Origin of the sequence: Geodermatophilus sp. Leaf369 (genome assembly GCF_001424455.1) — a bacterium.
GTDB lineage: Bacteria > Actinomycetota > Actinomycetes > Mycobacteriales > Geodermatophilaceae > Klenkia.
On the sequence record NZ_LMQA01000001.1, the window covers coordinates 1,590,718 to 1,704,356 of the forward strand.

Below are 113,639 nucleotides of genomic sequence, written 5' to 3' on the forward strand. Positions count from 1 at the left end.
CGCTGTCCCAAGGAGCGGAACGGGGTTCCCGCTCCGTGGGACGGGTCGGTCAGCGGCGGCGCTTGCCCGCCGGACCGGTGGTGGGGTCGGGCTGGGTGCGGTTCCGCGCGGCCCGGCCCCGGGCGCCACCCTCGGCGGGGGCGTCGTCGCCGGCCTGCTCGGACCCGGCGGGCCACAGCACCTTGTAGAGCAGCGCGGCGGCCAGTGCGCCGACGAGCGGGACGAGCAGGAAGAGCCAGACCTGGCTCAGCGCGGTGCCCCCCGAGATCAGCGCCGGACCGAGGCTGCGGGCCGGGTTGACCGAGGTGCCGTCGATCGGGACGGCGACGAGGTGCGCCACGACCAGGGCGAACCCGATCGGCAGGCCGGCGACGGCGGCGTTCGTCGTCCGGGCGGTCGCGGTGAGCACGGTGAGCACCAGCAGCAGCGTGAGCACGAACTCGACGATCAGCGCGGCGCCGATGCCGTAGCCGCCGGTCGAGGCCTCGCCCCAGCCGTTCGTGCCCAGGCCGTCGACGGAGAGGCGGAACGTCGGGTCGGCCGAGCGGATGCCGAACACCACGCCGGCACCGGCGAGCCCGCCCAGGAGCTGGGCGAGGACGTAGACGCCCGCCGCGGCCGGGGCGATCCGGCCCGCGACGAGCGCGCCGAGGGTGACGGCCGGGTTGACGTGACAGCCCGAGACCGGGCCGATCGTGTACGCCAGCACCAGCAGGCTCAGGCCGAAGGCCAGGGCGATCCCGACGGTGCCGGTGTCCGGGGCGGCGACGGCGGTGCCGACACCGCCGATGACGAGCAGCGCGGTGCCGAGGAACTCGGCGAGACCGCGGACCGGCAGCGCCGGCTGGGCCGGTGCGGTCGATCGGGCGGTGCTCACGCCGCGCGCTTCTGACCCGAGGCGGCGTCGGTCGCGGTGGTCGCGGCCTTCGAGGCGCCCTTGCGGGCGACGCGACCGGTCAGGTCACCGGCCTTGGCGAGCACGCGGGTGATCACGGTGCGACCGGTGCGCTTCTCGAGGGAGGCGGCCACGGTGCGCAGCAGCCGCGAGACGAGGGGGACGGCGACGGACAGCAGCACCCAGGTGCGCAGCTTGCTGGAGAGCAGGACCCACACGGCGGGGTTCCTTCCGATCAGGGGGCCGGGGAGCGGACGCTCAGCCGGTGGGGGACGACGGGTCGTGCAGGTCGAACCCGGAGTCCAGGCCGACCGCTCGCAGGGCGTGCAGCACCGCCCGGCTCGCCGTCCACAGCGGGATCGGCTCGGCGGAGGTGCCGGACAGCTCGGACAACAACGCCAGACCGGCGGTGCCGAGGTAGGTGACGGACCGGGCGTCCACGGCGACCACGTCGGGGTCGGCGCGGGCCTCGTCGTCCCAGAGTCGACGGAGGTCACCGTCGATCTCGCCGGTGAGGACCAGGACGCCGTCGACGACGGCGGCCCGTCCGCGCACGGTGCCGGCTGCCGGGCCCCGTTCGGGGTCGGGGAGGACGGCGGCGGGGTCGGTGGGGCTGGTCAGCTCCGAGTCCAGGGGCGCGACGTCTCGGGGAGCCGAGGCCCCCCGCCCGGGCTCGTCGCCCGGGCGGGGGTGGGTCACTGCTGCACCGTCGGACGGTGCGGGGCGGGTGCGGTGCCCGGGTGGGTCAGGCGCCCAGACCGGCCTTGTCGGCCTTGCGGTGGAACCGCATGCCGGCCAGACCACCGAGGACGGCACCCACGAGGGCGGTCAGGGCGACGATCCCGGCGACGATCAGGGCGGTGGTGGTCAGGTCGCCCTCGTTGACCGGCAGGCGGGGGAAGACGTTGAGCTGGCCGAGCACGTCGTACTGGTCACCGGCGACGGCGGCCACGATCGCGATGACGACGGCGATGACGACGGCCCAGCCCCAGACGGCGATGCCCTGGCGGGCGCCGTGGAAGCGGGCCATCCGGCCGGCGACGTAGCCACCGCAGTAGTAGGCGATGAAGAGGATGACCAGCAGCGCGATGCCGCCGACGAGGCCCACCGACTGCGGGTCCTGGGCGGCCTGGTCGGCCGCCTCGGAGAGGTCGACGTCGTTGCTGAGCCCGACCGCGGTGCCGGCGGCGGCGACCAGGGCGATGAGCAGGATGCTCATGCCGGTGGCGGTCAGCCAGCCGAAGAAGGCCGAGCCGATCTTCACGCCGCCGACGCGGGACTTCTCGAGGGCGACGACGTCCTTGCGGTCGACGTGCCGGTCGGCGGTGACGGCCGAGGCCGGCGTCGCGCCGGCCGTCGTGTCGGCGCGGGTGTTCGGGTCGGTGCTCATGCGGTGCTCCTGGAGTGCGCGGCCGGTGGCCGGGTGTCGATGAGGGGGGGTGCGGGTGGGGCCGGGGACGCGCCGGGCCGGGCGTCGCGGTGGACGCCCGGCCCCGGGGACGACCTACTTGAAGACGTCCTTGACGTTCTCGCCGGCCTGCTTGGTGTTCGCCGAGGCCTGGTCCTTCTGACCCTCGGCCTGCAGCTTCTCGTTGTCGGTCGCGCCGCCGACGGCCTCCTTGGCCTTGCCCAGGGCCTCTTCCGCAGCGTTCTTGATCTTGTCGATGCCGCTCATGGGGATCTCCTNTCTCGTTGTCGGTCGCGCCGCCGACGGCCTCCTTGGCCTTGCCCAGGGCCTCTTCCGCAGCGTTCTTGATCTTGTCGATGCCGCTCATGGGGATCTCCTCGTGTCGGGCGCCGGAGCGCCGGGGCCGTCCGGGCAGCTGCCCGGGCGATCGGTTCCCGGACGGTGCATTGCGCACCATCCGGTGTGACCCCGCGCTTCCTACGTCGTAAGGGCGCGTCGTCGAGGGGAGGTGTACGCCGTAAGGCAACGCCCTAAACCCCCCTGGGGGGTGAAGTGCGGCTTCGACGTGCCGCTGGGTGGAGCCGGTGCAAGGGTTGACGGCGTCAACCGAACGGCGAGCGGAGGAACAGCGTGCCCGCGACCACCGACGAGGCGGCCGACGAGGTCCCCCGCAACGAGGTGGGCGCCGTCGGCCAAGGGGGCATCGACAGCCCCGACCACCCCGACGACCCCGACCTGCCGGAGAACCGCGGGCTGCGACCGGCCGAGGACCCGGTGGGCCCGCCGGACCTGGGCACCCGCATCCCGCTCGACCGGGACCGGATCATCTCCGGTGCCATCGACTTCATCGACTCGCACGGCCTGCCGGCCCTGACGATGCGCCGGCTGGGCACCGCCCTGGGCGTGGAGGCGATGAGCCTCTACCGCTACGTCCCCGGCCGGGACGACCTGCTCGACGGTGTCGTCGACGCCGTGGTCGACGAGCTGTTCGGCGACGAGGACGTGTTCTTCGAACCGCGCTTCGGCTGGCAGGACTACCTGCAGCGACTGGCGCACGGGGTGCGGCGGATCGCCCTCGCCCACCCGGCGCTCTTCCCGCTGGTGGCCACCCGCCCGCCGGCGGCACCCTGGGTGCGGCCGCCACTGCGCAGCCTGAGGTGGGTGGAGTCGCTGCTGCGGGCGCTGCACACCAACGGCTTCACCAGCGTGCAGGCGGTGGTCGCCTACCGCGCCTACACCAGCTTCCTGCTGGGTCACCTGCTGCTCGAGGTCGCCCAGCGGGGCATCGCGATGAACGCCATCGACGACCCGAACGGGTCCTCCACCGCCCGGGTCAGCGACCTGGACGCCTACCCGTTGATCGTGGAGCTGCAGCCGCTGCTGTCCCTGGACGAGACGGTGACGGAGTTCGAGGAGGCCCTGGAGAGCCTGCTCGACCGGCTGACGACGATGCTCGACACCGGCGCACACCACCTGCCGCCGGAGACCCTGCAGGACCCCGCGGGCGCCTGAGCGGCACCTGAGCGGCACGGTGGGGGCGCCTCACCAGCTGACCGGCAGCGACTCCAGCCCGAACACGATGGAGCGCTGCCGGAAGGCCGGCTGCCAGGCAGGGTCGGCGACCCGCAGGTCGGGGAAGCGGGCGAGCAGCGCGGGGAGCGCGACCTGCAGCTCCAGCCGGGCCAGCGGCGCACCCAGGCAGTGGTGGATGCCGTGCCCGAAGGCCAGGTGCTGCAGGGCCGGACGGGAGAGGTCCAGCTCCTCCAGGTCGGCGGCCCACCGCGGGTCGCGGTCGGCGCCGGCCAGCGAGCAGAGCACCAGCTCACCGGCCGCGACCGGCTGACCGGCCAGCACCGTGTCGGCACGGGCGAACCGCGGGAACGCCACCTGGACGACGGTCAGGTGCCGCAGCAGCTCCTCGACCGCACCCTGCACCGCCGCCGGGTCCCGGCGCAGCCGGTCGGCTGCGGCGGGGTCACGCAGCAGCAGCAGGGTCGAGAGGGCCAGCATGCTGGCCGTGGTCTCGTGCCCACCGACGAGCAGGCCGTCGACCAGCCCGGCGAGCTCCTCGTCGTCCACGGTGTCCCCGTGCTCGCGCACCAGGTCCCCGAGCAGGCCGGTGCCCGGGTCCTTGCGTTCCCGGGCCACCAGGTCGCGCAGCAGCACCAGCGACTGGGCTGCGGAGTCCAGCGGGGCCACGATGCTCTGCAGCAGGTCGAAGCGACCGGCCGCGAGCGCCGCGAAGTCCACCTGGTCCGCGCGCGGCACGCCCAGCAGCTCGCCGATCACCAGTGCCGGCACCTGGTCGGCGAACACGCTGACCAGGTCCACGCCCGGTCCGGCCGCGGCCACGGCGTCCAGGCACTCGTCGACGACCCGGCGGACGGCCGGCTCCAGCGCGGCGATCGACCGGGCGGTGAAGGCCGGGGCCAGCATGCGGCGCAGCCGGGTGTGGTCCGGCGGGTCGCGGAAGCCCAGGCCACCGGGGTCGGAGAGGCCCAGGTCGCCGTCGTCGTCGGCTGCGGCCAGGTGGGCGAAGTCGTTGCTGAAGGTCGCGGTGTCCCCCAGCACGGCCCGGACGTCGGCGTGCCGGGTGACCAGCCAGACCGGGTTGCCGAACAGGTCGAGCCGGGCCACCGGGCCGGCCTCGCGGTGGGTGGCCAGCCACGGCAGCGGGTCGACGTCGACCCGGGTGAGGGGGCCGAAGACGTCGTCGGGCTGCAGGTCGGTGGGCGGTTCGACGGACACGGGCGACGGGCTCCTGGGTGGCTCGGGGGTGTCTCGCCGTCCACCATGCACGTCGGACCCGTCCGATCGGTCACGGGGTGCCCGACGTCACCGTCCCACGTAGGCGGCCAGGTGCTGGGCGGTGAGCGTCGAGCCGTCGGCGACCAGCTGCGCCGGGGTGCCCTCGAAGACCACCCGGCCGCCGTCGTGCCCGGCGCCGGGCCCCAGGTCGATGATCCAGTCGGCGTGCGCCATCACCGCCTGGTGGTGCTCGATGACGACCACCGAGGTGCCCGACTCGACCAGCCGGTCGAGCAGTCCGAGCAGCTGCTCCACGTCGGCCAGGTGCAGGCCGGTGGTGGGCTCGTCGAGGACGAAGACCCCGCCGTCCCCACCCAGGTGGGTGGCCAGCTTGAGCCGCTGGCGCTCGCCGCCGGACAGCGTGGTGAGCGGCTGGCCCAGCGTCAGGTAGCCCAGCCCGACGTCGACCATCCGGGCCACGATCCTCGCCGCGGCCGGCACCGCCGACTCCCCCGCGGCGAAGAACTCCACCGCCTCGGACACCGGCATGGACAGCACCTCGCTGACGTCCTTGCCGCCGAGGTGGTACTCGAGCACCGCGTCGTCGAAGCGGCGCCCCTCGCACTGCTCGCAGGTGGTGGCGACCCCGGCCATCATCGCCAGGTCGGTGTAGACGACCCCGGCGCCGTTGCAGGTCGGGCAGGCCCCCTCGGAGTTGGCGCTGAACAGCGCCGGCTTGACCCCGTTGGCCTTGGCGAAGGCCTTGCGCACCGGCTCGAGCAGGCCGGTGTAGGTGGCCGGGTTGCTGCGCCGGGAGCCGCGGATCGCGCCCTGGTCGACCACCACCACGCCGTCCCGGCCGGCGACCGAGCCGTGCACCAGCGAGCTCTTGCCCGACCCTGCCACCCCGGTGACGACGACCAGCACCCCGAGCGGGACGTCGACGTCCACGTCGCGCAGGTTGTGCTCGCTCGCGCCGCGCACCTCGAGCACCCCGGTGGGGGTGCGGACGACGTCCTTGAGCCGGGCGCGGTCGTCGAGGTGCCGGCCGGTGAGGGTGTCGGCGGCCCGCAGCCCCTCGACGGTGCCCTCGAAGACCACCTCGCCGCCGGCGGTGCCCGCCCGCGGCCCGAGGTCGACGACGTGGTCGGCGATCGCGATGGCCTCGGGCTTGTGCTCGACGACCAGCACGGTGTTGCCCTTGTCGCGCAGCTGCAGCAGCAGGGTGTTCATCCGGGCGATGTCGTGCGGGTGCAGGCCGATGGTGGGCTCGTCGAAGACGTAGGTGACGTCGGTGAGCGAGCTCCCGAGGTGCCGGATCATCTTCACCCGCTGCGCCTCGCCGCCGCTGAGCGTGCCCGAGGGCCGGTCGAGGGACAGGTAGCCCAGCCCGATCTCCACGAAGGAGTCCAGCGAGTGCCGCAGCGCGCCCAGCAGCGGGGCGACCGAGGGCTCGTCGAGGCCGTGCACCCAGTCGCGCAGGTCGGTGATCTGCATGGCGCAGGCGTCGGCGATGGAGACCTCGCCGATCCGGCTGTTCCGGGCGGCCTCGGCCAGCCTGGTGCCGCCGCAGTCGGGGCAGGTGGTGAACGCGACCGCCCGGTCCACGAAGGCCCGGATGTGCGGCTGCATGGCCTCCCGGTCCTTGGCCAGGAACGTCTTGCGGACCTGCGGGAGCAGCCCCAGGTAGGTCAGGTTGATCCCGCTGATCCTGAGCTTGGTGGCCTCCTTGTGCAGCAGGTCGTCCAGCTCGGTCGCGGTGTAGTCGCGGATGGGCTTGTCCGGGTCGAAGAAGCCGCTCTCCCGGTAGATCCGGCCGTACCAGCCGTCCATCGTGATCCCCGGGATGGTCAGGGCGCCCTCGTTGAGGGACTTGGAGTCGTCGTAGAGCGCCGTCCGGTCGATGTCGACGACCGTGCCGCGGCCCTCGCAGGTGGGGCACATCCCGCCGGTGACGGTGAAGGTCTTGCGCTCCTTCACCTGCTTGCCCGCCCGCTCGGTGGTGATGGCGCCGGCACCGCTGACCGAGGCCACGTTGAACGAGTAGGCCTGCGGGCCGCCGATCTGGGGCTGGGCGAGTCGGCTGAACACGATCCGCAGCACGGCGGCGGCGTCGGTGACCGTGCCGACGGTGGAGCGCGGGTTGGCGCCCATCCGCTCCTGGTCGACGATGATCGCCGTGGTCAGGCCGTCGAGGACGTCGACGTCGGGCCTCGCCAGCGTGGGCATGAAGCCCTGCAGGAACGCGCTGTACGTCTCGTTGATCATCCGCTGGGACTCCGCGGCGATCGTGCCGAACACCAGCGAGCTCTTGCCCGACCCGGACACCCCGGTGAACACGGTCAGCCGCCGCTTGGGCAGCTCGACGCTGACGTCCTTGAGGTTGTTCTCCCGGGCGCCCTGCACCCGGATCAGGTCGTGGCTGTCGGCCGGCGCCGGCATGGTGTCCCCCTCGTCGTCCGCGGGTGCGCCCCGCAGGGGGACAGCGTGTCGACCACCGGCCCGGAAGGCAACGCCCCTGCTCAGTCCAGGATCCCCCGGGTGACGGCCACCTGTTCGGTCAGCACGCCGCCGATCACGGCCTGGGTCTCGTTGATCTGCTCGATCACCGCGCCGATGCCGCCCAGGGTGGCCACGACGGCGTCCACCTGCTCCTGGATGGCGGTGATCCTGGCGGTGACGTCGGTGGTGGCGGTCGCGGTCTCCCGGGCCAGCTCCTTCACCTCGTTGGCGACCACGGCGAAGCCGCGACCGGCCTCCCCCGCCCGGGCGGCCTCGATGGTGGCGTTGAGGGCCAGCAGGTTGGTCTGGCCGGCGATGGTGCCGATCGTGACGGCGACCTGTCCGACCTGGCGGCTGGAGTCCCCGAGCTGGGCGACCACCTCGTGGGCGGCCATGGCCAGCCGCCGGCCCTCGCCGGCCACCGAGGTCGCGGACAGCACGTTGCGCTCCACCTCCTCGATGGAGGCGACCAGCTCCCGGCCGGCGGTGGCCAGCTGCTCGGTCGCGGCGATCCGGTCCAGGGCGCTGCCGAGCAGGAAGGCGGTGTTGCGCAGCGCGGCCCGCCGGCCCGCGGAGAGGGTCAGGGTCGTCAGGGCGAAGAAGTCCATCGTGCCGACCACCCGACCCCCGACCCGCACGGGCAGGCACACCCCGGACCGGACACCGGCGCGCTGGGCGGCCGGCGCCCGCACGCAGTCGGTGAGCTCGCCCAGGTCGGCGACGGAGACCAGGTCGTCGGCCTGCCAGGCCCGCCCGGCCAACCCGACCCCGGGGGCGAAGGTGGCCGCGAGGGTGACGGCGCGGAACTCCAGGCCGGCGTCCCCGGACTCCCGCTCGAAGCGCAGCACCCCGGCGGCGGGGTCCACCCGCCAGAAGGAGCCGTAGGCCCAGCCGAAGTCCCGGCGGACGGTGTCCAGGGCCACGCCGAGGGCGGCGTCGGCGTCGGTCGCCGCGGTCAGCAGCTCGAGCACCCCGGTGACGGCGGCGACGTCCTGGGCGGTCCGGTCCTGTTCCTCGGCGAGGGCGGCACGCTCCAGCGCCTGGGACACCAGCACGCCCACGCACCGCAGCGTGGCGAGGCGACGGCCGCCGAGCGGGCCGGTGCCGGGGAACTCCAGGACGCCGACGACGACCCCGGCGGCGGTGAGCGGGAGGCAGACCACGGCCTCGTCGGGCGCGTGCACCAGCTCACCGGTCGCCCACGCCCGCCCGGCCGACCCCTGGGCCGGGTCCACGGTCCGGTGGGACCCGTGGCCCCAGCCGAACGCGGTGCGCACCGCCTGCAGGGCGAGGTCGACGGCCTCCCCGGCCGATCGTGCGCGGGCCAGCCCGGTGACGACGGCGGTGACCGCGTCGACGTCGGCATCGGCTCCGGGTCCGGTCGGCCCGACGGCGGACGTGGGGCGGGGGCGGTGCAGGGCGGTGAACACGGGGACTCCTGAGCGAGGCGGGGTGCCGTCCGCCGTGGTCACGACGTCGTCCCTCACCGGACGTTCGACAGGTCCCGGTCGGGCTCGCGCCGAGTCGACGGTCCTCCTGGTTCCGGTCAGCGGTGGTTCCGCTGCTCAGACGCCCACGGCCTCCCGGCGCTGCTCCTTGAGGGCGTACATCCGCAGGTCCGCGGCGTGCAGGAGGGTGGCGAAGTCGACGCCGTCGGTCGGGGACACCGCGGCACCGATGCTCGCCCCCACCGTCACCACCTCGCCGTCCAGCTCGATCGGCAGGGCGACCCCGGCGACGAGGGTGTCGACGACCCTGGCCGCCTCCGCCTGCGCGCGGGAGGGGTCCAGACCGGGCAGGGCGACGAGGAACTCGTCCCCGCCGAGCCGGGCGAGCAGGTCGGTGCGCCGGAGCAGGCTGCGGACCCGGCGGCTGACGACCACGAGCAGCTCGTCGCCCACCGCGTGGCCGAAGCGGTCGTTGACGGCCTTGAAGCCGTTGAGGTCCAGGAAGAGCAGCCCCACCGCGGTGCCCGCGGTCTCGGACTCCCACATCGCCAGCTCCACCTGCTCCTGCAGCCGGCGCCGGTTGGGCAGGCCGGTGAGCGGGTCGGTGTAGGCCAGCTGCTCGATCCGGCCCAGGTGCTGTCGGGTGCGGTCCTGCTCGCGTGCCAGCCGGCGCTCGGCCTCCACCCGGCCGGTGACGTCGTCCTGCACGCCGATGTACTGCACGACCCGACCCGCGGAGTCGGTCACCGGCGCCAGGTGCAGCTCGTTCCACCAGGGCACCTGGTCGGGGCCGCGGTGGTTGAGCACGGTCTCCCGGCACTCCCGGCCCTCGGCGATGGCCGACCGGATGCGGGCCACGGCGGCCAGGTCGGTGTCCGGGGTCTGCAGGAACCGGCAGTTGCGCCCCAGCACCTCGTCGCGGGGGAAGCCGGAGAGCCGCTCGAAGGCGCGGTTGACGAAGACCATCGGCTGGTCGGGCAGCTGCATGTCGACGATGACGACGCCGCTGCTGGTGGCGGCCATCGCCCGGTGCAGCAGGCCCTCCGCGCCGGGCGCGGTCACCGTGATCTCCGGGACCCGGGGGGCGGTGACCGCCGCGGCCCGGCGGGCCACCGGGAGCCGGGTCTCCCGGGGGGCCACCCGGGAGACCAGGGCGTGGGTGGCGCGGGCGACGACGTCGCGGTCGTAGGTGAGCGCGAACTCGAAGGTGCGTTCCAGCTCCGGACCGTCGTCGCCCAGGTCGCGGGCCAGCAGCGCCGCGCTGAAGTGCGGGCTGAGGACGGCGACGTCCCACTCGCCGCGGACCTCGTCGGTGGTGGCCAGCGTGGCGCCGCGGACACCGGGGACCGGCTCGGTGGACAGCCCGTCGCCGAGGGCGGCGACGAAGGCGGTGCGGGCGGCCAGCTCGCGGTAGCGCTGCACGGTGGACGGGGTGAGGTGCCGGGCCTCCTGGAAGGTCGCGGCGACCACGCAGGTCTCCCCCAGCCGCATGGCCTGCCGCTCGAGCTGCTTGCTCAGCTCGATCAGCAGCAGCTTGGGCGAGCGGCGCAGCGGGGTGCCCGGGGGCAGGCAGGCGAAGGGCGAGACGTCGACCGCGGGGACGGCCGCCGCCGCGGGGGGCAGCACGAGCTCGGCGGTCTCGAACTGCGGGGCCGGGCCCGCCTCCGGGCGCCCGAAGAGCCAGCCCTGCCCGAGGGTGGCGCCCAGGGCGAGCGCGGCGGTGAGGTGCTCCGGGGTCTCGATGCCCTCGGCGAGCACCAGGGCCCCGGTGCGCTCGGCGTAGGCGTTGACCGCGTTCATGATCTCGGCGACCGCCGGACCCGGGCGGTCCTGCACCAGCCGCAGGTCGAGCTTGACGACGTCGGGGCGCAGCAGGGGCATGAAGGCCAGGGAGACCGCGTCGGCACCGACGTCGTCCAGGGCCACGCCCCAGCCGACCTCCCGGACCCGCCGGACGGTCTGCAGCAGCTCGGCCGGCCGGGCGGCCAGCGCCCGCTCGGTGATCTCCACGACGACCCGGAGCTCGGCCGGGGCCCCCTGGGCGATCGCCAGCAGCTCGTCGAGCGGGGCGCCGTCGAGCACCTCGGGCTCGACGTTGACGAAGACGGTGAGGGGCGCGAGGAGGTGCTCGTCGACCGCGCCGCGGAAGGCGGCCACCCGGCAGGCGGCGTCCAGCTCGGCCAGCACGCCGGCCTCGCGGGCGGCGGCGAACAGCGCGTCGGGGCTGCGCAGGGCGCCCTCCGGGCCGCGCGCCAGCGCCTCGTAGGCGACGACCCGGCCGCTGTCGAGGTCGATGATGGGCTGGAAGACGCTGGTCACGGCCCGCGCGGCGAGCACGGCGTGGACGTCGGCGGCAGGGGGCGTTCCGGTCACCCTGCTGCTGTCGGCGCGGTGGGCGGCGCCGTTGAGCCCTCGGCGGGGACGGCCCCCCGCACGGGGTGGGCCGCGCACCTACACGTCCAAGTCATCAGCCTAATGGGTGTAGGTTCCGGTCGTGGCTCGCAGCGGTGTGACGGCGGACGGCCTGACGAGGGCCGCCCTCGAGCTGGCCGACGAGGTCGGGGCGACGGCGGTGACCCTGTCCGCGCTGGCCCGGCGGTTCGGCGTCGCCACCCCCAGCCTCTACGCCCACGTCGCCGGCCTGGACGCCCTGCGCACCCGGATGGCGGTCGCCGCACTGCGCGAGATGGCCGACCTCGCCCGGGACGCCATCGGTGGCCGCGCCGGCGCGGACGCCCTCGCCGCCCTGGCCGGTGCCTACCGGGACTTCGCCCGGGCCCACCCCGGCCGGTACGACGCCTCGACGTTCCCGGTGGACCCGGCGACCGCCGCGGGCAGCGCCGGCCCCGAGCACGCCGCCTTCGTCCGGGCCGCGCTGCGCGGGTTCGCCCTCGGCGCCGAGGACCAGGTGCACGCCGTTCGGCTGTTCGGCAGCCTCGTCGCCGGCTTCGTCGCCCTGGAGCGGGCCGGCGCCTTCGGGCACAGCGAGCCCGCGCCCGAGCTCAGCTGGGAGCGGTGCCTGGCGTCCCTCGACGCCCTCGTCCGCTCCTGGACCCCCACCCCCGAGGAGCACCCGTGACCAGCACCCCCGTCCGCACACCCGTCACCGCCGCGATGCTGCGCGGCGCCGTCGACGTCGAGACCACCGCGGACGGACTGGTCCCGCACCGCCTCCCCGGCTGGGTGCGCGAGCGGCACGAGGACCCCCAGCTGCTGATGGCCGAGTCCCAGCCCTCCGGCGTCCGGGTCGTGTTCGGCACCACGTCGACCGCGCTCACCCTGGTCACCCGGCGCACCCGGGTCGGCTACGCCGGCACCCCCGACCGCCCGGACGGCGCCTACGACCTGCTGGTCGACGGGGTGCGCACCGCCCGGGCGCACAGCTCGGGCGGCCGGCAGCTCGTGATCGACCTGCGCGACGGCAGCCGCACCGTGGTCGACGGCGAGCCCGGACCGGTCGTCTTCCCGGCCCTGCCGCCCGGCGACAAGGAGGTCGAGGTGTGGCTGCCGCACACCGAGACCACCGAGCTGCTGGAGCTGCACACCGACGCCCCCGTCCGCCCCGCGGCGCCGGACCCCCGGCCGGTCTGGGTGCACCACGGCAGCTCGCTGAGCCACGGCACGAACGCCGAGGGCCCGACGGAGACCTGGCCCGCGCTGGCCGCCGCGGCAGCCGGGCTGTCGCTGGTGAACCTCGGCTTCGGCGGCAGCGCGCTGCTGGACCCGTTCACCGCCCGGACGATGGCCGCCGCGCCCGCCGACCTGCTCAGCGTCAAGGTCGGCATCAACCTGGTGAACACCGACCTGATGCGGCTGCGTGCGTTCGGCCCGGCGGTGCACGGGTTCCTGGACACCCTGCGCGACGCGCACCCCACCACCCCGCTGCTGGTGGTGACCCCGCTGTACTGCCCGCTCCACGAGGACACCCCCGGCCCGGGCGCGGTCGACCCCGCCTCGTACACGACCGGCCGGGTGCGGTTCCTGGCCACCGGCGACCCGGCCGAGGTGGCCGCCGGCAAGCTCACGCTCACCGTCGTCCGCACCGCGCTGGCCGCCGTCGTCGCCGTCCGGCGGGACCCGCACCTGCACCTGGTCGACGGCCTCGGCCTCTACGGCCCGGCCGACCACGACGCCGACCCGCTGCCCGACGGGCTGCACCTCAGCGCCGCCGGACACCACACCGTCGCCGGCCGGTTCGCCGACGCGGTGCGGGACCTCAGCTCCGGAGGTCCTCGACCTTGACCACCCGGCTGGCCGGGTAGGCGCTGACCACGGTCTGCCCGCCGGTCGTCGTCTGCACGTGGGTGAAGCCCTCGCGCAGCACGACCTTGCGGTCCTTCAGCACGGCGACCTGGTCGCTGAGGCCGACCGGGGCCAGGTAGACGGTGGCGGTCAGGACGGGGCCGAGGCCGAGGTCGTCGAGGGTCATGGCGCCCAGTGTGCCGGGCCACCGGGCGCCACCCCCGGGGACCTACAGCTGCACCTCGACGTCGTACTCGCGCAGCCAGGCGTCGACGTAGAGCAGCCGGTCCTGCACGTCCCGGCCCGCGCTGCGGGCGGCCTCGAGGTCGACCAGCTCGCCCAGCGGCGTCGTCCCGTCGTCGGCCAGGACGCCGAACCGGCGGGCGATCTCGGCGCCGTACCGCGGGTCCTGGGTGGAGGGGTAGGGGCTCTTGACCCGCTCCACCACCGACCGCGGCAGCAGGTCGGCCGTTGCGGCCCGCAGCAGGCTCTTCTCCCGGCCGTCGAAGGTCTTCAGGTGCCAGGGTGCGTTGAACACGTACTGCACCAGCCGGTGGTCGCAGAACGGCACCCGCACCTCGAGGCCCACGGCCATGCTCATCCGGTCCTTGCGGTCCAGCAGCACCGGGAGGAAGCGGGTCAGGTAGGCGTAGGAGACCTCGCGCATCCGGGCGTCGTGCCCGGTCTCCCCGGCCAGCCGGGGCACCTCGGCCATGGTCGCGGCGTAGGCGTCGGCGACGTGCCCGGTGAGGTCGAGCTCCTTGGCGACCCGCTCGTGCAGGAGGTCACCCAGGCCGTGCCCGCGCACCATCCGCCCGGCCAGCCAGGGGAAGGTGCCCGCGCCGACGGCGGCGGGGTCGTGGAAGTCGATGTAGCCGCCGAACACCTCGTCGGCGCTCTCCCCGCTCAGCGCGACCGTCGAGCTCTGCCGGACGGCGGCGAAGAGCAGGTACAGCGAGGTGTCGATCTCCCCCATGCCCGGGGTGTCCCGGGCCCGCAGGACGGCGGCCCGGGCGGCGTCGTCCAGCAGCCGGGCGTCGTCCAGCACGACGTCGGTGTGGTCGCTGGCCACGTGCCGCGCGACGTCGACGACGTAGGGCGCGTCCTGGGTGCCGCGCACCTCGTCGGGCACGAAGTCGGCGTCGTTGCCGGCGAAGTCGACCGAGAACGAGCGGACCGGGCCCTGACCGGCGGCCCCGAGCTGGCGGGCGGCCAGCGCGGTGAGCGCCGAGGAGTCCAGCCCACCCGACAGCAGGGTGCACAGCGGGACGTCGGCGACGAGCTGGCGGGCGGCGGTGTCGTCGAGCAGCTCGCGGACGGTGCGCACCGTGGCGTCCACGTCGTCGGTGTGCGGGGTGGACTCCAGCTGCCAGTACCGCAGCTCCTGCACGCCGGTGCGGGTCACCCGGACGACGTGGCCCGGGGGCACCTCGCGCAGCCCGGCGAACGGGGTGTGTGCGGGGTCGGCGACCAGGCCGAACACCTGGCGCAGCCCGGCGGCGTCGACCACCCGGGGGACGTCGGGGTGGGCCAGCACGGCCTTGGGCTCGGAGCCGAAGAGCACGCCGTCGGCGGTCTGCCGGTAGTACAGCGGCTTCACGCCGAGCCGGTCGCGGACCAGGAGCAGCTCCTGGGCGCGGGCGTCCCACAGCGCGTAGGCGAACATGCCGTTGAACCCGGCGACGACCTCGCGGGGGTCCCGGCCGCGGCCGGCGCGGTGGGCGCGCAGCACGACCTCGGTGTCGCTGTCGGTGTCGAACCGGCCGCCCAGGCGGGCGCGGTGCTCGCGGAAGTCGTAGACCTCACCGGAGTAGGCCAGCGCCAGGTCCTCGTCGGTCACCCGCTCCACGTCCGGGCCGGCGGCCAGCCCGCCGTCGGCGGCCAGGGCCATCGGCTGGCGGCCGTGCGCGACGTCGATGACCGCCAGGCGGCGGTGCCCCAGCGCGACGTGCGGGCGCAGGTACAGCCCGACGTCGTCGGGCCCCCGGCAGGCCATGGTGTCGGTCATCGCCGCAGCGGTGGCCCGTTCTGTCCTCAGGTCCCCGTCGAAGGAGACCCATCCCGCGATGCCGCACACGTCGACCACCTCTCTGTGGCACAACAAGTTGTCTTTACCAACTGATTGGTACGCCGCGGGGTGGTCGTGTGCAACCCGGTGTCACAGGTACTCCTGCCCGGCCCGGAGCCGGAACCGCTCAGGTCTGGCAGCTGGGGCACCACCAGGTGTGCCGGACCTCCGGGTCGTTCGGGATCTCCGCGGAGAACAGCAGCGGCGTGCCGCAGCGACGGCAGGCCTCGTTGCCCCGCCCGTAGACGTAGTAACGCTGGCCGGGGCGGGTGTTCCCGGTGGTCACCCGGCCGACGCCGGTGGGCTGCACCGCGAACCGCATCGCCCGGGCCGCCAGCCGCACCAGCGGTTCGACCTCGACCTCGCCGACCGGGGTGAGCGGCAGGTGCCCGCGCAGGAAGCACAGCTCGTTGACCCACACGTTGCCCAGCCCGGTCAGCACCCGCTGGTCCAGCAGCGCCGCGATCAGCGGGCGGTCCGGCTGCGCCTCGAGGTTCCGGGTCGCCTCGGTGATCAGCTCGCCGACGTCCCGGCGGTCGTCGAGGAGGTCCGGGCCCAGGTGGCCGACCACGGTGTCCTCGGCGCTGGTGGGCAGCAGCTCGACGACGGGCATCCGCAGCGCGGTGGCGGTCGCCCCGGTGGTCATGAGCACCAGCCGGGCCTCGCCCATCAGCCGTCGGGGCAGGGTCTTGCCGGCTCCGACGATGCTCCACTCGCCGTCCATCCGGAGGTGGGTGTGCAGCGTGATCAGCTCGCCGCCGTGGTCGAACCGGGTGAGCAGGTGCTTGCCCCGCGACGTCGTGCCCAGCACCCGCGCCCCGCGGAGGTCGGCGGTGGCGTGCCGGGCGACGCGGAAGTCGCTCTTCTGGACCTCGGTGCCGGTCAGCACACCCAGGCGGCGGGCGAGGCGGTAGATCGTGTCACCTTCAGGCATGAGGACCCCACGGTAGCCACGCGCACCGCGGGGTGTCGGAGCCCGGTGGAGCGGGCATCACCAGCGGGTCGGGCCCGTCGGCCCGGTGCGTCCGACCGGAGGGCCGTCGTGGACCGAGCACGTGCGTGGGAGATGACCCCCCCACCCGAGGGCGACACCTGCTGGACCTGGGCGCCGTCCGGGCTGCAGGAGCTCGCCGCGGTCCGCCGGGAGTTCCGGACGAACATCAGCGGGGACGACCTGCCCGGTCCCGTGCTGCCGGCCGACCGGGTCGAGGAGTCGGTGCTGGCCCTGGACGAGCTGATGTCCAACGGCCTGCGGCACGGGCGGCCGCCGGTCCACGTCGAGGTGCGCGCCGCCGCCGACGGCCTGCTGCTCCTGGTCAGCGACCGGGCTGCCTCGACCCCGCTGATGCCCACGTCGACCCGCGACCCCGGCCAGGGCGGCATGGGCCTGGGCATGGTCGCCCACGTGGCCTCGGCCTGCGGCTGGGTGCCCCAGGACGACGTGAAGACGGTCTGGGCGCTCATGCCGACCGCGCCGGTCTGACCCCGGGAGGGACGGCGCGCTCAGCCCTCGCTGCCGGTCTCCCCGTCGACGCCGGAGAAGTCCTCGTCGGAGTCGGTGCGCGGGGAGGCCGCGACGGGCACCTCGACGGTGACCTCGCCGGCGTTCTCGAAGACGAAGGTGACCTCGGTGGACTGGGAGGAACGCAGCGCCGTCTGCAGGTCCTCCAAGACCAGCTCGGGCCCGCCCTCGGCACCGACGTAGACGTTGTCGTCCGCCGGCACGTCGATCGGCAGGTCACCGCCGACCGAGTCGGCCTCGGCGGCACGCACCTCGACCAGGGTGTCGTCGGCCGGGCCGCTGTTGGTGATCGCCAGGTAGAGGTCGGCGTCGTCGCCCTCGGCGTAGCCCTCGCCGTCGTCGGGGAACTCCAGCTCCACGTCGGCGACGGTCAGGTCGTCCCCGACCCGCTCGTCGACGCCGGCGTTGCCGCCGACCACCTCCCCGCTGGGTCGGGTCTGCGCCTCGTCGGAGCACGCGCTCAGGGCGAGCACGCCGACGGCGGCGAGGCTGACGAGGACGGGACGACGACGCACGGTGACTCCTGGGACGACGGGGGACGGACCGCCCACGGCTACCCGGCCATCACCCCCCCAACCCCCCTGTGAGCAGCACGTCTTCCGCGCCCGCGGGGTTTGCCGGACGGGGGCCGGGGAAGGGGCGCGCGGTGATCACCTCGTGAGGCGACGGCGTCCGGGCCCGGCGAGGCGGCTGTGGCGGGGGATGCGCGGCTCCCTGTGGCCGATCCCGTTGCTGGGCGTGGTCGTGGCCATCGCGCTGGGCGTCGGGCTCCCGGCGGTCGACGAGGTGCTCGAGGACGGCGGCGGCGCCAGCCCGCTGACGTTCGTGTTCGGCGGTGGCCCGTCGGCCGCCCGCGACCTGCTGGCCGCCATCGCCGGGTCGCTGATCTCGGTGACCGGGCTGGTGTTCTCCCTGACCGTGGTCGCCCTGCAGCTGGGCAGCTCCCAGTACTCCCCGCGCCTGCTGGCCACCTTCGTCACCGACCGGGTCGTCCAGCTGACCCTGGCCCAGCTGGTGCTCACCTTCGTCTACGCCCTCACCGTGCTGCGCACGGTGCGCACCCAGGACGCCTCGGAGTCCGACTACGCCTTCGTGCCCCGGCTGTCCATCACCGTGGCCTACCTGCTGACGCTGGGCGCCGTCGTCGCCCTGGTGCTCTTCCTGGGCCACCTGGCCCGGTCGCTGCGGGTGGAGACGATGCTGCGCGACGTCCACGACGAGGCGGTGGACACCTACGACGACGTGCTCGGCACCGATCCCCCCGGGCCGCGGTCTGCCGTGCGGCTCCCCGAGGGGCCCGCCACCCCGCTGGCCGCGACGTCAAGCGGGTTCCTCGTCGAGGTCGACGAGCAGGCCCTGGCGGCCGCTGCCCGGGGGTGCGACGCCCTGGTGGTGCTGGACCTGCGGATCGGGGACTCCGTCGTCGCCGGCACGCCCCTGGCGCACGCCTGGGCCCCGCCCGGCACCGACCTCGACCCGCTCCGGCGGGCGCTGGGCACCGCCGTCGAGCTGGACTTCGAGCGGGCCACCCGCTCCGACGTCGCCTACAGCCTGCGCAAGGTCGTCGACATCGCCGCCCGCGCCCTGAGCAGCGGCATCAACGACCCCACCACCGCGGTGCACGCCCTGTCGCACGTCTCGGCCCTGCTGGGGGACCTGGTGCACCGCCGTCTGGAGCCGGTGGAGGCGCACGACGAGGACGGCGTGCTGCGCGTCGTCGTCCCCCAGTGGGACCTGCCGGCCCTGCTGCACGTGGCCCTGGAGGAGCCGCTGGAGTACGCCGGCGGCTCCCCCGCGGTGCTCCGCCGGTTGGCCGGGCTGCTGCGCGAGCTGGCCTGGCGGGCCCCGGAGGGCACCGTGGACGACGCCGTCCGGGAGGGCGTCGAGCGGGTCTGCCGGGTCGCCGCCGAGACCACCTCCGTGCCCAGCGAGGAGACCGCGGTCTGGCGCCGGTCGGTGGAGGACGCCCTGGCCGGCACCTGGGCCCCGCGGCTGCACCCGCACGGCACCGAGACCGGGTGACCGCGCCCGCTCAGCGCAGCGCGGCCAGCCGCTCCTGCAGGTCGGGCGGGAGCGCGTCGAACCAGGCGTCCTCGCCCCCGGGCTCGGGCAGCACCCGGCCGTGCTCGGCGATGCTGGACCCCGGGATGTCGCAGACGTAGACCCAGACCTCCTCCGGGGGCAGACCCAGGATCGCGCCGACCTCCACGGTGATCCGCTCCAGCAGGGCACGCTTCTGCTCGACCGTCCGCCCGGCGCGGATGTCGGCCCGGATCCAGACGTGGCCCCGGGTCGCCGGCTGCCCGGCCAGGAACACCGACCCGGGCACCAGCTCGGTGAAGATCACCTGCACGAAGTAGCGGGGCGCGACCGCGACCTCGTGGTGGATCTCGGTGAGCGCGGTCGCGACGGCCTGCTTCTGCTCGGGGCCGACCAGCCCGGACTCCGACCAGCAGGTGTACGTGGGCACGGGTTCTCCTCGGGGGTCGTCGGCACCCGGCGGTGCACGGTGCCGACCCTGCACCCTCGGCCCGGCCCCGGCCCGTCGACCGCTCAGTCGGCGGCGAGTCCCCGCCGGAGGACCTCGACGACCTGGGCGGTGAGCGCGTCGTCGGCCGGGACGCCTGCCGCGGACGCCTGCTGCATGCCGATCCCCCGCAGCAGGCCCAGGAGCAGGACGGCGACGGCGTCCGGGTCGGCGTCGCCCCGCACCGACCCGTCGGCCACCCCGGCCCGCACGACGTCGGCGAGCGCCTCCCGGAAGGACCGGTCCCGTTCGGCGAACAACGGGGCCAGCACCGGGTCGGCGGCGACGGACTCGGCCCACAGCAGGAGGAACGCCCCGGTCGCGGGCAGCCGGTCCCGCACGTTGCCGAGGTAGGCCCGGACCAGGACGGCGAGCTGGTCGAGCCCGCCACCGGCGACGTCCGGGACGTCGAAGCGCTGGGCGTCCCGGACCACCGCCTCGAGCAGCTGCTCCCGGCTGCCGAAGTGCGAGTGCACGATCCCGCGGCTGTAGCCGGCGGCCCGGCCGACCTCGGCGAGGGTGACCGCCCGGGAGCCCTTGCGGGCGATCAGCTCGGTCGCCGCGGCGAGCACCCGCCGTCCGGTCTCCGCGCGGCGCTCCTCCTGGGTCCTGCGGGTCGCCGGCTCGGACACCCGGGCAGTCTGTCACCCCACTTGTTTGCATGCCGACAAGCAAGTGTGCCAGGCTGACGGCACACCCCCACCCGAGGAGCCGTCGTGCACACCGACCGACCCACCACGCCCCGCACCCCCGTGCCGCCCACCGGCCCGGGCACCCCGCCCTTCCGGTGGCCGCTGCGTCGTCCCGCCCGGCGGAGCGGCCGCACCGACCTCTGACCCCGCGCGGGAGACGATGAGTCCCGACCGTCGGCGGAGTCCTCCTCCACGACCAGACCGACCACTCCCCCTGGAGCAGCCATGGGCGCCATCAAGGTCCACGAGTTCACCACCGTCGACGGGGTCGTCGACACCCCCACCTGGACGTTCCCGTACGGGTTCCCCGAGGACCTCTCCGCGGCCGTGGGCGCGCTCACCGCCGACGCGGCGGGCATCCTGCTGGGCCGCCGGACGTACGAGATGTTCGCGCCGGCCTGGTCGACCCGCACCGTCGAGGACGACCCGGGTGCCCCGTTCTTCAACGACAGCCCCAAGCACGTCGTCTCCACCACCCTGACCGACCCCACGTGGTCGAACACCGAGGTGCTGGGCGGCTACGACCCTGACCGCATCCGGGAGCTGACCACCCACGGCGACCTCTACGTCAGCGGCAGCACCACCCTGGTCCGCGCCCTGCTGGCCGACCGGCTGGTCGACGAGCTGCACCTGTTCGTCTACCCGGTGGCGGTGGGCACCGGCACCCGGCTGTTCCCGGAGGGGGCCCCGCAGACTCCCTTGACCCTGGTGGCGGCCGACCGGCTCAGCAACGGGGTGGCCCACCTGGTCTACGGCCCCGGCTGACCCGGCCCCGCCGCGACGGGGGACGCCGACAGGGGCACACTGGCGGGCGGCCTCGAGCAACGGGGGTCCGTGCTCCGGTACTGCCCCCGAGGACCCACCGTGTCGTTCGCCACCCCGTCTGCCGTCCTGCCCTGCCCGGGGCGCCGACGGTGACGACCGCCGACGTGTTCGCCGCCGCGCTCGGCCACCTCGAGACCTCCTCCGCCGAGCCCGCCCTCCTGCCCGACCGGTTGGCCCGCGCCTGCGTCGCGGCGCTGCCCCAGGTCGACGGCGCCGGGCTCAGCTACACCTTCACCGCCGACCGCCGGTTGCCCGTGGGCGCCAGCGACCCGGTGGCGGCCACCGCCGAACGGCTGCAGTTCGCCCTGGGCGAGGGACCCTGCCTGACCGCGCAGCGGCAGCACCGCCTGGTCCGGGCCGCACTGCCCGAGCTGCAGGGTTCCTGGCCGGTCTACGCCGGACAGCTGGTCACCGGGACCCCGTTCCGCGGCGTCGTCGCCGTCCCGGTGGGGGGACCGCTGGGCGGCGTCGCCGGGATCGACCTGTACGTCCGGTCACCCGGCGCGGTCACGACCCTCTCCGCGGACGACGTCCAGACCGTGGCCGACCTGGTCGGCGCGGCCCTGGCCGACGACCTGGCCACCGCCGACGACCGTCTGGCGGGCACCCCGAGCTGGCTCACCGGACCCTCCGCCGAGGCGCGGGAGAAGGTCTGGATCGCCGTCGGCTACCTGGCCGGCCAGCGGGCCTGCACCACGTCGGACGCCCTCGCCCTGCTCCGGGCGCACGCCTTCACCCACGACCTGGACCTGGAGCGGGCAGCGGAGCTGGTGCTCGCCGGCGAGCTCCCCACCGGCTGACCCCGGTCAGCGGTACACCGCCACCGCGGCCGGCCCCTCCCCGGCCGCGACGGCGGCCAGCAACTGCGCTGCCAGCTCGAGCACCTTGACGTTGGTGTTCTGGGACCGGCGGGCCAGCACCGTGAACGCCTCGTCGGCGGACAGCCCCAGAGCGAACGCCAGCACGCCCTTGGCCATGTCGATCACCGAGCGCGTCTCCATGGCCCGGTGCAGGTGCTCCACCTGGGTGACCACGAGGTCGTAGACGTGCCGGTTGGCCACCGCCGGGGCCGCGGCCACCACGACCTCGACGGCGGTCTCCCGGGCCTGGACGGAGAACCCGTCGGCGACGGTGCTGTACAGGTTCAGCCCCGCCCGGAGGCCGTCGTCGGTCGTGATCGGGATCGGCACCGAGAACGAGCTCAGCGCACCCCGGGCCACCGCGGCGTCGAGGTAGACCGGCCACCTCCGGTCCACGCGGCTGTCCTGGACCCACCGGGCCGCGCCCGAGCGGGCAGCGTCCACGCAGGGCCCGTGGCCCGCCACGAACTGCGCCTCGTCCAGCTCGTAGGCCAGCAGGCCGGTCCAGCCGACCGAGGACACCCGGCCGTCCTGCAGCAGCGTCACCGACGCCTCGGCCACGCCGGGGACGCGGCGGCGGGCCGTCCGGGCGAGCTGCTCCAGCAGCGCGGTCGTGCTGTGGTCGGTCAGCAGGAGGAGCTCGGGGCCCTCCGGCGCGGTGTCGTCGTGCTGGGTGGGGTCGTGCGGGGTGGGGTCGTGCGCGGTGGAGCTCATGCGGGGCCCCTCGGCAGGCACGTGCCTGCACAGTGGGGCGCGGCGGCGGGACCGACGACACCCCAGCGGACGCCCGCTGTTGGACGCGCGACCGGTCGAGACCGGTCGGTCCACCGTAGCCGCGTCCCGCCGACCGGCGGGCGTCGGGGACGACGGGTCAGCCGGTCGAGGCGTCCTCGTCCTCGACGGCCCAGCGCCGTCCCCACGTCCTCAGCGCAGCGAGCACGGGGACGAGCTCCCGCCCGGCCTCGGTCAGGTGGTGGTCCGAGCGGGGCGGGGCGTCCTGGTAGGGACGACGTTCCAGCACACCGGCGGCCACCAGGTCCTTCAACCGCGCCGCCAACCGGTCGCGGGGCGCGCCGGTTCCGGCCAGCACGTCGGAGAAGCGGTGCGCACCGAGGTGGACCTCGCGGACGGCCAGCAACGCCCACCGGTCCCCGACCACCTCCAGCGCGGCGGCGATCGAGCACGGGCGGCCGGGGAGCTCGGACAGGACGACCACGGCCGGAGGTCTGCACATCGAACCGACCCGCGCTGCTCTACTGGTGCCGTGGGGGGACGGGCACGGGCGAGCGACGTCGCCGCCCGGGCCGGGGTCTCGGTCGCCACGGTGTCGTTCGTGGTCAACGGCAAGGCCCGGGGCCGGGTCTCGGAGGCCACCCAGGAGCGCGTGCGGGCCGCCGTCGCCGAGCTGGGCTACGTGGCCAACGAGACCGCGCGCGCACTGGCCACCGGCCGGGGACACAGCATCGCGCTGCTGGCCCACGACATGACGAACCCGTTCACCGCGCAGGTGGCCGCCGGGGTGGCCGACGCGCTGGCCGGGCGGGCGAGCCTGGTGCTGGCGCTGTCCACCGGGGACCAGGCGCCGGCGTTCACCGACGCCACGGCCTCGACGGTCGACGGGGTGCTGCTGAACTGGCCCGGGGGCGCGACGGTCGCGACCGGCACCCCGGTGGTGCACCTGGACGACCCCGACGCCCCCGGGCCCGGGGTGTGCTTCGACGTCGAGGCCGGCGCCCGCGCCCTGGCCCGGCACCTGCTCGACCTCGGGCACCGGCGGGTGCGCTACCTCGACGCGGCCCGCCCCTGGGCGACCTTCACCCGCCGCCGGACGGCGCTGACCGAGGAGCTGACCCGCGCCGGCGCCGACGTGCAGGCCGAGCGGTGCAGCATCGACCTGCAGGTCGCCCGCGAGCTGACCCTGGCCCGCTGGGACACCTGGCGCCGCGACGGCGTGACCGCGGTCGTCGGCGCGACCGACATCCAGACCCTGGGCGTGCTGTCCGGGCTGACCCAGCTGGGGGTGGCCGTCCCCGGGGAGGTCTCGCTGGGCTCCTTCGACGACATCGCCTTCGCCGCGGTGGCCGGGCCGGCGCTGACCACGGTGCGGCTGCCGGCCCACGAGCTGGGACGGCGGGCGGCGGAGCTGCTGGGCGAGCTCATCGACGGCGGGCCCGCGCGCGGGCAGGTCGTCCTGCCGGTGGGACTCGTCGTCCGGGAGAGCACCGGAGCGCCCTCCACGCTGCTAGGTTAAGCGCCTAACCCAGCGCAGGACGAGGGAGTGACGGTGCCCGGACAGGTGCTCGTGTGCATCGGCGACCTCATCCAGGACGTCATCGTCTGGCCGTCCGGGCCGCTGGCCCACGGGACGGACAACCCGGCGACGATCACCCGGGTGCGCGGCGGCAGCGCCGCCAACGTGTCCGCGCTGGCCGCCTCCACGGGCGCCGCCTCGCGCTTCATCGGACGGCTGGGGGACGACGAGCTGGGCCGCCACCTCGAGCGGCAGATGACCGACGCCGGCGTCGAGGTCCGGGTGCAGCGCGAAGGCCGGACCGGCAGCAACGTCATCCTCGTGGCCCCCGACGGCGAGCGCACGATGTTCCCCGACCGCGGTGCCGCCGCCCTGCTCGCCGACGTGCCGCCCGGCTGGGTCGCCGACGCCGGGGTGGTGCACGCCCCGGCCTACTCCTGGGCGACGCCGACCTGCGCCGCCGCGACGCTCGACCTGTTCGCGGCCGGCCGCGCCGCGGGTGCGCTGGTCTCGGTCGACGCGTCCTCGGTCGACCTGATCCTGCGGGTGGGGGCCGACGCCGTCCTGGCGACGCTGCGCGCCCTGGCCCCCGACGTCCTGTTCGCCAACGCCGACGAGGCCGCCGCGCTATCCCTCGTCGAGGAGTCCCTGCCCGGCACCTCCGTGGTGGTCAAGGCCGGCGCGGACCCGGTGACCATCACCTCGCCGGACGGCGTCCGCACCCGGGTCGCCGTCGCGCCGGTGGCCGACGTCCGGGACACCACCGGGGCCGGCGACGCCTTCGCCGCCGGCTTCCTCGCCGCCACCCTCCGCGGCGCCTCCCCGGAGCAGGCGGTGACCGCGGGGCACGACCTCGCCGCCGCCGTGCTCTCCCACCCCGGCGCCAGCCTCACCCGCACCGTCCCCACCCCGAACGAGGAGACCCCATGACCCCCCTGGCCCAGCGCATCGGACTCGTGATCGGCGACGAGGTGGCCGACGCCCTCGCCTCCGGCACGCCCGTCGTCGCGATGGAGTCGACGATCTTCTCGAACCTCGGGCTGCCCGCCCCGGGCAACCGGGAGGCCTACGAGCGCTGCGTCGCCGCCGTCCGGGCCGCGGGCGCCGTCGCCGCGGTGACCGCGGTGCTCGACGGGAAGCCCCGCGTCGGGCTGGACGCCGCGCAGGTCGACCGGGTGCTCGAGGGCAGCAACAAGGTCGCCGAGCGCGACGTGCCGGTCGCGATCGCGCAGGGCTGGGCCGAGGGCATGACCACCGTGTCCGCCTCGGTCGCGCTCGCGCACGCCGCCGGCATCGAGGTCTTCGCCACCGGCGGGATCGGCGGCGTGCACCGCGGGGTCGAGCTGACCGGCGACGTCTCCGCCGACCTCGACGCGCTGGCCAACCACCCCGTCGTCACCGTCTGCGCCGGCGCCAAGGCCTTCCTCGACCTCCCCCGCACACTGGAGTTCCTCGAGGGCGCGGGCGTGCCCGTGCTCGGCTGGCAGCACGACGACTTCCCGGCGTTCTACTCCCGCTCCAGCGGGCTGCCCGTCCCGCACCGGGTGGAGACCGCCGCCGAGGTGGCCGGGGTGCTCAGGTCCCGGCTGCGCGAGGAGACCGGGGTGCTGCTGAGCGTGCCGATCCCCGAGGCCGCCGAGATCCCGGCCGCCGACATCGAGGCCAAGATGGTCCGCGCCCTGCAGGCCAGCGAGCAGGCCGGCGTGACCGGGCCGAAGGTCACCCCGTTCGTGCTCGCGCGGATCGAGGAGGAGACCGACGGGGAGTCGATCCCGGCCAACCTGGCGCTCGCCGAGAACAACGCCGCGATCGCCGCCCAGGTCGCCCGGGCCCTGGTCGAGCGCCGCTGACCGACCGCGGGGGCCCTGCGATGATCCGGACGTGATCACCGACGACCGGACCGACTCCGGCTGGGCCCCCGCTGCCGACCGCTACGCCAGCACCGCCTACCGCCGGGCCGGCCGCAGCGGGCTGCTGCTGCCGCCGGTGTCGCTGGGCCTCTGGCAGAACTTCGGCGCCGACCGGCCGCTGGCCACCCCGCGGGCGATCCTGCGGCGGGCCTTCGACCTCGGGGTCACCCACATCGACCTGGCCAACAACTACGGCCCGCCCTACGGCTCGGCCGAGACGACGTTCGGCGCGGTGCTGGCCAGCGACCTGCGGCCCTTCCGCGACGAGCTGCTGATCTCCACCAAGGCCGGCTACGACATGTGGCCCGGCCCGTACGGCGACGGCGGCTCGCGCAAGTACCTGGTGGCCAGCCTCGACCAGTCGCTCCGGCGCACCGGACTGGACTACGTCGACGTCTTCTACTCCCACCGGCGGGACGTCGACACCCCGCTGGAGGAGACGATGGGCGCCCTCGACGCGATCGTCCGGGCCGGGAAGGCGCTGTACGTCGGCATCTCGAACTACTCCCCCGCCGACACCGCCCGCGCCGCCGAGCTGCTCGCCGACCTGGGCACCTCGCTGACCCTGCACCAGCCCCGCTACTCGGTCTTCGACCGCAGCCCCGAGGGCGGCGTGCTCGAGGCCGCCGCGACCGCCGGCGCCGGGGTGGCCGTGTTCTCCCCGCTGGCCCAGGGCCGGCTCACCGACCGGTACCTGGACGGCGTCCCGGCCGGGTCCCGGGCCACCCGCAGCGCCTACCTGTCGTCCGAGGACGTCACCGACGACCTGGTCACCCGGGCCCGCGCGCTGAACGAGATCGCGGCCGGCCGCGGCCAGACCCTGGCCCAGCTCGCGCTGCGCTGGGTGCTCCGCGACGACCGGGTGACGACGGCGATCATCGGCGCCAGCTCGGTCGCCCAGCTCGAGGCCAACCTGCAGGCCCTCGCCGGCCCCGATCTGTCCGCCGACGAGCTCGCGGCGATCGAGCCGTACGCGGCGCCGGTCGGCGGGAGCCTCTGACGCGGGATCAGTCCGCCCGTCGGTCGAGCAGCAGGCGCACCGCGCGCTCGACCACCGCGACGGGCACCGGCTGAGACAGCGGGAAACGGCCGGTGGCTGCCTTCGTGCGGTGGGCGTCCACCTCGGGGTCGCCGGCCGGCAGCGGGTAGAGCGCGATGTGCTCCTTCCACGCGGCGACGTGCACCAGCGGCCGGCCGTCGAGCACGAAGGTGGGCATGCGGTAGCTGATCGTCTCGGTCACCCCCGGCGCGGCTCGGTGCACCGCAGCCCGGAACTCCTCCAGGGCGGCCCGGGTGGGTGCCGGGAAGCCGGCGATGTAGTCGTCGACGTCGCTCACGGGGTGCCTCCGTCGGTCGCTCGCGCCGTGACCCGGCGCAGTCGTAGGGTGACAGAGAAAGTCCTGCTGGAGGCCCTGTTCGGGCCCCGTTTCTGTCAGACCCCTCCTCTAGTTTCGTGGCATGGAGACGGGGCTGCGCTGGGAGGTCGGGGTGTCGGCGTCCCTGGCCGCGCCCGACCCGTGGCCTGACGAGGAGCTGCCTGCCGGGGTGACCCGTCGGCGGACGCGGTTGTCGGAGATCGTGGACGTCTCCCACTGGGACGACGCCGCCTGCGCCTCCGCCCTGCAGGCCCTCGCCGACGCGGATTCCCAGCTGGCGGCGTTCCGGGCCGATGTGGTGAAGCGGTTCGCCGACGTGCGGCCAGACCTGTGGGACCTGAACCCTGACGACCCCGCCGCCAGGGTCGAGGGCTGGGGGTCCGGGAGGACGTTCAACGGGGTCACCGAGTTCTTCACCGACGAGCTCGCCACCGTCCTGGGCACGTCGCGGATGCGGGCCGACACGCTGGCCAACTTCTCGCTGGTGCTGCGCGAGCAGCTGGTCGACACGTGGCACGCCCTGGCTGACGGACGCATCGACCAGGCCCGCGCCCAGGCGCTGGTCACCGCTCTCGGGTGGCAGGCCCCGGCCGTGGACCCCGACGTCGTCGCGGCCGTGGAACACGAGGCCCTGGACTGGGCGATCTCCGGCGAGGGGCCCTACCGACTGCGGGAGCGGGCTGCCGCCTTGTTGCTCCAGTACGACGCCGAAGCCTCTGACCGCCGGCGCAAGGCCGCGAAGAAGCTCACCGACGTAACCGTGCGCAACCCCGCAGACGGGTTCGCCGACTTCGTGGTCCGGATGCCCACTGAGGTCGCGGCCGCGTCGTGGGACACCTGCGACACCTACGCCCGGATGCGCAAGGCCGCTGGGGACACCCGCCCCATCGGCGAACTCCGCGCTCTGGTTGCGAGCGACCTGATCCTGCGGCCGTGGGACACCTCCCTGGAGCCGGTCACGGCGCACCTGACGCTGTTGGCCCCGTTGCCCAGCCTGGTCGAGAACCCCAGCGCTGATCCGCCAGGCCCCGATGCGCCACCGGAGTGCGGCCGGATCGGCAACCAGCCCATCACCGCAGCCCACCTCCGGGAACTCCTCACCCAACTGGGGTTCTGCACCGCCACCGGTCTGCAGGTCCCACCGGGCAGCACAGTCGACGTGGCCCTCACCAAACCCGGGACCGAGACGCTGCGAGCTGTGGTGACCCCGCACCAGCTCCGTCACCTCGCCCGCAGGGGGTGCCTGGAGCACCAGGGGACGGGCCTGTCCTGCGACTGCCCGGTGTTGGACGCACCACCACCGACCGACGCCTACCGGCCCACCGCCGAGCAGAACCGGTTCATCGACGCCCGCGACCGCACCTGCCGCCACCCCGGCTGCTCCAGACCGGCCCGGTTCACCGACGCCGACCACGTCGTCGCCTTCCACGACGGCGGACCGACGTCTTGCGACAACCTCTGCAACCTCTGCCGCAGACACCACCGCCTCAAGACCCACGCACCCGGCTGGCACTACTCCATGACCCCCGACGGACGACTGTCGGTCACCACACCGTCCGGGGTCACCAGGACGTCCGCACCCCCGGGCACCCACCACCGGCTCCGACCCGACGACCTCCTCCACCCCCTGGAGACCGCGGTCCCCGAGCTGCCCCCACCCGCCGACGACCCGCCGCCCTTCTGAGCGGCGGGGCGACTCAGGGCCGGCGGGCGAGCCAGCCGTCGCGGGTGGCGCGGACGCGGAGGTCGGGGCGCTGCGCGACGCCCTCGGGGCGGTGGTCGTCGAGCAGGACGTCGAGGGTGGCGAGGTCATCAGCACCCACCCGCTCGGCCAGGCCGCGACGCATCTGCCGCAGGGACAGCAGCGCGTACCGGCGGGCGGTCGGCGAGAGCGGCGCCGGCACCTCCACCACGGACACCCGGGCGTCCTCGACGGTGAACCCCGCGCGGGCGATCCGGGCCGCCCAGTCACCACCCTGGTGCGGCAGGTGCTCGGCCCGGGCCTGTGCGGCCGCGGCGTGGCAGCGCGCCTCCAGGCCGGGCTCCCCCACCCCGACGTCGTCGGGCAGGAAGCGGGGGAAGGAGTCCATCTCGGTCAGCGCCAGCAGGCCGCCGGGGGCGAGCACGTCGCGCATCCGGCCCAACGCCCGGTCGGGGTCGGCCATGTGGTGCAGCGACGAGGACGCCCACACCAGGTCCACCGGCCCGACGTCGGGCCAGTCGCCGTCCAGGTCGGCCTGCACCCCGCGGACCCGGTCCCCCACGCCCCGCTCCGCTGCCCGGGCAGCCAGGTGGGCGAGCATGTCCGGGTCCACGTCCAGCGCGACCACCCGGGCGTCGGGGAACCGTTCCAGCAGGGCGAAGGTTCCGGTGCCGGTGCCCGCGCCGACGTCCAGCACGGTCCGGACCGCTCCGTCACCGACCGCGGCGGCCACCCAGCCGAGGACGTCGTCCAGGTGGTCGCCGAGCACCTCGGCATCCAGGTCCAGCAGCTCGGCGAGGCCGCCCTGGGCCAAGCCGTGGTCGTGCGAGTGGGCGTGGCCGTGCGCGTGGGAGGTCATGCCCCGACGGTAGGACGGCCTTGCGCCGAAGTCCTACGCTGTTGCGCATGACGCAAGACGGTGACGTCGACTCTCTCGTCCGGCAGCGCATCCGCGGTCTGCGGGTGGCCCGTGGCTGGTCCCTCGACGACCTGGGCAGCCGGTGCCACCAGAGCGCCTCGACGCTGAGCCGGATCGAGACCGGCGCCCGCCGGATCAGCCTGGACCAGCTCAGCGGCATCGCCCGGGCGCTGGACACCACCCTGGACCAGCTGGTCGCCTCCGACTCCGACGACGACGTGGTCATCCGACCGCAGCGCAACGAGGAGCAGGGCTTCACCAGCTGGCAGCTCAACGGCGACAACGGCCCGCAGGGCATGACCGTGGCCAAGCTGCGGCTCACCCGGCCGGCTCCGACGCGCGGTGCCGGCGAGCTCCCGGTGCACCCCGGCCGGGACTGGTTCACGGTGCTGTCGGGCACGGTCGTGCTGTTCCTGGGCGAGCGGACCATCCGGGTCGAGGCGGGCGAGGCGGCCTCGTTCTCCACGATGACCCCCCACTCGTTCGGCGCCGAGGGCGGCCCGGCCGAGATCCTCGCGATCTTCGACCACGGTGGCGAGCGCACCCACCTGCACTGAGCAGGCACGGACCCTCAGTGCAGGGTGACGCCGATGCAGGCCGTGTCGTCGAGGCGGGCGTCCACCTGGCGCATCGCCGTCGAGCAGAGCTCCTGCGGTCCGGTGACCGGGCCGACGGCGGCCAGGGCGGCCATGAGCTGGGCGGTGCCCACGTCCAGGTCCGGCCCGCGGTGCTCGACCAGCCCGTCGGTGTAGGCGAGCACCGTGCTGCCGGCGGGCAGGTGGTGGGCCACCGAGACCCGTGAGGCGCCGTCGGCCACGCCGATCATCAGCCCGCGCACGTCGTCCAGCTGCCGGACGGCGCCGTCCGGGGCGTGCACGAGCAGCGGCGGGTGCCCGGCGGTGGCCACGTGCAGCGTCCAGCTGCCGTCCTCGGCCCGGCAGGCACAGGCGTAGGTGACGGTCGCCAGGGTGCGCAGCCCGAGACCCAGCACCAGCCGGTCCAGCCGGTCGAGCACCCGGCCGGGCTCGGTGCTGCCACCGTCGTAGGCGCAGGCCCGGAGCAGCCCGCGCAGCTGGCCCATCTCGGCCGCGGCGTCGATGTCGTGCCCGGCGACGTCGCCGATCGCGATCCCGACCGCGCCGTCCGGCAGCGCGATCAGGTCGTAGAAGTCGCCACCGACCGCGGCCCCCGCGGACGCGGCCTCGTAGTGCGCCACCGCGGTGACCCCGGGGACGTCGGGCAGCTGGGGCAGCAACGAGCGCTGCAGCGTCTCGGCCACCGACTGCTCCAGCTGGTAGAGCCGGGCGTTGTCCATCGCCATCGCCGCCCGGCGGCCGAGGTCGGTGGCCACCTCGACGTCGTCCAGGGCGAAGGGCGAGCCGGTGCGCACCAGGCTGAGCACGCCGAGCGTCCGACCGCGCGCGGTCATCGGCACGGTGAGCAGCGCCCGCATCCCGAGGGACTCGATCAGCCGGCGGCCGGCCTCGGTGCTGACGTGGCCGGCCAGCGCCTGCGGGGTGAGGTCGGCAAGGAGGCCCACCGTCCCGTCGGCGATGGCGGCCGCGGCGGGCGAACCGGCCGGCGGCGGCCGCCCGGTGACCAGCTCGACGAGCGCGGCGAGCTCGGGCCGGTCGCCGTCCCGGTGCGCGGCGGACGCCCGGCCGACCTGGCCGTGGTCGTCCAGCCCCACCGCGAAGGCCCAGTCCCCCAGCCCCGGCACGCAGATGCCGGTGAGCCGGTCGAGCAGCTCGCCGGTGTCCAGGGTCGCCGTCAGCTGGCCGGTGCCCTCGGCCATCAGGAGCAGCCGCTGCTGGGCCTGCTCGGCGGTCTCCCGGGCCGCGGTCTCCGCACGCAGCGCCCGCCCCCGCTCGGCGTCGGCGACCACCCGCTGGGAGACGTCGGCCTGCACGCCCACGAAGCTGACCAGCTCACCGGCACCGTCGAGGACCGGGCTCACCGAGAGCTGGTTCCAGAACGCCGTGCCGTCCTTGCGGTGGTTGAGCAGCGTGACGGTCACCGGGCGCCGCGCGGCCAGCCCGGCCCGCAGCTCCTCGAGGGCCGACGGGTCGGTGGCCGGTCCCTGCAGGAACCGGCAGTTGCGGCCCACCACCTCCCCCAGCGAGTACCCGGTGACCCGGGTGAAGGCGGGGTTGACCCAGACCAGCGGGTCGTCGGGCTGCCGGGGGTCGCTGATGGTGAAGCAGATGTCGGTGGCGAACACCGCACCCTCGCGCAGCCGCTGCAGCAGCACCCCGCCGTCACGGGCCTCGGGGTCGGCGACCGGCAGGAACACCACGAGCGACAGCGCCTGCTGGTCGGCGGCGGAGGCCTCCGGCGTGGTCACCGGGAACCCGGTGACCCACAGCAGCTGGTCGTCCCGGCCGTCGTGGGCGCCGGCCCGTTCGCGGTCGTCGCTGCGCCGCGGGGACAACCGGACCGGTTCCCCGGCCAGCGGCTGACCCGCCGCCACCCGGGACAACGGGGCATCGGTGCCGGCGAGCGGGCGACCGTCGAGATCGGTGAGCCCGGCAGCGGCGCCCCAGCTGTCCGTCGCCACCGGGAGGGGCACCTTGCCGGCCAGGTCCATGGCCGCGCCGTTGGCGAAGGTGACCTCGCCGGTGGACTGGTCGATGAGCAGCACCGCGACCGGCACGTCCCCGAGGATCGCCGGCAGGGCCGAGCTGGGCACCGGGGACGCGGGGTCCGCGGCCTGCGTGGCGGCGGCGACCGCGTCGCTCTGGGCGTGCACGGACGCGGCAGAGGGACCCCGCCCAGGGGCCCTCGCGTCGTCCCGGTGCGCCCCACCGGCGACGGCCGGCGTGGGGACGACGAGGTCGGCGCCCACGGCCGGGGACGGCGCGGAGGAGCGCAACCCGTCGTCATCAGGTCGCACCCGAGGAGTCAAGCAGACGCTTACGGTGTACGTCGAGGGTCCTGCCCGGAGGCTCTCGACCCCACGGAGGAACCCCACGTCCAGGCCCCGCAGCCGCTCGCCCGGCGGGTTCTACGGCTGGCACGTCGTCGGCGTCTCGGCCCTGGCACTGGCGCTGACCGCCCCGGGCCAGACCGCCGGCATCGCGGCCTTCATCGGCCCGGTGACCGCCGAGCTGGGCATCAGCCGCTCGGCCGTCGCCACCGCCTACCTGGTGGGCACGCTCACCGGCGCCGCCGCGATGCCCCTGGTGGGTCGGGCCCTGGACCGGTTCGGCGCCCGGCGGACGATGGCCGTCATCGGGGCGGTTTTCGGCGCCGTCCTCGTCGGGTTGTCCCTGGTCAGCAGCCTGGTCGGGCTGACGGCGGGGTTCGTCGGCGTCCGGCTGGCCGGGCAGGGCGCACTGGGGTTGACCGCCACGACCGCCGTGGCGTTCTGGTTCACCCGCCGCCGCGGCCTGGCGCTGGGGATCGTCTCGGCCGTCGGGGCGACGGGATCTCGCTGGCCCCGGTCGGGCTGGAGGTGCTCGTCTCCACGCAGGGCTGGCGGACCGCCTGGCTGGTCGAGGGGCTGGTGGTGTGGGCGGTCGTCGTCCCGCTGGCGCTGCTCGGCCTGCGCGACCGGCCCGCGGACCTGGGGCAGGTGCCCGACGGCCGCGTGGACACCGACCGTCCCGCACCACCACCGGTCGAGGGCCGCACCCTCCGGCAGGCCGCCCGCACCCCGTTCTTCTGGGTGGTGCTCGCCGGGGTCGCGGTGTCCGGGATGCTGGCCACCGGCGTCACCTTCCACCAGCTCGACCTGCTCGGGGAGCGCGGGCTGAGCAGCACCGAGGCGGCGGCGAACTTCCTGCCGCAGACCGCGGCCGGGCTCCTGTCCACCCTGGCCGTCGGGGCCCTGGTCGACCGGTTCGACGGCCGCCGGCTCGCCGTCGCCTGCATGCTCCCGCTGGCCGGCGGCCTGCTGTGGGGCACGGTCGTCGCCCCGGGGTGGTCCGCGCTGGGCTTCGGGCTGACGATCGGGGCTGCCGGCGGAGCGATCCGCACCCTGGAGGCCGGGTCGTTCCCCCGGTACTTCGGGACGACGCACCTGGGCTCCATCCGCGGCGTCGTCGCCTCGGTCAGCGTCGGGTCGACGGCGTTCGGGCCGGTGGCGTTCGCGCTGGTCCGGGACGCCACCGGCAGCTACGGGCCGGCCCTGCTGGCCGGCGCGGTCCTCCCGGGGCTCGTGGCGGTCGCCGCCCTGCTGTCCCCGCGGCCCACGGAGCCGGTGCCGCAGCGACTGTGACCCGACGCACGTGGACATTCCCCTCACGTGAGGGTTGAGTCAGGTGCAGCGGATGGCGACACCCCGTCGCCCGGCTCGACCACGAGCCTCCTCCCCCGCCACGCCCGCACGGAGCTGCCGACCCACGGCGCCCGCGGGCACCCGACCCGGAACGGGACCATGACCTCCACCCTGACCCCACCCCGCCTGACCCGACCCGCCTGGCTGGACCCGAAGGTGGCCAAGACCGAGGTGCTCGCCGGCCTCGTCGTGGCCCTGGCGCTGATCCCCGAGGCGATCAGCTTCTCCATCCTGGCCGGCGTCGACCCCCGCGTCGGGCTCTACTCCTCGTTCGTGATGGCCGTGGTCATCGCCTTCACCGGCGGCCGCCCGGCGATGATCACCGCGGCCACCGGCGCGATCGCGCTGGTCGTCGCCCCGCTGGCCCGGGAGCACGGGGTGGAGTACCTCTTCGCCGCCGTGATCCTGGGCGGGGTGTTCCAGGTGCTGCTGGCCGCCGGCGGCATCGCGAAGCTCATGCGGTTCATCCCGCGCAGCGTCATGGTCGGCTTCGTCAACGCCCTGGCGATCCTCATCTTCAGCGCCCAGGTGCCGTACCTCATCGACGTGCCGTGGCTGGTCTACCCGATGGTCGCCGCCGGCCTGCTGATCATCTTCGGGCTGCCCCGGTTCACCAAGGCCGTGCCCGCCCCGCTGGTCTCGATCGTCGTGCTGACCGGGCTCACAGTGGCCGCCGGCATCCTGGTGCCCACGGTGGGCGACCAGGGCGCACTGCCCGACAGCATCCCGTTCTTCGGCGTCCCGCTGGTGCCGTTCACGCTGGAGACGCTGACGATCATCGCGCCGTACGCCCTCGGCGTGGCCTTCGTCGGGCTGATGGAGTCGCTGATGACGGCCAAGCTGGTCGACGACCTCACCGACACCGGCTCGGACAAGACCCGCGAGTCCTGGGGCCAGGGCGTCGCCAACATCGCCTCGGGCTTCTTCGGCGGCATGGGCGGCTGCGCGATGATCGGCCAGACCATGATCAACGTGAAGTCCGGGGCCCGCACCCGGCTCTCGACCTTCCTGGCCGGCGCGCTGCTGCTGGTCCTCGTCGTCGTCCTCGGGCCGGTCGTGGCGGTCATCCCGATGGCCGCACTCGTCGCGGTGATGGTCTTCGTGTCGATCGCGACCTTCGACTGGCACTCGCTGCGGACCATCCACACGATGCCGCGCAGCGAGACGGTCGTGATGCTCTCGACCGTCGCGACCACCCTGGTCACCCACAACCTCGCGATCGGCGTCGGCGTCGGCGTGCTCGTCGCCTGCGTGCTCTTCGCCCGCCGGGTCGCCCACCTCGTCGACGTCACCGCCACCACCGACGGCGACACCCGCGTCTACACCGTCACCGGGGCGCTGTTCTTCGCCTCCAGCAACGAGCTGTACACCCGGTTCGACTACGCCGGGGACCCCGACCACGTGGTCGTGGACCTCTCCGGCGCCCACGTCTGGGACGCCTCGACCGTCGCCGCGCTGGACGCGATCACCCACAAGTACGAGCTGCGCGGGAAGACCGTCGAGGTCGTCGGCCTGGCCGGGCACTCGGCCACCCGCTACGAGCGGCACAGCGGCCAGCTCACCGGCGGCCACTGATGGTCGACGGGGTGGCCCCGGCCGCCCGCGGGGAGCTGGTGCAGATCGGTCAGGTGGCCGAGCAGACCGGGCTCAGCCTGCGCACCATCCGGTTCTACGAGGAGAACGGCCTCGTCGTGCCGACCACCCGCACCGAGGGCGGGTTCCGGCTCTACAGCGCCGAGGACGTCGCCCGGCTCGAGGTGGTCAAGCGGATGAAGCCGCTGGGCTTCAGCCTCGAGGACATGGCCGCCCTGCTCGACGTGCTGCACCAGCTCAGCACCGCCGACGACGCCACCCGCCCGGCCCTGGAGGACCGGCTGCGGATGTTCCACGCCGCCGCCGACACCCGGGTCACCGCGCTGCGCGAGCAGCTCGCGGTCGCCGAGGGCTTCGCGGCCGACCTGCAGGCCCGGCTGCCCGACTGACCCCGCGCACACCTGGTTGGCTGGTCGGCATGGCCCCGCCCGGACGCGACCGCTGGGACGTCGTCGTCGCCGGCGCCGGGCCGGCCGGGCTCGCGGTCGCCGCGGCCTGCGTGGCCCGCGGGCTGTCCACGGTCGTCGTCGCCCCGGCGCTGCGGCCCTGGACGCACACCTACGGGCTGTGGGCCGACGAGCTGACCGTCGCCGGGACGGTCTACCCGACGACCCTGGTGCGCACCGGCGCCGGCGACCACGACCTCGGTCGGCCCTACGCCCGGCTGGACAACGCGGCGGTGCACGCGGCGTTCCTGGACCGGGTGCTCGCCGGCGGCGAGACCCGCACCGGGTCGGTGGCGGAGGTGCACGACCGGAGCGTCGTGCTGACCGACGGCACCGCGCTCACCGGCGCCGTCGTGGTCGACGCCCGTGGCAGCGGACCGGGCACCGCCCAGCAGCGGGCCTGGGGCGAGCGGGTCACCGGCCCGGTCGAGGACGTCGTCCCCGCCGGCAGCGCGCTGCTGATGGACTGGGCCGCGCTGCGCGACCCGGCCGACCCGCAGCAGGTCGCCTTCCTCTACGGCATGGGCCTGGCCGACGGCAGCACCCTGCTGGAGGCCACCTCGCTGGCCGCCCGGCCCCCGGTGCCCCTGCCCGAACTGCGCGACCGGCTGCACGTGTTCCTCGCCGCGCACGGCCTGCGCACGGTCGGCGAGCCCGAGAAGGTGGCCATCCCGCTGGACGCCCCGGCCGCTCGCACCGGCGGGGTCCCGGTGGGTGCCGCGGCCGGGCTGGTGCACCCGGCCACCGGCTACAGCGTGGCGACGTCGCTGCGGCTGGGGCCGGTGGTCGCCGACGCGGTGCTCCGCGGGGCCGGGGCCGCCGAGCTGCGGGCGCTGGTCCGGTCGCGACGCCGCCGGGCCACCTTGGCGCTGCTGGGGCTGGGCCGCGACGTGCTGGTCGGCCTGGACGAGGCGCAGACCGACGCGTTCTTCCGGGCCTTCTTCACCCTGCCGCCCCGGGCGTGGGCGGCCTACCTGGACGTGGGGTCCTCCCCCGCCGCGGTCGCGGCGAGCATGGCCCGCGTCGCGGCCGCGCTGCCGCCGTCCGGGCGCCGGACGCTGTTCGCCAACGTGGGCCGGGCGCTGCGCCGCTGACCGCACTCAGCCGCCGGCCACCGCGTACCGGGCCGCCAGCACCCGGAAGGCGGCCGCCAGCTCCGGCGGGCCGAGCACCGTGACGTCGGCGTCGAACCGCCCGATGGACGCCGCCAGCCCGTTCCAGGACCAGGCGCCCAGGGTGAGCCGGCAGCGGTCCGGTGCGATCGCCTCGACGACGCCGTCCCCGACGAACGGGGCGACCTCCGCGGCCGGCACCGCCAGCTCGACCACGCCCCGGCACGGCCACTCGTCGGCACCGGTCGAGCCCTTGAACCGGGCGGCGACGAACCCGGCGACGTCCCCGCCGGGCAGCTCGCGGGGTACGAAGCGCGGGCCGGTGGGGGTGCGCGGGGTGATCCGGTCGGCCCGGAAGACGCGCCAGTCGGCGCGGTCGAGGTCCCAGGCGACCAGGTACCAGCGGCCGGCCCGGGTGACCAGGTGGTGCGGCTCGACCCGCCGCGGCGGCGCCCACTCCTCGGGCGCGCCGGGGGTCGCGTGGTCCATCCGCAGCACCTCGCGCGCCCGGACGGCGGAGGTCAGCGCGACCAGCACGGCCGGGTCGACGTCGGCGTCCCGACCGTGCGGGACGGCGGTGACCTGCACCGCGTCGACCCGGTGCCGCAGCCGGGCGGGGAGCACCTGGCGCACCGTGGTCAGCGCCCGGGCCGCCGCCTCGTCGATGCCGGCACCGCTGACCGCGGCCAGCTGCAGGGCGACAGCGAGCGCGACGGCCTGGTCGTCGTCGAAGAGCAGTGGCGGCAGCTCGGCGCCCGCGCCCAGGCGGTAGCCGCCGTCCGGGCCCTTGAACGCCTGCACCGGGTAGCCCAGCGCGCGCAGCCGGTCGACGTCGCGGCGCACCGTCCGCGGCGTGACGTCGAGCCGGGCGGCCAGGGTGGCGCCGGGCCAGTCGCGACGCGCCTGCAGCAGGGACAGCAGGGTGAGCAGTCGCGCCGACGTCCCGGTCATGCCCGCCAGGATGCCCGGCGTAGAGGACCGTACCTGTCCGCCACCCCCGACACAGTGGGTCCATCGCCGGCGGTCAGCGCCGGCAGACCCGAGGAGAGCGACATGGCCGTCACCACCACCACCCACCTGAACTTCCGCGGTCAGGCCCGCGCGGCGCTCGACCTGTACGCCGCGGTGTTCGGCGGGGAGGTCCAGGCCTTCACCTTCGCCCAGGGCGGCGACGAGCGGGACACCGCCGACGGCGCGGTCGCCGACCAGCTGAAGTGGGGCGGCGTGCAGTCCCCCGCCGGGTTCTCGGTCATGGCCTTCGACGTGCCCCCGGGCAGGGCGTACGACCAGGGCACCGACGCCGTCTACGTGTCCGTCCGCGGGGACGACGCCGCGGAGGTCACCCGGTTCTTCGAGGGGCTGGCCGAGGGCGGCACCGTGCGCGCGGCGCTCGGCCCGGCCGGGTTCTCCCCGCTGTACGGCATGGTCACCGACCGCTTCGGCGTGACGTGGGTGCTCGACGTCGTCGTCCCGTACGCCGGCTGACCCCGTCAGGCCAGGTCGCGGACGACGTCGACGCCCAGCCGCACGATCAGCGCGGTGGCGACGACGAGGAACACGACCCGGATGAACCGGTTGCCCTTCGCGATGGCCATCCGTGAGCCCAGGTAGGCGCCGGCCACGTTGGCCAGCCCGAGGACGACGCCGAGCCCGACGAGCACCGCACCGGTGGGCAGGAAGAAGGCCAGCGCACCCAGGTTGGTCGCGGCGTTGACGATCTTCGCGGTCGCGCTGGCGTGCAGGAAGTCGTAGCCCAGCAGGGCGATGAGGCCGATGACCAGGAAGGTGCCGGTGCCCGGGCCCAGCACGCCGTCGTAGAAGCCGATCACGACGGCCAGCACCATCGCCAGCAGGTAGTGGCTGCCGGCGGCCCGCCGGGTCCGGGCCAGGTCACCGAGGGAGGGCCGCGCCGCGGTGACCACCGCGACCGCGACCAGGGCCAGCACGATGACCGGCTTGATCACCTCGGCGGGCAGCCGGGAGGCGACCGAGGCGCCGGCGAGGGCCAGCACGAACGCCCCGGCGGCCATCGGCAGCGCCGTCCGCACCGCCGGTCGGGCCCGCCGGAAGTAGGTGGTGGCGCTGGTCAGCGTGCCGAAGACCGAGGCCAGCTTGTTGGTGCCCAGCGCCTGCAGCGGGGTCATCCCGCCGACCAGGAGCAGGACCGGCAGCTGGATCAGCCCACCGCCGCCCACCACGGCGTCGACCCAGCCCGCGGCGAACGCCGCGACCAGGAGGAGCAGGAGGGCGAGCCCGGAGAGGTCGGCCGGGACGAGGTCGAGGGGGAGCACGGGCCTGTTCTCGGTCGGGAGGGGCAGCGACCGACGGTAGCGACCGGGGTCAGCTGCCCCGCAGGACCCCGTCGACGACCTCCACCGCGATGTCCCGGAGCTTGCGGTTGGTGTTCTGCGACCGCCGGGACAACTGGGTGAACGCCTCGTCGGCCGAGAGCCCCAGCTGGACCATGAGCACGCCCTTGGCCTGCTCGATGACCGCCCGGGAGGCGATGGCCTCCTGCAGCTCGCCGACCGTCCGGTTCGCCCGCTCGAGGGCGTGCATGTTGCTGATGGTCACCGCGACGACGCCGGCGAGGTCCAGCGCGGCGGCCCGGGACTCCTCGTCGAGGGGCTGGTCGGTGCTGTAGACGTTCAGCCCGGCCTGCAGCTCGTGCACGATCAGGATCGGCACCGAGCAGGTGCTCACCGCCCCCTGCCGGGAGGCCAGCCGGCAGAACTCCGGCCACCGGGTCTCGGTCGCGAGGTCGCGGATGAGCACCGGCTGCCCGCTGGTGGCCGCGAACAGGCACGGGCCGTAGTTGAGGCCGTACTGGGCCTCGTCCAGCTCGTAGGCCAGCAGCCCGCTGCCGGCCACGGTGTGCGCCCGGGTGCGCTCCATGACCGTCACCGACGCCTCGGCCACCCCGGGCACGGTGGCGACGGCGAGGTCGGCCACCCGGTGCAGCAGGGACTGCATCGACTCGGCCGCCAGGCGCACGTCGCCCAGCTCCACCGGTCGGCGGGTCGGGTCTGCTGCTGGGGTGTCCACGGGGTCCTCCTCGAGGCGTCCGACGCCCACGCCGGTACCGCCGGCGGGAGGTCGACGGCGGGAGTGGGGCGCCGGGTCTGGACGCCCCCGGCGACGGCCTGGGACCCGCCGGGTGGGGTCGAGGCTAGTCGGGGCGTGGAACTCGGGGGGGTCGGGGCGCTCAGGTGCAGACCCACACCTGGGCCGGGCCCTCGGGGGTGGGCAGGAGCCGGGGCGGCACCTCGGGGCGGTAGACGGCCAGGTCGCGCTCGTAGACCAGGGCCTGTCGGGACATCTCGGCCGGCACCCGGCGGACCCGCCCGGCGTGCGGGCCGCCGCGGTGCAGCACGAGGACGCCGGGGTCGACGGGCGCCGTGCGGGCGGCCTCCCGGGGCCGGGCCGGCGGGCGCGCGGACTCGTCCTGGGCCTCCGCCGGCGGCACGGCCTCCACCGCCGGGGAGCCCGCCGGCGTCAGCTCGGCCGGCGCGGGAGCCGCCGCGGCGACCGCCCTGCTGACGGCGTCCTCGTGGGCCTGCACGAGCTCCACGGCGATGTCGCGCACCTTGCGGTTGGCGTGCTGGCTCTGCCGCTTGAGCGCGTCCAGGGCGGTGTCGGACCGGCACCGGGTCTGGGCCATGAGCAGGCCGGCGGCCTGGCCGATCACCGTCCGGCTCTCCAGCGCCCGGCCGAGCTGGGCGATCTGGTCGTCGTGCTCGGCGAGCCGGGCGGCGGCGGTCAGCAGCCCGGCCACCCGCCCCGCGGTGTGCGCGGCGTGCACCGGGTCGACCGGGGTGCGGGGCTCGGCGCAGAGGAAGGTGACCGCGCCCCGGGTGCCGGCGTCCACGGCCAGCGGGTACGAGGAGCTGGACCGGACGCCGGACCGCTCCGCGGCGGCGCCCCAGGGGCCCTCCGCGGCGGTGTCGCCGACCAGCACCACGTCGCCGTCCCGGGCGCACTGCAGGCCGGGGCCCGCCCCCAGCTCGTCGTCGGTGAGCCGGGCGGCTCGGCCGAGGGGGTCGGCGGAGGACACGGCGACCTCACCCTGCGGGCTGACCAGGGTCAGCACACAGCTCAGGACGCCGGGAGCCCCCTGGGCGGCGGCCACGAGCAGGTCGTGCAGCGCCCCGAGGATCGTGCTGTCGTCGAACGCCGTCGGTTCAGCGAGCCCGTCGTGGACGGGTGCCGGGCGGGTCATGCGGTGCCTCCACCGTCGCGGTCACCCCCGTCCCTGGAGGCGTCCGTGCGAAGCGTCCTCACCGTAGACGAGCGTCGCCGGCACCGCGCGCGACGGAGGGCGGGGGTCCTCGACCCCCGCCCTCCGGTCCTCCAGGGCGGTCAGCCCTGCGAGCCCTGCACGGCCTCGCGGGACTGCTGGGCCTGACCCTGCACGTCCGAGGCGGCCGACTGGCCCTCCTGCTTCACGGTGCCGACGGCGTCCTGCGCGGTCCCCTTCAGGGACTCGACGGCGTCCTGGGCGGCCGGCTTGAGGTTCTCGCCGACCTCCTGGGCAGCCTGCTTCGCCTTCTCGATCAGCGGCTGCCCGGCGGACTCGGCCTGGGAGGCGAGCTGCTTCTCCTTCTCCGTGGTGGGGAGCAGGGAGGAGACGAGCCAGCCGACGCCGAAGGCGATCAGGCCGGCGGCCAGCGGGTTGCCCTGGGTCTTGCCCAAGGCGGCGTCCGGGGCGCCGGTCACCGCGTCGGTGGCACCGTGCGCGGCCTGGGAGACGCGGCCGGGACCGTCGTCGCTCCCGCCCATCACGCGGTTGCGGAGGCCGTCCACGGCGTCCTTGGTCTTGGTCACGCGACGGTCGACGACCCGGGCGGGGTTGACCTTCTCGTTGAGGGCGTCCACGTCGTAGGAGAGGCCCGCGCGGGTCTCCTCGATCTGCTGACGGATGACGTCGGGGTCACTGCTGCTGGTCATGGGTTCTCTCGCTTCTCTCAGGAGGGACGCACGGCGTCGGGCACCCGCGACAGGGTCTCCACCGTCCGCTCGGGCTTGGGGTTGACGGTCTTGAGCTGCTTGCGGCCGCTCAGGGCGAGGACGGCGGCCACCGCGCCCCAGACGACGGCGACGATCAGCGCGGCCCAGCCGGCGGGGATCGCACTGGCCAGGGCGGCCCACAGCGCGAGGCTGAGGAAGAGCACGGTCAGGTGACCGGCGTAACCGGCGCCGGCGAGCATGCCGACGCCCTTGCCGGCCTTGGTCGCCTCGGCCTTGACCTCGGCCTTGGCCAGCTCGAGCTCCTGGCGCATCAACGTGGAGAGGTCCTTGCTGACCTCACCGAGCAGCTGGCCGACCGAGGTGCCCTCGACGTCGGGGTGCCCGTCGGCGGTCGTCGGCTGGCCCGCAGGGCCCGCGGGCGGCTGGTAGGGGGTGCTCACGCCTGGCCACTCCCGCTCGGGAGCCCCGTGGTGGTCTCGGTCTCGTAGCCGGCGACCGGGGTGGTGGAGGGCGCGTAGCCGGCCGGGCGGTCGGGGAGGCCGGCGGCGGGGGACGTGGCGCCCGCGGAGCCGGAGTCGTCGGCGTGCGAGGCCTTGATCCCGCTGGTCAGCCGACCGGCGAGGACACCGGCGACGGCGGCACCGACCAGGAAGGCGCCGGGCCGGCGGCGGGCGAAGGTGCGGAGGTCGTCCAGCAGCTCGCCGGGCTCGCGGTCACGCAGCCGGCCGGCCACGTCCTCGACGATGCCGGTGGCCTGACCGACCAGGTCGTGCGCCGGGCCGGAGCCGTCACCGCCGGTCATGCCACGCATCTCCTCGGCCAGGGCGGAGAGGCTCTCGGCTGCCTTGGCCTGGCCGGCGCGGGCCTGGTCGACGGCCTGGGTGCGACCCTCCGACAGCAGGTCGGCCGCCTGCTTCTTCGTCTCCTGGGCGACCTCCGCGGCCTGCTCGGCGGCGGTGCCGGCGACCTGCTTGCCGGCGTCCGCGGTGGTCTGACCGACCGCGCGGGCCTCGTCCTTGGCGGTGTCGGCGGTGGACGTCGAGTCCGAGGTCGGGGGTGTGTCGAGGGAGTGCGTCATCTGGTCCTCCTGGGGGCCGGCGCCGGCGAGCGGGCACGGCTGAGGGGCGTGCAGCGCAGTGCGCGGCACGAGGGGGGTGGCACAGGGGTGGTCCCCGCGCAGCGAGGGCTGCGCGACGCCGGGTCTGGACGTCGGGGAGAGGCGCACCCCGTGGGGTGCTGGAGGTCGGAGGCGGCCAGTTCGCTGGAGCCGTCCTCCGTCTCAGGGGGCCTACCCGGGCCGGGACGAGGTGGAAACGCGCCGGCTCGGAACAGCGGGGGCGACGGCGTCCACGAGCAGCTCGGCGGTGCGTCGCCCCTGACGCCGGGCGTCGTCGGCGTCCTCGCGCAGCTGCATCGCCAGCATCCCGGTGACGACCAGGACCAGGTGCTCCCCCAGCTCGGCGGCCCGGTCCCCGGCCACCGGGCCGGCGAGCTCGGTGAGCCGACGGCGGAGCAGCGCCGTGTCCTGGGCCAGCGCGGCCCCGGCCGTCGGGTCGCCGGTCGGGGTGCCGGCGGCGGCGTCCAGGAACGCGCACCACCGCGCCGGCGTCGCGCCGGCACGGAAGGTCCCGACCGCGTCGAACACGGCCAGCAGTCGCGCCCGGTCGTCGCGGGCCGCGGTGACGGCCCGGGCCCACGTGGCGTCCCAGGCGGCCAGCCGTTCGGTGAGCACCGCCTCGAGCAGCCCCGCCTTGGTCCCGAAGTGCGCGTACAGGGTGGCCGGGGCGACCTCGGCACGCCGCAGGACGGCGTCCACCGGGGTGCCGGTGAACCCCTCGGCGGCGAAGAGCTCGTCGGCCGCGGCCAGCAGCCGGGTGCGGGCGTCGGGTCGCGCGGTCACGAGCGGACTGTAACGTGCGTTCTATGAAACGATCGTTTCAGTCATCCGCCACCGTGGTCCTCGGCACCGGGCTCGTCGCCGCCACCTACGGCCTGGTCCGCTACGCCTACGGGCTGTCGGTGCCGGCCGCCCAGCGCGACCTCGGGCTGTCCACCGCCGCCGCCGGGGCGGTGTCCGGGGCGACGTCGGTGGCCTACTGCGTCGCCGCCGTGCTGGCGTTCTGGGCGTGCGAGCGGTGGCCGCGCGCGGTGGTCACCGCCGCCGGGGCGGTCGCGGCCACCGGGGCCCTGGGTGCGGGCCTCGCCACCGGCCCGACGGCGTTCGCCACCGCCGTCGTCCTCGGCAGCGCCGGGGCCGGGGCGGCCTCGCCGGGCCTGGTGGTGCTGGTCCGCCGGGCGGTGGCCGCACCCCGTCGGGACGCCGCCCAGTCGCTGGTGAACGCCGGCACCGGTCCGGGCCTGGTCGCCGCCGGCGTGATCGCGGTGGTGGCCGGGTCGCAGTGGCAGCGGGGCTGGGTGGTGGCCGCCGCGGTCACCGCCGGCCTCACCGTGGCGCTGCTGGTCGGCACCCGCGGCCTGGCCGGGGACGACGCCCCGCCCACCGGGCTCGACCTCTCCCGCGCGTGGGCCCGCCCGCTGCTCGCCGCCGTCCTGCTGGGCACCGGCAGCGCCGCGGTCTGGACCTGGGGCCGGGCGGTGCTCGAGGACGGCGGGCTCTCCCCGACCCGGGCCGTCGGCGCCTGGATCGCCCTGGGCCTGGGGGCGACCCTGGCCGCCATCGCCACCCCGCGTCTGCTCCGCCACGGGGTGTCCCTCGCCTGGGCCGCGTGCGTGCTGGCCACCGCGGTGGCCACCGTCCTGCTGGCGGTCGGCCCGCTCCCCTGGCTCGCTGCGGCGCTCTTCGGGCTGGGGCACACCGCGGCGACCACGGTGCTCATCGCCTGGGCCGGCCGGGTCACCCGCACCCCCGGCCCGGCGGTCGCGGCCTTCTTCGTCGCCCTGCTGGCCGGCCAGGCGGTCGGCGCCCCCCTGGCCGGCGCCCTGCTCCCGCACGGCGCCCCCCTGGCCTTCGGCGTCGCCGCCGCCGTGACCGCCCTCGCCGCCCTCCCCCGCCCCACGACCGGCGAGGAGCGCCCCTCCCGTGAGGACGGGAGAGGCGCTCCTGGTCAGCCCCGGGTGGCGCGCTTGCCCTGCTCCCGCTCCAGCACCGCCTCGGCGTCGGTGAGCACGGTCTCGACGTCGGCGGCCCGGACCACGACGACGCCGTCGGCGTCCCCGACCACGAGGTCGCCGGGGGTCACGACGACCCCGCCGATCGCGACCGCGACGTCGAGCCGCCCGGGGCCGTGCTTGTAGGGACCGGCCGGGGTGACCGCGCGGGCGAAGACCGGCAGGCCCAGCTCGGCCAGCGCATCGGCGTCCCGCACGGCGCCGTCGACGACGAACCCGGCGATGCCGGCGCGCTGGGCCTTGAGACCGATGAGGTCGCCGATCAACGCGCGAGAGGTGTCCCCTCCCCCGTCCACGACCAGCACGTCACCGGGGCTGGCGAGCTCCAGGGCCCGGTGGACGAACAGGTTGTCCCCGGCCCGGGTCTGCACCGTGAACGCCCGGCCGGCGACCCGGGCGCCGGACCAGACCGGGGTGATGCCCCGGGGGACGCCGAAGCGCTCCTGGGCGTCGCCGATGTTCGCCGTCGGGAGCAGCGCGGCGCGGGAGACGAGGTCGGTGGTGTCGGGTCGGGAGACGACGGTCATCGGGTTCCTCCGGCGGCGGGGGCGGGGGCGGTCGGACGGGTCACTGGCCGACGAGGAGGTCGGCGATGATCGGCTCCACGGCGGTCTCGCGCTCGGCCCACAGGTCGGCGGCCTCCTGGGCGTCGAGGAAGTCCGGCCGGGTGGCCGCGTCCTCCAGGGCGCTCATGACCTCCGGGTCGGTGGTCGCCACCTCGAGGGCGGCCTCCAGCGTCGTGACGATCCCCTCGGGGGTGCCGGCCGGGACCGACAGGGTGAACCGGCTGGTCATCTGGTCGATGCCGGGGAAGCCGGCGTCGGTGAGCGTGGGGACGTCCTCGACGAAGGGGTTGGGCTCGTCGGCGACGACGGCCAGCAGCCGGATGTCCCCGGACTGGTAGGGGCCGAAGAAGCTCGAGACACCGCCCAGGGCCATGTCCACCTCGCCGGAGACCAGCGCGGCGACCTTGTCCGAGCCTGAGTCGTAGTGCACGACGTTGAGGTCCATGTCGAGCTCCTGCTCCAGGACCGACAGGTTGACGTGGTCGTCGCCGGCCCGGGAGTCGGTGCCGGCGGTGATCGCGCCGGGGTCGTCCTGCGCGGCCTCCACGAAGTCCTCCATCGTCTGCACCGGGCTGTCGGCGGGGACGGCGATGACGATGTCGTTGCTGGCGAACGAGCCGAACGGGGTGAAGCTCTCCCGGTCGAAGCTGGCCTGCTGGCTGGGGTCGAGGTACCGGCCCAGGATCGAGGGCAGGTTGGTGTAGCCGAACGTCGTGCCGTCGGGGTCGGCGTTGGCCAGCTCGGTGAGCCCGATGACCTGGTTGCCGCCCTCGCGGTTGACCACCTGCACGGTCACGCCCAGCTCCTCGGCCAGGGCCGGGGCGACGATCCGGGCCAGGATGTCGTTGCCACCGCCGGCGGCCGAGGGGACCACCCACTCCAGCGTCGACCCGGCCTCCGGGAAGGCCGCGGCGTCGGCCTCGGTCCCCCCGGCGGACCCGCCCGAGCAGGCGGTCAGGGTGGTGGCGGTGACCAGGGCGAACGCGCCCAGGGTCCGGCGGATCAGGGGGCGGGTGCTGCTCATCGGATCGACTCCTTCGTCGTCGTGCGGGTGGCCGTGCGGGTGTCGGTGCGGGTGTCTGTGTGGGTGTCTGTGCGGGTGGGGTCGACGACCGCGGCGGGTGCCGGGTCGTGGGTGGCGGGAGCGGTCGGGGCCGGCGGGACCGGTCCGTCGTCGTCCCCGCTGGGGGCCTCGGGGCCGGCCGGCGGCTCGCCCTGGCTGCGGTCGGCGCGGCGGGCCAGCACCCGGGCGAGGGCCCGGGAGACCAGCGGGCGGGCCACGGTGGCGAGCACGGCGAGGGCGATGAGGCCGAGCAGGGTGCTGCTGATCGGGCCGTCGGTGAAGACGGCGTAGTCACCGCGGGACAGCGCCAGCGCCCGCTGGAAGTTGTCCTCGATCATCGGCACGAGGATCAGCGCGAGCACGAACGGGGTGAGCGGCACCGCGGCCAGGCTCATCACGTAGCCCAGGGCGCCGGCGGCGACCATCACGAAGACGTCGAACGTGGTCCCGTTGATGCTGTAGGTGCCCAGGACGAGGAACACCATGATCAGCCCCATCAGGTACGGGAAGGGGATGCGCAGCAGCGACACCCAGACCCGGGCCAGCGGGATGTTCAGCACCAGCAGGATGACGTTGCCGACGATGAGGCTGGCGATGATGCCCCAGGCCACGTCGGGGTTGTCCCGGAAGAGCAGCGGGCCGGGGACCAGGCCGTTGATGGTGAACGCCCCGGCCATGATCGCGACGGTGGCGCTGGTCGGGATGCCCAGGGTGAACAGCGGGATCATCGAGGAGATGGCCAGGGAGTTGTTGGCCGCCTCGGGTCCGGCGACGCCCTCCACGGCGCCGCGGCCGAACTCCCCGCGCCGACGGGAGACCTTCTTCTCCAGCGCGTAGGACGCCAGCGAGGTGGCCGCGCCGGGCGAGCCGGGGAGCAGGCCCATGAAGAACCCGATGACCGAGCCGCGGGCGAACGGGGCCGCCGACCGGCGCAGGTCGGTCCTCGTGGGCATCAGCCGGCCGACCTCCAAGGGTGCGACCGGGGCGCCGTTGGCCCGGGCGACCTGGGACAGGATCTCGCTGAGCCCGAAGGCGCCCATCACGACCGGGACGAGGCCGATGCCGGCGAACAGCTCGGGCAGGCCGAAGGTGAAGCGCTGCAGGCCCTGGCCCTGGTCGATGCCGACGCTGGCCACCAGGACGCCGAGGCCCACGCTGACCAGCGCCTTGCCCGGGCTGGAGCCGGCGAAGGCGGTGATCAGGGCCATCCCGAGCACGGCGACCAGGGTCAGCTCGGGGGCACCGAACTCCAGCGCCAGCCGGCTGAACGGGGCGACCAGGACGAAGCCGACCACCCCGACCATGCCGCCGACGAAGGAGGCCAGCGCGGCGATGACGAGAGCGGGGCCGGCGCGGCCGCGCTTGGCCATCGCGTAGCCGTCCAGGGTGGTGGCCACCGAGGAGGCCTCACCCGGGATGCGCAGCAGCACCGCCGTCGTCGTCCCGCCGTACGCGGCGCCGTAGAGGATCGCGGCGAGCGTGATGATCGCGGTGGTGGCGTCCAGGCCGAACGTGACCGGGATGAGCAGCGAGACCGCCGCGGCCGGGCCGAAGCCGGGCAGGACGCCCACGAGCATGCCCAGCACGCAGCCGAGCAGCGCGAACGCCAGGTGGTGGACGGTGAGGATGGACAGCAGACCGTCGAACAGGGCACCGAACACGGCTCACAGCCCCCAGGTCGACAGGAGGGGCAGGGAGCTGGTCGGCAGCGCCGTGCCCAGCCAGGTCTCGAAGACCAGCCGGGCGGCGGCGGTCGCCACGACCGCCACGACGACGGCGGCCACCGGCCGGCGACGGCTGACGCCGATCAGCAGCACCAGGAGCAGCGCCACCATGCTGACGCTGAACCCGAGCACCGGGAGCAGGGCCGCGGTGGCCGCGATCGCGACCAGGACGGTGACCACCCGGCCCACGTCCCGACGCCCGGGCATCGGGTCGGGTTCCTCCTCGAGCTCGTCGTCGAGGAACTCGCTGTCGGTCACCTGGTGCGCCACGACGGTGGCCAGCGCGGGTTGCTCGGCCGCGGCCCGGCCGGCGACGACCAGTTCGACGGTCCAGGCGAGGGCGCCGAGCAGGAGCAGCACCCCGGCGACGGCCGGCACGACGCCGGAGCCGACGCCCGTGGGGGCGGTCAGCCCGTAGCCGTTGCCGGCCACGAGGGCCACGGCGCCGGCGACGGCGGCGGACCCGACGAGGGTCCGTTCGAGGATGGTGCGGGAGTGGGTCTGAGATGTCATCGGATGTCGCCCCATTGCGAGGAGTCCTCCACCCTGACGGGCGGACTTGCAAGCTTGCACAGGCTTGCATTGAGGTGTGATGCTGTCAACAACCCGAGCCGGACGGCTCGAGCGGACCGAGGAGAGACCACGTGGGGTTCCGGGCGGCGCTGGCCACCAACGCACGATCGATCAGCACGTCCGACCGGCGTGTCCTCAACGTCCTGCTCACCGAGGAGGAGGCCTCCGGGCTCACCGCGGCACAGGTGGCCGAACGGGCCCAGGCGCACGAGTCCACCGTGGTGCGGCTGGCCCAGAAGCTCGGCTACCGCGGGTACGCCGAGCTGCGCACCGACCTGCGCCGGGACGAGAGCAGCGACCGGGCCCCCAGCGGCGTCATGCGCTCCCAGACCGGGCACGACGTCGCGTCCCTGGCCGAGGACGAGGCCGCCGCGCTGACGCTCATGGGCCGACACCTGCGACAGGAGGACGTCGACGCGGCCGCGCGGGCGGTGCACGACTCGGCGCGCGTCTACCTCTACACGTCGGTCGGCGCGCGCGAGGCGGTGGACCTGCTCGCCCGCCGGCTCAAGCGGCTGGGCAAGGTCGTCGTCCCGATCGGCCCGACCGCCCGGGAGATCGCCGAGGGGTTCGTGACGTTCGGGGCCGACTGCCTGCTGATGGCCTTCGCGCTGCGCGAGGCGCCCACCAGCCTGCCCGCCCTGGTGGCCGCAGCCCAGGACCGCGGCGGGCGGGTCGTGCTGGTCACCGACACGCCCGGCTACGAGTTCGAGCCCCGGCCCGACCACGTGCTGGCCGCCGGCCGCGGCCGGGACAGCGAGTACAACACCCTGCTGGTGCCGATGGCCATCGTCTACGCCCTGCAGCTGGCCGTGCACCACCTCGACGCCGAGCACTACACGGCGGTCCGCGAGTCGATCGACGACCTGACCCGGCTCGTCGGCGGCCGCGGCGAGGTCCCGCTGCGGCCCTCGTGAGACAGCGCTGGCTCGCCCTCCTCACCCTGCAGACGGCCGCCGTGCAGGTGGTCTGGGTGGGCGCCCGGGTGCTCGCCGGGCTCGTCGCCGTGGAGCAGGGCGCCGGGGTCGCGGCCCTGGGGGTGCTGGCCGCCACGACGGCGTTCCCCGCACTGCTGGGCGCCGTGCCCGCCGGGCGCGCCTGCGACCGGTTCGGCGGGGGCGCGGTCGCCGTCCTCGGCATCGTCGTCCTGCTGGTGGGGACGACGCTGATCGCCACCGCCCCCGACCTGCCCCGGCTCCTCGCCGGCGCCGCGGTGACCGGCGCGGGCAGCCTGCTCGCGATGGTCGGCCAGCAGGCCGTCGTCGCGGCCCGCTCGGCCGCCGGCGACCGGACGGGGCACTTCTCCCTGGTGACCACCGCGGCGTCGCTGGGCCAGCTGGTCGCGCCGCTGGCGGTCACCGGTGGTCTCGGCGCGGTGGCCGCGGCGGGGACCGGTCAGGGCCTGGTCGCCTGCGGGATCGGAGGGGTCGTCGGGCTGGTGGCCGCCGGGGTGGCGGTGCGCAGCGCCCCCCGCCCCACCCGGGCGCCCCGGGCCGCGGACGGCACCCGGGCCGGGCTCCCGGCCCACCGGCTGGTGCGGCTGCCCCAGTTCTGGCGGTCGCTGAGCACCAGCGCCGCGGTGCTGGTGACCGTCGACCTGATGTACACGATGCTGCCGCTCTGGGCCGCCGAGCGGGACGTCGCCGCCGGCACCCTGGGCCTGCTGCTGGCCCTGCGCGCGGCGGTGTCGGTGCTCAGCCGGGTCGCCCTGGGCCGCATCGTCGACCGGCTCGGCGTCCGCCCCGTGCTCGCCGGGGCCCTGGTGACCGGCGTGCTGGCCCTGGTGCTCCTGGCGCTGGGCCCCACGGCCGCCGGGTGGCCGGCGATGGTGCTGCTCGGCGTCGCCCTCGGCGCGCCCCAGCCGCTCACCATGTCCTGGACCGTCGGCCTGGTGCCCCCCGGCGTGCAGGGCGCGGCGCTGGGCGTGCGGCTGTGGGCCAACCGGGCCGGGCAGGTCAGCGTGCCGCTGGTCGCCGGCGCGGTGCTGGCCCCGGCCGGGTTCCTGGGGTTCGCCCTCCTCAACGCCGCCCTGCTCGCCGGCGCCGCGGTCGTCGTCGGCACCGCCCGCTTCCCCGACGGCCGCTTCCCGGACTGGCCCACGCCCTGACCGACCCGCGGGGGTCCCGGGTGGGAGCGGCCCGGACGGGCAGACTGGACCGATGCCCGAGCAGCCCGCACCGACCCCCGCCGAGCCCGCTGCCCGGGAGCAGACCCTGCCGAAGGCCGCGCGCAAGCACCTGACCCGGGAGCTCGGCTGGACCCCGCGGGCCACGCCGCCGGTGCCGGCCGCCGACCTCGAGCCCCGGGCCACCCGGCTGCCCGCCGAGGTGCGCGCCGAGCTGGTGGCGCTGCTGGGCGAGGACCAGGTGGCCGACGACCGGGAGACCCGGCTGCGGCACACCGGCGGCACCAGCTACCTCGACCGGCTGCGCCGCCGGCAGGGCGACGCCTCCGACGCCCCGGACGCCGTCCTGACCCCGGCCGACACCGGCCAGACCGCCGCGGTCCTGGCGCTGTGCAGCGCCCGCGGGGTCGTCGTCGTCCCCTGGGGAGGCGGCACCAGCCCGGTCGGCGGGCTGCCCGGCACCGACGCCGACGACCGGCCGGTGGTCGTGCTCGACCTGGCCCGGATGGCCTCCGTGCGCGCCCTGGACGTGCCCTCCTCGCTGGTGACCGTCGGCCCCGGGATGCGGGCGCCCGCGCTGGCCGAGGCGCTGCAGGCCGACGGGCTGGCCCTGGACCGGCTCCCGCAGGACCTCGCCGAGGGCACCCTCGGCGGGCACGCGGCCACCGGGACCAGCGGCTTCGACCGGCTGGTCGCCGGGCTGACCCTGGCCACCCCCACCGGCGTCCTCGAGCTCGGCCGACCCCCGGCACCGGCCGCCGGACCCGACCTGCTCGCCCTCGCCCTGGGGTCCGAGGGCACCCTCGGGGTGGTCACCGAGCTGCGGCTGCAGGTGCGCCCCGAGCCCCGCGCCCGGCACCACGAGGGCTGGTCGCTGCGCAGCTGGGCCGCCGGCCTGGCCGCCCTGCAGCGGCTGGCCCGGCACGACCTGCTGCCCGACGTCGTCGCGCTCGGGGACCCCGCGCACACCCGCACCGGGTCGCTGCTGGCCGGCGGGTCCGGGGCGCGGGCCCTGCGTGGCCTGCTCCGGTCCCGGCGGCACGGCGGGGACTGCCTGCTGGTGCTGGGCTGGGAGGGGCTGCCGACGGTGGTCCGCGCCCGCCGGGCCGCCGCGTCGTCGCTGCTGCGGGAGAGCGGCGCGATGCGGCTGGGCACCCGCGCCGGAGCACCCCGGGCGGCGGTGCCGCAGCTGCGGGACCAGCTGCTCGACCAGGGCCTGCTGGTCGAGACCCTGGAGACCGCGGCCACCTGGTCGGCGCTGCCCACCGTCTACGACGCCGTGCGCCGGGCGCTGCGGGAGTCGCTGAGCCGGCCCGGCCACCGACCCCTCGTGCTCACCCACGTCGCGCACGGCTACGCCACCGGCGCCTCGCTGGTGGTCACCGTGCTGGCCGACCGGGACGACGACCTGCCCCTCCAGCAGTGGCTCACCGCCAAGCGCGCAGCCACCGACGCGCTGCTCGGCGCCGGCGGCACGTTGACCCACCAGCACGGCGTCGGCGCCGACCACCGGCCCTGGTTGGAGGAGGAGGTCGGCACCCTCGGCGTGGACGTGCTGCGGGCGGTCAAGGCCCGGCTGGACCCGCAGGGGGTCTGCAACCCGGGGGTCCTCCTCCCGGGGTGACGCGCCGGGCCGGGGTTTGCGAACGCACAGGTCGGCTACAGGCGCAGCCATGACCGAGCCCGCGGAAGACACCGCCCCCGAGCACGGCTCGATCTCCCTCGTCGACGACGGGGAGCTGCTGGTCTTCACCGGCGAGATCGACAAGGACGTCGTGCGGCACTTCCGGGTGACCGTGCGGCCGGCCCAGTGGCCCTCCCGCGTGGACGCCCGCGAGGTCACCTTCATGAGCTCGGCCGGGCTGGAGCTGATGGTCCACCTGGCCCGCAAGCAGAAGCGGGCCGGCGCCGAGCTGGAGCTCGTCGAGCCCCCCACGTCGCTGCGGCTGCTGCTGAACCAGACGGGCCTCAACCGGGTCTTCCGCTCGGTGCCCGCCCCGGTCACCCCGGCCTGAGGTCCCCGCGGCCGTCGATCTCCCCGGCCACGGCGACCAGCTCCTCCAGCACCACCCGCACGGCCCGTCGCTCGGCCACGTCCCGGCGCACGAGCACGTCCACCTGACGCCCGGCCCGCACCCCGACCAACGGCACCAGCCGGACGCCGGGGTGCAGGCCGGAGGAGTACCGGGGCAGCAGCGCGATGCCGTGCCCGGCGGCCACCAGCGCCTCCACCACGTGGAAGTCGTTGATCCGCTGCACCACCCGGGGCGTGGTGTCCGACCGCAGCCCGACGTCGGCCAGGGCCCGGGCCAGCGGGAACCCGTGCCGCACGGTGATCCAGTCCTCGTCGGCCAGGTCGGCCGGGGTGACGGACTCCCGGTCGGCCCACCGGTGCTCCGCGGGCAGCGCCACGTCCAGCGGCTCCCGCAGCAGCGGCACCACCCGCACGCCCCCGCCCCACCCGGGTTCGCCGTCCTCCGGGCGGTGCGCCACGACCAGGTCGTGGCGGTCGGTGAGGGCGGCGAACTCCCGCTGGGCGACGTCCTCGTCGGAGCAGCGCAGCTCGATCCCGCCCCGCGCGGCGACCCGGGTGAGCAGCCGCGGGAAGAGCATCCAGGCCCCGGACTGGAACGCCGCGACCCGCACCGTGCCGGTCGGCGCGTCGCGGAAGACGGCGCACGCGGTCCGGGCCCGTTCCAGGGCGACCGCGACGTCGACCGCGGCATCGGCCAGCGCGTCCCCCGCGGCCGTCAGCCGCAGCCCGCGCCCGACCCGTTCGGTGAGCGGAACGCCGGCGTCCTGGGCCAGCCCGGCCAGCTGCTGGGAGACCGCCGACGGGGTCAGGTGCAGCACCGCGGCCGCGGCGGTCACCCCGCCCTGGCTGCGCACCGCCCGCAACGTCTCCAGCGCCCGCACGTCCATGCAGTGACGCTACATCGACGGCGCACCAGGATTCGATGGTGCTGAACGGTCTCCCGCCGCAGGATCAGCAGGTGCCCACCCGCGACCGCCTGCTCGCCTGCCTCGTCGCCGTCACCTGGGGCCTCAACTTCCCGGCCATCCACGTCGCGCTCGAGCAGTTCCCGCCCTTCTTCCTGGTCGCCCTGCGCTTCGCGCTGATCGCCGTCCCGACGGTGCTCTTCGTGCGTCCGCCCGAGGTCCCCTGGCGCTGGGTGCTGGGCTACGGGGCCGGGTTCGGCGTCCTGCAGTTCCTCTTCCTCTACGCGGCGATGGCCGCCGGGATGCCCACCGGGCTGGCCTCCCTGGTGCTGCAGTCCTCGGCGCCGTTCACCGTCGTGCTGGCCGCGCTGCTGCTGCGCGAGCGGCTCACCGGACGGCAGGCCCTCGGGGTGGCCGTCGCCGTCGCCGGGTTGGCCGGGATCGCCCTGCACCGGGCCGAGGTGGACGGCGGGGCGCTGCTGCTGCCGGTGCTGCTCACCCTCTGCGGCGGGCTGGGCTGGGCGCTGGGCAACCTCTGCACCCGCCAGGCCCGGGCGCCGCGCCCGTTCGCCCTGACGCTGTGGATGAGCGTGGTGCCCCCGCTGCCGATGCTCGGGGTCTCCCTCGCCGTCGAGGGGCCCGACGCCGTCGGGCGCTCGCTGACCACCCTGGGGACGACGACCGGGCTGCTGGCGCTGGCCGGACTGGCCTTCACCGTGCTGGTGGCCACCCTGCTCGGCTCGGGGGTCTGGGGTGCGTTGATGAGCCGGCACCCGTCCTCGACGGTGGCCCCGTTCTCCATGCTGGTCCCGGTGGTCGGCATCGGGTCGGCCTGGCTGCTGCTGGGTGAGCCGACCACGGGCACCGAGCTCGCCTGGGGCGCCCTCGTGGTCGGCGGGGTGCTGCTGGGGTCGACCGGCAGGTCAGCGGGGGCGGCCCAGCGGAGGGAGCCTGGCCGCCACCGTGCGCGCCAGGAAGCCCCCGACGACGGCGGCCAGCAGGCAGATCACCAGCACGAAGCCACCGCCGACGGCCTCGACCCCCAGGGCCTGCAGGGCGAAGAACGACAGCCCGGCCACCAGGACGGCCAGGCCGAGCCCGAGCAGGACGACGAACCAGGTCGGCTGGGCGGCACGGGGCTCGGTCACCGCGACAGTCTGCCCCGGCTGGACCGGGAGGTGGGCGCAGGGAAGGCTCTGCACCCATGACCGCCGCCCCCGTGACCGCCGACGCGACGAGCGCCCCCCTGCCGCCCCGGGTGACCAGCGAGGTCGGCCGGCTGCGCACCGTGATGCTGCACCGCCCCGGCGCCGAGCTGCGTCGGCTGACCCCGCGCAACAACGACCAGCTGCTCTTCGACGGGGTGCCGTGGGTGGCCCGCGCCCAGGAGGAGCACGACGCCTTCGCCGAGGCGCTGCGTGGGCGCGGGGTCGAGGTGCTGCACCTGGACCGGCTGCTCGCCGACGTCATGGAGGTCCCCGCCGCCCGCGACGAGCTGATCGCCGCCGCGGTCGACGACCCCCGGCTGGGCGCGACGCTGCGGCACGCCACCACCTCCCACCTCTCCGGGCTGGGCGCGGCGGACCTGGCCTCGGTGCTCATCGCCGGGCTGGCGCACGACGAGCTGCGGGGCGGTCGCGGCCTGGCCTACGAGCTGATGACCCGCGGGGACTTCGTCGTCCCCCCGCTGCCGAACCTGCTCTTCACCCGGGACTCCTCGGTGTGGGTCGGCGACCAGGTGGCGGTCACCTCGCTGACCATGCCGGCCCGGTTGCGCGAGTCGACGATCACCCGGGCCGTCTACAGCCACCACCCACGCTTCGCCGGCACCGAGCAGCTCTACGGCCCCGAGCTGGAGCACCTCGAGGGCGGCGACGTGCTCGCCCTGGCCCCGGGCGTGCTGGCTGTCGGCGTCGGTGAGCGCACCACCGCCGGCGGGGCCGAGCGGGTGGCCCGGCGGGCCTTCGCCCGCGGCCTGGCGCACACCGTCCTCGTCGTCCCGGTGCCGCAGGAGCGGGCCACGATGCACCTGGACACCATCTGCACGATGGTCGACGTCGACGCCGTCGTCATGTACCCCAACCTCGCCGACCACCTGGTCGCCTGGACCGTCACGGCCGGGGAGCAGCCCCCGGACGACGCCGACACCACCGAGCTGCGGGTGACCGGCCCGCAGCCGCTGCTGGTCGCCGCTGCCGCCGCGATGGGCATCGACCGGCTGCGGGTCATCGACACCGGCCTGGACCCGGTCACCGCCGAGCGCGAGCAGTGGGACGACGGCAACAACACCCTCGCCCTGGCCCCCCGGCTGGCCGTGGCCTACGAGCGGAACACCGTCACCAACGCCGCACTCGAGGCCGCCGGGATCGAGGTCGTGCCGATCGCCGGGTCCGAGCTGGGCAGCGGCCGCGGCGGACCGCGGTGCATGAGCTGCCCGGTGGTCCGGGAGGACCTCCCCGGCTGACCCCCGGCCGCCCCGGGTGGGTCATCATCTCCAGCGACACGGGTGGACGAGCAGGAGGTGGGCGGTGGCGCGGGACCTGTACGCGCAGCTGTTCGCCGCACTCCCCACCCCGCACGTGGCCGTCGACCCGGACATGGTGGTCGTCGACGCCAACGACGCGTACCTGGGGATGTTCGGCATGACCCGCGCGGACGTGGTCGGCCGGGACATCGTCTCGCTGTTCCCGCCCGACCCGGGCAGCCTGGACGTCGACGGCACCCCGTTCATCCTGCAGTCCTTCCAGCGCGCCGCGGCGTCCCGGCGGCCGGACCCGATGCCGGTGGCCCGCTACGACATCGCCGACCGGGACACCGGTGTCCCGCGCGAGCGCTACTGGTCGCACCTGGCCGTCCCGGTGGTCGCCGACGACGAGGTCGTCCTCATGGTGCAGGTGCTCACCGAGGTCACCGACTACGTGCTGGGCCAGCAGGCGGCGCTGCCCACGCCCACCGAGGGGACCTGGCGGGCCCGGGCCGAGGAGGTCGAGGCGCGGATGCTCGCCCGGGCCGGTGAGGTGTCCCGGGCCCGCGCGGCCGAGAGCGACGCCCTCGCACTGCGGGCCGCACTGGCCGAGGCGGCGCTGGGGATGGCCCAGGCCCGCGACCTGGCCGAGCTCCGCGGGGTGCTGGTCGACCGTGGCCTGCGGACCGTGGGCGCCACCACCGGGGCGATCGGGGTGCTGCGGGGCCGGGTGGTCTCCCAGGCGATCACCACCGGCGCCGACGACGCGATCGCGGCGTACGCCGAGATCCCGCTGGACAGCGAGCTCATCCCCGCCGCGGTCACCGTCGGCCGCCGTCCGGTCCTGCTCGGCGACCGGGCCGTCGGCGGGGCGAGCGGCGCCGGCATGGCGGAGATGTTCGAGGCCACCGGCCTGCACGCCGTGGTGGGTTACCCCCTGCTCGCCGGCGGGGAGACCCTCGGCGCGCTCACCTTCGGCTGGGACCACCCGCGGTCCTTCTCCCCTGCCGACGAGGACGTGTTCTCCGCGCTGGCCGCCCAGTGCGCCCAGGCCCTGGTGCGCATCCGGGCCCGGGACGCCGAACAGGCCCGGGCCGTGCAGGCGGTGGAGATGTCGGAGGCGCTGCAGCGCAGCCTGCTCACCGAACCGACCCAGCACCCCGGGTGCACCGTGGCCGCCCGCTACCGCCCGGCCGGACTGCTCGCCCAGATCGGCGGCGACTGGTTCGACAGCTTCACCACCGCGGCCGGCCTGGTCGACGTCGTGGTCGGCGACGTCAGCGGGCACGACCAGGACGCCGCGGCGCTGATGGGCCAGGCCCGCAACCTGCTGCGCGGGATCGCCTACACCGTCGACGAGCCCCCGGCCGCCGTCGTCGGCCAGCTCGACCGTGCCCTGGCCGACCTGGGCACGGGCGTCTACGCGACGCTGGTCCTGGCCTGCCTGGAGGAGCCCGACGAGCGCGAGGTCCGGGTGGTCCGCTGGACCAACGCCGGGCACCCGGCCCCGCTCGTGGTCCGGGCCGACGGGCGGGTCGAGCTGCTGGACACCCGACCCGAGCTGATGCTCGGCGTGGACCCCGCTGCCCGGCGGTCGGACCACCGCGCCGAGCTGGCGCCCGGGGAGACGCTGCTGCTGTACACCGACGGCCTCGTCGAGCGCCGGGGCACCGACCTCGACGACGGGACGGCCTGGCTCGTCGCGACCGTCGGCGCCGCGACCGCAGCCGGGGTGCGCGGGGGCGACCTCTGCGACCACCTCCTCGACCTGGTGGCCCAGGAGGCCGAGGACGACATCGCCCTGCTGGCCCTGCAGCTGGACCCCGCACCCGTGCTGACGCGCGACCGGGACGACCTCTGGCTGCCCGCGGCGACCCCGCCGGTCCCGGCCCCGGCGCAGCAGTGGGCGTTGACCGACCTGCGGGGCCTGGCCGCCGTCCGTCGCGCGGCCCGACAGCTGCTGCTGGACACCGCCCTGCCCACCGGGGCGGCCGGGCCGGAGGACCCCGACGTCGTCGAGGACACCGTGGAGCAGGTCGTGCTGGTGATCGACGAGCTGGCCTCCAACGCGTTGCGGCACGGGCGCCCCCCGGCGCGGCTGGAGGTGTTCGACCGGGCCGACTCGTGGGTGGTGGTGGCCGCCGACGCCGCCGTCGAGCGCCTGCCGGAACCGGCCGTCGACCGCCCCGCCGCCGAGGGCGGCCACGGCCTCTACCTGGTCGCGGACCTCTCGCTCACCCACGGGGTGGACGTCACTCCCGAGGACAAGCAGGTCTGGGCCGAGGTGCCCAAGCCGCCCACCTCCTGACTTTTTGGTACGGTCGTGCCAGAAAGCCGCCGGACCAGCCCGCGGCTCGCACCGAGGGGGCTCCCCGTGGCCTGGGCACTCGTCATCGTCGCCGGACTCTTCGAGACCGCGTTCGCGGTCTCGCTGAAGAACTCCGAGGGGTTCAGCCGGCTCTGGTGGACCGTCTCGTTCATCGTGTGCGCCGCGGTCAGCTTCACCCTGCTGAGCATCGCGCTGCGCACCCTCCCGGTGGGCTCGGCCTACGCGGTGTGGACCGGCATCGGGGCGGCCGGGACGGCGATCGTGGGCATGGCGCTGCTCGGTGACCCGGTGGGCACCCTGCGGATCCTGTCGATCGTGCTCATCGTCTCCGGGGTCATCGGGCTGAACCTGGCCCCCTCCTCGGCGCACTGAGCCGTGGGCGCCACCCCCAAGGGCGAGCTGCGCCGGGCCGCGATCGTCCGCGCCGCGGCCGACCTGGTGGCAGCCGGCGGCCCGGACGCGGTCTCGCACCGCACCGCGGCCGCGGCCGCCGGGGTGCCCCTGGCCGCCACCACCTACTACTTCCGCGACCTGGCCGACCTGCTGGCGGCCGCACTGGAGACCCTCGGGACGCGAGAGCTGGACGAGGTCGCCGCTCTGGTCGGGGCCCTCCCCCGCCGCCGGCGGTCCGCGGCGGCGACCGCGGGCCTCGTCGCCGACGTGGTCGTCGGGCCCGGTCGCCGCACCGACGCCGACCTGCTGGCGTACTACGAGCGCTTCCTGGCCACCGGGCGCCACCCGGCGGTGCGCCCGGTGCTCGCGGCGACCCGACGGCGGCTCGACGCCCTGGTCCAGGAGGTGCTCGACCGCAGCGGTCGGGGCGGCCCGCCGCTGGCCCGGCTGGTCGCGGTGTTCGACGGCACCGTGCTCTCTGCGCTGGTCGAGGGCCCCGGCCGGGCCCGGGAGGAGGCCGAGGCCGCCGTCGGCGAGCTCCTGGCCGACACCGGGGTGCCACACAGCCTCCCCCCACCGGCGTAAGCGACGGTTACAGGTGCGCGGGGGCGGGTAGCTGGCGCAGGTCGTTCAGACCAGAGCGCACCGAGAGAGGCACCCGTCATGGACTCCACGAACGCCCCCCAGCGCCCCGCGGTCGACCCGCAGCGCCCCGATCAGAGCGGTGCCACCGTGTGGGGCACCGAGGACGACCTCGACACCCCGACCGCGCGCAAGGTCAAGGTGGTGCACCGGATCGGCGCCCTCGTCGTCGCCGCGGTGCTCGCCGTCTTCGGCCTGCTGGGCCTGCTCGGTGGCCTCGAGTACTTCTCCACCGACGGCGACACCGTCGTGGGCCTGTCCAGCAACGGCCTGCTCTCCACGATCTCGCTGCTCACCGGCGCGGTCCTGGTGGCCTCCGCGCTGCGCGGCGGCCGGCAGTCCGGCGTGGTGATGATCGGCTTCGGGGTCGCGTTCCTGCTGTCGGCGTTCTGGCACCTGTTCGTGCTGAACACGTCGCTGAACGTGCTGGCCTTCTCGATGGCCAACGTCATCTTCTCGATCGTCACCGGCATCGTGCTGCTGACCCTGGGCCTGTACGGCCGGGTCAGCGGGAACCTGCCGGCGGACAACCCCTATCACCTGCAGACCGCGGGCAACCGGGAGACCGACGCCGACGAGGAGCCGGAGCTGCCGCCCTCGACCCCGGCCGAGCGCCGGGCCGAGCGGGAGATCCGCGAGGCCGAGGTCGCCGTCGCCGAGCGTCGGGCCACCCCCGAGCAGACCCGCCGGGTCGAGGCGATGAGCCGGGTGCGCACCAAGGTCGAGCGGCGTCGCATCTGGATGGAGCACACCGGCCGCTGAGCCGGTGGGAGCACACGGGGCGGGCCGGTGATCCGGCCCGCCCCGTGGCGACTGTGGGCTACACGCCGTTCGCGAGCCGGTGGTACGCGGCGCTCCAGCGGAGCTCCTGGGCCAGCCCACGCCGGGTGGTGGCCTCGTCGATGACCACCAGCTCGGTGCTGAACGCCTCGGCGAGCACGGTGAGCTCGTCGGTGGTGACCTGCGTGGAGAGCACTGTGTGGTGCGGGGCCCCGGCGGTCAGCCAGCCCTCGGTGGAGGTCGCGAAGTCCGGCTTGGGCTCCCACACGGCGTGCGCGACGGGGAGCTTCGGCAGCGCCTCGGTGGGCTGGACGACGTCGATCTCGTTGGCCACCCAGCGGAACCGGTCGCCCAGGTCCGCCCAGCCGACCACCACACCGGGCGCGGACGCCGCGGTGAAGACCAGGCGGGCCGGGTCCTCGCGGCCACCGATGCTCAGCGGGTGCACCTCGAGCTTCGGCTTCTCCCCCGCGATGGAGGGGCAGACCTCGAGCATGTGCGCGCCCAGGATCTTCGGGGTCTCCGCGGACAGGTCGTAGGTGTAGTCCTCCATGAAGGAGGTACCGCCGGGCCGATCGCCGCCGACGACCTTCAGGATGCGCAGCAGCGCCGAGGTCTTCCAGTCCCCCTCGCCGCCGAAGCCGTACCCGTCGGCCATCAGCCGCTGCACGGCCAGGCCGGGGAGCTGGCGCAGGGCGCCGAGGTCCTCGAAGTTGGACGTGAAGGCCCGGAAGCCACCGTCGACGAGGAAGGCGCGCAGGCCGGCCTCGATCCGGGCGGCCTCCCGCACGCTGTCGTGCCGGTCGCCGCCGGGACGGAGGTCCTCGGCCACGACGTAGGAGTCCAGGTACTCGGCGACCAGCGCGTCGATCTGCGCGTCGGTCACCTGGGCCACGACGTCGACCAGGTCGTTGACGCCGTAGGTGTTCACCGAGACGCCCACCCGCAACTCGGCCTCGACCTTGTCGCCCTCGGTCACCGCGACGTTGCGCATGTTGTCGCCGAACCGGGCCAGCTTCAGGGTGCGGGCCTCGGCCACGCCGAGCGCCGCCCGGGCCCAGCCGCCGACCCGCGCCTGCACGGCCGGGTTCGAGGCGTGCCCGGAGACCGTGGTGCGCGGGACCTTGAGCCGGGTGAGCGCGAAGCCGAACTCGCGGTCGCCGTGGGCGGCCTGGTTCAGGTTCATGAAGTCCATGTCGATGGTCGCCCACGGCAGGGCGGCGTCGGCCTGGGTGTGCAGGTGCAGCAGCGGCTTGCGCAGCGCGTCCAGCCCGGCGATCCACATCTTGGCCGGGGAGAAGGTGTGCATCCAGGTGACGACGCCGATGCAGGTGGCGTCCTCGTTGGCCGCGCCCATGGCGGCCCGGATGGCGGCGGAGTCCTTGAGGACCGGCTTCCACACGACCTCGACGGGCACCGCGGCGGCCCCGTCGAGGGTCGCGGCGACGCGCTGGGACTGCTCGGCGACCTGCTGGAGCGTCTCGGGGCCGTAGAGGTCCTGGCTGCCGGTGAGGAACCAGATCTGGGGGGTCGTCATCTCGCTCACTTCTGCCCGTAGGCGTTCTGGTAGCGCTGCCACAGCGCCGTGACGTCGGCGTCACTGATCGGGAGGGGCTCGCCCAGCTGCTTGGAGAAGTGCACGGTCCGGGCGACGTCCTCGGTCATGACGGCGGCCTTGACCGCGGCCTTGGCGCTGCCGCCGATGGTGAACACGCCGTGGTTCTGCATGAGGACCGCGGGCGAGCGGTGGCCCTGCAGCGTCGCGACGATGCCCTGGCCGATCGAGTCGTCCCCGATCAGCGCGAACGGCCCGACCGGGATCGGTCCGCCGAACTCGTCGGCCATCGCGGTGAGCACGCAGGGGATGGGCTCGGCCCGCGCGGCCCAGGCGGTGGCGTAGGGGCTGTGCGTGTGCACCTGGCCGGCGACCTCGGCCATGTGCCGGTAGACGTAGGCGTGCGCGTCGGTGTCGCTGGAGGGGCCCTTGACGCCGTCGACGGCGCGGCCGTCGAGGTCGCAGACGGTGATCCCCTCCCAGGTCAGCTCGTCGTAGCCGACGCCGCTGCCCTTGATCAGGAACAGGTCCTCCCCCGGCACCCGCTCGCTGACGTTGCCCGAGGTCCAGGTGACCAGGCCGTTGCTCACCAGCAGCTGGTGCAGCCGCGCGAGGTCCTCGCGCTGGGCGCGGAAGGTCCCGGACTCGCCGGACGCGGCGGTCTTCACGGTGTTGCGGGTGTCGGCGCTCATGCGGGCAGCTCCTCGAGGCTGGGGGCCTCGGTGTCGAGGGCGGGGGTGGTGACGCCACGACCGGCGGCGGCAGCGGCCTCGCGGCGGATCTTGCGGAGCCGGTGCAGCACGTCGTTGCCACCCCGGCCGAAGTGGTCGTGCAGCAGCGTGTACTCGGCGAAGAGCGCGTCGTAGGCGTCGGCCCGCTCGGGGTCGGGGGTGTACGCCCCGCGGCGGACCTTGCCCATGACCTCGGCGGCGGCCGGCACGTCGGGGTACGCCCCGGCGGCGACGGCGGCGTGGATGGCCGAGCCCAGTGCCGGGCCCTGCTCGGACACGATCACCGACAGCGGACGGCGGCAGACGTCGGCGTAGGTCTGCATGAGGAAGGCGTTCTTCAGCAGCCCGCCCGCCACGACCAGCTCGGTGACCGGCACCCCGCTGGACTCGAAGGACTCGATGATCGTGCGGGTGCCGAAGGCGGTGGCCTCCAGCAGCGCGCGGTAGGTGTCCTCGGGGCGGGTGGCCAGCGTCTGGCCCACGACGACCCCGGACAGCTCGGCGTCGACGAGCACCGAGCGGTTGCCGCCGTGCCAGTCCAGCGCGATCAGGCCGTGCTCACCGACCCGCTGCACGGCGGCGAGCTCGGTGAGGAGCTCGTGCACCGAGATGCCGCGCTCGGCGGCGGCCTGCACGTAGGCCGGCGGGACGGCGGTGTCGACGAACCACCCGAAGATGTCGCCGACGCCGCTCTGCCCGGCCTCGTAGCCGTAGAGCCCGTCGATGATCCCGCCGTCGACGACGCCACACATGCCCGGCACGTCGGCCAGGGTGTCGCCGTTCATCACGTGGCAGGTGGACGTGCCCATCACCGCGAGCATCTGGCCGGGCTCGGTGGCCCGGGCGGCCGGGGCGGTGACGTGTGCGTCGACGTTGCCCACGGCGACGGCGATGCCCTCGGGCAGCCCGGTCCAGCGCGCGGCCTCCCGGGTCAGGCCGCCGGCCCGCTCACCGAGCTGGCCGATCGGCTGGTCGAGCTTGTCGGTCACGAAGTCGGCGAACCCCGGGTTCAGCGCGGCGAGGAAGTCGGCGGAGGGGTACGCGCCGTCCTGCCGGATGCCCTTGTAGCCGGCGGTGCAGGCGTTGCGCAAGTACTCCCCGCACAGCTGCCAGACGATCCAGTCGGCGGCCTCGACCCAGCGCTCGGTGGCCGCGTAGACCTCCGGGTCCTCCTCCAGCAGCTGCAGGCCCTTGGCGAACTCCCACTCGCTGGAGATCAGCCCGCCGTAGCGCGGCAGCCACGCCTCGCCACGCTCGGCGGCCAGTGCGTTGATCCGGTCGGCGTGCGGCTGGGCCGCGTGGTGCTTCCAGAGCTTGACGAAGGCGTGCTTGCGCCCGGCGAACTCCGGCACCTCGCACAGCGGGGTCCCGTCGGCCAGCGTGGGCACCATCGTGCAGGCGGTGAAGTCGGTGGCGATGCCGATGACCGAGGCCGGGTCGACGCCGCTGGCCTTGAGCGCCTGCGGCACCGCGGTCTTGAGCACGTCGACGTAGTCGGCGGGCACCTGCAACGCCCAGTCCGGCGGCAGCTGCTCCCCGGTGCCGGGCAGCTCGCGCTCGAGGACGGCGTGCGGGTAGGGGTGCGTGGCGCTGGCCAGCTCCGCCCCGTCGGACACCCGGACCACGACGGCTCGGCCGGACAGGGTGCCGTAGTCGACCCCGATGACGTGCTGCTCGGACATGCGTTCCTCCTCCGCGCGGCGCGGTCACGACGTCGGACCCGTCCGCGGTGTTCAGTATGTTAGCGCTAACAACGTGCTCCGGACCACACCCCTGTCGAGGGCGCGGCTCAGCTGCGGGGTGGGGCGGTGCTGGACCGGACGACCAGCTGGGGCTCCACCTGGTCGGGGAGGGTGTCCTCGCCGGCCAGCTGCGCGAGCACCAGCGCCACGCCCCGGCGGCCGAGCTCGGCGAAGTCCTGGCGCACCGTGGTCAGCGGCGGGGTGTAGAACGCAGCCTCCGGCACGTCGTCGAAGCCGACGACGCTCACGTCACCGGGCACCTCCAGGCCGCTGGCACAGAGCGCGACCATCAACCCCAGGGCCATCTGGTCGTTGCCGGCGAAGACCGCGGTGATGACCTCCCCGGCAGCGATCCGGGCGGCCAGGGCCAGCCCGGTTGCGTAGCCCGACGTCGGCCACCAGTCGCCGTGCACGACCTCGGGGACCTCGGCGCCGGCGTCGGTCAGCGCGGCCCGCCAGCCGACCACCCGTCGCTGGGCCTCCAGGGAGTAGGCCGGGCCGGCGACGTGGTGCACGGTCGCGTGACCCAGGCCCAGCAGGTGCGCCACGGCCAGCCGGGCGCCGGCCTCTTGCCCCACCGTGACGGTGGGCCGGACCTCCTCGGCCCCCATCTGCACCGCGACCAGCGGCACCGGCGGGTCGAGGGAACGCAGTGCCTCCACGGCCTGGGAGCTGGAGGTGTGCAGCACGACCGCGTCGACCGACTGGGCCAGGAAGCGGTCCAGCGCACCCTGCAGCTCGTCGAGTCCGGGCTCGTCGAGGATGGCCACCGAGAGCGAGTAGCCCGCGGCCCGGGCCGCCTCCTCGAGGCCGATCAGCGTCTGCGCCGGCCCGTACTGGTTCACGTTGATCGTGATCAGCCCGATGGTCCGGGACGAGCCGGTGACCAGCGCGCGGGCCGCGGTGTTGGGCCGGTAGCCCAGCTCGGCGATCGCGCGCTGCACCCGCTCCCGGGTGGGTGCGGCCACGTTGGGGTGGTCGTTGACCACCCGCGAGACCGTCTGGTGGGAGACCCCGGCCCGGGCGGCGACGTCGGCCATGACCAACGCCTTCACCGCCCCGGCCGGGGCGGCCCCGGCTGTCTCCGTCGACACCCGCGCCGCCCCTGCCGGTCCCCCCGCGTCAGCGGGAGGAGCCGGCCCTGCGCTTGTTGTAGACGTCGAAGGCGACCGCGAGCAGCAGCACGAGGCCCTTGACCATCGACTGGATGGACTGGTCGACGCCCATGAGCTGCATGCCGTTGCTCATGACACCGACGAGCAGACCACCGACCATCGCCCCGACGACCGTGCCGACACCACCGGTGACGGCAGCGCCACCGATGAAGGCCGCGGCGATGGCGTCGAGCTCGAAGCTGTTGCCGGCGCCGGGCTGGGCACCGTTGGACCGGGACGAGAACACGACACCGGCCACGGCGGCCAGGAAGCCCATGTTCACGAAGATCCAGAAGTTGACCGCCTTGACCTTGACGCCGGACAGCGTGGCCGCGGCCAGGTTGCCGCCGATGGCGTAGACCTGCCGGCCGAAGACGGTCCGCTTGGTCACGATGCCGTAGACCATGATCAGCACAGCCAGGATGACCAGCACGTAGGGCAGACCGCGGGCGGTGGCCAGCTGGTAGCCGAAGGCCATGACGACGGCGGCCACGACGACGATCTGCGCCACGAACAGCGGGAACGACGGGACGGTCTGGTTGTAGCGGACCCGGGCGAGGCGGGTGCGGTACTGGCTCACCGCGTAGGCGACCACCGCGACGGCGAACACCAGCAGGGTGAACGCGTCGAAGCCGTTGCCACCCAGCAGCCCGTTGCTGAAGCCCGAGGCGATCCGCCCGTACTCCGGGGTGAAGGGCGACAGCGAGATGTTGTCCAGCACCTGCAGGGTCAGGCCGCGGAACAGCAGCATGCCCGCCAGGGTCACGATGAACGCGGGGATGCCCACGTAGGCGACCCAGAAGCCCTGCCACGCACCGATGACCAGGCCGACGGCGAGGGCGGCGAGCACGCCGACCCACCAGGGCTGGTCCTGCCGGATGACGATCACGGCCGACGTGGCACCGGTGACCGCCACGACCGAACCGACCGAGAGGTCGATGTGGCCGGCGATGATCACGATGACCATGCCGATCGCCAGGATCAGGATGTAGGAGTACTGCAGGACGATGTTCGTGATGTTGCCCGGGGAGAGCGAGGTGCCCCCGGTCAGGATCGCGAACAGCGCGACCACCACCACGAAGGCGATGTAGATGCCGCTGGTGCGCAGGTTGCGGGTCAGCAGCGCGCGGACGTCGCTGGTGCCGACTCCGAGTGCGGCAGCGGGGGCGACGTCCTTGGCCTGCGTGGCCGACTCGGCCTCGGGCTCGGACGTCGGACCGACGGTGTGGGTCATCCGACGAGCTCCTTCTCCTGGGTCATGAGGGTCATGAGGCGTTCCTGGGTCGCCTCGGCCACGGGCAGCTGCCCGGTGATGCGGCCGGCCGAGAGCGTGTACACGCGGTCACAGATGCCCAGCAGCTCGGGCAGCTCCGAGGAGATGACCACCACCGCCTTCCCGGCAGCCACGAGGCGGTTGATGATCGTGTAGATCTCGTACTTGGCGCCCACGTCGATGCCACGGGTGGGCTCGTCGAGGATCAGCACGTCGGGGTCGGTCAGCAGCCACTTGGACAGCACGACCTTCTGCTGGTTGCCACCGGACAGCTTGCCGACGATCGACTTCACCGTCGGGGCCTTGATGTTCATCGACGTCCGGGCGTCCTCGGCCTCGCGGGTCTCCTCGTTGGAGTCCACGAACCCGCGGGTGGACAGCTTGCCCAGCGCGGCGGCCGAGACGTTGCGCGAGATGTCGTCGATGAGGTTGAGGCCGTACTTCTTGCGGTCCTCGGTGGCGTAGGCCAGACCGGCGTCGATGGCCTCGGACACGCTCTTGGCCTTGACTTCGCGGCCGTGCACGAAGACCTTGCCGTCGACGTAGGTGCCGTAGGAGCGGCCGAAGATGCTCATCGCGAGCTCGGTGCGCCCGGCGCCCATCAGCCCGGCGATGCCCACGACCTCACCGGCCCGGACGTCGAAGCTCGCGCCGTCGACGACCAGCCGGTCCTGGGTGGCGTGCTTGACGGTCCAGTTCTCGACCCGCAGGACCTCCTCGCCCGGGTGCGACTCGCGCTCGGGGTAGTAGGAGTCCAGCGCCCGGCCGACCATCAGCCGGATGATCCGGTCGACGTCGACGGTGGGGTCGGCCATGTCGAGGGTCTCGACGGTCTGGCCGTCCCGGATGATCGTGGTGTGGTCGGCGATCGCGTCGATCTCGTTGAGCTTGTGCGAGATGATGATCGAGGTGATCCCCCGGCCCTTGAGGCCGCGGATCAGCCCGAGCAGGTGCGCGGAGTCGGTGTCGTTCAGCGCCGCGGTGGGCTCGTCGAGGATGAGCAGCTTGACGTCCTTGCTCAGCGCCTTGGCGATCTCCACCAGCTGCTGCTTGCCGACGCCGAGCGTGCCGACCGGGGTGGTGGGGCTCTCCTCGAGGCCCACCTCGCGCAGCAGTCGACCGGCCTCGGCGTTGGCCAGGTTCCAGTCGATGAGACCGAAGCGCCCGCGCTTCTCGCTGCCCAGGAAGATGTTCTCGGCGATCGAGAGGTAGGGCACCAGGGCGAGCTCCTGGTGGATGATCACGATGCCGGCGTGCTCGGAGTCGCGGATCCCCGCGAAGTTGCACACCTGCCCGTCGAAGACGATCTCGCCGTCGTAGTCCCCGGCCGGGTACACCCCGGAGAGGACCTTCATCAGCGTCGACTTGCCGGCGCCGTTCTCCCCGCAGATGGCGTGGACCTCGCCGCGCGACACCGCCAGGGTGACGTCGGACAGGGCCTTGACGCCGGGGAAGGTCTTGGTGATGGAGCGCATCTCGAGGATGTGGTCGGCCATGGACTCCGTCGTCTCACTCGTTCGTTGCCGGATCGTGCTCGTGCCGTGCTCGTGCAGGTGCCCCCGGGAGCGTGCCCAGGGGTGGTGCCGGTCGGGCCCGGCAGCGCGAGGCTGCCGGGCCCGACCGGGTCAGGCGGGGTGGGTCAGTCGGCCTGGCCGGACTGGACCTCGGACTCGGTGTAGTAACCCGAGTCCACGAGCACCGACTGGATGTCGTCGGCGTAGACCGTCTCGACGGGGAGCAGGTACGACGGGACGACCTTGACGCCGTTGTCGTAGGTCTCGGTGTCGTTGGCCTCCGGCTCCCCACCCTCGAGGATGGCGGTGGCGGCGGTGACGGCCTGCTCGGCCAGCTGACGGGTGTCCTTGAAGATCGTGGAGCTCTGGACACCCTGGTCGATCAGGGCGACCGAGGCGATCTCGGCGTCCTGACCGGTCACCGCGGGCAGCGGCTGCGGGGTGGAGGCGAGGTCCGGGCCGTAGCCGGCGTTCTGCAGGGCGGTGATGATGCCGCGCGAGATGCCGTCGTAGGGCGACAGGACGCCGTTGAGGACCGTGCCGTCGTTGTAGGAACCCGTGAGCAGGGTCTCCATGCGCGACTGGGCGGTCTCCTGCTGCCAGCGCAGCGTGGCGGCCTGCTCGATGGTGGTCTGGCCCGAGGGGACGACGAGCGTGCCGTCGTCGATGAGGGGCTGCAGGACCGACATCGCGCCGTTGAAGAAGAAGAACGCGTTGTTGTCGTCCAGCGAGCCGGCGAACAGCTCGATGTTGAACGGACCGGTCGCCGTGCCGGCGGACCCGTCGGCGTTCTGCAGGCCGAGGCCGGTGAGCAGCGCGTTGGCCTGCGCCTCGCCCACGGCGAAGTTGTCGAACGTGACGTAGAAGTCGACGTTCTCGGTGTCGCGGATCAGGCGGTCGTAGGAGATGACCGGGATGTTGGCGTCGGCGGCGGCCTGGAGCTGGCCGGAGAGCGCGGTGCCGTCGATCGCGGCGATGATCAGGAGGTCAGCGCCCTCGGTGATCATCTGGTCGATCTGCTGCGACTGGGTGGGGATGTCGTCGTTGGCGAACTGCAGGTCCACCGTGTAGCCGGCGTCCTCGAGCTGCGACTGCACGGCGTCGCCGTCGGCGATCCACCGCTCGGAGGTCTCGGTCGGCATCGAGACGCCGATGCTGAGGTCGCTGGGGTCCGCGTCCGCGGTGTCGCCACCGCCGCTGCCGGCGCCACCGCCGCCACACGCGGTCAGGCCGAATGCCAGCGCGGCACCCAGGGCGGTCATCTTGAGCTTGTTGCTCAATGGATCTCCTCTTCGAGACGTCTGCCGCCGGACACACATCTCGGCGCTCAGGCCCACGTCTGTGCGGGCGCTCACATTGTGAGCGCTAACAACACACTCCCGTCAAGAGGTTCCGGACAGCTTCGTGTCACGTTCTCGTAACGAAGGCGGTGGCCCCACGTAACCCGGCTGTGCGCGGAACGGGCCGAAGCGGGCCGGGCGTGACCTGCAACACGTCGCGTACAGCAGGCGGACCCGGGCGGGTTCGGAACCACCCGGGCCCCGTCCGCCTCAGCGCAGGGTGACCTGCCGGGAGAGCAGCCCGGCCCGCGACCGGCGTTCGTCGGTGGACAGCGGCTCGGTGACCGCGAGAGCTGCCTCCAGGCGGGTCTGCAGCTCGGCGGCCGGGCCGGCCCAGTCGGCCGGCGGGGTGTCGGCCGGCACGTCCCACACCGGGACGACGAGGCCGTGCGCCCGGAAGGCGCCGGCGTACTTGGTGCCCTCACCAAGGGTCAGCTGCTCGGCCGCACCCAGCCGGGCGAGGGCGTCCAGGAGCTGCTCCTCGGGCTCGGGACGCACCCACCGCACGTGGGCCCGGTCCACCGCGGGCCGGCACCAGTAGGCGGCGTCCAGGCCCTCGAGCCGGACGGTGGGGATGACCGCCTCGTTGGCCCGCTCCAGGCCGGCCAGCGCGGCCGGGCCTGCGCCGGTTCCCTCGAGCCAGAAGCCGAAGTCCTCGTGCACGGTCACCTCGAGGGGGGCGGCCGGGTCCAGCAGCTCCTGCAGCCGGGGGCCGGCCGAGCCCTCGGCGCCGATCGGGCCCGGGTCGACCGGGTTGCCGGCCGGGGCCTCCAGGGCCGCGGCCAGCGCGGTGCCCAGGTCGCGGCTGACGTCGTCGGAGGAGGTGGCGAGCTGGACGCCGAGGACGATCTCGCCGTTGGCCCGGACCAGGCCGGGGGCGCCCCCGGGCAGCACGCTGGCCAGGGTCACGGTGCGGCCGTCCGCGGTGGACAGCGTCGCCGTCGCCGAGGGCACCAGCTCGCGCAGCGCCACCCAGTCGGCCTCGCCGGCCAGGCCCTCGAAGGGCCGGGACACGACCGGGGCGTAGGCCGAGCCGTGGCAGTGCTTGTACTTGCGGCCCGACCCGCAGGGACAAGGCGCCTTGGGGTTGACCTCACCGTCGGCGGCGGGGGCGGCGGGACGACGACGGGATGCGGTGCGGGCCATGCCGCCCAGGTTACGGAGCGGGCGTCGCTAGCCTCCGCGTGTGCCGACCGCCCCGCCGCTTGACCTGTCCGACCCCGCCGTCGTCCTCGACCCGTACCCGGCCTTCGACGCCGCCCGGGCCGTGGCCCCGGTGCAGTGGCACGAGGGGCTGGGGCTGTGGCTGGCGTTCACCCACGCCGAGTCCAACACCGTGCTGCGGGACCGCCGGCTGGGCCGGATCTGGGCCGACCGGGAGCCCGCCGACCGCTTCGGGTCGTTCAACCTGGTGCACCGCAACGCCATCCTGGAGATGGAGCCCCCGCACCACACCCGGCTGCGGCGGCTGATCAGCAAGGCCTTCGCCCGCGGGCACGTGGAGCGGCTGCGGCCGTGGGTGGTGGAGCTGGCCGACCGGCTGGTCGACGAGCTCGCCGACGCGTCGTCCGACGGCACCCCGGTCGACCTGCTCACCGGGATGGCCGAGCAGCTGCCCGTCGCGGTGATCGCCGAGCTGCTGGGCGTCCCCGAGAGCGACCGGGCGCTGCTGCGGCCCTGGTCCAACGCGATCGTGAAGATGTACGAGTACGGCCGCACCCCCGACACCGAGGACGCCGCCGAGCGGGCCGCCGACGAGTTCGTGGCCTACCTGCGCGAGCTCGCCGCCGAACGCCGCCGGGTGCCCGGGGACGACCTGGTCAGCCACCTGGTCGGCGTCCGCGACGCCGGGGACGCCCTCACCGAGGACGAGCTGGTCACCACCTGCATCCTGCTGCTCAACGCCGGTCACGAGGCCACCGTCAACGTCACCGGCAACGGCCTGCTCGCGCTGCTGCAGCACCCCGACCAGCTGGCCCGGCTGCGCGCGGACCCCGCGCTGCTGCCGACCGCGATCGAGGAGCTGATGCGCTTCGACTCCCCGCTGCAGCTCTTCGAGCGCACCGCCACCGAGGACGTCGAGCTCGGCGGCGTCGTGGTCGAGCGGGGCCAGAAGGTCGCCGCCCTGCTGGGCAGCGCCAACCACGACCCCGCGGTCTTCGACTCCCCCGGCGACCTGGACGTGGGCCGGACCGACAACCCGCACGTGAGCTTCGGGGCCGGCATCCACTTCTGCATCGGCGCCCCGCTGGCCCGGGTCGAGCTGCAGGCCGGGTTCGGCGCACTGCTCTCCCGGACGTCGTCCGTCGAGCTGGGCGGGGAGGCCGTCCGTCGTCCGGAGTTCGTCATCCGCGGGCTGGCCGAGCTGCCGGTCGTGCTGCGCCGCTGAGCGGAGCTACCCACCAGTAGAAGGTGAGCGCGCTCACTGGCACGATGCGCTCCATGCGCGGTCACATGCAGCACACGCCCCTGACGATCGACTCGATCTTCCGGTACGCCGAGCGCCACCACGGCCACAAGCCGATCGTGACGAACTCGCCCACCGGGCCGGTCCGGACGACGTACGCGGAGTGGGCCAAGCGCACCCGCAAGCTGGGCGGGGTCCTGGACGACCTGGGCATCAGCGCCGACGGCCGGGTGGGCACGTTCGCCTGGAACTCCGCGCGGCACCTGGAGCTGTACTTCGCCGTCCCCAGCACCGGGCGCGTGCTGCACACGCTGAACATCCGGCTCTTCCCCGAGCAGCTGACCTACATCGCCAACCACGCCGAGGACGAGGTCGTCTTCGTCGACCGCACGGTGCTCCCGCTGTTCTGGCCGCTGGTGGACACGATGACCACCGTCAAGCACGTCGTGGTGATGGACGACGGCGGGGACAACGAGATCCCCGACGACCCGCGCGTGCGGGACTACGAGGAGCTGCTCGCCGCGGCCAGCCCGGTCGACTTCCGGGTCGAGGACGAGGACCAGGCAGCCAGCATGTGCTACACGTCGGGCACCACCGGCAACCCCAAGGGCGTGCTCTACACGCACCGCTCCACGGTGCTGCACACCATGGCCGTGGTGCAGCCCAACGTCTTCTCGATGGGCGAGACCGACGTCGTCATGCCGGTCGTGCCGATGTTCCACGCCAACGCCTGGGGCCTGGCGCAGGCCGGCCCCTCGGTGGGTGCCGCGATGGTCTTCCCCGGCCCGATGATGCAGCCCAAGGCGCTGGCGGACCTGATCGTCGACGAGGGCGTCACGTTCACCGCCGGCGTGCCCACCATCTGGCAGGGCGTGCTCCCCGAGCTGGCCGGCCGCGAGCACCAGCTGCGCGACATCGGCTGCGGTGGGTCCGCCGTCCCCAAGGCCCTCAGCGAGGCCTACCGCGAGCAGGTCGGGCTGCCGATCCTGCAGGCCTGGGGCATGACCGAGACGCACCCGGTGGCCACCTCGGCCCGCCTCCCCCGCCACCTGTTCGACGGCAGCGACGAGGACAAGGCCGCCTGGCGCGCCCGCGCCGGCATCCCGTTCATGGGCGTCGAGGTGCGGATCGTCGAGGCCGGCACCACCGACGAGCTGCCCTGGGACGACGTCGCCACCGGCGAGCTCCAGGTGCGCGGCTCGACCACCGCGCAGGACTACTACAGGCCCGACGAGGGCGTGGAGCTGTCCACCTCCGACGGCTGGATGAAGACCGGCGACGTGGCCGCGGTCGACTCCTACGGCTCGGTGCGCATCGCCGACCGGACCAAGGACCTGATCAAGTCCGGCGGTGAGTGGATCAGCTCGGTCGACCTGGAGAACGCGATCATGAGCCACCCCAAGGTCAAGGAGGCCGCGGTCATCGCGATCCCCGACCCCAAGTGGGACGAGCGCCCGCTGGCCTGCGTCGTCCTCAAGGAGGGCGAGGAGTCCTCCAAGCAGGAGATCATCGACCACATCACCCCGCTGGTGGCCAAGTGGTGGCTGCCCGAGGCGGTCGAGTTCATCGACGAGGTGCCCAAGACCAGCGTCGGCAAGTTCTCCAAGAAGGACCTGCGCACCCGCTTCGCGGACTACCAGCCGCGGTGAGCGGAGGGTGGGAGCGCCGTCCTGCTGCGCTCCCACCCTCCCTCACACCACGCGGGGGGCCTGCCCGGTCTCGCTGACCATGGGACGGCCGGCGGCCTCCCAGTCGCCCATGCCGCCGCCGACGTTCACCGCGTCGTAGCCGTTCTGGTTCAGCCAGGCCGCGACCCGGGCCGAGCGGCCACCGCCCCGGCAGGTCACGTAGAGCGGGTCGCCCTCGGGGAGGTCGTCCAGCCGGGCGGGCACCTCGCCCATCGGCACGTGCGTCGCGCCGTCGATGTGGCCGGCCACCCACTCGTCGTCCTCACGCACGTCGAGCACGACGGCGTCGTCGGGGACCTGGTCGGCGGGCACGGTGGGGACCTGCTGCGGCATCGTCACGCACCCCATCGTGGCACGCCCGCCCGGGGTCCGGCCTGCGAGGATGGACGGCGATGAGCGCTCCCCGGCACGACCCGGCCCGACAGCCCGCCTGGTCCCCAGGTCGCAACGCGATCGGGCTGTGGACTGCCGAGGGGGTCCTCGGGGCGCTGTTCTGGGTGGTCGTGGTGGTGCTCCTGGAGGTGTTCCTCCCGCTGCCCACCTGGGTGGCGGTGCTGCTCCCGGTGCTCGTGGTGGTCGAGGCCGTGGTGACGATCGGGCTGCGCCCGCGGTTGCGGTACCGGGTGCACCGCTGGGAGGTCACCGACGAGGCGGTCTACACCCTCACCGGCTGGCTGTCGCGCACCTGGACGCTGGTGCCGGTGTCCCGGATCCAGACCGTCGACGTCACCCGCGGGGTGGTGCAGCAGGTGTTCGGGCTGGCCACGGTCGCGGTCCTGACGGCGTCCTCGCAGGGCACCGTGCGGATCCTGCACCTGGAGGCCGACGTCGCCGCCCGGGTCGCCGACGACCTCGCGCGCCGGGCCGAGACGGTGCGGGACGAGGCCACGTGAGCGGTCCCTGGCAGCCGCCGGACCCGGCGCGGGCCCCGGTCGGACGCCGGACCTCCTGGCGCGTCGTGCTCGTGCACACGATCACCTTCCGGCAGGCCCGGCAGTTCGTGCCGGTCGTGCTGGGCATCGGGGCGTTCCGCGGGCTGACCGACGGGGTGTTCGCCGTCGTGCTCATCGCGGTCGGGATCACCGTGCTGTCGCTGGCCGGGGCGCTGCTGTCGTGGTGGCGGTTCACCTACGTCGACGGTGCGTCCGCGATGGTCGTCACCCGCGGCCTGCTGTCCCGCTCGGTGCGCACCGTGCCCAACGACCGGGTGCGCGGCGTGGAGGTCGAGACCCCGCTGGTGCACCGGCTCCTGGGCCTGGTCCGGGTGCGGGTCGACGCCGCGGCCGGCGCCGTCTCGGCCAAGGAGGAGGAGCTGGTCGTCGACGGGATCACCCCCGCCGAGGCCGACCGGCTGCGCGTCCACCTCCTGGCCCGGCGCGCCCCCGAGGTGCCGGTGGAGGCCTTCGAGGCCGAGCCGGTCGAGGAGGAGTTCGCCCGGTTCGACAACCGCTGGCTGCTCTACGCCCCGCTCGTCGGCAGCTACCTGGCCGTGCCCCTGGCCGCGGTGGGCGCGCTGTTCCGGCTGGCCGACGAGCTGCCCGACCGGTTCACGCCCGACCTGGGGCGGCCCGACCTCACCGACACCGGGCTGCTGGTCGTCGTCCTCCTGGTCGCCGTCGTGCTGCTGGCCGTCGGTGCGGTGGTGGGCAGCGCGCTGGTGAACTGGCGGTTCCGGCTGGTCCGCCGGGGTGGGTCGCTCGTCGCCGTCCGGGGGCTGCTGACCCGGCGGCACACCGAGCTGGAGGTCGACCGGATCCGCGGCTGCACGGTCTCGGAGGGCCTGGGCATGCGCTGGGTCGGGGCCGCGCGGGCCTCGGCCCTGGTCACCGGCCTGGGCGATGCCACCCGGCGGGGGCAGCTGCTGCCGCTGGGCCCGCGGGCGGAGGCGTGGGCACTGGCCTCCCGGCTGGTCGAGGACCCGGGCCCGCTGCGGGCCCACCCGCCCGCGGCGCGCCAGCGGAGGATCCTGCGGGCCGTCGTCGGCGGGCTGCTGGTGACCGTGGGCGGTGGCGTGCTGCTGGCGCTGACCGGACAGTGGTGGCTGCTCGCCGTCGGGCTCGTGCTGAGCGCGCTCGGGGTGCCGCTGGGGCTGGGCCGGTACGCCGCGCTGGGCCACGCGGCCGGGTCCCGGTCGTTCTCGGTGCGGTCGGGCTGGCTGGTGCGCGAGCAGGCGGTGCTGCAGCGTCGCGCCGTGGTCGGCTGGCAGGTGCACCAGACGTTCTTCCAGCGCCGGCAGGGCCTGGCCACCGTCGTGGCGGCCGTCGGCGCGGGCAGCGGCGGCTACACCGCGCTGGACGTCAGTGCGGACGACGCGGCACCGTTCGCCGCCGCCGCGTCGGGCCGGTGGGCCCGGACGCTCAGCCCTCCCGGCTGACGGCCCGGCGCATCGGCATGGCCACCGCGGCCACGACGATGCCGATCGACACGCACCAGAACGGGTTGTCGACCACGTCGAGGCCCAGCAGCACCAGACCCACGAGCAGCCCGGCCACCGCCCCCACGACCACCCAGAGGGTCAACCGGCTCAGGAACGTCGCCCACTCCATGCCACCACCGTCTCGGAACCCGGCGCCCACCGCCACCCGGGGCCCCCGGCGTCGATCAGCTCCGACGACCACTGTGCGTCCTCCTCCACCGGCGTCGGTGGCTGAGGACGCACGGTGGTCGTCCCACCTGATCGAAGAGCGGGCGCGCGAGGGGGTCAGGCGAGGGGGGCGAGCAGGCCGCGGGCGGCGGCGGGGTGGTCGCCGGCCAGCAACCCGGCCGCCGCCAGCACGTACCGGTCGTCGACGGCGACCTCGGTCCCGCCGAGCACGCCTCCGGCGCCTCCGCGGTCGGCGGCCAGCCGGGTGACGACGGCGTCCCGGGCGGCGGCGTCGGCGTGCCGGAACACCCCGCCGGACAGCACGACCAGGCCCACCCCGCGGGCGCTGGCCCCGCCCGGGCCGTAGGCGGCCTCGGCGCGCAGGTGCCGGCGCAGCGCCACGGTGGCGGCCGCCTCGCCCATCGCCAGGGCGCCGTCGGGCAGCGGCGGCAGGCCCTCGGCGTGCGCCGCGGACCGCAGGTCCTCGACCGCGTGGTGCACCCCGAGGTCGCCCTCCACGGTGCGCCGGTGCGCGGGCACGCCGACCGCCTCGCGGCGCAGCGCGGCCTGCTCGGGGTCGAGGTCGGGCACGCAGTACACGTCGGTGGTGGCGCCGCCGACGTCGAGCACCACCACGCCGGGGACGGCGGCGTCGGCGCGCAGACCGGCCAGCACCACGACCCCGTCGAGCACCGCGTCCGGGGTGACCGCGCGGACCCACTGCCGCAACCGCGGGTCGGTGGACAGCCGGTCGCCGCCGATGACGTGCTCGAGGAAGACCGCGCGGATGCCCGCCCGGGCCGACTCGGGGGCGAGCAGGCCGATGTCGGGCAGCACGTTGTCGCAGACGGTGACCGGCAGGCCGCCGTCCCGCAGCAGGCCGGCCACCTCGTCCTGGACCTGGGCGTTCCCGGCCAGCACGACGGGGACGGACCGGTCCCACCCGGCCAGGGCCCGGGCGTTGTGGGTGAGCACCGCGGTGTCGCCGCCGTCGGTGCCGCCGACCAGCAGGACCACGTCGGGGCGGGCGGCGGCCAGACCGACCAGCCCGTCGGCGGACAGCAGCCCGGCGGCCACGTGCACCACCCGTGCACCGGCGCTCAACGCGGCGCGGTGCCCGGCCTCCGCGCTGATCAGCGCCTCGTAGCCGACCACGGCCAGCCGCAGCCCACCGCCGGCGCTGGAGCAGGCCCGCACCGGGGCGTCGGGGAAGCCGGCGGTCGCGGTGAGCACCCCGCGGACGACGTCCTCCAGCGTGGTGGGGGCCTGGGCGGTGGCCAGCAGCGCCCCGGTGTCGGTGTCGACGAGGGCGGCCTTGGTGAAGGTGGAGCCGATGTCGACGCAGGCCAGCGCGGTCACGGCTCGACGCCGAGGCAGGCGTAGGCGGTGCGGGTGAGCAGCGCGACCACCTCGTCCCGGGGCAGGCCGCCGTCGTAGGTGGCCACCGACTGCACCGCGCCGATCGCGGCGTGCACCGAGGCCCGGGCGACGGCGTCGGTCAGCTCCGGGCGGAGCTCGGCGAGCACGTGCACCCACTCCTCCACGTAGTGCCGCTGCAGGCGACGGAGCCGGCGGCGGTCGGCGTCGGGGAGGCTGTGCACCTCGCGCTGGTAGAGCTGCAGCAGCGCCCGGTCGTCGACGGCGAAGAGCACCTGGCCGTGCACCAGGTCGGCGAGCACCTCGCGCTCGTCCCGGCCCGAGGCCCCGGCGGTCGAGGCGGTCTGCAGCAGCCGGTCCATCACGTCGTCCAGGAGCGCGACCAGGACGGCGGACTTGCTGTCGAAGTGCCGGTAGACCCCCGACCCGACGATGCCGGCCGCCCCGCCGATGTCGGCCATCGAGACGCCGTGGAACCCGCGGTCGGCCAGCAGGTCGGCGGCCACCCGGAGGATCCGCACCCGCCGGTCGGGGTCGCGGGTGCGCACGCCACCCCCGTCGCTGGTCACCGCAGCAGTCTGACCGGCACCTCGAGGGTCCGGGAGCGCAGGTACTCCCCCAGCCCCTTGGCCTGCGGGTCGGGCCGGGTCGCCGAGGCCACGCCCTCCCCCAGCAGTCCGACGACGACCAGGTTGAGCGCGCGCAGGTGCGGGAGCTCCCACCGGCGGACGGCGAGGTCGGCCGCCTCGGGCAGCAGGTCGCGGAACCGCTCGACGGTCATCGTGGCGGCCAGCCACGCCCAGGTCTCCTCGTCCCGGGCCCAGAGCCCGACGTTGGCGTTGCCGCCCTTGTCCCCGGACCGCGCCCCCACCAGCCGGCCGAGCGGCACCCGCTCGGTGGGCCCGTCGTCGTCCCAGGCCGGCACCGCGGCGGACACCGGCGCGGGGACCGGACCGCACGGGGAGTGGTCGACCAGCCGGGACGTGCCGTCGGGCAGGACGACGACGTGCTCGACCAGGTCGCGGGGCACCAGGGCCGGCCAGTAGACGCCGTAGGCGCTCTCCGCCGACGGCGGGGTGGTGGTGTGGAACCCGGCGTAGCCACCCAGGGCCAGCTGCATGGTGGCGTCGGAGAACCGCCGGCCGACCTTCCGCCGGTCGGGGTCCTTCACGGTCACCCGCAGGTGCGCGGTTGCGTGCGCGTTGAGCGGGGAGTCGGCGGTGTCGAAGCGGAGCAGCTGGACGTCGGTCCCGGCGAAGGAGTCCCGGCCGCCGAGGATGCCGAACAGCTCGTCGGTGGCCCAGGCCGCCTTCTCCTCCACGTCCAGCCCGGTGAGCACCAGGGTCATGGTGTTGCGGTAGCCGCCCAGGTGGTTCAGCGCGACCTTCAGCCGGTCCGGGGGCGCCGACCCCCGGGTGCCCGCGATCAGCACCCGGTCCGGCGCCTGCTGGGTGAGCTCGCAGGTGCCGAAGTCGGCGACGACGTCGGGGTTGGCGTAGACCGGGGAGTCGATCTCGTAGAGCAGCTGGGCGGTGACGGTGCCGACCGAGACCAGGCCGCCGGTGTCGGCGTGCTTGGTGATCACGCTGGACCCGTCGGCGGCGACCTCGGCGATCGGGAAGCCGGGGTACCGGCGGTCGACGACCTCGTCCAGGAACGCGTAGTTGCCCCCGCACGCCTGGGGCCCGCACTCGATCACGTGCCCGGCGGCGACCGCACCGGCCAGGGCGTCCCAGTCGGTGCGCGACCAGCCGTGCCACCAGGCCGCCGGCCCGACGACGACCGAGGCGTCGGTGACCCGGCCGGTGACGACGACGTCCGCCCCGGCGGTGAGCGCCTCGGCGATGCCCCAGCCGCCCAGGTAGGCGTTGGCCGAGACCGGGTCGACCCCGGCGTTGGCCAGCCGCTGACCGGTGTCCAGGTGGGCCAGGTCCACGCCGTCGGCGAGCAGCTGCGGCACCCGGGGCAGCAGGTCGTCCCCGTGCACGTACGCCACCTGCGGGTGCAGCCCGAGCCGTTCGGCGAGCGCGCCGATCTGGGTGCTCAGGCCGGCCGGGTTGAGGCCACCGGCGTTGCTGACCACCTTGATCCCGCGGTCCAGGCAGGTGCCGAGCACCTCCTCGAGCTGGGTGAGGAAGGTGCGGGCGAAGCCGGCGTCGGGGTCCTTCTGGCTGGCCTTCCAGAGGATGAGCATGGTCAGCTCGGCCAGGTAGTCGCCGGTGAGGACGTCGATCGGGCCGCCCTCGACCATCTCCCGGGCGGCGGCCAGCCGGTCGCCGTAGAAGCCGGAGCAGTTGGCGATCCTGATCGGCTCCCGCGTCACGAGGCGGTCCTCCCGGGTCCGGGCGGGCCGGCGAAGGCCTGCGCGAGGTCCAGCCAGTGGTCGGCGACCCGGCCGGTGGCGGTCAGGGCGAGGTCGGCGCGGTGCCGGCGCTGGGTGACCAGCAGGCAGAAGTCCAGCGCGGGGCCGGTCACCCGGTCCTCGGCGTCGGCGGGTCCCCAGGTCCAGACCGCGCCGTCGGGTGCGGTCAGCTCCACCCGGACCGGCTCGGACGGCGGCTCCTCACCCCGGACCCGGTGGCTCCAGCCCCGGGTGGCCACCCCCAGGTGGGCGGTGTTCCGCAGCCGGCCGGTGGGCTCGCGGGTGGCGCCGACGGCGTCGACGACGTCCTGGCCATGCGCCCAGGTCTCCATCAGCCGGGCGGTCACCGAGGAGGCGGCGCTCATCGGGGGGCCGTACCAGGGCAGCACCGTGCCGGGGTCCAGCGCGCCGAACACCCGCAGGTACCCGGCCCGGGCGGTGCGCAGCCAGCCCAGCAGGTCGGCCGGCGCGCGCCCGCGGTTCGCGGCGGTGACCACCTCGGTGAAGTCGTCGCCGTGCGCCATCAGCGCCTCGGCCTCGGCGCGGAACCGGTCGGGGTCGAGCGCCGCGGTGGTCGCGGTCTCGTCGAAGTGGGCCAGGTGCACGACCTGGTCGGCGACCGTCCAGCCCTCCGCCGGCGTGGGGGTGGCCCAGGCGTCCTCGGGCAGTGCGGTGAGCACCCGGTCCAGGTCGGCGGACTCGGCGGCGAGGTCGGCGACGAGCGCGCCCATGTCGACGGGCACGTCAGCGCCCCGTCCAGACCGGGGTGCGCTTGTCCCGGAACGCGGCCGGTCCCTCCTGGGCGTCGTCGGACAGGTAGACCGGCTCCCACAGCGCCTCGGCCTCGGCGTAGGCGTCGGCGAACCGCTGTCCGGCCATCAGCCGCACGGTCTGCTTGCCCGCGGCGACCGAGAGCGGGGCGTTGGCCGCGATCCGCTCGCCGAGGGCCTGGGCGGCGTCGTGCAGCTCGCCGGCCGGCACGACCTCGTTGACCAGGCCGACCTCGTACGCGCGCTGCGCGGTGATCGGGTCGCCGGTGACCAGCAGCTGCATGGCGATCCGCGGGGGGACCAGCCAGGACAGCGGGGCCGCCCAGGGCGCACCCCGGCCGACCTTGGCCTCGCTGATCGCGAACCGAGCGTGCTCGGCGGCCAGCACCAGGTCGCACTGCTGGGCGAGGAGGAACCCGCCGCCGTAGGCGATCCCGTTGACCGCCGCGACCACCGGCTTGGTCAGCTCGATCGTCCGGCCGGGCTGGGGCACGAAGTCCGGCGGCGGCACGGCGAGGCCGGTGTCGGCCATCTCCCGCAGGTCCCCGCCGGCGCAGAACGCCTTCTCCCCCGCGCCGGTGACGACCAGGACGGCGGCGTCCTCGTCGGCGGCGAAGCGCTCGAAGCCCTCAGTGAGCAGCCGCCGGACCTCGGCCGACAACGCGTTGCGGGCCTCGGGCCGGTCGATGGTCAGCCAGGCGACCCGGCGGACCACCTCGTAGGTGACGCTCACGCCTCCACCGCCGTCACCACGGCCAGCACGGCGCCGGTGTCGACGGTCTCGCCGACCGTCGCGTGCAGCTCGCCGACCACGCCGTCGGTGGGTGCGGCCACCACGTGCTCCATCTTCATCGCCTCCAGCACCAGCACGGTCTGCCCCGCGGTCACGGTGTCGCCCTCGGCCACCGCGACCCGGACGACGGTGCCGGGCATGGGGGCCAGCAGCGAGCCCTCCCCGGCCTGGCTGCCGGGTACCGGGAACCGCGGCGCCTCGGTGAACGCCGTCGACCCGGCGGGGCCGTCGACGAACACCTCCTCGCCCACCCGGTGCACGGCCAGGGACCGGCGGACCCCGCCGACGGTCAGCAGCACCCGGTCCGCGGTCGCCTGCACGGCGCCGACGTCGAGTGCGGTGTCCCCGACGCGCACCCGCCAGCCCTCCCGGGTCCGCCGGTACCGGACCTCCAGCTCGTCGTCGCCGTGCGCGAGGACGGCGACCTGGTCCACGCTCGGCACGTTCCGCCAGCCGCTGGGCACCGGTCGCTGCACCCGCGCGGTGGCCCGGCGGCCGGCGGCGTCGGCGAGCACCGCCGCGGCGGCGTGCAGGGCGGTCACCTCGGCGTCCACGCGGGGTGAGGTGAGCTCGGGGTGCCGGCCCAGGTAGCCGGTGTCGATCTCCCCGGCGCGGAACTCCGGCTCCCGCAGCACGGCGACCAGCAGGTCGCGGTTGGTGACGATGCCGTGCACCCGGGTCTCGGCCAGCGCACGGGCCAACCGCCGGCAGGCCTCGTCCCGGGTGGCCCCGTGCGCGATCACCTTGGCCAGCATCGAGTCGTAGTGCACGCCGACCACCGAGCCGTCGGCCACGCCACTGTCCACCCGCACGCCGGGCAGGGCGGGGACGGCGAAGCGGTGCACGGTGCCGGTGACCGGCAGGTACCCGGCCGGCACGTCCTCGGCGTTGAGCCGGGCCTCGATCGCGTGCCCGGTGACCCGGGCGTCGAGCACCTCGGGCGGCAGCGGGAGGCCCTCGGCGACCTGCAGCTGCACCCGCACCAGGTCCAGGCCGGTGACCAGCTCGGTGACCGGGTGCTCGACCTGCAGCCGGGTGTTGACCTCCAGGAAGAAGAAGTCGCCGTCGGGGGCGAGCACGAACTCCACGGTGCCGGCGCCGACGTAGCCGATCGCCTGCGCCGCGGCGACCGCGGCCTTGCCGAGCTGGGCGCGCAGCGCGTCGTCCACCGCGGGGGACGGCGCCTCCTCCAGCACCTTCTGGTACCTGCGCTGGATCGAGCACTCCCGCTCGAAGAGGTGCACGACGGTGCCGTGGGTGTCGCCGACGACCTGGACCTCGACGTGCCGGGGCCGCTCGACGTAGCGCTCCAGGAACACCGTGCCGTCGCCGAACGCCGACACCGCCTCGCGCCGGGCGCTGTCGACGGCGTCGGTCAGCCCGTCCGGGCCCGCGACGATGCGCATGCCGCGGCCGCCGCCACCGAACGCGGCCTTGACCAGCACCGGGTAGCCGATCCGGGCGGCCTCGGCGACCAGGTCGGTGCCCTCGGCGACCACGACGCCGGGCAGCACCGGCACCCCGGCGGCGGCCATCAGCTCCTTGGCCGCGGTCTTGGAGCCCATCGCGTCGATCGCCTCGGGGGTCGGGCCGACGAAGACCAGCCCGGCCGCGGCGCAGTCCCGGGCGAAGCCGGCGTTCTCGCTGAGGAACCCGTAGCCCGGGTGCACCGCCTGCGCACCGGTGGCCAGCGCCGCGGCGATCACCAGGTCACCGCGCAGGTAGGTGTCGGCCGGACTCGACCCGGGGAGCGCGACGGCCTCGTCGGCGGCGTGCACGAACGGTGCGTCCGCGTCGGGGTCGGAGAAGACGGCGACGGTGGCGACGTCCATCTCGCGGGCGGTGCGGATGACCCGCAGCGCGATCTCACCCCGGTTGGCCACGAGCAGCTTGGAGATGGTCACGGTGCTCACATCCGGAAGACGCCGTAGCCACGGCGCCCCTCGATCGGGCCCGAGTGGGCGGCGGACAGCGCGATGCCGAGCACCGTGCGGGTGTCGCGGGGGTCCAGCAGGCCGTCGTCGTAGACCTTCGAGGTGACGAAGAACGAGTGCGACTCGGCCTCGATCTGGGCCTCGATGCCGCGCCGTCGTTCGTCGTCCGCGGCCTGGTCGAAGGGCCGACCCGAGGCCTCCGCCGAGGCCTTGCCGACGATGGACATCACCCCGGCCAGCTGGGTGGCGCCCATGACGGCGAGCTTGGCGCCGGCCCAGGCGAACATCAGCCGGGGGTCGTAGGCCCGCCCGCTCATCCCGTAGTTGCCGGCCCCGAAGGACGCCGCGGTGTTGATCGTGATGTGCGGGACCGTGGAGTTGGTGACGGCGTTGATCATCTTGGCGCCGTCCTTGATGATGCCGCCCTGCTCGTAGCTCTTCCCGACCATGTAGCCGGTGGTGTTCTGCAGGAAGACCAGCGGGGTGTCGACCTGGTTGGCCAGCTGGATGAACTCGGCGGCCTTCTTGGCCTCCTCGCTGAACAGCACCCCGCGGGCGTTGGCCAGCACACCGACCGGGAAGCCGTGCACCGAGGCGAACCCGGTGACCAGGCTGGTGCCGTACTCCGGCTTGTACTCACCGAACCGGCTACCGTCGACGACCCGGGCGAGCACCTCGCGGGGGTCGAAGGGCACCCGGATGTCGGCCGGGGCGATGCCCAGCAGCTCCTCGGGGTCGAACAGCGGTTCGTCGGCGGGCAGGCTCGGCCCCGGGCCCTGCTTGCGCCAGTTCAGCTCCGAGATGATCCGCCGGCCCAGCCGGATCGCGTCCCGCTCGTCGACGGCGAAGTGGTCGGCGACCCCGGAGACCCGGGCGTGCATCGCCGCGCCGCCCAGCTCCTCGTCGTCGGCGTCCTCGCCGGTGGCCATCTTGACCAGCGGCGGGCCGCCGAGGAACACCTTGGCCTGCTGGTCGACCAGCACCGAGTAGTCGCACATGCCGGGCACGTAGGCGCCCCCGGCCGTGGAGTTGCCGAACACCAGCGCGATCGTCGGGACGCCCATCGAGGAGAGCTCGGTGAGGTCGTGGAAGATCTGGCCGGCGTTGACGAAGAGGTCGGCCTGGCTGGGCAGGTCCGCACCGCCGGACTCGACCAGGTTGACCACCGGGAGCCGGTTGCGCCGGGCGATCTCCAGCGCGCGCAGCGTCTTCTTCAGCGAGATCGGGTTCATCGCCCCACCGCGCACCGTGGGGTCGTGCGCGATGAGCACGCACTCCACGCCGGAGACGACGCCGATGCCGGTGACGATGCTGGCCCCGACGGTGAAGGGCGTGCCCCAGGCGGCCAGCGAGGACAGCTCGAGGAAGGCCGCGTCCCGGTCCAGCAGCAGCTCGATCCGCTCCCGGGCGAGCAGCCGGCCGCGGTCGCGGTGCCGGGCCTGGTACCGCTCACCGCCGCCGGCCCGGACCAGGTCGAGCTGCTCCTCGAGCTGGTCGAGCACGGCCAGGGAGGCGGTGCGGTTGGTCCGGTACTGGTCGCCGCGGGTGTCCAGCAGCGAGGTCAGCACGGTGCCCTCGGTGACCCGGGGGTCGGCGGAGACGGTCACGCGGTCACCTCGCGGTAGTGGTCGGCCAGCCGCTGCCGCAGCACGTTCTTCTGCACCTTGCCGGTGGAGGTGCGCGGCAGGTCCTCCAGCACGACGACGGCCTTGGGCACCTTGTAGCCGTCCAGCCGGGTGCGGACGGCGGCCAGCAGCGCGTCGGTGTCGATCGTCGTCCCGGGCCGGGCGACGACGACGGCGGTGATCGCCTCGGTCCACCGCTCGTGGGGCAGACCGACCGCCACCACCTCGGCGATGTCGGGGTCGGCGGCGTAGAGCGCGCGCTCGACCTCGATGGAGGCGACGTTCTCCCCGCCGGTCTTGATCACGTCCTTGGAGCGGTCAGCGAACCAGAGCACGCCGTCGTCGTCGAAGCGGCCGATGTCCCCGGAGTGGAACCAGCCGTCGGCGAAGGCCGCCTCGGTGGCGGCCGGGTCGTGCAGGTACTCGGTGAGCGCCTGCGGGGAGCGGTAGACGATCTCGCCCTCGCTGCCGGCGGGCACCCGTTCCCCGTCCGGGCCCACCAGGGCGACCCGGACGCCGACGGTCGGGGTGCCGACCGCCCCGGCGTGGGTGAGCTGGTGCTCGGGCCGGAACAGCGTGGTGGTCGGGCTCATCTCGGTCTGTCCGAAGAGCAGGAAGAACTCGCAGCCGAACACCTCGATCGCCCGGCGCAGCTGCGCCTCGGGCATCGGGGCCATGGCGTAGCAGGCCCGCCGCAGGGTGGAGAGGTCGCGGCCGGAGGTGTCGGGCCGCTCGGTGAGCGCGCGGAACATCATGGGCAGGCCGAACACCTGGGTGATCCCCTCGGCCTCGACGGTGTCCAGGAACCGGTCGGCGTCGAACCCGCGGTGCACGACCAGGGTGGCGCCGAGCAGCACGGCCGGGGTGCAGAAGCAGTTGAGCTGGGCGGTGTGGAACATCGGCATCATCGCGATGAACCGGTCCTCGTCGGTCCAGCGGGCCTCCAGCGCCATGGTCATCGACTCGACGTAGACGGCCAGGTGGTTGCCCACCACGCCCTTGGGCGCCGAGGTGGTGCCCGAGGTGTAGAGGTAGGTCAGCGGCGCCCGGTCGGCGACCAGCACCTCGACGGGGCCGGTGCCGGTGCCGGTGAACCCCTCCAGGGTGGTCGTCGTCCGACCGGCCAGGGTGCTCGGCACCGGTCCGCCGGTGCCGGGGGCGACCACCACGTCGGTGACGCCGTCCACGTCGGTGAGCGCCTCGCCCACCCAGTCGGCGAGCTGGGCCTCCAGCACGATCCCGCGGACGCCGGCGTGCCCGAGCACGTAGCCGGCCTCGGCGGCCCGCCAGCCCAGGTTGAGCGGCACGCAGACCACGCCGGCCTTCGCGCAGGCGTAGTAGACGGCCAGGAACTCCGCGCTGTTGCCGCTGGCCAGGCCCAGGGAGTCCCCGGGGGCGTAGCCCCGGTCGACGAGGGTGTGGGCCAGCCGGTCGGTCCAGTCGTCGAGCTCGCGGTAGGTGATCCGGCGGTCCCCGTCGACGACGGCGACCTTGGACGGCATCCGGTCCGCGGTGCGGGTGAGGGTGTCGCCGACGTTGACCCGGTGGACCAGGTTGTCCTGCAGGGGGGTGACGGGCACGGGGCTCTCCTCAGTAGGAGCGGGGCAGGCCGAGGGTGTGCTGGGCGACGTGGTTGAGCACCATCTCCCGGTTCACCGGGGCGATCCGCAGCAGGCGGGCCAACCCCCAGTACGGGACCAGGCCGTACTCGGTGGACAGCCCGTTGCCGCCGTGGGTCTGGATCGCGGCGTCCACCGCGCCGAGCGCGGCCTCCGCGGCGGCGTACTTGGCCATGTTCGAGGACTCCCCGGCAGGCAGACCCGCGTCGTGGGTCCAGGCGGCCTTGCGGGTCATCAGCGCGGCCAGCTCGGTCTCGATCGCGGCCTTGGCCAGCGGGTGGGAGACGCCCTGGTGCGACCCGATGGGGGCCTTCCAGACGGTGCGCTCGTTGGCGTAGGCGGTGGCCCTGCCCAGCGCGTACCGGGCGATGCCGACGCAGAGCGCGGCGCCGGTGATCCGCTCGGGGTTCAGGCCGTGGAACACCTGCGCGAACCCGGCACCGACCTCGCCCACCACCATCTCCGGACCGACCCGGACGTCGTCGAAGAACAGCGTGAACTGGCGCTCGGGGAGCATCGCGTCCACCGGCAGCGGCTGCGCGACCAGGCCCTCGGCGTCGGTGGGCACCAGGAACAGCGACATCTGCGCCCTGCCGCTGACCTCGTCGGTGCCGGTGCGCGCCACGACCATCAGCGCCTGCGCCTCGTCGACGCCGGAGATGTAGTACTTGGTGCCCGAGATCAGCCAGTCGTCGCCCTCGCGGCGGGCGGTGGTGGCGAGCTGGTGGCTGTTGGACCCCGCACCCGGCTCGGTGATGGCGAAGACCACCTTGGACGTGCCGTCGGCCAGGCCGGGCAGCCAGCGCTGCTTCTGCTCGGGGTCGCCGAAGCGGGTGATCACCTCCGCCGAGATCGCCGCCGACACCAGGAGCAGCAGCATCGGGCAGCCCTGCGCGGCGATCTCCTCGCAGACGATCGCGAGCTCGACCAGCCCACCTCCCCCGCCGCCGAACTCCTCGGGGACGTTGATGCCGATGAAGCCGCCCCGGGCCAGCTCGGCCCACAGCTCGGTCAGCGGCTCGTGCCGGGCGGCGTGCTCGGCGTAGTGCGCGCCGCCGTAGCGGGCCGCGATGGCGCCCACGGTCTCGCGCAGGGCCTGCAGCTCGGGCTTCTCGGCGAACTCCATCGGGCACTCCCATGTGATCGGTCGTTCACTACTGCCGCACCGTAGCCGACCCCACAGACAGAGACCAGGCCCCGTTGTGCACGGGCTCACAGCACGCCCTTGACGGGAGGGTGCCGAGTGGTCGACGGTTCACTCCCGACGACGCCGCGCGACGACGCCCGGCCGGGGACGAGGAGCACGCGTGGCCATCGACGTGGACAGCCTGTACGACCGCCGGGCCGACGACCGGTGGAACCGGACGAGCGTCGGAGACGTGCTGGAACGGCTGACGTACAGCCGGCCCGACCGGGTGGCGATCACCGGGTGGACAGGGGCGTTCGGCGACCCGGCGTTCGAGCGGCTGACCTACCGGGAGGCCGCGGGGCTGGTCGACCGGATCGCCCACGGGCTGCTCGCGGCCGGGTTGGTGCGCGGCGACCGGGTGCTGCTGGTCTGCGAGAACTCCGTCGAGGCCTACCTGACCAAGCTCGGTGCGGCCCGGGCCGGGCTGGTGTCGGTGCCGCTGAACCCCTCCCTGGCCCCCGACGTCGTGCAGCAGCTGGTGGACCTGGCGCAGCCGCGGTTCGCCGTCGTCGACGCCGAGCTCTGGGAGCACGTGCGCCCGGCCTTCGAGGCCTGCGACCTGGCCGTGGACGTCACCGTGACCATCGGCGGGGGCCCGGTCGAGGGCAGCGCGTCCTTCGCCGACTTCACCGCCGCCCAGTCCGCCGGGGACGCCGGGGCGGCGACCGTCCACGGCGACGACGTCTGGGAGATCCTCTTCACCTCCGGGACGACCGCCCTGCCCAAGGGCGTGATGCTGTCCCACCACTACGCCCACCAGGCGGCGCTGGGCTACGCCCTGTCGCTCACCCGCGGGATCCCGGTCGAGGCCGACGTCGTCCAGGTCGCGTTCCTGCCCGTCGTCTACCACGTGGCCGACCAGATCCTGTCGCTGTCGGCGTTCCTGGCCGGGGGGCGGCTGGTCATCGGCCGGCGCCCGGTGCCGGCGGACATGGCCGCGGCCGTCGTCCGCGAGGGTGGGACGGCGGTCTGGGGCGGTTCACCGCAGCTGGTCAAGGCCTTTGCCGCCGAGCTGGCCGCGGTGTCCGCACCGGGGACCAGCACGCTCCGGGTGGTCGTCTACGGCTGGGGTGCCGTCGAGGTCGGCGTCCGGGACTCGCTGAAGGCGACCTGCGGCGAGGGCCTGACCCTGGTCGGCATCTTCGGGCAGACCGAGGCGATCAGCTGCCACCGGTTCTGGCCCGACGTCGAGGACGCCAAGTACCGGGCCGCCGGCTCGTCGGTGAACTACGTGGGCATCCCCAGCCCGCTGCTCGCCTCCACCGTGATGGACGTCGACGGCAGCTCCCTGATGGACTCCCCCGGGGTGCCCGGCGAGGCCGTCTACCGCTCCCCGGTCGTGACCGCCGGCTACTACCGGGACCGGGCCGCCACCGAGGAGGCCTTCCGCCACGGCTGGTTCCACTCCGGGGACAGCTGCGTGGTCGACGAGGACGGGCTGCGGATCATGGTCGACCGGTACAAGGACATCATCAAGAGCGGCGGCGAGAACGTCTCCAGCATCCGGGTGGAGGCCCTGCTGCACGAGCACCCGCAGGTGACCAAGGCCGCCGTCGTGGGGCTGCGGCACGACCGCTGGGGCGAGGCGGTGACGGCGGTCGTCGTCCGGGCGCCCGGGGCCACGATCACCGAGCGCGAGCTCGTGGACTGGTGCCGGGTCCGGCTGGCCGGCTTCGAGACGCCCAAGGCGGTGCTCTTCAGCGACGCGCTGCCCGAGACCGTGGGCGGCAAGGTGCTCAAGTACAAGCTGCGGACGGCGATGGCCGACCTCTACGACGACGCCGCCGCCGACCTCTCCACGGTCCCCCGCTGACGCAGCAGAGCCCCGGCGTCCTGTGGACGCCGGGGCTCTGCGGTACGGCCCCCTCGCAGGGCCCCGGCCCGCGCGGAGCGTGGGCTGGGGGGCGAGGGGGCCCTTCCTCAGTGCTGGACGGCCTGCTCCGCGCCGATGCCGGTCAGGGACCGCACCTCGAGCTCGGCGTACTTGTCGACGTCCGGCTTCTTCTTGGACAGCATCGTGCCCAGCCAGCCGAGGAAGAAGGCCAGCGGGATGGAGACCAGGCCCGGGTTGTTCAGCGGGAACCAGGAGAAGTCGACGTCCTGGATCAGCGACGTGGACTTGCCGGTGGCCGGGTTGACCGCACCGCCGGAGACGACCGGGGAGAACAGGATCAGCACCAGGCAGGAGATCAGCCCGCCGTAGATCGACCACAGCGCGCCCTGGGTGGTGAAGCGCTTCCAGAACAGCGTGTAGAGGATCGTCGGCAGGTTCGCCGAGGCCGCGACGGCGAAGGCCAGCGCCACCAGGAAGGCGATGTTCAGCCCGGCCTGCAGCGCCAGGATGCCCAGCCCGATGGCGACCGCGCCGATGACCACCGAGGTGATCCGGGCGACCCGGACCTCCTGCTTGCCCGACGCGGAGCCCTTCTTGATCACCGAGTTGTAGACGTCGTGGGCGAAGGACGCCGACGCGGTGATGGTCAGGCCGGCCACGACCGCGAGGATCGTGGCGAAGGCGACGCCGGCGATGATGCCCAGCAGCACGGTGCCGCCGAGCTCGAAGGCCAGCAGCGGGGCGGCGGAGTTGACCGCGCCGGGGGCGGCGAGGATCTCGTCGGCCCCGACCAGGGCGCCGGCGCCGTAGCCGATGACCAGGCTGAACAGGTAGAAGAACCCGATCAGCCAGATCGCCCAGACCACGGACTTCCGGGCGTCCTTGGCCGTCGGCACCGTGTAGAAGCGCATGAGCACGTGCGGCAGACCCGCCGTGCCGAGCACCAGCGCCAGGCCCAGGGAGACGAAGTCCAGCTTGGACGTGCCGCTGGCGCCGTACTGGCCCATCGGGGAGAGCACGTCGCGCGGGGTGGCCTGCACGGCGGCGGTGTCGGCCGCCCCGCCGAGCAGCGAGGACAGGTTGAACCCGTACTTCCCCAGCACCCAGATCGTCATGACGAACGCACCGGCGATGAGCAGCGTCGCCTTGATCAGCTGCACGTAGGTGGTCCCGCGCATGCCGCCGACGAGAACGTAGAAGATCATCAGCGCGCCGACGACGACGACGGTGAGCGCCTGGGCGGCCTCGCCGCTGACCCCGAGCAGCAGGGTGACCAGTCCGCCGGCGCCGGCCATCTGGGCGAGCAGGTAGAACAGCGAGACGGTCAGCGTGGACAGCGCGGCCGCCGTGCGCACCGGCCCCTGGCGCATCCGGAAGGCCAGGACGTCGGCCATGGTGAACCGGGCGGTGTTGCGCAGCAGCTCGGCGACGAGCAGCAGCGCCACCAGCCAGGCGACCAGGAAGCCGATGGAGTAGAGGAAGCCGTCGTAGCCGTAGACCGCGATGGCGCCGGCGATGCCGAGGAACGAGGCCGCGGACAGGTAGTCCCCGGCGATCGCCAGGCCGTTCTGGGTGCCGGAGATGTTGCGCCCGGCGGCGTAGAAGTCCGCCGCGCTGGAGTTGCCCCGGCTGGCCCGGAACGTGATGACCAGCGTGATCAGGACGAAGACGCCGAAGATCGAGATGTTGACGGCCGGTTCGCCGATCGTCTCCGGGGTCATCGCGGGTCCTCCTTGGCAGCGAACTCGTGGGCCTCGAGCCGGCCGCGCATCTCGTCGGAGATGGGGTCGGTGCGCCGCGCGGAGTACGCGACGTAGAGCTGGGTGATGAGGAACGTCGTGACGAACTGGCCCAGGCCCAGCAGGATCCCGAGGTTCACGTTGCCGAACACGTGGGTGTTCATCAGGTCCACCGCGTAGGTGGAGAGCAGCACGTAGAGCAGGTACCAGGCCAGGAAGGCCACGGTCATCGGGACGGCGAACCGTCGGAAGCGTCGGCGCAGCTCGGTGAACTCCGGGGAGTTCTGGGCCTGGCGGTACTCCTCGGGGGTGAGGAGCCGGCGTTCGGGCTGTGTCACGGGGTCCAACCTCACTGTGGGTCCGCTGTGTGTGAACGCTCACACTAGGGGTGCGGTGGGGGGTTCCGGAACGACCCGCCGGGACCCGGTCCGGTCCGGGCCGACCCGAACTCGTCACCTGCGGGCAACGCGGGGGTGATCCCCGGGCGGTCCACTGGTGCATGGCCCTCTCGAGGACTGTCCCCTCACCCGGTTCCACCGGCTGGTTCCCCGTCGCCCGTGCGGCCGACGTGGGTGGCGCCCCGCTCTCGGTCGGCGCGGGCGGGCGTCCCTACGTCGTCCTGCGGCTGCGGCCGGGCGCCGAGGTCACCGCGCTGTCGGCCCGCTGCCCGCACCGGCTGGCGCCGCTGACCACCGGGTCCGTCGTGGACGGCACCCTGGAGTGCGCGCACCACGGCTGGCGGTTCACCACCGACGGCCGCTGCGTGGACATCCCGTCCCTCGGCGTCGACGGCACCCCGCCCCCGCGCGCGGACCTGTCCGCCCCCTGGGCGGTCGAGGAACGCGACGGCTGGGTGTGGATCGCCCCCGAACGCACCGTCCACCACCGCCCGCCCCGGGCCGGAGCGCACACGACGGCCGACCCGGTCCCGGCGCTGCCCGGCCCGACCGGTCCGGTGCTGGGCAACCTGGACGCCTCGCTGGAGCACGCCTGGCACCCGGTGGCCCTCGCCGTCGAGCTGCGGGAGGGCGGGTGGCTCGCCGTCCGGCTGCTCGGGCGGACCTGGACGCTGGAGCGCACCGGCGGGGAGGTGACCGCGGCCGCCCCGGCCTGGGGGGTGCGGGAGCTGTGGGGGGTGGTCTGGCTGGCGCCGGCCGAGCCGCTCGGTGCCGACCTCGCGCCGTCCGACCCGGGCGGCACCTGGCTGCCGGCGGTGCGCACCGGCGTCCCGGCCGCCGTCCTCGCTGACGCGCTGCTGGACCCGACCCCCGCGGTGCCCGAGGTCGTGCTGCACGAGGGCGGCTTCGCCGGCACCTGGGCCGGCGGCCGGGCCGACGTGGCCACGCCGTTCCAGCTCCGGCGCCGGGACGACGGGACGGCCCGCACCGTGCTCGTCCTGCTCCAGCCGGAGGACGCCGACTCCACCCGGGTCTACGTGCGGGTCACGCTGCCCGGGGCGTCCCGGGCCGAGCGGGCCGCCGCCGTGGCGCAGCAGCGGACGGAGCTCGCCGCGGACCTCCGGCTGCTCGAGCGGGCCGGCAGCCCCGGGCTGCCGTTGACGATGCGCGCGGAGCTGCACGTGCCGGCCGACCGGCTCGGGGTCGCGCTGCGCCGCACGCTGGCCGACTGGGTGGTGGGGGTGCGGGCGACCGGGGCCGCGGCGCCGCGGCCCGGCGGAGGACCAGGCCGCGGCGTGAGGACGGCGCCCACCCCGGTGGGGTGGGCGCCGTCGGCGGAGGCGTGCGGGGCTCAGTCGTCGGAGCCGTGTCCGCCCGAGCCGTGGTCGTCGCTGCCGGAGTCGTCGGACCCGGACCCGGACCCGGACCCGGAGCCCGAACCCGAGTCGTCGGGGCCGGTGTCGTCGGCGCCGTGCCCGCCCGAGCCGTGGTCGTCGGCCGACGTGGGTGCCGACGTCGAGCCGGTGGCCGGGGCGGTGGACGAGGAGGACGAGGAGGACGAGCCGCCGGAGCGGTCGTCGTCGGTGAAGACCGGCCCGTCGGCGCCGCAGGTGACCAGCACCTCGACCCGCAGGTCACCCTGCTTGAACTCCACCTCGCCGGGGGCGGGGCTGTCGTCGAGCTCCCACCCGAGGGCGGGGGCACCCGAGACGGACGGGGTGCCGTCGGTGCAGCTGGCGTAGACGGTGCCGCCGGCGGTCTGGTGCACCCCGGCGGTGGTCACGGTCCCGGTCGCGCCGGGGGCGGGGGTCGTCGCGGGCGCCGCCGTCGCCAGCGTGCTGGTCGAGGCAGCGGGGGTGGCTGCGGTCGCGCCGTCGGCGTCGATCAGGCCGACGGCCACGAGGCCCAGGCCCACGGCGGCCGCAGCCGCACCGGTCCAGGCGGTTCCGAGGAGGATGCTCGTCTTGGTCATGGCGAGGAGATTGTCGCCAGCGAGGTCAAGGGCAGGTCAAGGCGGCGACAAGCTCCCACACGGCCGGTCCCCCGGTGGCTGCGGGGTCGGTTAGCGTCCGGCCGTGGCCCAGTTGCTGGTGGTGGAGGACGACGACCGGATCCGCGGCGCCGTCGTCCGGGCGCTGCGCGAGCGGGGCCACGTGCTGTCCTCGGCCGCCGCCGGGCTGGAGGGCCTGCGCCTGGCCGTGGACGGCACCCCCGACCTGGTCCTGCTGGACCTGGGGCTGCCCGACCTGGACGGCGTCGAGGTGCTGCGCATGCTCCGGGCCGTCTCCGCGGTGCCGGTCATCGTCACCACCGCCCGCGACGACGACGCCTCCGTGGTGCGCGCCCTGGACGCCGGCGCCGACGATTACGTGGTCAAGCCCTTCGCCGCGGCCCAGCTGGACGCCCGGATCCGCGCCGTGCTGCGCCGGGCCGCCGGCGACGCGGACGACGGGGCCGGGCCGGTCACCGTCGGCGGGCTCGTGCTGGACCCGCGCAGCCGGCGGGTGACCCTGGACGGGGCAGCGGTGGACCTCGCGCCGAAGGAGTTCGACCTGCTCGCCCACCTGATGGCCCGCCCGGGGGAGGTCGTCACCAAGCGCCAGCTGCTGGCCGAGGTGTGGCAGCTGCCGTACGGCGGTTCGGACCGGACGGTGGACGTCCACCTGTCGTGGCTGCGCCGCAAGCTGGGCGAGACCGCCGCCGAGCCCCGGTTCCTGGAGACGGTCCGGGGGGTCGGCGTGCGGCTGGCGGTGCCCACGCCGTGAGGCGGCAGATCACGCTGCTGGTCGCGGCCACCACCTCGGTGGTGCTGCTGGCCTTCCTGATGCCGGCGGCGACGCTGGTGTCCCGGGTGGCCGCGTCCCGGGCGCTGGACGCCGGGCAGCAACAGGTGCAGGTGCTGATCCCCTCGGTCGCCCTCGCCGGCCTCGACGACGTCCGGGTGGCCGTGGAGGTGGCCGTCGCCTCGGGTCGGCGGGTCGCCGTGGTCTGGACCGACGGCACCGTGCTCGGTGACCCCTCGGCCGTCCCCGACGGTCCGGTGGGCAGCACGGCCGCGCAGGAGGAGTCCGCCGACGGCACCCGGCTGGTGCAGCCGGTGGGCCGCGCCGACGGCGGCGCGGCGACGCTCTCGGTGCTCGTCCCCGAGGAGGAGCAGCGCGCCGGGGTGACCCGCAGCTGGGCGGTCCTCGCCGGGCTGGGGGTGCTCCTGTTCCTCCTGGCCCTGCTGCTGGCCGACCGGTTGGCCCGCTCGATGACCCGTCCGGTGCGTCGGCTGGCCGACACCGCGGACCGGCTGGGGGCCGGGGACCGGGACGCCCGGGTCGAACCGGCCGGGCCCCCCGAGGTCCGGGCGGTCGGGACGGCGCTCAACCGGCTGGCCGGCCGGATCGACGAGCTGCTGACCGCGGAGCGGGAGACCGCCGCCGACCTCGCACACCGGCTGCGCACCCCGATGACCGCGCTGCGGCTGGACGCCGACGCGCTGCCCCCGGGCCCGGCCCGGGACCGGCTGGTCGACGACGTCGACGCCCTGGACCGGACGGTCGACGCGGTGATCGCCGAGGCCCGCCGGTCCCAGCGGGAGGGGCTGGTCGCCGGGTGTGACGCGGTGGCCGTCGTCGCCGACCGGATCGCCTTCTGGACCCCGCTGGCCGAGGACGAGGACCGGTCCGTCACCGTCTCCCTCCCCGCGGGCCCGTTGCCGGTCCGGCTGGCCGCCGACGACCTGGCCGCCGCGGTGGACGCCCTGCTGGGCAACGTGGTGGCGCACACCGGGGTGGGGACGGCGTTCGCGGTGCTCGTCGAGGCGCGCACCGGCGGCGGGGCCGTCGTCACCGTCGCCGACGAGGGCCCCGGCCTGACGACCGCGGTGCTGGACCGCGGGGTCTCCGGTGCCGGCTCCAGCGGACTCGGGCTGGACATCGCCCGCCGCACCGCCGAGGCCTCCGGTGGTGGGCTGCGCCTGGTCCACGCCCCCGGGACGACCGTCGTGCTGGAGCTCGGCCCGCCCGCGGACCAGGGGCTCAGCGCGCCGAGGTGAGGGCGCCGGCCACCTCGCCGCGGTGGGCTCGCAGCAGTCGCCAGAGCCAGCCGCTGACCAGCACCTGCCCGGTCCCGGCGACGAGGAAGACGGTGGGCACCGTGGTGGCCGCGGCCAGCCAGCCGCCCAGCAGCGCGCCGACCGGGATCGCGCCCCACACCACGGTCCGGTAGGCGCCCTGCACCCGGCCGAACAGCTCCGCCGGGATCAGCGCCTGGCGCAGCGACATGGTCAGCACGTTCCAGAGCATCACGGCCGCCGAGTCCACGGCCAGCAGCACCCCGGCCACCCAGGGGTCCGAGACCGCCCCCAGCGCCACGGAGCAGCTCCCCGCGAGCGCCGCCCCCAGCACCAGGGTCGCCGTCCGGCCGATCCGGCGCGCCAGGGGTGCCGCGGTGAGCCCGCCGGCCACCGCACCGACCGCGGAGGCGGTCAGCAGCAGCCCGAACCCCGCCTCGGTCACCCGCAGCGTCTCCAGCGCCAGCAGCACCAGCACCCCGGAGGTCAGGGCGGCCAGCAGGGACGTGACCCCGGAGACCGCGGTCAGCCCACGCAGCAGCCGGTGTGCCCACAGCCAGCGCACCCCGTCGGCGACGTCGCGACGGACGGTCGTCGGCGCCACGGCCGTGCGCACCGGGCGGGAGGTGCCGGCGATGGTCAGCACCAGCACCACGGCCAGCGCGTAGACCACCGCGTTGGTCACGAAGGGCGCCGCGGCCGTGAGCGCGAACAGCGCCGAGCCCAGCGGGGCCCCCACGAAGCCCTCACCGGCAGACTCCCCCGTGGTGAGCAGGCCGTTGCCCCGGTCGAGCTGGTCGCGGGTGACCACCTGCGGCAGGACCGCCCGGGCCGCCGAGTCGTAGACCGTCTCGGCCACCCCGATGGTGAACGCCACCGCGTAGAGCACCGGCAGCCCCGCCGTCCCGGTCAGCACGGCCGCGGCGAGCAGCCCGAACGCCAGGGCCCGGACGGTGTTCGCGACCGCCATCGCCCGGGGCCGGTCCGACCGGTCGACCAGCGCCCCGGCCGGCAGGGCGAACAGCAGCCAGGGCAGGAAGGCCAGGGCCGTCAGCGCGGCGACGGCGACCGGGTCACGGGTGAGGGTCGCGGCCAGCAGCGGCAGCGCGACCCGGGTGACGCCGTCGGCCAGGTTGGAGGACGTGCTGGCGGCCAGCAGCCTCCAGAACGACCGACCGAGGGGCACGCCGGACCACCCTGCCACCCGCCCCCTCCGAGCGAGACCCGACGGACCGTCGCCCCGGTGTCACCGCCCGTTCGACCGGTGGTGGGACCCTCGGTCACGTGCAACGGACCCAGCCGCGCCCCGGCGCCCTCCTCGACCTCGACGCGCTGACCGGTCGGACGTTCGACGGCGTGCTGTTCGACATGGACGGCACCCTCATCGACACCATGCCCGGCGCGGTCGAGGCCTGGCACACCTGGGCCGCGGAGTTCGGCGTCGACCCGGCCGCGCTCGCCGCCGTCGGGGGACGCCCGGCGGCCCTGATCGTGGGCTCGCTGCTGCCCGCCGAGCAGGTCGCCGCCGGGATGCACCGCATCCACGAGCTGGAGACCGCGCAGGCCGACGCCGGCATCGACGTGCTGCCCGGGGTGACCGAGGCGTTCACCGCGCTGCCGGCCAACCGGGTCGCGATCGTCACCTCCTGCACCGGCCCGCTGCTGGCCGCCCGGATCGCCGGGTCGGGCCTGCGTCGCCCGCGCGAGGTGGTCTGCGTCGACGACGTCGCCAACGGCAAGCCCGCGCCCGACCCGTTCCTGCTGGGCGCCCACCGGATCGGGGTCGACCCGCAGCGCTGTCTGGTCGTCGAGGACGCCCCCGCCGGACTGGCCGCCGGCCGGGCCGCGGGCTGCGCGACGCTGGCCGTCGGGGACACCCACGACCACAGCGAGCTCGAGGCCGACGCCTACGCCCCCGACCTCTCCCACGTGCAGTTCCTCAGCGGCCCCGCAGGGATCCGCGTCGCCCTGCGCTGAGGGCTCAGTCCTCGGTCAACCGCAGCCGGTCGAGCAGTCCGGTCACCTCGAGCGGGCCGGTCACCGTGCGCTGGGTGGCCCGGACCCGGAGCTCCTTGCCGGCGGCGTCGGCGGCCTTGGACACCTCGACCAGCGCGGTGATCCCGGCCGAACCGAAGAAGTCCACGCCGTCGAGGTCGACGAGCAGGCGCTGCGGGGCGTCCTGCAGCGCGGCCAGCAGCTGGCGCGGCAGCCGCGGGTTGCTGTAGTTGTCCAGCACGCCGGTGACCCGGACGACCAGCTGACCCGCCGCGTCGGGGGTGCCCACGTCGGCTCCGAAGGGACGGCGGCCCTCGTCGGCGGGGTCGGTCGTCGTCGTGCTGATGGGGTCCTCGTCTCGACGCGCGGCACGGGCGGGCCCGAGCCTGCCACCGGCACACCCCGGTCGCACCCGGGGTCATCCCTGGGGACGACGACGCCGGGGCGGCGGCTGCCTAGGGTCGAGCAGGTGACGACGCAGGTGGGAGCGGACCGGCAGCCCGCGCTGGAGCGGGTCTCCCGCCGGCTGCGCGAGCACCCCTTCCTCGTCGACGCCGCCCTCGCCGTGCTCCTCTTCTTCCTCGTCGTGACCAGCGGGCTCGGCAGCGACGACAGCACCTCGGTGGTCCTGGTCCTGAGCCTGGCCCTCATCGCGCCGCTGGCCTGGCGCCGCCGGGCCACCGTCCCCGCGGCGATCGCGGTGACCGTCGCGGGGCTGGTCGAGCTGGTCGTCCTGTCCCAGTTCCTGCTCGCCAACGTCGCGGCCCCGGCGATGGTCTACGCCCTGGCCGCCTACGCACCGGCGGCCTGGCGACGGGCCGGGTTGGTCGTCGGTCTCGTGGGCGCCCTGCTCGCCGCCGACCGGTACTTCGGCAACGTCTACCTGGGCGTGGGCTCGGGCTACGCGAGCCTGCAGGGCACGGTGATCAGCGCCGCGGCGATCGCCGTCCTGGTGCTGGCCTGCTGGGCGATGGGCAGCGTCAAGCGCGGCCGGCTGCTGCGCGAGCAGGGGCTGCGCGAACGGGCCGAGCTGCTGGAGGTCGAGCGCGACCAGGAGATGGCGCTGGCCGCGAGCGCCGAGCGCGCCCGGATCGCCCGCGAGATGCACGACGTCGTCGCCCACTCGCTGTCGGTGGTCATCGCCCAGGCCGACGGCGGCCGGTACGCCGGCCGCACCGACCCCGGGGCCGCGATCGGGGCGCTCGAGCAGATCGCGGCCACCGGGCGGACGGCACTGACCGACATGCGCTCGCTGCTGGGCGTGCTCCGCGAGGACGGTGCCCAGGAGTTCGCCCCCCAGCCCGACGTCGCGGCGATCACCGACCTGGTCGCCGACGTGCAGCGCAGCGGCCTGGACGTGGACCTGATCAGCGAGGGCGCCCCGGTCGAGCTGGCCGCGGGCACCCAGCTGGCCGCCTACCGGATCACCCAGGAGTCGCTGACCAACGTGCTCAAGCACGCCGGCCCGGCCAGCCGCGCCTGGGTGCGGCTGCACTGGCGCGAGGACGCCCTGGAGCTCTCGGTGCTCGACGACGGCCGCGGTGCCGCCGCCGTCCGGGAGACCGGGGACGGGGGTGGGCACGGCGTGCTCGGCATGCGCGAGCGGGCCGCCCTGCACGGCGGCCGGGTGGACGCCGGGCCCCGGCACGGCGGGGGGTTCGGCGTGCACGCGGTGCTGCCCTACCGTCAGCGCCGATGAGCTCCCCCGAGCAGGTGCGCGTGGTGCTGGTCGACGACCAGCAGATGGTCCGGGCCGGGTTCCGGATGGTGATCGACAGCCAGCCCGACCTGACCGTGGTCGGCGAGGCCGGTGACGGGGCCGCCGCGGTCGCGCTGCTGCGCCGCACCCCGGCCGACGTCGTCCTGATGGACGTCCGGATGCCCGGGACGGACGGCATCGAGGCCACCGCGCAGGTCACCGCGCTGCCCGACCCCCCGCGGGTAGTGGTGCTGACCACCTTCGACCTCGACGAGTACGTGCTGGCCGCGATCGGTGCCGGGGCCAGCGGGTTCCTGCTCAAGGACGCCGCCCCCGAGGAGATGCTGGCCGCGCTGCGCACCGTGCACGCCGGCGAGGCGGTGATCGCCGCCAGCTCCACCCGCCGGCTGCTGCAGCACGTGGCACCGATGCTGCGCTCGGAGCAGCCGGCCACCCCGGCGACCCCCGACCCCGGCATCGCCGACCTGACCCCCCGGGAACGCGAGGTGCTGGTGCAGATGGCCTACGGCGCCTCCAACACCGAGATCGCCGCCGGCCTGTTCGTCAGCGAGGCGACGGTCAAGACCCACGTCGGCCGGGTGCTGGCCAAGACCGGCTCCCGGGACCGGGTGCAGGCCGTGGTGCTGGCCTACCGCTGCGGCCTGGTGCAACCGGCCGACCTGCTGCGCGACGCCACTGCCTGAACCGGTGGACCGCGACCGGGCGCTGGTCGCCGCGCACCGCACCGCCCTGCTCGAGGCGGGGTTCCTGCTCACCGGCGACGAGCAGCTCGCCGAGGACCGGGCGCACCGTGCGCTGGCCCGGCTGCCGGCCGACGCCGACCGGGCCGCGGCCCTGGCCGCCCTGGTGCGCACCCGGGACCCCCGCGGCCGGGTCACCGGGGGCGGCGCGGACCCGTGGTGGGTGTCCCCCACCGAGCTGGCCGCCGCCCGCCGGACCGCCGCCGCCCTCGCCGCCCTGGCCACCGCCGACCGCACCGCGGTGGTGCTCTCCGCGGCGTCCGGCCGGACCCTGCCGCCCGCTGCCGGGGCCCTGGGGGCCGACCCCGGTGGCGCGCTGGACGGGCTGCTCGCCGTGCGCCGGCCGCCGGTGCTCACCGACGCCGACGCCGCGGTCGTCGTGCGGGACCACCGACGGTCCGCCCGTCGTCGTCCGCTGCTGGTCGTGGCGGTGCTGGTGGTGCTCGCCCTGCTGGTCCCCGTCGTCCGGGCGCTGCCCCGTGACCCGACCCCGGCCGACCGGGACACCGCCCTGGAGGCACCCACCCGCGGCTCCGCGGCCGGGGACGACGCCTTCCTGGCGGCCGTCCGGGAGGCCGCCTTCGCCGGGGAGCCGACGCCGACCGACCGCCGGGTGGTCTTCGCCGGTGACGAGCTGGACGCCCGGTGGGTGCTGGTGGTCGGCACGGTGGACGGCGAGCTGTCCGGCCGGTGGTCGCTGGGGCCGCCCGGCGCGGCCGCCGAGGAGATGGTGCCGGCGAACCGGCCGGTGACCCTGCGGCCCGACCAGCCCGCGGCCCTGCTCGCCGGCACCGCGCTGCTGGTGGTCGCCGCCCCCGACGAGGGCGTGCGGGTCTCGACCGGGCAGGTCGTCGGGCCGGCGGGGACGGTGCAGCGGGTGTTCACGGCCCTGCCGGTGGACGCCGGGGTCGGCACGCTGCGGCTGGCCGCACCCGACCCCGGCGGCGTCGCGGTCCGTGTGCAGGTGGCCCGGGCCGGGGAGTTCTCGAACCTGACGCTGGCCCCGGTGCCGGTCACCGTGGCCGACCTGCCCGTCGGGCCGGCCGCGCCGGTCCCCGAGCTGTCGGCGCTGCGGTCGAGCTCCTCGCCCTCGGTCGCCGCGGTCGGGGCCGCGCTGTCCGCGGTCGCCGTCCCCACCGGGCTGGACCCCGCGACCCTGCGGCCCACCCTGCTCTGGGCGGGCGCGCTGCCCGACCCGCTCGGGGGCACCGTGGACGCCGCGGTGCTCGCCGTGCCGGTGCCCAGCGGGGCCGTCGTCCTCAGCACCGCCTGGGCCGACCGGCTCGACGACGGGACCCTGCAGCAGAACGGCTGCGGCCTGCAGACCTCCCCGGCCGGCACCGCCGTCGCCGCCCTGGTGGTCGCCGCCCGGTGCAACGTCGCGGACCGGGAGACCACCCGGGTGCTCAGCACGCTGCTGGTCACCGCCCCGGCCGGCACCGCGGGCCTGGCCCTCGTCGACGGCACGACGACCACCCCGCTGGCACTCACCGACGGCCTGGCGCTGGTCGACGACGACCGCGCGACCACGGCCCTCGTGCTGCCCGACGGCACCCGGCAGGCGGTCACCGCAGCCGGCCCGGACGACCTGTTCGACGAGTGAGTCCCCCCGGGGGATGACGGTCCTCCCCCCACGGGTGCAGCACGGCCGGGGCAGGGTCCCGCCCCAGCTCCGACGCGGTGGAGGGCCTCCCGGCGGGAGGTTGGACGGGTCCTGACCACCGCCCACCAGGAGGCACCCGTGCTCGACTCCGCCGTCCCCGTCATGACCGTCCCTGGCGAGGCCCCGCCCAGCGCCGCCGCCGTCCGCGCGGTCGGGCTGACCAAGACCCACGGCCGGGGAGAGACCGCCGTGCACGCCCTCGACGGGGTGGACGTCGCCTTCGACCGCGGCCGGTTCACCGCGATCATGGGCCCCTCGGGCTCGGGCAAGTCCACCCTCATGCACTGCCTGGCCGGCCTGGACGCCGCCACCGCCGGGCAGGTCTGGCTCGGCGACACCGAGCTCACCTCGCTGCGCGACGACCAGCTCACCCGGCTCCGACGGGACCGGATCGGCTTCGTCTTCCAGTCGTTCAACCTGCTGCCGGTGCTCGACGCCCGGGAGAACATGGTGCTGCCGATGCAGCTGGCCGGTCGGCGCCCCGACCGGGCCTGGATGGACGACGTGGTGGCCCGGCTGGGCCTGCGCGACCGGCTCGCCCACCGCCCGCACGAGCTCTCCGGCGGCCAGCAGCAGCGGGTCGCCGTCGCCCGGGCGCTGCTGCCCCGCCCCGACGTGGTCTTCGCCGACGAGCCCACCGGGAACCTGGACTCCCGGGCCGGCGCCGAGGTGCTCGGCCTGCTGCGCTCCAGCGTCCGGGAGACCGGGCAGACCGTCGTGATGGTCACCCACGACCCGGTGGCCGCCGCCTACGCCGACCGGGTGGTCCTGCTGGCCGACGGCCGGCTCGCCGGTGAGGTCCACCAGCCCACCGTCGACGCCGTGATCGACGCGCTCCGCGGGCTGGGTGGCTGACGTGCGCGGGGTCCTGCTCGCTGGCGTCCGGGCGCACGCCGGGCGGCTCGTCGCCTCGGTGCTCGCCGTCGTCATCGCCGTGGCCTTCGTGGTCGCGACGCTCGTGCTCAACCAGACCACCCGCACCACCGTGCTGCAGTCCGTCGGCGCCCAGTACGTGGGCACCGACCTGGTGCTCACCTCCACCGACGGCGCCTCCCTCGCCGACGCCGTCGACCCGATCGCCGCGGTCCCGGGTGTCCGGGCCGTGGACCCCACCCTGACGACCTCGGTCCAGGCCGTCCTCCCCGGCCGCACCGGGGCGCAGTTCGTCCAGGTCGACGCACTGGCCGCGGACCCCGACCTGCGGTGGCAGCAGCTGTCCGCCGGCACCCTGCCCACCGGCCCCGGTGAGATCGCGGTCTCCGCGCAGGACGGCCTGCAGGTCGGTGACGTCCTCCCGGCGACCAGCCACGACCTCGAGGGGACGACGACGACCTCCGACGTCACCGTGACCGGCATCGTCGACCTGGCCGGTGACGTGCGCGGCGGCCTGTACGCCCGGGGGTTCGTCACCGCCGACCAGGCCCGCGCCTGGGGCGCCACCGACCCCGTCGAGCTCCGGATCGCCGGGGACCCCGACCCGGTCGCCGTCCAGGCCGCCGTCGAGACCCGTGCCGTGACGCTGCAGACCGGGCAGGAGGCCGCCGAGGCCGAGGCCGCCACGATCACCGGGAGCACGCTGGCCCTCACCGCGGTGCTCCTCGTCTTCGCCACCGTCGCCGTCCTCGTCGCCGGACTGGTCATCGCCAACACCTTCGCCGTGCTGCTGGCCCAGCGGACCCGGGAGCTGGCGCTGCTGCGCTGCGTCGGTGCCACCGCCCGGCAGGTCCGGCGCAGCGTCCTCGGCGAGGCCCTGCTCACCGGGGTCGCCGCCTCCGTGCTGGGCGTGCTCGGCGGGATCGGGCTGGCCGCCGGGGTCTCCGCGGTGGCCGCGGCCACCGACTCGCCCGTCCCGCTGGCCGGGGTGAGCGTGCCCTGGACCGCCGTCGTGGTCGGCCTCGTGCTCGGCACGCTGGTCACCGTCCTGGCCGCCACCGCGCCGGCCCGCGCCGCGACGAAGGTGGCCCCGCTGGCCGCCCTGCGGCCCACCGATGCGGCTCCGCTGCGCTCGCGCACCGGGGTGCTGCGGCTGGTGCTCGGGCTGGTCCTCCTCGTCCCCGGGGTGGCCCTCACCGCCTACGGCGCGCTGATCGGCCAGGTGCTCGTCGCCCTGCCCGGCGGGGTGCTGAGCTTCCTCGGCGTCGTCCTCCTCGCCCAGCGGGCCGTGCCCCCGGTGGTCGCCGCCGCCGGCCGGCTGCTCGGCCGGGTGGGCGGGGTGCCGGGCCGGCTCGCGGCCGGGAACGCCACCCGCAACCCCCGCCGGACGGCGGCCACCGCCACCGCGCTGCTCATCGGCGTCACCCTGACCACCGCGATGGTCGTCGGGGCCTCCTCCACCCGGGCCACCGCGGCCGCCGGGCTGGACGCCGCCTACCCCACCGACGTGGTCGTCGACGCGTTCGGGACGGCGCTGCCGGACTCCCTGCTCGGCACCCTGACCGACGTCGGCGGTGTGGCGGACGGGGTCGCCGTCCGCACCGGGGTGCTCACCGGGCCGGACGGGTACGAGGTGCAGGTGGACGGGTTCGACACCGCAGCCACCGTCCCGGTGCTGCGCTCGGACACCTCCCAGCCGCTGCCGGCACTGGGCCAGGCCGTGCTCCCCGAGGGCATCGCCGAGGCCTACGGCGTGGGGGCCGGCGACCCGGTGACGTTCACCGTCGGCGACCGCTCCCTGACGTTCACCACGGTCCTCGGCAGCTCCGACGTGTACGCCACCCGGCTGACCGCGACCGAGCTCTCCGCCCTGGTCCCCGACGCCCCGGCCGGACAGCTCTGGCTGCGGCTGGACGACTCGGCCGACACCACGGCGGTGGCGGGGGAGATCAGCGACCTCGCCGGCGCCGCCGTGCCCACCGCGCTGGTCACCGGGCTGGCTGCCGAACGGGCCGCGCTGGACTCGGTGCTCGACGCCCTGCTGCTGGTGGTGACCGGTCTGCTCGGGGTGGCCGTGGTGATCGCGCTGATCGGGGTGGGCAACACCCTGGCGCTCTCGGTGGTGGAGCGCCGCCAGGAGAGCGGGCTGCTGCGGGCGCTGGGGCTGACCCGCGGCCAGCTGCGGGGCCTGCTGGCCTGGGAGGCGGTGCTCGTCGCCGGCGTCGCCGCCGTGCTGGGGGTGGTCCTCGGCTCCGCCTACGGGCTCGCGGGTGCGGCCTCGGTGCTGGGCACGGTCTCCGCCGAGGGCACCGTGTTCAGCGTCCCGTGGACCCAGGTGCTGGTCATCGTCGTGGTGGCCACCGTGGCCGGGCTGCTGGCCTCGGTCCTCCCCGCCCGACGGGCGGCACGCACCTCCCCGGTGGCCGCGATCGCCGCCTGATCCCCACGGGCAGTGCCCGCCACCTGACGCACAGCGACGAATACGCAGGTCAACGCCCCGCGCACACAGCGCGGGGCGGTGATCCGTGGTGCAGTCGGTGGCGGACCACCGGGTCCGGACGACGGGAGGGGCAGGTCATGGCAGCCACCGAGGACGGGTTCGACCCCGACGCCGAGGTCTACGGCCGGCACGCCGACACCGGGGACACCCCCGTGGTGGTCGTCGCCGACGTGCTGCCCGACGCACCCCCGGTCACCGTCGGGCCCCGGCGTCCCACCGTGGTCCGCCGGGTCGCACCGGCCGCCGTCGCGCTGGGCGCCGGCGTCGTCGCCGCCGGCGGGCTGGCCGTCCTCGCGGTCGCCTCCCCCTCCGACTCGTCGCCCACCGACCCCAGCCAGGCCGGGCAGGCCGAGTTCCTGGCCGACCCGGGACCGGTGACCACCACCGCCGCCACCACCGCGGCCGACAGCCAGGTCGCCACCAGCGACGCCCTCACCCCGCCGGCCTCGGTCGTCCCGCCGGCGCCCGTCGAGCCCGGGGACGTCGAGGACGGGGCCGCGGTCACCACCGCCGTCCCCACCCCGGCGGCGACCTCCAGCAGCAGCCCGCTGCCCTCGGCCCAGGTGCAGGGGGAGGCCCCGGTCACCGATGCGCCGGCGACCGAGGAGCCCGAGGTCCAGCCGGCCCCCACCGAGCAGGCCCGGACCGGGACGCCCGCGGTGCCGGCCCCGGCGCTGCCCACCACGGCCGCTCCGACCACCACGCAGCCGTCCAGCACCGGGACCACCACGGCACCCACCACCACGGCACCCACGACGTCGTCGGACCCGACCACGGAACCGACGACCACGGCACCCACGACCACGGCACCCACGACGACGGCACCCACGACGACGGCACCCACGACGACGGACCCGACCACCGGGCAGCCGACCTCCGAGGCACCCACCCCGACCGAGCCGGACCCGAGCTCCGAGCCCACCGGGACCGGCCCCTCGCCGTCGGCGACGCCCACCCCCGGCTGACGCAGACGCTCCCGGCGGGGATGCTGGAGGGCGTGTCACCTGACCCCCGCCGCACCTCCCTGACCTCGGCCCTCACCTCGGCGGCCCTCACCGCCGCGGCCGCCGTCCCCGCCGCCCTGCTCGGCCGGGCCGCCTGGGGCGTCCCGACGCAGATCGGCGCGCGCCGTCGCCGGCTCCGCCCCCTGGTCGCCGGGTCCCCCCAGTTCTCCGAGGGGAAGTTCCGCAACACCGTGCCCACCCCGACGATGGAGCCGGGTTCCCGCGGAGCCCTGCTCAAGCAGCTGCGCGAGGGCCGGGGGGCCGGCGTCCCCAGCGGGTCCGTGCCGCTGGTGCGCCCCGAGGTGCCCGCACAGGCCGCCGACCTCGCCGTCACCTGGTACGGCCACGCCAGCGCCCTGCTCGAGGTCGACGGCCACCGGGTGCTCGTCGACCCGGTGTGGGGCGAGCGGGTCTCCCCCTCGGCGACCCTCGGGCCGCGCCGGCTGCACCCGGTGCCCGGGCCGCTGGAGGAGATCCCCCAGGTCGACGCGGTGCTGATCAGCCACGACCACTACGACCACCTCGACCTGCCCACCGTCCGCCGGCTCGTGACGGAGCAGTCCGCCCCGTTCGTCGTCCCGCTGGGCATCGGGGAGCACCTGCGGGGCTGGGGCGTCCCCGCCGACCGCGTGGTCGAGCTCGACTGGGCCGGCTCGCACACCGTCGGTCCGCTGACCCTCACCTGCGTGGAGGCCCGGCACTTCTCCGGACGCGGCCTGTCCCGGGACGACACGCTGTGGTCGTCCTGGGTGGTCCGCGGCCCCCGGCACCGGGTCTTCTTCGGCGGGGACACCGGGTACCACCCGGCGTTCGCCGCGATCGGCGCCCAGCACGGCCCCTTCGACCTGACCCTGCTGCCGATCGGGGCCTACAGCCCCGCGTGGGCCGCCATCCACATGGACCCCGAGGAAGCGGTCCGCGCGCACGGCGACCTGGGCGGGCGGGTGTTCCTGCCGATCCACTGGGCCACGTTCAACCTGGCCTTCCACGGCTGGGCCGAGCCGGTCGACCGGCTGCTCGAGGCGGCGGCGCGGTCCGACGTCCCGGTCGTCGTCCCCCGGCCCGGGGAGCGGCTGGACCTCACCGACTCGACCCCCGTCACCCCCGACTGGTGGACGGCGGTCCGCTGAGGCCGGCGAGCACCCCCGGCAGGGCCCGCAGGTCGGACACGGTCCGCTCCGGCTGCGGGCCGGCCGGGTCGACCCGGTGCCCGGGGCGGGCCACCCGCACCACGGCCAGCCCGGCCTCCAGCGCTCCCCGGGTGTCCCGCGCGGACGCCGGGACGTGCACGTCCACCCCGGCGGCCACCGCACCCCGGTAGAGCTGCGGGTGCGGCTTGTAGGCGCGCACCCGCTCACTGCTCACCAGGTCCGCCGGGTCGACCAGCCCGGCCGCCCGGGTGCGGGCGAACAGCGCGTCGTCGACGTTGCTCAGCACACCGACCCGGTGCTCCCGGGCCAGCACCGGCAGCACCTCGGCGACGTCGGGCCACAGCGGCCAGTCCGGCAGGCCGGCCAGCAGCGCGTCGGTGGCCGCGGTCGGGTCGTCGGACCACCCCCGGGCGGCCCAGGTGGCGGCCAGCGAACGGCGGCAGTGCTCGGCGAAGGGCACCCACTCGACGACGTCGCGCTGGGAGGCCTTGTTGCGGGCGTCCCAGTCGTCGTACACCTCACCGCCGTCGGCCGGGTGCCCCGCGCCGGCGGTGATCTCGGCCAGCGCAGCGGCCGCCCCGGTGCGGCTGTCGACGAGGGCGCTGAACAGGTCGAAGGTCACGAACACGGCACGCAGGGTTGCACGTGCGGAGCGCCGGGCACCCATCCCCGACGACCGGAGCCGCCCGAGGCGCCGGTGCACCCACCGAGACGAGTCCCACCATGGCCGACGACAGCCGGGGCGCCACCCCGTACGACCCCACCACCGACCAGCTCGCCGACGGCTCCGGCCGGCACGGCGCGCGGCCCGTCGCCGATGCCGAGCACCCCGTCGACCGGGACGGCGACGGTCGCGACGACCGCACCGGGGCCGCCGTCCCGACCACGGCCAAGGAGATGGCCGCCGTGCAGCGGGCCCGCTACGGCGGCCTGCACATGGGGACGGCGTTCTTCGGCTGGCTCTCGGCGATCGGCGTCGCGGTGATCCTGCTGGCGGTCCTGTCCGCGGCCGGCCTGGCCTTCGGCCTGAACGCCACCATCGACGACGCCCAGAGCGCCACCGACCAGGCGGCCACCGGCATCGGCCTGGGTGCGGCGATCGCGCTATTGGTCGTGCTGTTCCTCGCCTACCTGGCCGGTGGGTACGTCGCCGGCCGGATGGCCCGCTTCAACGGGGCCAAGCAGGGCCTGGGCGTCTGGCTGTGGGGCGTCATCATCACGGTGCTGGTCGCCGTTGCCGGGCTGGTCCTGGGCTCGCAGTACAACGTGTTCGACCAGCTCAACCTGCCGGCGCTGCCGGTGGAGTCCGGCACCGCCACCACCGCGGGGCTCATCGCCCTCGGCGCGGTGCTCGTGGTGACCCTGATCGGCGCCCTGCTCGGCGGCCGGATCGGTTCGGCCTACCACCGCCGGGTGGACAAGGTCGCGTTCGAGAACGCCTGAGCCCGGTGACCTGATGGAACGGCCCCGCTGCAGGGCCCCACGGCGCGCGGAGCGTGTCGTGGGGGGCAGCGGGGCCCTTCACCGCAGGAGCTTGGACATCCGCCGGTCGGCCAGCGGCTTGCCGCCGGTCTGGCAGGTCGGGCAGTACTGCAGCGAGGTGTCGGCGAAGGACACCTCGCGCACGGTGTCCCCGCAGACCGGGCAGGGCAGTCCGGTGCGGGCGTGCACCTGCATGGTGGCCCGCTTCTCGCCCTTGAGCGTCGCGGCCTTCTGGCCCACCTGGCGCTCGAGGGCCTCGGTCAGCGTGGTGCGCATCGCGTCGTAGAGCCGGAGCACCTCGTCGTCGTTCAGCTTGTCCGCGCCCTTGAACGGCGACAGCTTCGCGATGTGCAGGATCTCGTCGGAGTAGGCGTTGCCGATGCCCGAGATCAGGGTCTGGTCGGTCAGGGCGCCCTTGAGCTGGCCCTTGCGGCCGGCCATCAGGGCCGCGAACGCCTCGGCGTCGACCGCGAGCGCGTCGGGCCCCAGCCGGGCGATCCCGGGCACCTCGGCCGCCGGCGACCGGACGACGTAGACCGCCAGCCCCTTGCGGGTGCCCTGCTCGGTGAGGTCGAAGCCGGCGCCGTCGTCCAGGTGCAGGCGCAGCGCCAGCGGTCCCTTGCCCGGCTTGGGCGGGGCCTCGGGCAGCTGGGCCCGCCAGTGCAGCCAGCCCGCGCGGGCCAGGTGCACCACCAGGTGGATGCCCGAGACGTCCAGGTCGAGGAACTTGCCCGACCGGGACGCGCCCGTGACCTCCAGCCCGGCGAGCGCGGCCAGCGGCGGGTCGAACGTCTTCAGCGTCTGGATCCCCGCGAGGTCCACCCGCGTGACGACCCTGCCGACGGCGTTCTCCCGCAGGAACGCGGCCAGCGCCTCCACCTCGGGCAACTCGGGCACGGGTCCATCGTCGTCCCTCCGACGACACCCCGTCCACCGCACGACCCCCCGCCCGGGTGACGAGGAGCGCCCTTCTCGTCAGCGGGCGGCCGCGATCTCCGCGAGGTCGTCGAGGACCAGGTCGGCGCCCGACGGGCCCAGGCCCAGGAACCAGCGGCTGTCGTCGATCTCGTGGTCGCCGCCGGCCTGCACCGGGGGCAGCGACGTCCACAGCCCGCCCGAGGTGATCGAGGCCGACTCGCCGGCGCCGGCGTCGGAGAAGCCCGGGGACCAGAAGACGACGTCGGAGGTGACCGTGTCCAGCGACTCCGGGGTCAGCTCCACCCGGTTCTCGGTGGTGTCCAGCGCGGCCGGCCAGGTGAACCCGACGTCCTCCAGCACGCTGCCGATGAACGAGCCGCGCGCGTAGGCCCGCACCTCACCGCCCCCCATGAACCGCAGGACGGCGACCTCGGTGGCGCCCGGGTCGCCCCAGGCGGCCGCGATCTCCCCGATCCGGGTCTCGTAGTCGGTGAGCATCTCCTCGGCCTGCTCGGTCATGCCCAGCGCCTCGGCGCAGAGCAGGAAGTTCTCCTGCCACACGGCCCCGAGCTCGGCCGACACCACCGTCGGGGCCAGCGCGGACAGCTGGTCGTATATCGCCTCGTGCCGGATCGCGTTGGTCAGGATCAGGTCCGGCTGCAGCGCGGCGACCGCCTCCAGGTCGGGCTCGGAGATCGAGCCGACGACCTCGACGTCGTCGGCCTCGAACCCGTGGGTGCCGGCCAGCTCCTCGAGCAGCCCCTCGGTCTCCACGGTGCCCACCGGGACGATGCCGAGGGAGGTGACGGCGTCGAGCTCGCCGCTGTCGAGGACGACGACGCGGTCGGGGGTGCCGACCACCTCGGTGGTGCCCAGCGCGTGGGTCACCGACCGCACCTCGTCCGTGGCCGCCACCGGCGCCCCCGCCGGGCCGGGATCCGCCGAACAGGCAGCCAGGACGAGACCCCCCACCGCCGCCAGCGCCACCGTGCCGAGTCCGTTCCTGCGTGCCACGTCGAGCCTCCCGCTGGTTTAGGTGAGGCTCACCTTACTCACACCGGCAGCCGGTCCTCATCGAGCTGCACCGTCGCGCCGGGCGCCTGTCGGGCGGACTCCGCGACGGCATGCGCCACCGCCTCCGTCGCCGCGGCGTCGAACACGCTCGGGATGATGTAGTTGGCGTTGAGCTGGTCGTCCCGCACCACGGCGGCCAACGCGTCGGCCGCGGCCAGCAGCATCCCGGGCCGGATCTCGGTGGCCTTGGCGTCCAGCAGACCCCGGAAGACGCCGGGGAAGGCCAGCACGTTGTTGATCTGGTTCGGCAGGTCCGACCGGCCCGAGGCGACGACGGCGCAGTACGGCCGGGCCCGCACCGGGTCGACCTCCGGCGTCGGGTTCGCCATCGGGAAGACGATCGCCCGCTCGGCCATCCCGGCCAGCGCCTCGACCGGGAGCACGTTGCCCGCGCTCACCCCGATGAAGACGTCGGCGCCCACGAGGGCGTCGGGCAGCTCGCCGCTGCGACACGCCGGGTTGGTCCGGGCGGCCAGCTCGCGCTTGGCCGGGGAGAGCCGGTCGTCGTCCGGGCGCAGGATGCCCTCGCGGTCCCAGACGAGCACGTGCTGCGCGCCGGCCTCCAGCAGCAGCGACACGATCGCCGTCCCCGCGGCGCCTCCCCCGGCGACGACGACCCGGACGTCCTCCAGCCGCTTGTCCACCACCCGCAGCGCGTTGCGCAAGGCCGCGAGCGCGACGATCGCCGTGCCGTGCTGGTCGTCGTGAAAGACGGGGATGTCGAGCTTCTCCCGCAGCCGGGCCTCGATCTCGAAGCACCGGGGCGCCGCGATGTCCTCCAGGTTGATGCCGCCGAAGCCGGGCGCGATGAGCTCGACGGTGCGGACGATCTCGTCGACGTCCTGGGTGTCCAGGCAGATCGGCCAGGCGTCGATGTCGGCGAACCGCTTGAACAGCGCGGCCTTGCCCTCCATGACCGGCATGGCCGCGCCCGGGCCGATGTCGCCCAGCCCGAGCACCGCCGAGCCGTCGGTGACGACGGCGACCGTGTTGCCCTTGATGGTCAGCCGGCGGACGTCCTCCGGGTGGTCGACCAGCGCCAGGCAGACCCGGGCCACGCCGGGGGTGTAGGCCATCGACAGGTCGTCGCGGGTCTTCAGCGGCACCTTCGACCCGACCTCGATCTTGCCGCCCAGGTGCAGCAGGAAGGTGCGGTCGCTGACCTTGCGCACGTGCACGTCGTCCAGGGCGTCGAGGGCCGCGACCACCTCCTCGGAGTGCGTGGCGTCCGCCGCCGAACAGGTCACGTCGACGGTCAGCCCGTCCGAACGGGACTCCACCACGTCGATCGCGGTGACCGCCCCGCCGGCGGACCCGACCGCGGTGGCGATCCGGCCGATGGTGGCGGGGTCACCGTCGGCGGCAAGCCGGACGGTGACGGAGTAGGAGGCCGAGGTGACCGGCCCCCGGGCGGGAGCGGGCGCCGGGGTCTCGGCGGGGGTCTGCGCAGGGGTCTCTGTCATGGCCCGCCGAGCCTCCCACCGGTGACCCACGTCTCCCAGCGCCGGGACGGCGACCGTTGTGACCGCAACCGGGTTCCATCGTCGCGACTAGCTTGCGTCCCTGACTAGTGGTCGCTAGCTTCTAGTCATGGCCGACGACGAACTGCCCACCGAGTGGCTGCGGGCGGTGCTGCCCCTGGCGGTGCTCTCCGCCGTCGCCGAGGAGGAGACGTACGGGTACGCGGTCGCCCAGCGCCTGCAGACCGCGGGTCTGGGGGCGGTCAAGGGCGGCACCCTCTACCCGGTGCTCAACCGGCTGGAGGCCGACGGGCTGCTGACGTCGTCCTGGCGCGAGGGGGTCGGCGGCC

General features: G+C 75.0%; 107 protein-coding genes and 2 pseudogenes (1 of these 109 running past the window's edge). 48 read left to right on the forward strand and 61 right to left on the reverse strand.

Annotation, left to right across the window (positions count from 1 at the left end; genetic code table 11):
- Positions 1-49 precede the first annotated feature (49 nt).
- The 5 genes from ASG36_RS07845 to ASG36_RS21465 all read right to left on the reverse strand — a co-directional run bounded on the left by ASG36_RS07845 (position 50) and on the right by ASG36_RS21465 (position 2,570).
- Positions 50-877 carry an aquaporin gene (locus ASG36_RS07845; protein WP_082522850.1) on the reverse strand — a complete coding sequence of 276 codons (828 nt, stop codon included), beginning with the start codon at positions 875-877 and terminating at the stop codon, positions 50-52.
- Positions 874-1,113 (reverse strand): hypothetical protein, encoded by a 240-nt coding sequence (locus ASG36_RS07850; RefSeq protein ID WP_055761587.1) that lies wholly within the window; start codon positions 1,111-1,113, stop codon positions 874-876. Before ASG36_RS07850 ends, ASG36_RS07845 begins: the two co-directional genes overlap by 4 nt.
- A gap of 40 nt (positions 1,114-1,153) precedes the next feature.
- Positions 1,154-1,594 (reverse strand): hypothetical protein, encoded by a 441-nt coding sequence (locus ASG36_RS07855; RefSeq protein WP_055761590.1) that lies wholly within the window; start codon positions 1,592-1,594, stop codon positions 1,154-1,156.
- A 46-nt stretch (positions 1,595-1,640) separates the two neighbouring features.
- Positions 1,641-2,285, reverse strand: a complete 645-nt coding sequence (locus ASG36_RS07860) for a hypothetical protein (protein WP_082522851.1) — start codon at positions 2,283-2,285, stop codon at positions 1,641-1,643.
- 114 nt (positions 2,286-2,399) lie between these two features.
- Positions 2,400-2,570, reverse strand: coding sequence for a CsbD family protein (locus tag ASG36_RS21465; protein ID WP_082522852.1), 171 nt, complete (start codon positions 2,568-2,570; stop codon positions 2,400-2,402).
- A gap of 363 nt (positions 2,571-2,933) precedes the next feature.
- On the opposite strand from ASG36_RS21465, the gene ASG36_RS07865 reads away from it, so the two are divergent.
- Complete coding sequence (locus ASG36_RS07865; protein WP_235494700.1) at positions 2,934-3,815, forward strand: TetR/AcrR family transcriptional regulator; 882 nt, start codon at positions 2,934-2,936, stop codon at positions 3,813-3,815.
- A gap of 30 nt (positions 3,816-3,845) precedes the next feature.
- Here the strand turns inward: ASG36_RS07865 and ASG36_RS07870 are convergent, their stop codons facing one another.
- From ASG36_RS07870 to ASG36_RS07885, 4 genes are all read right to left on the reverse strand, one after another.
- Positions 3,846-5,051 (reverse strand): cytochrome P450, encoded by a 1,206-nt coding sequence (locus ASG36_RS07870; protein WP_235494702.1) that lies wholly within the window; start codon positions 5,049-5,051, stop codon positions 3,846-3,848.
- Between the two features lie 87 nt (positions 5,052-5,138).
- Positions 5,139-7,493, reverse strand: a complete 2,355-nt coding sequence (locus tag ASG36_RS07875; RefSeq protein ID WP_055761593.1) for an excinuclease ABC subunit UvrA — start codon at positions 7,491-7,493, stop codon at positions 5,139-5,141.
- 80 nt (positions 7,494-7,573) lie between these two features.
- On the reverse strand, positions 7,574-8,983 hold the full coding sequence (locus ASG36_RS22980) for a methyl-accepting chemotaxis protein (protein ID WP_304437787.1): 1,410 nt from the start codon (positions 8,981-8,983) through the stop codon (positions 7,574-7,576).
- A 135-nt stretch (positions 8,984-9,118) separates the two neighbouring features.
- Positions 9,119-11,374, reverse strand: coding sequence for a diguanylate cyclase domain-containing protein (locus tag ASG36_RS07885; protein ID WP_055761596.1), 2,256 nt, complete (start codon positions 11,372-11,374; stop codon positions 9,119-9,121).
- A gap of 121 nt (positions 11,375-11,495) precedes the next feature.
- On the opposite strand from ASG36_RS07885, the gene ASG36_RS07890 reads away from it, so the two are divergent.
- Positions 11,496-12,080: a TetR/AcrR family transcriptional regulator gene (locus ASG36_RS07890; protein ID WP_055761597.1), complete on the forward strand. Its 585-nt coding sequence runs from the start codon at positions 11,496-11,498 to the stop codon at positions 12,078-12,080.
- On the forward strand, positions 12,077-13,243 hold the full coding sequence (locus tag ASG36_RS07895) for a GDSL-type esterase/lipase family protein (protein ID WP_200944364.1): 1,167 nt from the start codon (positions 12,077-12,079) through the stop codon (positions 13,241-13,243). The genes ASG36_RS07890 and ASG36_RS07895 overlap by 4 nt, the downstream gene beginning before the upstream one ends.
- On the opposite strand, the gene ASG36_RS07900 is transcribed toward ASG36_RS07895, so the two are convergent.
- The 3 genes from ASG36_RS07900 to ASG36_RS07910 form a co-directional block, all read right to left on the reverse strand.
- Positions 13,218-13,430 (reverse strand): hypothetical protein, encoded by a 213-nt coding sequence (locus ASG36_RS07900; protein ID WP_055761598.1) that lies wholly within the window; start codon positions 13,428-13,430, stop codon positions 13,218-13,220. The genes ASG36_RS07895 and ASG36_RS07900 overlap by 26 nt on opposite strands.
- A 42-nt stretch (positions 13,431-13,472) precedes the next feature.
- Positions 13,473-15,320: an asparagine synthase (glutamine-hydrolyzing) gene (gene asnB, locus ASG36_RS07905; protein ID WP_082522854.1), complete on the reverse strand. Its 1,848-nt coding sequence runs from the start codon at positions 15,318-15,320 to the stop codon at positions 13,473-13,475.
- A gap of 118 nt (positions 15,321-15,438) precedes the next feature.
- On the reverse strand, positions 15,439-16,245 hold the full coding sequence (locus tag ASG36_RS07910; protein ID WP_055761606.1) for a DNA-formamidopyrimidine glycosylase family protein: 807 nt from the start codon (positions 16,243-16,245) through the stop codon (positions 15,439-15,441).
- 132 nt (positions 16,246-16,377) lie between these two features.
- On the opposite strand from ASG36_RS07910, the gene ASG36_RS07915 reads away from it, so the two are divergent.
- The gene (locus ASG36_RS07915) at positions 16,378-16,794 is read left to right on the forward strand and encodes an ATP-binding protein (protein WP_055761609.1); all 417 of its coding nucleotides are present in this window, start codon (positions 16,378-16,380) and stop codon (positions 16,792-16,794) included.
- Between the two features lie 20 nt (positions 16,795-16,814).
- Here ASG36_RS07915 and ASG36_RS07920 read toward each other — a convergent pair whose 3' ends face one another.
- Entirely contained in the window at positions 16,815-17,348 is a 534-nt protein-coding gene (locus ASG36_RS07920; RefSeq protein WP_055761611.1) for a copper chaperone PCu(A)C, read from the reverse strand.
- Positions 17,349-17,535: 187 nt separating this feature from the next.
- Between ASG36_RS07920 and ASG36_RS07925 the strand changes: the two genes are divergently transcribed.
- On the forward strand, positions 17,536-18,855 hold the full coding sequence (locus ASG36_RS07925) for a DUF2254 domain-containing protein (RefSeq protein ID WP_055761614.1): 1,320 nt from the start codon (positions 17,536-17,538) through the stop codon (positions 18,853-18,855).
- A gap of 10 nt (positions 18,856-18,865) precedes the next feature.
- Here the strand turns inward: ASG36_RS07925 and ASG36_RS07930 are convergent, their stop codons facing one another.
- Entirely contained in the window at positions 18,866-19,303 is a 438-nt protein-coding gene (locus ASG36_RS07930) for a tautomerase family protein (RefSeq protein WP_055761618.1), read from the reverse strand.
- 83 nt (positions 19,304-19,386) lie between these two features.
- Positions 19,387-19,992, reverse strand: a complete 606-nt coding sequence (locus ASG36_RS07935) for a TetR/AcrR family transcriptional regulator (protein ID WP_055761619.1) — start codon at positions 19,990-19,992, stop codon at positions 19,387-19,389.
- Between the two features lie 285 nt (positions 19,993-20,277).
- Here ASG36_RS07935 and ASG36_RS07940 point away from each other — a divergent pair, with 285 nt between their 5' ends.
- Together ASG36_RS07940 and ASG36_RS07945 are read left to right on the forward strand one after the other, a co-directional pair.
- Positions 20,278-20,817 (forward strand): dihydrofolate reductase family protein, encoded by a 540-nt coding sequence (locus tag ASG36_RS07940; protein WP_055761622.1) that lies wholly within the window; start codon positions 20,278-20,280, stop codon positions 20,815-20,817.
- A gap of 149 nt (positions 20,818-20,966) precedes the next feature.
- Positions 20,967-21,677 carry a GAF domain-containing protein gene (locus ASG36_RS07945; RefSeq protein WP_157498643.1) on the forward strand — a complete coding sequence of 237 codons (711 nt, stop codon included), beginning with the start codon at positions 20,967-20,969 and terminating at the stop codon, positions 21,675-21,677.
- 6 nt (positions 21,678-21,683) lie between these two features.
- On the opposite strand, the gene ASG36_RS07950 is transcribed toward ASG36_RS07945, so the two are convergent.
- Both ASG36_RS07950 and ASG36_RS07955 read right to left on the reverse strand, forming a co-directional pair.
- On the reverse strand, positions 21,684-22,451 hold the full coding sequence (locus ASG36_RS07950; protein ID WP_055761628.1) for a GAF and ANTAR domain-containing protein: 768 nt from the start codon (positions 22,449-22,451) through the stop codon (positions 21,684-21,686).
- 157 nt (positions 22,452-22,608) lie between these two features.
- On the reverse strand, positions 22,609-22,971 hold the full coding sequence (locus tag ASG36_RS07955) for a helix-turn-helix domain-containing protein (RefSeq protein WP_055761630.1): 363 nt from the start codon (positions 22,969-22,971) through the stop codon (positions 22,609-22,611).
- 30 nt (positions 22,972-23,001) lie between these two features.
- Between ASG36_RS07955 and ASG36_RS07960 the strand changes: the two genes are divergently transcribed.
- Genes ASG36_RS07960 through ASG36_RS07975 form a run of 4 tightly spaced genes read left to right on the forward strand, consistent with a single transcriptional unit; the run spans position 23,002 to position 26,898 of the window.
- Positions 23,002-23,988, forward strand: coding sequence for a LacI family DNA-binding transcriptional regulator (locus ASG36_RS07960; protein WP_055761633.1), 987 nt, complete (start codon positions 23,002-23,004; stop codon positions 23,986-23,988).
- A gap of 33 nt (positions 23,989-24,021) precedes the next feature.
- Positions 24,022-24,918, forward strand: coding sequence for a carbohydrate kinase family protein (locus ASG36_RS07965; protein WP_162245174.1), 897 nt, complete (start codon positions 24,022-24,024; stop codon positions 24,916-24,918).
- Complete coding sequence (locus tag ASG36_RS07970; RefSeq protein ID WP_055761639.1) at positions 24,915-25,838, forward strand: pseudouridine-5'-phosphate glycosidase; 924 nt, start codon at positions 24,915-24,917, stop codon at positions 25,836-25,838. Before ASG36_RS07965 ends, ASG36_RS07970 begins: the two co-directional genes overlap by 4 nt.
- 31 nt (positions 25,839-25,869) lie before the next feature.
- Positions 25,870-26,898: an aldo/keto reductase gene (locus ASG36_RS07975; RefSeq protein ID WP_055761642.1), complete on the forward strand. Its 1,029-nt coding sequence runs from the start codon at positions 25,870-25,872 to the stop codon at positions 26,896-26,898.
- A gap of 7 nt (positions 26,899-26,905) precedes the next feature.
- Here ASG36_RS07975 and ASG36_RS07980 read toward each other — a convergent pair whose 3' ends face one another.
- Positions 26,906-27,235, reverse strand: a complete 330-nt coding sequence (locus tag ASG36_RS07980) for an iron chaperone (protein WP_055761645.1) — start codon at positions 27,233-27,235, stop codon at positions 26,906-26,908.
- 121 nt (positions 27,236-27,356) lie between these two features.
- Between ASG36_RS07980 and ASG36_RS07985 the strand changes: the two genes are divergently transcribed.
- Positions 27,357-28,958 (forward strand): HNH endonuclease signature motif containing protein, encoded by a 1,602-nt coding sequence (locus tag ASG36_RS07985; RefSeq protein ID WP_055761648.1) that lies wholly within the window; start codon positions 27,357-27,359, stop codon positions 28,956-28,958.
- A 13-nt stretch (positions 28,959-28,971) separates the two neighbouring features.
- On the opposite strand, the gene ASG36_RS07990 is transcribed toward ASG36_RS07985, so the two are convergent.
- Positions 28,972-29,835, reverse strand: a complete 864-nt coding sequence (locus ASG36_RS07990; protein ID WP_055761651.1) for a trans-aconitate 2-methyltransferase — start codon at positions 29,833-29,835, stop codon at positions 28,972-28,974.
- A gap of 47 nt (positions 29,836-29,882) precedes the next feature.
- Between ASG36_RS07990 and ASG36_RS07995 the strand changes: the two genes are divergently transcribed.
- Positions 29,883-30,452, forward strand: a complete 570-nt coding sequence (locus ASG36_RS07995; RefSeq protein WP_055761654.1) for a helix-turn-helix domain-containing protein — start codon at positions 29,883-29,885, stop codon at positions 30,450-30,452.
- 14 nt (positions 30,453-30,466) lie between these two features.
- Here the strand turns inward: ASG36_RS07995 and ASG36_RS08000 are convergent, their stop codons facing one another.
- Together ASG36_RS08000 and ASG36_RS22880 are read right to left on the reverse strand one after the other, a co-directional pair.
- Entirely contained in the window at positions 30,467-32,644 is a 2,178-nt protein-coding gene (locus ASG36_RS08000) for a SpoIIE family protein phosphatase (RefSeq protein WP_162245175.1), read from the reverse strand.
- A gap of 255 nt (positions 32,645-32,899) precedes the next feature.
- Entirely contained in the window at positions 32,900-33,031 is a 132-nt protein-coding gene (locus tag ASG36_RS22880; protein ID WP_255354609.1) for a hypothetical protein, read from the reverse strand.
- On the opposite strand from ASG36_RS22880, the pseudogene ASG36_RS23085 reads away from it, so the two are divergent.
- The 5 genes and pseudogenes from ASG36_RS23085 to ASG36_RS08020 all read left to right on the forward strand — a co-directional run.
- A pseudogene (locus tag ASG36_RS23085) lies at positions 32,991-33,263 on the forward strand (hypothetical protein); the annotation flags it as partial. The gene ASG36_RS22880 and the pseudogene ASG36_RS23085 sit on opposite strands and share 41 nt — an antisense overlap.
- A gap of 86 nt (positions 33,264-33,349) precedes the next feature.
- The gene (locus ASG36_RS21860; RefSeq protein WP_235494704.1) at positions 33,350-34,114 is read left to right on the forward strand and encodes a hypothetical protein; all 765 of its coding nucleotides are present in this window, start codon (positions 33,350-33,352) and stop codon (positions 34,112-34,114) included.
- Between the two features lie 159 nt (positions 34,115-34,273).
- Entirely contained in the window at positions 34,274-35,749 is a 1,476-nt protein-coding gene (locus ASG36_RS08010) for a SulP family inorganic anion transporter (RefSeq protein ID WP_055761660.1), read from the forward strand.
- On the forward strand, positions 35,749-36,156 hold the full coding sequence (locus tag ASG36_RS08015; RefSeq protein WP_055761663.1) for a MerR family transcriptional regulator: 408 nt from the start codon (positions 35,749-35,751) through the stop codon (positions 36,154-36,156). Before ASG36_RS08010 ends, ASG36_RS08015 begins: the two co-directional genes overlap by 1 nt.
- 29 nt (positions 36,157-36,185) lie before the next feature.
- A complete protein-coding gene (locus ASG36_RS08020; protein WP_055761666.1) occupies positions 36,186-37,307 on the forward strand; it encodes a lycopene cyclase family protein in 1,122 nt (373 codons plus the stop codon).
- 6 nt (positions 37,308-37,313) lie between these two features.
- Here the strand turns inward: ASG36_RS08020 and ASG36_RS08025 are convergent, their stop codons facing one another.
- The gene (locus ASG36_RS08025; RefSeq protein WP_055761669.1) at positions 37,314-38,276 is read right to left on the reverse strand and encodes a YafY family protein; all 963 of its coding nucleotides are present in this window, start codon (positions 38,274-38,276) and stop codon (positions 37,314-37,316) included.
- Positions 38,277-38,378: 102 nt separating this feature from the next.
- Between ASG36_RS08025 and ASG36_RS08030 the strand changes: the two genes are divergently transcribed.
- Positions 38,379-38,810 (forward strand): VOC family protein, encoded by a 432-nt coding sequence (locus ASG36_RS08030; protein ID WP_055761672.1) that lies wholly within the window; start codon positions 38,379-38,381, stop codon positions 38,808-38,810.
- A 5-nt stretch (positions 38,811-38,815) separates the two neighbouring features.
- On the opposite strand, the gene ASG36_RS08035 is transcribed toward ASG36_RS08030, so the two are convergent.
- The 7 genes from ASG36_RS08035 to ASG36_RS08065 all read right to left on the reverse strand — a co-directional run bounded on the left by ASG36_RS08035 (position 38,816) and on the right by ASG36_RS08065 (position 44,193).
- A complete protein-coding gene (locus ASG36_RS08035; protein ID WP_055761675.1) occupies positions 38,816-39,616 on the reverse strand; it encodes a TSUP family transporter in 801 nt (266 codons plus the stop codon).
- Positions 39,617-39,665: 49 nt separating this feature from the next.
- A complete protein-coding gene (locus ASG36_RS08040; protein ID WP_055762731.1) occupies positions 39,666-40,370 on the reverse strand; it encodes a GAF and ANTAR domain-containing protein in 705 nt (234 codons plus the stop codon).
- Positions 40,371-40,530: 160 nt separating this feature from the next.
- Positions 40,531-41,544 (reverse strand): ANTAR domain-containing protein, encoded by a 1,014-nt coding sequence (locus tag ASG36_RS22985; RefSeq protein WP_055761677.1) that lies wholly within the window; start codon positions 41,542-41,544, stop codon positions 40,531-40,533.
- Between the two features lie 140 nt (positions 41,545-41,684).
- Positions 41,685-42,272 (reverse strand): DUF3618 domain-containing protein, encoded by a 588-nt coding sequence (locus tag ASG36_RS08050; protein WP_055761680.1) that lies wholly within the window; start codon positions 42,270-42,272, stop codon positions 41,685-41,687.
- A 17-nt stretch (positions 42,273-42,289) separates the two neighbouring features.
- On the reverse strand, positions 42,290-42,733 hold the full coding sequence (locus ASG36_RS08055; RefSeq protein ID WP_055761684.1) for a phage holin family protein: 444 nt from the start codon (positions 42,731-42,733) through the stop codon (positions 42,290-42,292).
- Complete coding sequence (locus ASG36_RS08060; RefSeq protein WP_055761687.1) at positions 42,730-43,371, reverse strand: hypothetical protein; 642 nt, start codon at positions 43,369-43,371, stop codon at positions 42,730-42,732. The genes ASG36_RS08055 and ASG36_RS08060 overlap by 4 nt, the downstream gene beginning before the upstream one ends.
- 210 nt (positions 43,372-43,581) lie before the next feature.
- Positions 43,582-44,193, reverse strand: coding sequence for a TetR/AcrR family transcriptional regulator (locus ASG36_RS08065; RefSeq protein ID WP_055761690.1), 612 nt, complete (start codon positions 44,191-44,193; stop codon positions 43,582-43,584).
- Positions 44,194-44,216: 23 nt separating this feature from the next.
- On the opposite strand from ASG36_RS08065, the pseudogene ASG36_RS22590 reads away from it, so the two are divergent.
- A pseudogene (locus tag ASG36_RS22590) lies at positions 44,217-45,284 on the forward strand (MFS transporter); the annotation flags it as partial.
- A 74-nt stretch (positions 45,285-45,358) separates the two neighbouring features.
- On the opposite strand, the gene ASG36_RS21470 reads toward ASG36_RS22590, so the two are convergent.
- From ASG36_RS21470 to ASG36_RS08085, 4 genes are read right to left on the reverse strand one after another with little or no spacing between them, the layout of a single operon-like run.
- Positions 45,359-45,949 carry a methyltransferase gene (locus ASG36_RS21470; RefSeq protein ID WP_082522858.1) on the reverse strand — a complete coding sequence of 197 codons (591 nt, stop codon included), beginning with the start codon at positions 45,947-45,949 and terminating at the stop codon, positions 45,359-45,361.
- A 40-nt stretch (positions 45,950-45,989) separates the two neighbouring features.
- On the reverse strand, positions 45,990-47,012 hold the full coding sequence (locus ASG36_RS08075; RefSeq protein ID WP_055761697.1) for a tripartite tricarboxylate transporter substrate binding protein: 1,023 nt from the start codon (positions 47,010-47,012) through the stop codon (positions 45,990-45,992).
- Complete coding sequence (locus ASG36_RS08080; RefSeq protein WP_200944365.1) at positions 47,009-48,712, reverse strand: tripartite tricarboxylate transporter permease; 1,704 nt, start codon at positions 48,710-48,712, stop codon at positions 47,009-47,011. The genes ASG36_RS08075 and ASG36_RS08080 overlap by 4 nt, the downstream gene beginning before the upstream one ends.
- A 3-nt stretch (positions 48,713-48,715) precedes the next feature.
- Entirely contained in the window at positions 48,716-49,288 is a 573-nt protein-coding gene (locus tag ASG36_RS08085; protein WP_055761700.1) for a tripartite tricarboxylate transporter TctB family protein, read from the reverse strand.
- A gap of 131 nt (positions 49,289-49,419) precedes the next feature.
- On the opposite strand from ASG36_RS08085, the gene ASG36_RS08090 reads away from it, so the two are divergent.
- From ASG36_RS08090 to ASG36_RS08105, 4 genes are read left to right on the forward strand one after another with little or no spacing between them, the layout of a single operon-like run.
- Positions 49,420-50,265: a MurR/RpiR family transcriptional regulator gene (locus tag ASG36_RS08090; RefSeq protein WP_055761703.1), complete on the forward strand. Its 846-nt coding sequence runs from the start codon at positions 49,420-49,422 to the stop codon at positions 50,263-50,265.
- Positions 50,262-51,455, forward strand: a complete 1,194-nt coding sequence (locus tag ASG36_RS08095) for an MFS transporter (protein ID WP_055761706.1) — start codon at positions 50,262-50,264, stop codon at positions 51,453-51,455. Before ASG36_RS08090 ends, ASG36_RS08095 begins: the two co-directional genes overlap by 4 nt.
- Before the next feature lie 52 nt (positions 51,456-51,507).
- Complete coding sequence (locus ASG36_RS08100; RefSeq protein ID WP_055761710.1) at positions 51,508-53,097, forward strand: FAD-binding oxidoreductase; 1,590 nt, start codon at positions 51,508-51,510, stop codon at positions 53,095-53,097.
- 49 nt (positions 53,098-53,146) lie between these two features.
- A complete protein-coding gene (locus ASG36_RS08105; protein WP_055761712.1) occupies positions 53,147-53,488 on the forward strand; it encodes an STAS domain-containing protein in 342 nt (113 codons plus the stop codon).
- On the opposite strand, the gene ASG36_RS08110 is transcribed toward ASG36_RS08105, so the two are convergent.
- Positions 53,475-54,395, reverse strand: coding sequence for a LysR family transcriptional regulator (locus tag ASG36_RS08110; protein ID WP_055761715.1), 921 nt, complete (start codon positions 54,393-54,395; stop codon positions 53,475-53,477). The genes ASG36_RS08105 and ASG36_RS08110 overlap by 14 nt on opposite strands.
- Positions 54,396-54,466: 71 nt before the next feature.
- Here ASG36_RS08110 and ASG36_RS08115 point away from each other — a divergent pair, with 71 nt between their 5' ends.
- The 6 genes from ASG36_RS08115 (at position 54,467) to ASG36_RS08140 (ending at position 61,003) form a co-directional block, all read left to right on the forward strand.
- Positions 54,467-55,621 (forward strand): EamA family transporter, encoded by a 1,155-nt coding sequence (locus tag ASG36_RS08115; protein ID WP_082522964.1) that lies wholly within the window; start codon positions 54,467-54,469, stop codon positions 55,619-55,621.
- A complete protein-coding gene (locus ASG36_RS08120; RefSeq protein WP_082522860.1) occupies positions 55,618-56,877 on the forward strand; it encodes an arginine deiminase in 1,260 nt (419 codons plus the stop codon). Before ASG36_RS08115 ends, ASG36_RS08120 begins: the two co-directional genes overlap by 4 nt.
- Before the next feature lie 64 nt (positions 56,878-56,941).
- The gene (locus tag ASG36_RS08125) at positions 56,942-59,185 is read left to right on the forward strand and encodes a SpoIIE family protein phosphatase (RefSeq protein WP_055761719.1); all 2,244 of its coding nucleotides are present in this window, start codon (positions 56,942-56,944) and stop codon (positions 59,183-59,185) included.
- A gap of 66 nt (positions 59,186-59,251) precedes the next feature.
- Positions 59,252-59,578, forward strand: a complete 327-nt coding sequence (locus ASG36_RS08130) for a multidrug efflux SMR transporter (RefSeq protein WP_055761722.1) — start codon at positions 59,252-59,254, stop codon at positions 59,576-59,578.
- A 3-nt stretch (positions 59,579-59,581) separates the two neighbouring features.
- Positions 59,582-60,184: a TetR/AcrR family transcriptional regulator gene (locus ASG36_RS08135; protein ID WP_055761726.1), complete on the forward strand. Its 603-nt coding sequence runs from the start codon at positions 59,582-59,584 to the stop codon at positions 60,182-60,184.
- 78 nt (positions 60,185-60,262) lie between these two features.
- Complete coding sequence (locus ASG36_RS08140; RefSeq protein WP_082522861.1) at positions 60,263-61,003, forward strand: DUF4383 domain-containing protein; 741 nt, start codon at positions 60,263-60,265, stop codon at positions 61,001-61,003.
- A 58-nt stretch (positions 61,004-61,061) separates the two neighbouring features.
- Here ASG36_RS08140 and araA read toward each other — a convergent pair whose 3' ends face one another.
- From araA to ASG36_RS08180, 8 genes are all read right to left on the reverse strand, one after another.
- Positions 61,062-62,558 (reverse strand): L-arabinose isomerase, encoded by a 1,497-nt coding sequence (gene araA / locus ASG36_RS08145; RefSeq protein WP_055762740.1) that lies wholly within the window; start codon positions 62,556-62,558, stop codon positions 61,062-61,064.
- A gap of 5 nt (positions 62,559-62,563) precedes the next feature.
- Positions 62,564-63,268 (reverse strand): L-ribulose-5-phosphate 4-epimerase, encoded by a 705-nt coding sequence (locus ASG36_RS08150; RefSeq protein ID WP_082522862.1) that lies wholly within the window; start codon positions 63,266-63,268, stop codon positions 62,564-62,566.
- On the reverse strand, positions 63,265-64,989 hold the full coding sequence (gene araB, locus ASG36_RS08155) for a ribulokinase (RefSeq protein WP_055761729.1): 1,725 nt from the start codon (positions 64,987-64,989) through the stop codon (positions 63,265-63,267). Before araB ends, ASG36_RS08150 begins: the two co-directional genes overlap by 4 nt.
- A 107-nt stretch (positions 64,990-65,096) precedes the next feature.
- Positions 65,097-66,143 carry a LacI family DNA-binding transcriptional regulator gene (locus ASG36_RS08160; RefSeq protein WP_235494706.1) on the reverse strand — a complete coding sequence of 349 codons (1,047 nt, stop codon included), beginning with the start codon at positions 66,141-66,143 and terminating at the stop codon, positions 65,097-65,099.
- A gap of 28 nt (positions 66,144-66,171) precedes the next feature.
- Positions 66,172-67,437 (reverse strand): multiple monosaccharide ABC transporter permease, encoded by a 1,266-nt coding sequence (gene mmsB / locus ASG36_RS08165; protein WP_055761732.1) that lies wholly within the window; start codon positions 67,435-67,437, stop codon positions 66,172-66,174.
- Positions 67,434-68,972, reverse strand: a complete 1,539-nt coding sequence (gene mmsA / locus ASG36_RS08170; RefSeq protein WP_055761735.1) for a multiple monosaccharide ABC transporter ATP-binding protein — start codon at positions 68,970-68,972, stop codon at positions 67,434-67,436. Before mmsA ends, mmsB begins: the two co-directional genes overlap by 4 nt.
- A 143-nt stretch (positions 68,973-69,115) precedes the next feature.
- Positions 69,116-70,270 carry a multiple monosaccharide ABC transporter substrate-binding protein gene (gene chvE, locus ASG36_RS08175; protein ID WP_200944366.1) on the reverse strand — a complete coding sequence of 385 codons (1,155 nt, stop codon included), beginning with the start codon at positions 70,268-70,270 and terminating at the stop codon, positions 69,116-69,118.
- Positions 70,271-70,540: 270 nt separating this feature from the next.
- Positions 70,541-71,476 (reverse strand): DUF5926 family protein, encoded by a 936-nt coding sequence (locus ASG36_RS08180; protein ID WP_055761737.1) that lies wholly within the window; start codon positions 71,474-71,476, stop codon positions 70,541-70,543.
- Between the two features lie 40 nt (positions 71,477-71,516).
- Here ASG36_RS08180 and ASG36_RS08185 point away from each other — a divergent pair, with 40 nt between their 5' ends.
- Entirely contained in the window at positions 71,517-72,719 is a 1,203-nt protein-coding gene (locus ASG36_RS08185; RefSeq protein ID WP_055761740.1) for a cytochrome P450, read from the forward strand.
- Between the two features lie 23 nt (positions 72,720-72,742).
- Positions 72,743-74,386, forward strand: a complete 1,644-nt coding sequence (locus tag ASG36_RS08190) for a long-chain fatty acid--CoA ligase (RefSeq protein WP_235494708.1) — start codon at positions 72,743-72,745, stop codon at positions 74,384-74,386.
- 42 nt (positions 74,387-74,428) lie between these two features.
- Here the strand turns inward: ASG36_RS08190 and ASG36_RS08195 are convergent, their stop codons facing one another.
- Positions 74,429-74,758, reverse strand: coding sequence for a rhodanese-like domain-containing protein (locus ASG36_RS08195; protein ID WP_235494758.1), 330 nt, complete (start codon positions 74,756-74,758; stop codon positions 74,429-74,431).
- A 59-nt stretch (positions 74,759-74,817) separates the two neighbouring features.
- Here ASG36_RS08195 and ASG36_RS08200 point away from each other — a divergent pair, with 59 nt between their 5' ends.
- Positions 74,818-75,318: a PH domain-containing protein gene (locus ASG36_RS08200; RefSeq protein ID WP_055761748.1), complete on the forward strand. Its 501-nt coding sequence runs from the start codon at positions 74,818-74,820 to the stop codon at positions 75,316-75,318.
- Complete coding sequence (locus ASG36_RS08205; RefSeq protein ID WP_055761750.1) at positions 75,315-76,799, forward strand: PH domain-containing protein; 1,485 nt, start codon at positions 75,315-75,317, stop codon at positions 76,797-76,799. Before ASG36_RS08200 ends, ASG36_RS08205 begins: the two co-directional genes overlap by 4 nt.
- On the opposite strand, the gene ASG36_RS08210 is transcribed toward ASG36_RS08205, so the two are convergent.
- The 10 genes from ASG36_RS08210 to ASG36_RS08255 all read right to left on the reverse strand — a co-directional run bounded on the left by ASG36_RS08210 (position 76,783) and on the right by ASG36_RS08255 (position 88,615).
- On the reverse strand, positions 76,783-76,971 hold the full coding sequence (locus ASG36_RS08210) for a hypothetical protein (RefSeq protein ID WP_157498655.1): 189 nt from the start codon (positions 76,969-76,971) through the stop codon (positions 76,783-76,785). The two genes, ASG36_RS08205 and ASG36_RS08210, sit on opposite strands and share 17 nt — an antisense overlap.
- Before the next feature lie 155 nt (positions 76,972-77,126).
- A complete protein-coding gene (locus ASG36_RS08215; protein ID WP_055761756.1) occupies positions 77,127-78,368 on the reverse strand; it encodes a glutamate mutase L in 1,242 nt (413 codons plus the stop codon).
- Positions 78,365-78,955, reverse strand: coding sequence for a TetR/AcrR family transcriptional regulator (locus ASG36_RS08220; RefSeq protein WP_055761759.1), 591 nt, complete (start codon positions 78,953-78,955; stop codon positions 78,365-78,367). The genes ASG36_RS08215 and ASG36_RS08220 overlap by 4 nt, the downstream gene beginning before the upstream one ends.
- Positions 78,952-80,709 carry an acyclic terpene utilization AtuA family protein gene (locus ASG36_RS08225; protein ID WP_055761762.1) on the reverse strand — a complete coding sequence of 586 codons (1,758 nt, stop codon included), beginning with the start codon at positions 80,707-80,709 and terminating at the stop codon, positions 78,952-78,954. Before ASG36_RS08225 ends, ASG36_RS08220 begins: the two co-directional genes overlap by 4 nt.
- Positions 80,706-81,491, reverse strand: coding sequence for a TIGR03084 family metal-binding protein (locus ASG36_RS08230; RefSeq protein ID WP_055761765.1), 786 nt, complete (start codon positions 81,489-81,491; stop codon positions 80,706-80,708). Before ASG36_RS08230 ends, ASG36_RS08225 begins: the two co-directional genes overlap by 4 nt.
- Before the next feature lies 1 nt (position 81,492).
- The gene (locus ASG36_RS08235) at positions 81,493-82,251 is read right to left on the reverse strand and encodes an enoyl-CoA hydratase/isomerase family protein (RefSeq protein WP_055761768.1); all 759 of its coding nucleotides are present in this window, start codon (positions 82,249-82,251) and stop codon (positions 81,493-81,495) included.
- Positions 82,248-84,215, reverse strand: a complete 1,968-nt coding sequence (locus tag ASG36_RS08240) for a biotin carboxylase N-terminal domain-containing protein (RefSeq protein WP_235494711.1) — start codon at positions 84,213-84,215, stop codon at positions 82,248-82,250. The genes ASG36_RS08235 and ASG36_RS08240 overlap by 4 nt, the downstream gene beginning before the upstream one ends.
- Before the next feature lie 5 nt (positions 84,216-84,220).
- The gene (locus ASG36_RS08245) at positions 84,221-85,852 is read right to left on the reverse strand and encodes an acyl-CoA carboxylase subunit beta (RefSeq protein ID WP_055761773.1); all 1,632 of its coding nucleotides are present in this window, start codon (positions 85,850-85,852) and stop codon (positions 84,221-84,223) included.
- Entirely contained in the window at positions 85,849-87,450 is a 1,602-nt protein-coding gene (locus tag ASG36_RS08250; protein WP_055761777.1) for an AMP-binding protein, read from the reverse strand. The genes ASG36_RS08245 and ASG36_RS08250 overlap by 4 nt, the downstream gene beginning before the upstream one ends.
- Positions 87,451-87,460: 10 nt before the next feature.
- Positions 87,461-88,615, reverse strand: a complete 1,155-nt coding sequence (locus tag ASG36_RS08255; RefSeq protein WP_055761780.1) for an acyl-CoA dehydrogenase family protein — start codon at positions 88,613-88,615, stop codon at positions 87,461-87,463.
- A gap of 181 nt (positions 88,616-88,796) precedes the next feature.
- Between ASG36_RS08255 and ASG36_RS08260 the strand changes: the two genes are divergently transcribed.
- Complete coding sequence (locus ASG36_RS08260; protein ID WP_055761783.1) at positions 88,797-90,491, forward strand: AMP-binding protein; 1,695 nt, start codon at positions 88,797-88,799, stop codon at positions 90,489-90,491.
- A 107-nt stretch (positions 90,492-90,598) separates the two neighbouring features.
- On the opposite strand, the gene ASG36_RS08265 is transcribed toward ASG36_RS08260, so the two are convergent.
- Together ASG36_RS08265 and ASG36_RS08270 are read right to left on the reverse strand one after the other, a co-directional pair.
- Positions 90,599-92,233 carry a cation acetate symporter gene (locus ASG36_RS08265; RefSeq protein ID WP_055761786.1) on the reverse strand — a complete coding sequence of 545 codons (1,635 nt, stop codon included), beginning with the start codon at positions 92,231-92,233 and terminating at the stop codon, positions 90,599-90,601.
- Positions 92,230-92,589 (reverse strand): DUF485 domain-containing protein, encoded by a 360-nt coding sequence (locus ASG36_RS08270; RefSeq protein WP_055761789.1) that lies wholly within the window; start codon positions 92,587-92,589, stop codon positions 92,230-92,232. The genes ASG36_RS08265 and ASG36_RS08270 overlap by 4 nt, the downstream gene beginning before the upstream one ends.
- A gap of 161 nt (positions 92,590-92,750) precedes the next feature.
- Between ASG36_RS08270 and ASG36_RS08275 the strand changes: the two genes are divergently transcribed.
- From ASG36_RS08275 to ASG36_RS08285, 3 genes are all read left to right on the forward strand, one after another.
- A complete protein-coding gene (locus ASG36_RS08275) occupies positions 92,751-94,391 on the forward strand; it encodes a Rieske 2Fe-2S domain-containing protein (protein ID WP_082522863.1) in 1,641 nt (546 codons plus the stop codon).
- Positions 94,392-94,724: 333 nt separating this feature from the next.
- A complete protein-coding gene (locus ASG36_RS08280; protein WP_055761794.1) occupies positions 94,725-95,414 on the forward strand; it encodes a response regulator transcription factor in 690 nt (229 codons plus the stop codon).
- Positions 95,411-96,691, forward strand: a complete 1,281-nt coding sequence (locus tag ASG36_RS08285) for a HAMP domain-containing sensor histidine kinase (RefSeq protein WP_055761797.1) — start codon at positions 95,411-95,413, stop codon at positions 96,689-96,691. The genes ASG36_RS08280 and ASG36_RS08285 overlap by 4 nt, the downstream gene beginning before the upstream one ends.
- On the opposite strand, the gene ASG36_RS08290 is transcribed toward ASG36_RS08285, so the two are convergent.
- Entirely contained in the window at positions 96,675-97,895 is a 1,221-nt protein-coding gene (locus ASG36_RS08290; protein ID WP_082522864.1) for an MFS transporter, read from the reverse strand. The genes ASG36_RS08285 and ASG36_RS08290 overlap by 17 nt on opposite strands.
- 98 nt (positions 97,896-97,993) lie before the next feature.
- On the opposite strand from ASG36_RS08290, the gene ASG36_RS08295 reads away from it, so the two are divergent.
- Complete coding sequence (locus ASG36_RS08295; protein WP_235494713.1) at positions 97,994-98,686, forward strand: HAD-IA family hydrolase; 693 nt, start codon at positions 97,994-97,996, stop codon at positions 98,684-98,686.
- A 4-nt stretch (positions 98,687-98,690) separates the two neighbouring features.
- Here ASG36_RS08295 and ASG36_RS08300 read toward each other — a convergent pair whose 3' ends face one another.
- A complete protein-coding gene (locus ASG36_RS08300; RefSeq protein ID WP_162245177.1) occupies positions 98,691-98,993 on the reverse strand; it encodes an STAS domain-containing protein in 303 nt (100 codons plus the stop codon).
- Positions 98,994-99,173: 180 nt separating this feature from the next.
- Between ASG36_RS08300 and ASG36_RS08305 the strand changes: the two genes are divergently transcribed.
- From ASG36_RS08305 to ASG36_RS08335, 7 genes are all read left to right on the forward strand, one after another.
- Positions 99,174-100,403 (forward strand): sensor histidine kinase, encoded by a 1,230-nt coding sequence (locus ASG36_RS08305; protein WP_235494715.1) that lies wholly within the window; start codon positions 99,174-99,176, stop codon positions 100,401-100,403.
- Complete coding sequence (locus tag ASG36_RS08310) at positions 100,400-101,107, forward strand: response regulator transcription factor (RefSeq protein WP_055761804.1); 708 nt, start codon at positions 100,400-100,402, stop codon at positions 101,105-101,107. Before ASG36_RS08305 ends, ASG36_RS08310 begins: the two co-directional genes overlap by 4 nt.
- A 4-nt stretch (positions 101,108-101,111) precedes the next feature.
- Positions 101,112-102,767, forward strand: a complete 1,656-nt coding sequence (locus tag ASG36_RS08315) for a hypothetical protein (RefSeq protein ID WP_055761807.1) — start codon at positions 101,112-101,114, stop codon at positions 102,765-102,767.
- 162 nt (positions 102,768-102,929) lie between these two features.
- Complete coding sequence (locus tag ASG36_RS08320) at positions 102,930-103,682, forward strand: ABC transporter ATP-binding protein (RefSeq protein WP_055762763.1); 753 nt, start codon at positions 102,930-102,932, stop codon at positions 103,680-103,682.
- Position 103,683: 1 nt separating this feature from the next.
- On the forward strand, positions 103,684-106,140 hold the full coding sequence (locus ASG36_RS08325; protein ID WP_157498657.1) for an FtsX-like permease family protein: 2,457 nt from the start codon (positions 103,684-103,686) through the stop codon (positions 106,138-106,140).
- Positions 106,141-106,277: 137 nt separating this feature from the next.
- Positions 106,278-107,165, forward strand: coding sequence for a hypothetical protein (locus tag ASG36_RS08330; RefSeq protein ID WP_055761812.1), 888 nt, complete (start codon positions 106,278-106,280; stop codon positions 107,163-107,165).
- Between the two features lie 32 nt (positions 107,166-107,197).
- Positions 107,198-108,334: an MBL fold metallo-hydrolase gene (locus tag ASG36_RS08335; protein ID WP_235494718.1), complete on the forward strand. Its 1,137-nt coding sequence runs from the start codon at positions 107,198-107,200 to the stop codon at positions 108,332-108,334.
- Here ASG36_RS08335 and ASG36_RS08340 read toward each other — a convergent pair.
- Entirely contained in the window at positions 108,303-108,983 is a 681-nt protein-coding gene (locus ASG36_RS08340) for a haloacid dehalogenase (protein WP_235494719.1), read from the reverse strand. The genes ASG36_RS08335 and ASG36_RS08340 overlap by 32 nt on opposite strands.
- 95 nt (positions 108,984-109,078) lie before the next feature.
- On the opposite strand from ASG36_RS08340, the gene ASG36_RS08345 reads away from it, so the two are divergent.
- Positions 109,079-109,798 (forward strand): hypothetical protein, encoded by a 720-nt coding sequence (locus tag ASG36_RS08345; RefSeq protein ID WP_082522866.1) that lies wholly within the window; start codon positions 109,079-109,081, stop codon positions 109,796-109,798.
- Between the two features lie 78 nt (positions 109,799-109,876).
- Here ASG36_RS08345 and ASG36_RS08350 read toward each other — a convergent pair whose 3' ends face one another.
- The 3 genes from ASG36_RS08350 to ASG36_RS08360 form a co-directional block, all read right to left on the reverse strand.
- Complete coding sequence (locus tag ASG36_RS08350) at positions 109,877-110,734, reverse strand: Fpg/Nei family DNA glycosylase (RefSeq protein WP_055761820.1); 858 nt, start codon at positions 110,732-110,734, stop codon at positions 109,877-109,879.
- A 78-nt stretch (positions 110,735-110,812) separates the two neighbouring features.
- Positions 110,813-111,643, reverse strand: coding sequence for an iron-siderophore ABC transporter substrate-binding protein (locus ASG36_RS08355; RefSeq protein ID WP_162245178.1), 831 nt, complete (start codon positions 111,641-111,643; stop codon positions 110,813-110,815).
- Between the two features lie 164 nt (positions 111,644-111,807).
- Positions 111,808-113,292: an NAD-dependent malic enzyme gene (locus tag ASG36_RS08360; protein ID WP_055761826.1), complete on the reverse strand. Its 1,485-nt coding sequence runs from the start codon at positions 113,290-113,292 to the stop codon at positions 111,808-111,810.
- Between the two features lie 127 nt (positions 113,293-113,419).
- Between ASG36_RS08360 and ASG36_RS08365 the strand changes: the two genes are divergently transcribed.
- Positions 113,420-113,639, forward strand: the 5' portion of a protein-coding gene (locus ASG36_RS08365; protein ID WP_055761829.1) for a PadR family transcriptional regulator. It continues 125 nt past the right edge of the window; 220 of the gene's 345 nt are visible here — the first part of the coding sequence; it begins with the start codon at positions 113,420-113,422; its stop codon lies off the right edge, out of view.

What these genes read in the sequence shown, in the direction of transcription:
- ASG36_RS07970 (WP_055761639.1), top strand. Translation starts at nt 24,915, where the DNA reads ATGACCCCCCTGGCCCAGCGCATCGGACTCGTGATCGGCGACGAGGTG.
- araA (WP_055762740.1), bottom strand. Translation starts at nt 62,558, where the DNA reads ATGACGACCCCCCAGATCTGGTTCCTCACCGGCAGCCAGGACCTCTAC.
- ASG36_RS08020 (WP_055761666.1), top strand. Translation starts at nt 36,186, where the DNA reads ATGGCCCCGCCCGGACGCGACCGCTGGGACGTCGTCGTCGCCGGCGCC.
- ASG36_RS08210 (WP_157498655.1), bottom strand. Translation starts at nt 76,971, where the DNA reads ATGGAGTGGGCGACGTTCCTGAGCCGGTTGACCCTCTGGGTGGTCGTG.
- ASG36_RS07910 (WP_055761606.1), bottom strand. Translation starts at nt 16,245, where the DNA reads ATGCCTGAAGGTGACACGATCTACCGCCTCGCCCGCCGCCTGGGTGTG.
- ASG36_RS08060 (WP_055761687.1), bottom strand. Translation starts at nt 43,371, where the DNA reads ATGACGCACTCCCTCGACACACCCCCGACCTCGGACTCGACGTCCACC.
- ASG36_RS07925 (WP_055761614.1), top strand. Translation starts at nt 17,536, where the DNA reads ATGCGCGGCTCCCTGTGGCCGATCCCGTTGCTGGGCGTGGTCGTGGCC.
- ASG36_RS08360 (WP_055761826.1), bottom strand. Translation starts at nt 113,292, where the DNA reads ATGACAGAGACCCCTGCGCAGACCCCCGCCGAGACCCCGGCGCCCGCT.
- ASG36_RS08310 (WP_055761804.1), top strand. Translation starts at nt 100,400, where the DNA reads ATGAGCTCCCCCGAGCAGGTGCGCGTGGTGCTGGTCGACGACCAGCAG.
- ASG36_RS08010 (WP_055761660.1), top strand. Translation starts at nt 34,274, where the DNA reads ATGACCTCCACCCTGACCCCACCCCGCCTGACCCGACCCGCCTGGCTG.
- ASG36_RS08195 (WP_235494758.1), bottom strand. Translation starts at nt 74,758, where the DNA reads ATGCCGCAGCAGGTCCCCACCGTGCCCGCCGACCAGGTCCCCGACGAC.
- ASG36_RS08025 (WP_055761669.1), bottom strand. Translation starts at nt 38,276, where the DNA reads ATGACCGGGACGTCGGCGCGACTGCTCACCCTGCTGTCCCTGCTGCAG.
- ASG36_RS08330 (WP_055761812.1), top strand. Translation starts at nt 106,278, where the DNA reads ATGGCAGCCACCGAGGACGGGTTCGACCCCGACGCCGAGGTCTACGGC.
- ASG36_RS07860 (WP_082522851.1), bottom strand. Translation starts at nt 2,285, where the DNA reads ATGAGCACCGACCCGAACACCCGCGCCGACACGACGGCCGGCGCGACG.
- ASG36_RS08200 (WP_055761748.1), top strand. Translation starts at nt 74,818, where the DNA reads ATGAGCGCTCCCCGGCACGACCCGGCCCGACAGCCCGCCTGGTCCCCA.
- ASG36_RS08100 (WP_055761710.1), top strand. Translation starts at nt 51,508, where the DNA reads ATGCCCGAGCAGCCCGCACCGACCCCCGCCGAGCCCGCTGCCCGGGAG.
- ASG36_RS08110 (WP_055761715.1), bottom strand. Translation starts at nt 54,395, where the DNA reads ATGGACGTGCGGGCGCTGGAGACGTTGCGGGCGGTGCGCAGCCAGGGC.
- ASG36_RS08255 (WP_055761780.1), bottom strand. Translation starts at nt 88,615, where the DNA reads ATGGAGTTCGCCGAGAAGCCCGAGCTGCAGGCCCTGCGCGAGACCGTG.
- ASG36_RS07995 (WP_055761654.1), top strand. Translation starts at nt 29,883, where the DNA reads ATGACGCAAGACGGTGACGTCGACTCTCTCGTCCGGCAGCGCATCCGC.
- ASG36_RS08085 (WP_055761700.1), bottom strand. Translation starts at nt 49,288, where the DNA reads ATGACATCTCAGACCCACTCCCGCACCATCCTCGAACGGACCCTCGTC.
- ASG36_RS07900 (WP_055761598.1), bottom strand. Translation starts at nt 13,430, where the DNA reads ATGACCCTCGACGACCTCGGCCTCGGCCCCGTCCTGACCGCCACCGTC.
- ASG36_RS07985 (WP_055761648.1), top strand. Translation starts at nt 27,357, where the DNA reads ATGGAGACGGGGCTGCGCTGGGAGGTCGGGGTGTCGGCGTCCCTGGCC.
- ASG36_RS08075 (WP_055761697.1), bottom strand. Translation starts at nt 47,012, where the DNA reads ATGAGCAGCACCCGCCCCCTGATCCGCCGGACCCTGGGCGCGTTCGCC.
- ASG36_RS08180 (WP_055761737.1), bottom strand. Translation starts at nt 71,476, where the DNA reads ATGGCCCGCACCGCATCCCGTCGTCGTCCCGCCGCCCCCGCCGCCGAC.
- ASG36_RS21465 (WP_082522852.1), bottom strand. Translation starts at nt 2,570, where the DNA reads ATGAGCGGCATCGACAAGATCAAGAACGCTGCGGAAGAGGCCCTGGGC.
- ASG36_RS07950 (WP_055761628.1), bottom strand. Translation starts at nt 22,451, where the DNA reads ATGAGCTCCACCGCGCACGACCCCACCCCGCACGACCCCACCCAGCAC.
- mmsA (WP_055761735.1), bottom strand. Translation starts at nt 68,972, where the DNA reads ATGGCCGACCACATCCTCGAGATGCGCTCCATCACCAAGACCTTCCCC.
- ASG36_RS08320 (WP_055762763.1), top strand. Translation starts at nt 102,930, where the DNA reads ATGACCGTCCCTGGCGAGGCCCCGCCCAGCGCCGCCGCCGTCCGCGCG.
- ASG36_RS07940 (WP_055761622.1), top strand. Translation starts at nt 20,278, where the DNA reads ATGGGCGCCATCAAGGTCCACGAGTTCACCACCGTCGACGGGGTCGTC.
- ASG36_RS08050 (WP_055761680.1), bottom strand. Translation starts at nt 42,272, where the DNA reads ATGACCAGCAGCAGTGACCCCGACGTCATCCGTCAGCAGATCGAGGAG.
- ASG36_RS21470 (WP_082522858.1), bottom strand. Translation starts at nt 45,949, where the DNA reads ATGACCGTCGTCTCCCGACCCGACACCACCGACCTCGTCTCCCGCGCC.
- ASG36_RS07955 (WP_055761630.1), bottom strand. Translation starts at nt 22,971, where the DNA reads ATGTGCAGACCTCCGGCCGTGGTCGTCCTGTCCGAGCTCCCCGGCCGC.
- ASG36_RS08105 (WP_055761712.1), top strand. Translation starts at nt 53,147, where the DNA reads ATGACCGAGCCCGCGGAAGACACCGCCCCCGAGCACGGCTCGATCTCC.
- ASG36_RS07875 (WP_055761593.1), bottom strand. Translation starts at nt 7,493, where the DNA reads ATGCCGGCGCCGGCCGACAGCCACGACCTGATCCGGGTGCAGGGCGCC.
- ASG36_RS08150 (WP_082522862.1), bottom strand. Translation starts at nt 63,268, where the DNA reads ATGAGCGCCGACACCCGCAACACCGTGAAGACCGCCGCGTCCGGCGAG.
- ASG36_RS22985 (WP_055761677.1), bottom strand. Translation starts at nt 41,544, where the DNA reads ATGACCCGCCCGGCACCCGTCCACGACGGGCTCGCTGAACCGACGGCG.
- ASG36_RS08030 (WP_055761672.1), top strand. Translation starts at nt 38,379, where the DNA reads ATGGCCGTCACCACCACCACCCACCTGAACTTCCGCGGTCAGGCCCGC.
- ASG36_RS07990 (WP_055761651.1), bottom strand. Translation starts at nt 29,835, where the DNA reads ATGACCTCCCACGCGCACGGCCACGCCCACTCGCACGACCACGGCTTG.
- araB (WP_055761729.1), bottom strand. Translation starts at nt 64,989, where the DNA reads ATGTCCGAGCAGCACGTCATCGGGGTCGACTACGGCACCCTGTCCGGC.
- ASG36_RS08120 (WP_082522860.1), top strand. Translation starts at nt 55,618, where the DNA reads ATGACCGCCGCCCCCGTGACCGCCGACGCGACGAGCGCCCCCCTGCCG.
- ASG36_RS08275 (WP_082522863.1), top strand. Translation starts at nt 92,751, where the DNA reads ATGGCCCTCTCGAGGACTGTCCCCTCACCCGGTTCCACCGGCTGGTTC.
- ASG36_RS07915 (WP_055761609.1), top strand. Translation starts at nt 16,378, where the DNA reads ATGACCCCCCCACCCGAGGGCGACACCTGCTGGACCTGGGCGCCGTCC.
- ASG36_RS08345 (WP_082522866.1), top strand. Translation starts at nt 109,079, where the DNA reads ATGGCCGACGACAGCCGGGGCGCCACCCCGTACGACCCCACCACCGAC.
- mmsB (WP_055761732.1), bottom strand. Translation starts at nt 67,437, where the DNA reads ATGACCCACACCGTCGGTCCGACGTCCGAGCCCGAGGCCGAGTCGGCC.
- ASG36_RS08140 (WP_082522861.1), top strand. Translation starts at nt 60,263, where the DNA reads ATGGACTCCACGAACGCCCCCCAGCGCCCCGCGGTCGACCCGCAGCGC.
- ASG36_RS08265 (WP_055761786.1), bottom strand. Translation starts at nt 92,233, where the DNA reads ATGACCCCGGAGACGATCGGCGAACCGGCCGTCAACATCTCGATCTTC.
- ASG36_RS08015 (WP_055761663.1), top strand. Translation starts at nt 35,749, where the DNA reads ATGGTCGACGGGGTGGCCCCGGCCGCCCGCGGGGAGCTGGTGCAGATC.